Raw genomic sequence first — 115,343 nt, 5'->3', positions numbered from 1 at the left:
CCCTGCTTTTTTAACAACTATTTCAGAAGCATGACGCGGCTTACAATCCCGTTAAACCACTAAAAAACTATTTAACTTCTTCTTTTCCGTGGTCCTTATATTTTTTAAAAAGATAATAAACGGCAAACGCGGCAACGATTAAAACAAGGACGACAGCCCAAACTATGTATACAGGATTCTCGTTTATCTCTTTTGGAAGCAAACGATTTGCAAGCGGCCCGACCGCCAAGAAAATTGGGATGACAATGGATATCCATGATTTGCTATAGAGGGCCGAAGCTACAAAGATTAGGATACAGATAGCCACAATCACGTTATTCTGCAGAGTGCTGGCCACAAAAACAGGCTTTTCTGTCTGTTCCCTTAGCCACAATAACAGGACTACTCCTAAACCAGTCACTAGTAAACTGGTAAAAAAGGAAATAACGTAACCCCATTTTGAACGGTAAAACTTAGGAATCCATTTAACAAGCAGGATTCCATATGCCAGTATCCCCATTACCCCGCCGGCCACGGCAACCCACAAGACGGCAGCGGACAGGGCAAAATTCCCTTCAATCGCCGGACCAAGGCTAAAATATGCTGCCAACAAGAGAATCACCATCGGGATGATGGCAATCGTCTGCCGAAAATCGGTTGGCATTGAATCCCCTATACTCCTCATGTAATCTTTTGGGCTCATTCCAATAATATGGCTGATATCCTTCCCCGCGGCCTCTGCCTCCAGTAAATGATCCTCCAGCTCTTCCGTTATCTCATTAATTTCTTGGTCATTTTTTCCCCTTGACATCAAATACAGGCGCAGCTCGATTAAAAATTGTTCGGACTGTTTCGAAAGCATTATCCCTCATTCTCCCCCTTATTTAACACATTATGAACAGATGCACTTAATTGCGCCCAACGCTGAATGAATTCGTCCAGCTCCTGCTTCCCTTTTTCAGTCAATGAGTAGTATTTACGCTTTGGCCCTGCTGTCGATTTTCGCAATGTGGTGGTGACAAGTTTTTCTCTTTGCATTCTAAGCAGCAAAGGATAAATTGTCCCCTCACTGAAAGAGTGAAATCCGTATGACTCCAACTTGGCCGCCAGTTCATATCCATATATTTCCCCTTCATTGATGATAGCTAACAGGCAGCCGTCCAGTATTCCCTTTAACATTTGTGTCGTATCGGCCATGAAAGTAGTACTCCTTTCAATACCTTGCATTACAAGTTATATTCATCTTACTCCATACTACCTTGCATTGCAAGATAGTGTTATGAATAATTTCAGGAAAAAAAGCTCCTTCCCATAGCCCACAGGAAATATTTGCTATACAATTTAGATAAACACGATTTTTTAGAGTGGTGATTTCACTTGTTTAAACTTTTACTGATTGAAGACGACGCAACCTTGTTCCATGAAATAAAGGAACGGTTAATGAGCTGGTCCTATGATATGTATGGCATCACTGATTTTAGCCAAGTGATGCAAGAATTTTCCCAGGTGAAACCTGATCTGGTCATTATTGATATCCAGCTCCCCAAATTCGACGGATTCCATTGGTGCCGGATGATACGATCCCATTCCAACGTGCCGATTCTTTTTTTATCATCACGTGACCATCCATCGGACATGGTGATGTCTATGCAGCTTGGAGCGGATGATTTTGTCCAAAAACCGTTCCATTTTGATGTCCTGATTGCAAAAATCCAAGCAATCCTTCGCCGCGTCTATCATTACAGCACCGAGCAAATCGAGCTGAAGACCTGGAACGGGGCCACGGTGGATTATCAAAAAAACACCGTAACCAATGAGTCCGGCATGATTGAACTAACGAAAAACGAAATATTTATTTTACGCCAGCTGATCGAGCAAAAGAATAAAATTGTCACCAGAGAATCCTTAATCAAAAGTTTGTGGGATGACGAGCGGTTTGTCAGCGACAATACATTGACTGTCAATGTCAACCGGCTCCGGAAAAGGCTCGATGAAATAGGTCTAGGACACTTGATTGAGACCAAAGTGGGACAAGGGTATATGGCCGTCGAAGAGGTTCCATTACCATGATGAAAGACTACTTGATGGAACGGCGCAGCTGGATTCTATTGATTGTCTGCCTGGAATTCCTGATTGTCCTGATTGCCTTTTTGGATGCCGCCATACCGGTTTTGCCGATTCTCTATATTGTGTTTTTATCGGCGATTATCTTCACGATTTTTTTCATGGTCCGTTATCAAAAAGAAACTAGATACTACAAAAGCTTGAAAGATTGGGAAAAAGACCTGGATATGACGAATCTTGCTCATGCTGAATCGCCGTTTGAAAAAATAATTGAAGACACCCTCATGACCCAAACCGGTAATCTAAAACAGGAAGCAGCGGATCATTTTACCTCTTTAGAACAGGAAAAGGACGAGCTCTTGTCCTGGATTCATGAAGTGAAAACACCATTGACCGCCATGAATTTAATCATCGACCGCTTGAATGATGAACAGGCAAAAGCCGGCTTGCGCTATGAATGGCTGAGGATTCATCTTCTATTGGACCAGCAGCTCCATCAAAAACGCATTCCTTTTATGGAAAATGACTTATATATTGAAAAAGCGCCGCTACAGCCGATTATTTTTCAGGAAATCAAAACTCTGCAATCCTGGTGCATGCAAAAAGGAATCGGGTTTGAGGTGGAACTGTCCGAAACGGAAGTACTCACAGATGCCAAATGGCTGGGATTTATTATCAGGCAGCTGTTAACGAATGCGGTAAAGTATAGCGAGGAATCGGATATCATCATAAAAAGCTATGTGAAAGACGAGCATACTTGCCTAGACGTGACAGATTGCGGACGAGGCATCGATGCAAAAGACCTGCCCCGAATCTTTGAAAAAGGCTTTACTTCCACAACCAAGCACTATGACAACATTGCAACCGGAATGGGGTTATACCTGGTGCAAAAAGCGGCCAACCCGTTGCTGATACGGATTGGGGTGTCGTCACAACGGGGGCAGGGAACGACGTTTACGTTAACCTTTCCCAAAAGGAATGAGTTTGTCCAACTAACAGGCGTGTGACAAAAATGTCACATGCTTTCTTATTTTGTTCGCTCAATCGAAGGAAGTTCCTATGATGACTTTTTATAATAAAGCTATCGAATAAAGGAGTGTTTGATCACATGCAAATTTTAGAAGCCACTAACATTCATAAAAGCTATGGGAACAAATTCAACAAGCAGGAAGTTTTAAAGGCATTAAACCTATCGATTGAACAAGGGGAATTTGTCAGTATCATGGGGCCATCTGGTTCAGGGAAAACCACGCTGTTAAATGTCCTTTCCTCGATTGACCAAGTGAGCAGCGGGTCAATCAAAATTGAAGGAAGGGAAATTACCCGGATGAAGGAAAAGCAACTGGCCGAGTTCCGCAAGCATCATTTGGGGTTTATTTTTCAAGAATATAACTTGCTCGACACGTTGACGGTGAAAGAGAATATCCTCCTTCCCTTATCCATCACGAAGGTATCGAAGCAAGAAGCGGACCAAACGTTTCTTGCAGTCGCGGCGGAACTGGGAATTACAGAGCTTGCCGGCAAATACCCGAATGAAATATCCGGCGGACAAAAACAGCGGACATCAGCGGCACGGGCGTTTATCCATCAGCCTGGCATTATTTTTGCCGATGAGCCGACAGGGGCACTCGACTCCAAATCCGCATCCGATTTATTAAACAAGCTAAGTCAACTAAATCAAAAACGGAATAGCACCATTGTCATGGTCACCCATGACCCGACAGCAGCCAGCTACAGCAGCAGGGTGATTTTTATCAAGGACGGGCAAATGTACACGCAGTTGAATAAGGGCGAACAATCACGCCAGGAATTTTTTAAAGACATCATGAAAACGCAAGCTGTCTTGGGCGGGGTACAAAATGAGCATTAATCAGCTAATTTTCCGCAATTTAAAAAAGAATGTAAAAAACTATTATCTCTATGTGTTTGCGTTGATCTTTAGTGTGGCTCTTTACTTTGCCTTTGTGACGTTGCAGTACGACCCATCCACAGAAGAAGCGAGAGCAACGATCAAAGGCGCCGCTTCACTACGGGCAGCCACGATCCTGCTTGTTGCGATTGTTTCCATCTTTTTGCTTTATGCCAATAACCTCTTTATCAAGCGGCGCAGCAAGGAAATTGGACTGTTTCAATTGATTGGCATGACCAAGGGGCGGATTTTCCGTATCTTAAGTGCGGAAAACTTTATGATTTACTTTAGTGCATTACTAATTGGGATCTTTCTTGGATTTTCTATTTCCAGATTTATCATGATGATTTTGTTCAAAGTTACGAAAATTGACGCCATCGCCACACTGCATTTTTCATCCCAGGCACTGGTGCAGACGCTGATTGTGTTTGGGGCCATCTACCTTCTCATCATGCTGGTGAATTTTACTTTTATCAAAAAGCAAACGATCCTAGGTTTATTCAGGGTCCTTTCTTCCACAGAAGCAACCGTAAAAAAGCTGTCTGTCTGGGAAGTTGTAATGGGGGTAGCTGGCATCCTGTTGATTGGGTTTGGTTACTATTTTTCCTCCAAGCTATTTGGCGGCGATTTTGTGACGATGAACGAACTGTTTCTCGCCATGGTTTCCATTTTAGGTTCGACAATTATTGGCACCTATCTTTTCTATAAGGGGTCCGTCAGCTTTGTCCTCCATCTGATTCGCAAAAGGAAAGACGGGTATTTAACCATTAATGAGGTGCTTTCCTTAACATCGATTATGTTTCGGATGAAGTCCAATGCCCTGCTGTTGACCATTATCACAACGGTATCCGCTTTGGCCATTGGTTTATTGTCATTGAGCTACATTTCCTATTACTCTGCCGAAAAAACAGCGGCAACCTATGTGGCGGCCGATTTTGCTTTTGTGAAACCGGATGAAGCGGAAAGATTCACAAAAGCTTTGGATGACAACCATTTCAACTATAGTGAAAAAAGGATTGATGTCATTCAAGTGAAGGCCAATCTAAAAAACATCATGGACTCAAACATAGATGGGCTGAATACTAACCCAAAAAGCATGCAAATTCCTGTTATCAGTGACAAATATATTAAAAAGTGGGATGTTGCCCCTAACGAAACCATTTTTACAGGGTATAATGATTTGCTGCAGAAATTCATGCCACTTAAGGATTCTGGCAAGATTGAATTAAAAGGAAAAACAAATGCCATTCCACTAACATTTTGGGGGTTAAAGAAGGAGTATTATATTTCATGGTATTTCACCGCTGGCGGCATCCCGGTTGCCATCGTCGATGAAACCGTGTTTAATGGTTTAAAAAATGATTTGGATCCTTCGCTTCAAAGAGAATCCTCATTATTTATCGGTATCCATTTAAAGGATGAGCAGAATCTAGAAAAGGCCAATCAATTATTTAAAGAAATGAATTTTGGCAAAGACGAGGCCAGTGACTCCCGGCTTGAAATCAGCAATGAGCAAGAAAACACTATGGGATTAATCATGTTTATTGTCGGGTTTTTAGGACTAACCTTTTTAATCACCTCAGGCTGTATTCTTTACTTCAAGCAAATGGGTGAAAGCGAGGAGGAAAGACCAAGTTACACGATTTTACGGAAGCTTGGGTTTACACAGGCTGATTTGGTAAGAGGCATACGGGGGAAGCAGCTATTTAGTTTTGGGATTCCTTTGGTCATCGGTTTGTCCCATAGTTATTTTGCCGTCCAATCCGGTTGGTTCTTGTTCGGTGCAGAGCTCTGGACGCCGATGCTGATGGTCATGGTAATTTATGTTGCCTTGTACTCCATATTCGGCATTCTCTCGGTTCAATATTATAAAAAAGTCATCAAAGAAGCTCTTTAATGAAAGAGTAAAGGAGACTAATTATCGGCAAACCTCCGTAATTAGTCTCCTTTTTTTTATTAGCTAACCTCTATCAGCCGGCTTCTTGATTGCTCTTTAATTGTGCGTACACTTTTAGATACTCGGATGCCTCTTTGGCCATTCCTTTATGTTGATACATTTTACTGATTTTTTGCACTGGGCACGGGTTCTGCGGGTCTAGCTCCATCTCCCAAAAGTAGCATTCGATGGCCTTGTCAAATTGCTTGTAATCAGCGTAATAGTTCCCAAGCTCCATCATTCTGTCTGGATCTTCCGCCAATTCCTGCATGACTTTTATGTTTTTGATGACTTTGGTATCAGGAAATGAGTTTTCGATGGCTGCCAGCTTTTCACAAACGGAATCCAAATCATTCTGTTCCAGCAAGATGACAGCGAGCTGGTGGACCTTTTGTTCAACCTGCTGAAATTGCTCGTTTTGTGGGAGACGGTTTATTAGTCTGATAAAATCGTCAAAATGCTCGATGACAAAATTCGGTTCAGCTTTTTCCCAAATCGTCTGGAGGATAATGTTGTAGGTATCAGGCAATTCGTCAATACATTGGAATAAATACAAAGCTGCAGTTTCATAGCTGCCCTTTCGAATCATGTTTTCTATGATGACTTTTGAATCGTTCAGCACCCGAAATGGATTGATAGTTGCCAGGGCCAAGATGAGCAGCCATTCTTCTTTTGCTATAAACTTCAAAGCCATTTCGGTGTACTTTTCTATTGTGGCGGCATCAGGGAATTGTTCTGCCTTTTCCAGCCACAGCAATAGGGCCGTCAGACTATCATCATTGGCTAATAAATCGGATAACATTGTCCAGTTGTTTGGCAGGGATCGATTTTTAAAACAGTCAACTTCAGCATAGAGAGGATCCTTAATAAGGATATTCGGCGAATTGGAGGTTTCATAAAATTCGTGGTAAGGGAGAAATTCACGGGAATTCATAGGATGTTTCAGCAAATTTAATTCAGGGGCAAATGTATTTAGGAGCTGTAAAATTTGAAACGACTTAAAAAATTGGCCGCTTCTTCTGTAGTGTTTAAAAATTTTGTCCATAAAGGCAGACAACTGATCCTTTTCAAAAAACGCATCAAGAGTTACGGCTATATACGCGGATTCTTGTAAAGAAAAATGAACAGCGAGTTGGGATAACAATTTATTTTTATTAGGTATGGTTACAGATGACTGAGGAAGGGTTGTTTTTATGAGTGGATGGGGTGAGACAATGACGATGCCTTCTTGAAAAGCCTTGCTGATAAAGGAGTTGGCTGGAATTTGTTCCAATATACCGCCGTAAACGAAGTGGTCCTTATAAAAAATGAGATAATGGCATTCATCTTCTCTTGTTTGAACCTCCACCACCTTGCTTCTTGCGTATACAGCAGAACGGGTGACATAGCCCTTAACTAGTTTCTTTTTATCTTTGATGGTTAGTTCTGTTGGTTGTTTTAAATTTTGTTCCATGGTTATTGGCCCCTTTCAAATGGAGGATATCCTTTGTGGCTTAATTTTATTATACCATGCTTTAAACCACATCGACAAAGCGAGGCGAAATCGGGCGATAAATAAACCCGACCCTATCGCCAGCTAGATTAATCAACAAGGATTCGATCTCCTCGCGTGTTCGGCTTTGATATGACCAAGAATTCAGCATCCTCATTACTGTCATTAAACATCTGATGCGGGACAAGCGGCGGTACTTCGATTCCTTCATGTTCCGATAAGCTGTATCGCTCACCATCCACTTCCAATGTCGGGTTTCCGGATAGTACAAAGAAAAATTGCTGGGAATGTTGGTGATAATGCCGTACTTCCGAAGTGCCACCAGGCATCCGTTCGTGGATGATGCTTAAAACTTTCTTGTCTACCAATCTCCAGCCGTCACAGCTGCCTCCCCAGAGGTAATGCTCCACTGTCTTTTTGCTTACCTTCACTAGATAATCTTCCTTTCTCAGTTGCCCTTCATCCCCAATTTTGGGAGTATTCTTTATAAATACGACTCTTAAGGCTGTATTCCTCTTAGGTAATTGGCCTTCCGGAAATGAAATCTTTATAGAACAAAGTGTATAACGCTTTATATTCTCATTTATCGTAATTTTTCTGTTGTATATGCGAATTCAATTTTACTCATCTTATCGAAAATCAAATCACTACTATGAAGGTCCTTCGCTTTTTTCCATGAACTTCTAATAACAAATCATAGTTTTTGCAACAGTATTAGCTAACTTTTAGTCATTATTATTTATTAGTAATTTATACTAATTTATAATTATTATAAAAAAGTATTGATTTTCGAGTGATAAGTGTTATCATTTACTTAAATAATTTTTCAATGAGGTGATTTCATTCATGAGTAATTCTAAGAATCTAACAACCAGCTGGGGTGCACCTGTTGGTGATAATCAAAAATCAATGACGGCCGGACATCGCGGCCCGACCTTAATACAAGACGTCCATTTGCTTGAAAAATTGGCGCACTTCAACCGTGAGCGTGTTCCGGAACGGGTCGTCCATGCGAAAGGTGCCGGGGCCCATGGCTATTTTGAAGTGACCAATGATATGTCCAACTATACTAAAGCGAAGGTTTTCAACGGCGTTGGCAAACGGACACCGATGTTTATCCGTTTCTCCACCGTTGCTGGTGAACTGGGTTCAGCTGATACAGTGCGGGACCCGCGCGGTTTTGCGGTGAAGTTTTATACAGAAGAAGGAAACTATGATTTGGTCGGAAACAACACGCCGATTTTCTTCATTCGTGACGCGATTAAATTCCCTGATTTTATCCATACGCAAAAAAGAGACCCACGAACACATTTGAAAAATCCAACGGCAGTTTGGGACTTCTGGTCTTTGTCACCGGAATCCTTGCACCAAGTTACCTATCTGATGGGTGACCGCGGCATTCCGGCGACCCTGCGCCACATGAACGGCTATGGAAGCCACACCTTCAAGTGGGTCAACGCGGAAGGCGAAGCCGTATGGGTAAAATATCACTTTATTTCCGAACAAGGCGTGAAAAACATGACGGCGGCTGTGGCAGACAAACTTGCCGGTGAAAACCCGGATTATCATACGGAAGACTTGTTTAATGCTATCGAAAAAGTGGATTTCCCTGCATGGAAGCTGTATGTGCAAATGATGCCGTTAGAAGATGCTGACTCCTATCGTTTCGACCCATTCGATGTGACGAAGGTATGGTCCCATAAAGACTATCCGCTGATGGAAGTCGGCCGCATGGTGTTGGACCGCAATCCAGTAAACTATTTTGCCGAAGTCGAACAAGCTACCTTCTCTCCCGGCAATTTTGTGCCTGGCATTGAGGCTTCACCGGATAAAATGCTTCAAGGGCGTCTATTTGCTTATGCAGATGCCCACCGCTACCGTGTCGGGGTCAATCATAATCAGCTGCCCATTAACCGTCCAAGAGCAGAAGTCCATAACTATCAGCGTGACGGCCAAATGCGCTTTGGCGGCAACGGCGGCGGCTCGGTTTATTATGAACCTAACAGCTTTGGCGGCCCTAAAGAAGCGGCTGAACACAAGCAGACTGCTTTTGCAGTGACCGGTCAAGCAGCGAGTGCCGCCTACGATTCTGACGACCACTACACTCAAACCGGCGATCTGTACCGCTTAATGTCTGAGGAGGAGCGGACCCGACTTGTGGAAACAATTGTTGCGGCCATGAAACCTGTTACCAAAGATGAAATCAAACTTCGGCAAATCGAGCATTTCTACAAAGCCGATCCTGAATACGGCACTCGTGTGGCGGAGGGCCTTGGGTTAGCTGTTCCACAGGAAGTGTAAGATAACGAGCTTCATATATTAGAATTCCGATTTCCTATTATTCTATCTTTAATATGGAAGAGGGATGGCTCAAAATATTTAGAATTGAGTCATCCTTCTCCACTCTCTCCAAAGTGAGGAGATGTTACCTTTGAGTCAAGTATCAGAACTAATCCCTTTTTTAAAAAGGAAGGGGCTGCGGATTACCCCGCAAAGAATGCAAATTTTACAAAACATCCTGGATGCGGGCCACCCTACCGTTGAAGAACTATCTATGAAGATGCCTCACGTAAGCATAGCGACCCTTTATAATAACGTGAAGCTGTTTGTAAAACTGGGTATTTTAAATGATCTTCCGTACGGAAATGGCCTGAGCCGATATGAATTCCATAAGTCCAATCACTACCACGTCATTTGCCAATCTTGCGGTGACATTGTCGACTTTGCCTACCCTGCCCTAAAGGAAGTAGAACAAATTGCCGCAAACCTGACAAAATATCAAATCCATCACCACAAAATGGAAATATACGGCATATGCAAAACATGTCAAAAAGACCCCTAAAATGAACACCCCTTTAGAAACCAACTAAACAAAAAGGAGCCCTGAACATGCAAACCAACAAAAAAATCTGCCCAACATGCGGCACCCAAATCAAAATCCTCAAACACAGCACCAAATGCCAATGCTCAAACAAACTCACAACCATCAAATCCATCATCTAAGAGGACAAAAGACGTGGCCTCTCCCCCATTACAGTAACGCTTTAACCTAGTGGGGGCCTGTCCCCCACTCCATTAACGTATTACCACGGTGGGGGACAGGCCCCCGCTCCATTAACGTATTACCACGGTGGGGGACAGGCCCCCGCTCCATTAACGCTTTACCACAGTGGGGACAGGCCCTAAAGTATCCCTTTTTGAAACCTTATTCTGGTTTGTGCGTATATAAGGTACAGGCGTGTTGGGTTAAAAATTTTTATGGACGGGGAGATTACTTTGGGATACAGCATTTTGCAAGTTGGTGTGTATATTGTTGAAGGTTATTATTGGTTGATCCTTGTATCAATTTTGGGTTCTTGGTTTCCTTCGTTTCAGTCGACGAAGGTTGGTATTTGGATTTCCAAACTGGTGGAACCGTACTTAGGTATTTTCAGGAGGTTTATTCCCCCGTTTGGTGCAATTGATTTTTCTCCGATCATTGCCCTTTTTGTCTACCGTTTTTTAAGCAGATTTGCCTTAGAGGGTCTCCGCCAGTCGGTCAATTTTCTAGGTGTATAAAAATATCATTCCTTTCGACAAATTGAAAAGAGCCACTTGGCTCTTTTTTTATTGTAACGAAGCTTTTACACTGTACATAGAAAGGAAAAAGTTAGCAAAAAATAACCAGAGAAGTTTTCCTCTTCTTTGGCATAGTATTTTAAGGCCATCAATAAAGAGGGTTTAAAGGGAGAAAAAGAATGTCAGGTTACCAAGAGATTTTTATGCGGACGATCACCGCTTTTGTATTGTTATGGGGTTTTTTCCATATCCTCGGGAAACAAACACTTGCCCATAAATCCTACCACTTGTTCATCGCTTCCATTACAATGGGGACGATTGCCGGAAATCTTGCCTTCAATACCCGAATCAAATTTTCATACTTCATTCTTTCATTTGTCATAATGGGGTTGATTATCTACCTTTTGAATCTGATGGCGATAAAAAACCACCGGCTCAGAAAATGGATTACCGGAAAACCTGTGGTTCTGATTGAAAAAGGAAAAATTTTGGAGCATTCGATGCGCAAAATAGGCTACACTTTAGAGGAACTGCAGCAGGCGTTGCGGGGCAAAGATATTTTTTACATAGACGAAGTGGAGTTAGCCATCTTAGAAACAAATGAAACGTTATCCGTATTAAAAAAAACTGAGCATCAAGGGATCACTAAGAAGGATTTGGCATTGAAAGCCAGTCACCCCGAACAAACAAGGTATCCCGTGGAATTAATTCTTGATGGAGAAATCCAAATGGACAACTTATCAGAATATGATGTTAACGAACAGTGGCTTAAGTCTGAACTGCAAAAACGGAACCTCCAAGTTTCAGAGGTTTCTTATGCTGTAGTGGGATCAAAAGGCAACTTATATATTGATTTATACCAGGATCAAGTAAGGGATAATAGCAGCCGTAAATTGTAAGGGCTGCTTTTCCTCATCTAGGGGACCTCTCATCAAATTAGCTATGCGCCTTCACAGTAAAACTGATTCTTTCCCCCATTTAAAAGCATTTCACTAGACATTTTCATTAATGGACATGAACAATAAAAACAGGAAGACCTATCAAAACCTAGCATAAATTGACAGGAACGATATCCAGTTTGCTTTTAATATGGAATTAAGGAGGCAGCGATATGGGATGGGTGGAATCATTACAGAGGGCAATTGATTACATGGAAGAACATTTAATGGAACTTTTATTAATAAAAAATATTGCGAAGCAGGCCAATGTCTCGGAATTTCACTTTCAGCGCATGTTTTCAATTTTAACCGATATCTCCGTAGGTGAATATATCCGGCGCAGGCGCCTAACGCTTGCTGCCCAGGAATTATTGGACACAAACAGAAAAGTCATCGATGTCGCTCTGAAGTATGGCTATGAAACTCCGGAAGCTTTTACAAAAGCATTCCGCCGGCAGCATGGCATTGCGCCAAGTCAGGCAAAAAGTTTTGGCGGCATGCTCAAATCATATAATCGCCTGGTCATTCAGGTGAGTCTGAAAGGAGCAGAACCAATGAATTACAAAGTGATGGAAAGAGACAGTTTTCAAGTGGTCGGGATCAAAAGGGAGTTATCCTTGGTCAATGGAGAGAACCAGAGAGAGATTCCGAAAATGTGGGAGGAAGTTCATCAAGATGGGACCAACGATTTATTGTTCGGCCTGAACAAAGGGGAAATCAAAGGAGCCCTTGGTGTATGCGTTGATAGACGACATGAACAGGCAGATTTAATGGACTATTGGATTGCAACCGAATATGAAGGGGAGGTTCCTGCAGGTTTATTAATGCTTGAAATACCTGCAGCCAAATGGGGAGTTTTTGAGGTTCACGGAGCCATGCCGGATGCCATGCAAAAAGCGTGGAAACAAATTTTCACAGAATGGTTCCCTTCCAATCAATATGAACAGGAGGAAGGACCTGAATTAGAGGTATATCCTGCAGGAGATCCGTGGAAACCTGATTATTATTCAGAAATTTGGATTGCATTAAAGCAAAAGTAAAGGCTCCCACTATTTTAATTTATTCGCAGGCAAAGCTTGGGGCTAACCCCAAGCTTTGCCTGCGAATGGGTTCAGTCGGAAACTATGAAGAGCAGCCGCTGCCGCAGCTGGAGCAACTCGAACCGCTTGAACAGCTTGAACCGCCGGAATCACCGCCGCCATGATGACCGCCGCTGTCCCAGCCTCCTGAATCCCCTGAATTTGAATCATGCTTTTCTGAGGAGGCATATCCACAAAAGACGGTGGTCGTGCACCCACTTGTATATTTAATTGTATCAGCAAAGGCATAGGCTTTCGCATGGGCCCAATAATCATCAAAATAATAATAAGAATAAAAGATCATCGCCAGCGACAAGGAGGACATTTCACCAAAATGGCGCGGCCTGGTAAAGCTGCCTTTTTGGTCCAACTGATACATTTTTTCCGCCTCGCCCAATTGGTATTTCATTTGGAACAGTAAATATTCAATTAGTGCCTTGTTTTGTGCATCGTTATTAAAATACTTATCTATTAGGTAGTCTTCGTTCCCATTTCTAAACTCGTTTAGCAACTGTACATCTACGGGGTTTTTGAAAAAACTCCCCCATGACTTCCATGTAAAATTAGTAATCTGAAACAGCTGGGAAAACACCCAGTCAAAAAATGCCCGTTCTTGGGGCTCCGGTTTGGGGTTCGTATTAGGATTATGGTGCATCATTTCCCCTAAAAATCTCTCCGAAAACGTTTGGTAATTCTTTGTAAACAGAAGCATGCTATGCCAAATTTCATCTACTTCATCACTAAACATAGGAGCTTTCTTTAACAGATGAGCCAACAAGAAATAGCGCTTTAACTCAAACAGCCGCCATTCGAACTCATCTTCACTCAATTTAGGATTTTCCTTAAGAAACCTCTGTTTAACTTGCTGCATGTATTCCTCATCCAGTGCATCGTTTAACTTATCAAGCAAAGGCTGCACTGGAACACCCTCAAGTACGCCGAGCCTTTCCGGAATATTCTCCTTTGATAATTGAGGCCGTTTTTTCTTCGCCTTTGAATTAATTCCCACAACAATCCCTGCAACCACAATAACACCCACAATAATTCCAGCAGTCATGAAATCCCCCTCCCCGGTTATCGAATCTTTTGAAAGTTTATACTCTTATTAATATGATAAGCTACTTAAACCATATAGCAAATAACTATACAAAAACTTAACATTCAACGGGGGCCTGTCCCCCGCTCCATCGCCGCTTTAACGCACTAGCAGGGTGGGGGACAGGCCCCCACCCTGCTAAAGCGGTGAAATGTTGACGGCGCAGACTTTGAATTCGGGCATTTTGGAGTGCGGGTCCAAGGCGGGATTGGTGACTCGGTTGATGCTTTGGAGGTCGCTCCAGTGGAAGGAGGTGAACAGGGTGTCTTCCCGGATGGAAGTGGTGATGGATGCCCTCATGACTGCACTGCCTCTTTTGGAACGGATTTTTACCAGGGCCCCATCTTCCAGTTGATATGTTTGAGCCGTATTTGGGTGAACCACAAGTACCGGCTCTGAATACAGCCCGTTTAGTTTGGGGCTTTTCCTGGTCTGCACACCGGATAAATAATGATGCATGATGCGCCCCGTCGTTAAGTACAATGGAAACTCATGACTGACCGGCTCCCTCGGCTCCTGCCTTGCCACAGCAGAAATGACGGCTTTTCCATCTTCATGGGCAAATGTCCTTTCAAATAAACGCCCCGTCCCAGGATGGCCTGGTTCAGGACAGGGCCATAGCACGCCTTGCTCCTCCTGCAGCCTTTGATAGGTAATCCCATAGTAATCGGCCATACCGCCTTTGCTTGCTGCCCTTAGTTCCTCAAAGATTTCCTCCGCACTGGAAAAAGGAAAGTATTCTCCTTTACCTAGCGCCCCCGCCAGGTCACAAAGGATTTCCCAGTCATGCTTGGTTTCTCCGGGTTTCCGGCGGTTTCCCTCCCGAAGCACCACCCGGCCCTCCAGATTGGTTAACGTACCGGTATCTTCTAAATAAGACGTCGTCGGTAAAATCACATCAGCCAGCCGGGCCGTTTCAGAAACATACATGTCCGCCACCACTAAAAAGTCCAATTCCTTTAGTGCCTTTTCTACAAAAATAGCATTTGGATTGGAGACAACGGGATTGGAGCCCATAATAAACAAACCCTTAATCTCCTCGGCAGCTATTTTTTCCATCATTTCATATGCCGACACGCCTTTTTCCGGCAATTCTATGTCATCGATTCCCCAAATGCCGGCAATGTGCTGCCGGTGCTCAGGATTACTCAGCGACCGATAACCCGGAAGCTGGTCGGCCTTCTGTCCATGCTCTCTTCCTCCCTGGCCGTTCGCCTGCCCGGTAATTGCCCCATAGCCGCAGCCCGGCCTTCCGATTTTCCCCGTCACTAATGCCAGATTAATAAAATTCTTGACGGTTTCCACTCCACTGGCATGCTGCTCCACCCCTCTTGCCGTGAAGACAATACCCGTTTCCGCCTTGCCAAAACGCTCCGCGGCTAATTGAATGATGGCAGCAGGGACATCGGTCAGCTCCGAGATCTCCTGCAAATCAATAGATTGTAAATACGCTTGAAGTTCAGTAAAGCCTTTTGTCCGCTCCTTAATAAAGGAGTGGTCGACATATTCTTGTTCCACTATCTCTTTTAGTAATCCAGTAACTAAATTCGCATCCATTCCAGGCTTGATCTTAATATGCAAGTCTGCCAGTTTTGTCGTTGGCGTCTCTCTCGGGTCAATGACAATAATATAACTCCCCCGCTTTTTCGCTTTTAAAAAGTATGGCATCAAAACAGGCTGGCACTCCGCGATGTTGGTTCCCGCCAAAATAATGCACTCTGCGTTTGGGATATCGGAAAGCGTGCAGGTTAATCCCCGGTCCATCCCAAACGCCTGATTGGCTGCCGTTGCAGCTGACGACATGCAAAACCTGCCGTTATAATCGATATATTTGGTCTTTAGGGCCACTCTAGCAAATTTTCCTAGCAGGTAGGCTTCCTCATTTGTCAATGAACCCCCACCATACACCCCCAATACGTCATTGCCATACTCCGCTTGGAGCTTGGTAAACTTTTCTTTCATATAATCGAGGGCCAGACCCCAAGATACGCGGTGAAACTCTCCATCTATTTTTATTAAAGGAAATAAAACCCGCTGCCCATTGACGACATGCTCATGAGCATTAACCCCCTTGATGCACAGACGGCCTTCGGAGGCAGGATCCTCTTTATTAGGTTTCACCTTAAACACCCGCCTGCTTACGATCCTTTCCTCCATTACCTGCATCGTGCATTGAACGCTGCAGTAAGGGCATCTGGCATCATAAATCTCCTCTTTATTCAATTCTTTATATTTGGTCTGAAAGTTGGACAGAAAGTCTTTCATGCCTGATCGAGTCCTCCTGCTGCTGGTTTTACCATCATCTTCTTATCTAATCCCCTTTGCTGCGAAACCGCATCTTGAACTTCATCCGTTTCTTCCGGTTTCGGTTCCTTGAGGAAAAACGCCGCTGCACAACAGAGGAAGGCGGTGATTCCGATTACTTTAAAGAAAACGGAAGAACTGACAAAACCGAGAACCGTTAAAAAGGCCACACCGCCAATATTTCCATAAGCGCCGACCATGCCGCTTACCTGCCCCGTGATTCGCTTTTTTATCAGCGGAACGATGGAAAAAACAGCCCCCGCGCCTGCTTGAACAAAAAAAGAACAGAGCATCGTCAGGGCAATTGCAGCGGGTAATGACCAGCCTGATGTGATAAACGACATTCCGATGTAGGATAAGCTTAAACCCAATAGCATGGTCAGCAATGTTTTTTTCCTGCCAAACCGGTCCCCCATCCAGCCCCCTAACGGCCTCGCTGCCAAATTCGTGAAAGCGAAGCTTGCCGCAATCACGCCTGCCTTGGCTACTGTTAAATCAAAGGTTTCCTCAAAAAACATTGGCAGCATCGAAACAACGGCCAGTTCTGAACCAAATGTTATCAGGTAAGCCAAATCCAGAATCGCCACCTGCCGGAATGAAAACTTCTCTTCTTCAGGGATGTCCTTCTCAAAAACATCTGTGTTATCCGACCAGATTTTCGCAAGATTCCACAAGTATAAAACCGCAAGAACCCCATAAACCAGTGCCGCAATTTTGAAAGAAATAATCGAGGATGTTTCCAGTTTCCACGTAAGAACTCCCAATATGCCGTATATCGGAAAGGTCATTATCATCAATCCGAATAAATCCTGCTGGGAAGTAACCTCCATCGCTCCCATTCGTTTAGCACGTTTGTAAGACTTTCCTTTTGGCGCATCTTGGACGGAGAAATAGTACACAATTCCATAAACAAAAGAAATCACCCCAGTCAGGCAGATGGCATATCGCCACCCGTTCTCCCCGCCAATCCAAAGCGCAATAAGGGGAAGCGAAAAGGCAGCAGCTGCCGATCCAAAGTTCCCCCAGCCGCCGTAAATGCCCTCGGCCAGTCCAATTTGCTTTTGGGGAAACCATTCAGATACCATGCGAATCCCAATCACAAATCCAGCCCCAATTATCCCCAAAAAGATCCTAGAAATAAATAACTGCCAAAAGCTAGTTCCAAAAGCAAAAAAGAAACAAGGAATGCTCATGACGATTAATAAGGCCGAATAGGTCTTTCTCGGCCCGAACCGGTCAACCAACAGACCGATCACAATACGGGCCGGAATGGTTAACGCCACGTTAAAGCTCATGAGTATCCCGACTTCCGTCTTGGTTAAATGGAGTTTTTCCATGATGGTTGTCGTAAACGGAGCCATATTAAACCACACCACAAAAGAGAGAAAGAAAGCAAATGTGGTTAACAGCAAAATTCTTTTATTCCCTTGATAAGGATTATTTCCTTCCATGGTTCCACCTCCAAATAAAAACAGGAACAACCGTTAAGCTGCGTTGTTCCTTTGAATTTTTTTCTGTGTATTTGCTAGCCAGCTCTTAAAAAAATGTTTCTCATAGAATAATGATGACTTCCCCATCTTCAATGACCGCCTCATAAGTTTTCACACAGCCGACATCCGGTGCTTGAACCTTTCCATCGGTTACATTTATTTTCCAATCATGCATGGGACAGAAGACATGGTCTCCGCTGACCATACCTTCCGCTAACACACCGCCTTTATGCGGACAGCGGTTTTCAATTGCCCGGATCTCTCCGGATGCCAGGCGGAAAAGGGCAATTTCCAGCGGTCCAATCTTAACGGTTTTGCCTATTTCTTTCGGAATTTCATTGACTTCTCCCACTTTAATACGGTAACGGATCGCTTCCACCACCTAATCCCCCCTTATTTCATATCCACAGGCACTTTTACCGTTTCATAAAGCTCCTTGCGAATATCGCTGCTGTTGATCGCCTCCTGCCATGGATCTTTCAACACTGTCAGTGCTTCGTCCATACGTCGATTCAACACATCCCTGGTTTCTTTGTCCTCTAATACGGATTTGATATGGTCCAATCCCATTCTTTCTACCCATTTGGAAGTCCGCTCTAAATAGTTTGCCGTCTCCCGGTAATATTGAATGTACGCACCCGTCATTTCCATGACCTCATCTTGGGTTTTCACCTTACAGAGAAGGTCTGCCGCTCTTAAATGGGTTCCGCCGTTTCCGCCGACGTAGAGTTCCCATGCCCCATCAACACCGACCACCCCAAGGTCTTTTATGCCGGATTCGGCACAGTTTCTCGGACAAGCTGACACGGCCATTTTCACCTTATGCGGGGTACTTAAGCGCTCAAATTTCTTTTCCATCATAATGCCCATCCCGATAGAATCTTGGGTTCCAAATCGGCAGAAACTTTCGCCCACGCAGGTTTTTACCGTGCGAAGCGATTTTCCGTAGGCATATCCGGACGGCATGTCAAGGTCGGCCCACATTTTCGGCAGATCCTCTTTCTTCACGCCCAATAGGTCAATCCGCTGCCCGCCGGTCAGTTTAATTAACGGGACAGCATACTTCTCTGCCACATCGGCAATTTTTCTCAATTCTTCTGCATTCGTTACACCGCCGTACATTCTAGGGACAACCGAATAGGTACCATCCTTCTGAATGTTGGCATGCATCCTTTCGTTTACAAACCGGGATTCTCGTTCATCGTGATACTTTACCGGATCGAGCATGCCTAAATAATAGTTGAGCGCCGGCCTGCATTTGGAACAGCCATCTTCCGTCTTCCAGCCAAGAACATTCATGACTTCTCTTGTGTGGCTGAGCCCCTTTTCACGGATGGCCTCGACCACTTCATCTCTTGTTAAGGTGGTACAGACGCAAATCGGTTCCTTTTGATCGGCTATGTTGAACTTATCCCCTAAGGTGTATTCGAGCAAATCGGTTACAAGCGGTTTGCATCCGCCGCAGGATCGGCAGGCATTTGTGCACCCTTTCACTTGTTCAACACTGGTCAGCCCCTGTGTTTGAATGGAACTGACGATTGTGCCTTTGGTAACGCCATTACAGCCACAGATGATTTCCTCATCCGGCAAGGAAGCAACGAAACTGGTCCCCGTTTGTTCACTCTGATCGCTCTCGGTGTACTCAAAAATATCTGCGCCTTTTTTTATGAGCCGGAGCAGCCGGTTGCCTTCACTGGTGTCTCCAAACAACACGGCCCCGATGATTTTCCCATCCCGAATCAGGATTTTTTTATACATCCCCCGGTAATCGTCAAACACTTTCATCGTTTTGATTTGCTCATTCTCAAAGATTTCGCCGGCAGAAAAAACATCCACTCCCGACACCTTTAATTGCGTAGAAACGGTAGAGCCTAAATAAGCCTTCGTCTCTTGGCCGCAAATGGCTTTCGCCAAGACTTTGCCCTGTTCATACAGAGGGGCAACTAAACCATAAACGGTCCCTCGATGCTCGGCGCATTCGCCTACTGCATAGACATTGGCCATTTCGGTTTCCATAAAATCATTGACCAGAATGCCGCGATTGACGGGAATTCCGCTGTCTTTTGCCAATTGGACATTCGGCCTGATGCCAACAGCCATGACAACCAAATCGGCCGGCACGACTTCTCCATCACTGAAGAGCAGCCCTTCGACTTTGCCATCACCGATAATTTCCTTTGTTTGTTTTTCAAGGTAAAAATTCATTCCCTGCAGTTCCAGTTCCTTTTGCAATAACTGTCCGGCTGTTTGATCCAGCTGTCTTTCCATCAAATAATTAGAGAGGTGAACCACACTGACTTCCATTCCCAGGTTCAGCAGTCCCCTGGCGGCTTCGAGTCCTAACAAACCTCCACCGATGACAGCGGCCTTTTTATAGGATTTTGCATAATCAATCATTTTTTCACAGTCTTTGATATCACGGAAAGCTGTAACCCCTGGCTTCTCAGCACCTGGGATTGGCAGCATAAACGGCAGGGAACCTGTAGCCAGGATTAATTTGTCATAATCCACCTGACGTCCTTTGTCTGTTAACACCATTTGTCCTTTAGGGTCGATTCGGACAACAGTCTCTCCAGGATATAAAAGAATATGATTCTCCTCATACCAGTTCCAGTCATTAATGGTGATATCCTTTATGGTTGTATCTCCTTGGAGAACCTTTGATAATTGAATCCGATTATAGTTGGGATAGGGCTCGCTCCCGAAAATGGTGATTTCATATTGAGCTGGTTCCAGCTTGATGATTTCTTCAATACAGCGGACGCCTGCCATACCATTACCTACTAACACTAGCTTCTGCTTTGTCACATCTTCCCCTCCATCTATCTGTCATGTCGTGTCAATATAGATAACATAATAATCGGATTACTCTGACTGTTCAATCAACCTGTTATATAATCTAACATCGTTTTTCATACTACAAACTTTTATCCTATCACATAGGAAAAAAGAATGAGATAAGTCTGTTATACTATTTGACAATAATTTTAAGAACGGAATGGCCGTCGATGAACTTGTAGAGTTGATAAGGTGAACGACATCATGTATCGTAAAAACATCATCATGAAAAGAGGGATTGTTTTGAATATATTGTGGGATTTTGATGGAACGCTGTTTGACACCTACCCGGCTCTTGTCAGGGGATTTATCGAATTAAGCGGCAAGGAACTGGACGCTGCGGAAGTGCTAGGGTGGTTAAAAAAAGACTCCAAAACAGCATTTAAACACTATGGAATTAATGAAAGACATCGAGGAAAATATCAAGAGTTGTATAATCATTACTCAAGGCTGACCAGCAAGCCATTCGATCACCTCGAGGAAGCTTTATCCTTGGCGGAACATAATGTGATTGTGACCCACCGCGACAAAGAATCAACACTCTACCTCCTGGACAAATATGATTTGGCCAAATACTTTACAGAAATAGTATCCGTGGAAGAACAAGGCTTCACCAGAAAGCCCCACACCTCCGCCTATGAACATGTTCTAAAAACATACCGCATCGACCTAGTCGTAGGCGACCGTGACCTCGACCTCATACCGGCCAGAAAACTAAACATCCAAACAGTCGCCTTCCAAAACCCAAACATCGAAGCCGACAATCACATCAACAGCTATACAGAATTTAAACAAGCGGTATTAAATGGGGACAGGCCCCCGGCACTTTAACGCATTACCATGGCGGGGGCCTGTCCCCCGCCACGTTAATGCGGTGCTCCGGTGGGGGCCTGTCCCCATGCTTTTCGTTGTCTTACGGAGTAATGTCTCATCGATTTGGGAATTCCTTTTAGTTCTAGCTGCTGGTTGTAGACCAGATGTCTGATCCGGTATTCCAGGTAGGAGTCGCTTACGGGTTCTTGCATTTGGCCAAGTGTTGCCCCTACCACTCTTGCGGTCAATATAAAGTCGTTTTGTTGTTGCAAATTCTTAATCGTGTCGAGAATGAGTGAATCATAATAATCTTCGGAGACGCTGATAATCCTGTTGTCTTTCCATATCCTTAAAACTTGTTTTCCTTCCGCTAACTCCCGCCATTCTTCTTGATATTGGCGCTTTTCCTCATCCGATAAAGGTTTGCCCTTTGCCGTTTCAAAGATTTGTTTTAATTTATCCGGATGGATCTCACTGGTATGTGTAATATGGTGATATTCGTCCTGCACGTCGATCATTTCGTGATAGCAATCCGTTGAATTGATTAAATAGAGTTCATTCGCCTTCCCGCCCAGCAAGGTTAGAATGTACCGGATTCCGGTTTGCTCTTTGGCATTATTGGCCGTCCATAGATAAATCGGCACTTGTTCCGGAATATCTTCGATTTCTAAAAGTGTATTAATAAATTTCGTTTCCTGCTCATAATCATCCATCTCGGTATTAATATTCTCACCCATCCACTGGAATCGGAAATCCTGACCGATTTTTTCATGAAGCCTCCAAAGCGGGCCAATCTCAAAGAAATCCGGGAACCCAATGACTGTCTTCGGCCGCTCGAGCCCAAACCTTAACGAACCGGCTGCCGATTCCGAAATTGTAATATGTACTGGCTCGTAATCGTCAGGCTTGCGGTGTTTTTGGATTTGCTTATTGATGTTCTCGAGCATAAAAATATGATCATCTAGTTTTATAGCATAACCTCTCCCCACAAGCGGCTGGTAGTCTTCATGATGAAACCCATCAAACTCACCTGGACCATCGATTTCATAGGTTTGCCACTCTCCTGTATGATGAAGATCATCCAGAGTTAAATATTGACCGGTTTCAATTTTATAGACAAAGACCACATTAGGTTCGATGAAAAAATAAATATAGGGATAATTTGCTTTTGTTCTCATTTTTTCTTGGCTCCTTCATCTAAGTTAAAAACAATTTCCTGCCCTGTCGGTTTAGCCTTGAATGGATCCTTATACTCTTTAAAAGTAAATATTAATCCTGAAACATCCTCCGGTATCCCTGGCGAGACAATAAAGTTCCTGCTGTATTGTCCGGTCGTCCCACGTCCGGTATCCATCCAGCATTCGTACCCTTCTCCCATATCCAGTTCGAGAAAGGTATGGTCCTTGTGCCGCATATGCCGCAAATCCTGCTCCTCCTCCGTTTCATGCCAATCGCAATTCAATTGGACAACACTGGCATTGTCAAACTGGCGGATAAACGAGAGTGTATACAACCGGTCATTTTTTTCAACAGCCTTTAGGATGGGAACCTGTTTGATAAAGTTCCTCGGCTCAACCCGAGGTTTAAATTGCTCTTCATCTCTCAACAATCCAAATAACGAGTTTAACAAATCCTCATACAAATCATATTTTACAGCCCATTCCGACATAGAATCAGCCGGCGGGAACCCCGGGTTGTGGTCCGGCATGTCCCCGCGCTTTTTCAACAACGCACAGATTTGTTCATCAATAGGAAGCAGCCGAACATCATAAAAGTCTGTGGGACGCTCAAACGGCAAACGTTTCATTTCCTTTCCTCCTCAAACTGTTCATTACTTCTAGACTACCAAATATTGGTGCATATATAAATAAGCTCTGTTCCAATCGATAATTAAGATCAACATAGAAAACGACCCTAATAGAGTCGTTAACTTTCTTTCATTTATGCCTCTCCTATTCCCATTCCTAATAACAAAAAGAAGAATAAAACTAAAGTGGCACCATTTAAAATTACGCTAATAATAATATTTGACCATTTTTTCGATAAAATGGCGAAAACGATTCCTGCTATTGCTAGGATACTGAACACTAATAGGAAAATACCTGGATACTTATTGTTTTCATTAACAAAAAAAGATAATGCTATGCAGATACCAACCATTAATAAAGAAAGCCGGCCATACTTATTCATTTAGTCCCTCCATCTCTATATTTTATAAATGGATTATATCTCAATTTTGAAATATATGGTAAATAAGTTTATTGTTTCAAACGCATCAAAATTTGTGAAAACGACCTTAAAAATGGTTCAAACAGCTCCAATCTGGTAAAATCATGAAAAACCATACGGAGGAGAAACCATGATTACATTTCCTTATTTAAAAAAAGGAGCAACAATCGGAATAACAGCACCTTCTTCCGGTGTGCCGCCTGAGCTGCACCCTTTAGTAAAACTTGCTTGCCAACGAATGGAGCAAGAAGGTTACCAAACAATGTGCGGCGGGACAGTGTGGACGCAGGCTAAGGCGAAGTCGGCTCCAGCCAAAAAACGGGCGGCCGAATTCAATGAAATGATGAGCAACGATACAGTGGACATCCTGATTCCTCCATGGGGTGGAGAACTATTAGTGGAAATTCTTGAACAGGTCGACTTTGAAAATATGAAAAATAAATGGGTATTAGGATACTCAGACATAAGCGGATTGCTGCTGGCCATCACGTTAAAAACCGGTAGGGCCACAGCTCATGGCACAAATTTAGTAGACTTGCGTGGAGATTATTCGGATGAAACGACGAAGATGTGGCAGAACGTTTTATCTACGAAACCAGGGGAATCCGTCGTTCAACATTCCTCTGCCTTGTATCAAAAGGAATGGAACCATGACTCGCCTTCCCCGTGTGTTTTTCACTTGACGGAAAGGACAGTGTGGAAATCCATACCGAGTGCCAAAATAGAGATAGAAGGCCGGCTTCTTGGCGGGTGCATCGACATTATCAGACATCTGATTGGAACCCCCTTCGGCGATGTTCAGGGCTTCAGGGAAAAATATCTCTCCGGGGAACCAGTTATTTGGTATCTAGAAAACTGCGAACTGAATACAGCTGATTTGCGCCGGTCTTTGGTCCAAATGAAGCTGGCGGGATGGTTTGACGGCTGCTCCGGTCTGATGTTCGGCCGCAGTCCAGCCAATAAACCCATAGATAACTACACTGCGGAGGATGTCTATCAAGAACTGGCTGTCGAGCTGGACATCCCGGTTATTTATGATATCGACTGCGGACATGTGCCGCCACAGATGACATTGATCAATGGCGCTTTTGCAAAAGTTGCAGTTGCCGACGGCGAGGGCACCGTCACCCAATATTTCCGGCCGTAGTTTAATTAGACAAGGAAGTGTAAGCATGACTGAACCATGGTCACCGGAGCACGCTGTTACGATTAACAGGGCCACAAGCATAATTCAAAAACAGTTTCCACAGCTGCAGCCTGTCCGTGTAACGAATTTAGGGGAGGGCTTTGATAATTCCGTTTTTCGTGTGAATAACCAATATGTTTTCCGGTTTCCGCGGAGAGAAATTGCCGCAAACCTAATGAGAACCGAATGCCGGATACTCCCCTCCATCGCGCCGAAAATGCCCATTCCAATTCCCAACCCGCTATTTTTAGGAATGGCAGAAGGGGATTATCCTTGGCCATTTGCCGGATATGCATTGTTAAGGGGAAAAACTCCGACCGCGTTGACGGAGGAACAGCGAATCCAATCGGCAAAACCCTTAGCCCTTTTTTTAAAAAAACTGCACGGTTTTCCACTAAAGAAGGCAGAGGAACTGCAAATTCCCTATGATCAGCTAGGCCGGATGGATGTGGTAAAAAGAAAACCCATACTGGAGGCCAATTTGGAAAAAGCCACACGATTATTGGATTCTGACCTAGTGGATAAACTCCAGCAATTTTTTTCAACCATAAACGCCCCCTTTGGAGATAAGGCTCTAACATTGGTCCACGGTGATTTGCACTTTAAAAATCTGCTTGTGGATGACAATGGGCAGCTTTCAGCTGTTATCGATTGGGGCGACACACATATCGGCCACCCCGCCGTCGATTTATCAATTGTTTACGGCTTTTTACCAGCCTCAGGCAGAAACGAGTTTTTCCATTGGTACGGGGAAATAAAGCCGGAATGGAAAACAACCGCGAAGTTTAAAGCTATGTATACACTCATCATGCTTTTATTGTATGCAGACGATCAGGAGGACCGGGAGTTAGTGAACGAATGTGGTGCTACATTACATTTAGCATTAGATTAATTCGGTAACGTTCGCCAGTTTATTTTTTTCAAAAAACAAGAAGGACAGCACCCTGAGTTCAAGGTCTGTCCTTCTTGTGTTTAGGTTAGATCATTAAAATCTCCCGGATATCCTCCTCGGTAAGCACCGCCATGGCTTTCTCGTCGGAATCAAGAACCTCCTGGACAAGATGGCGCTTTTTTTCCTGCAGTTCATTCATCTTCTCTTCAATCGTCCCGCGAGCCACGAGCTTAATCACCTGAACAGTATTCTTTTGGCCCATCCGATGCGCACGGTCTGCCGCTTGCTCCTCGACAGCCGGGTTCCACCACGTGTCATACAAAATAACCGTATCGGCCCCCATCAAATTCAAGCCGGTCCCGCCTGCCTTTAAAGAAATCAAAAACAAATCCCGTTCCCCACGGTTAAACCGCTCACAAATTTGCACCCGTTCTTCCGCAGGGGTTTGCCCGTCGAGATAAAAGAACGGCTGCCCCTTCATGGTCAATTCGCGGCCAATAATCTCCAGCATTTTAGTAAACTGCGAAAAAATCAGCACCCTTCTTCCGGTTTGCCGAGATTCCTCTAAAATCCGCATCAGCTGTTCAAATTTGGCGGAACTGCCTGAATAGCCATCGACAAACAATCCAGGGTGACAGCAAATTTGCCGCAGGCGTGTCAAACCGGCCAAAATTCTAATCCGGTTTTTCCGAATCGTGTCTTTATCCAAATGCTTCAACGTGTCGTGCCGCAGCTTCGAGAGGTAGGCGGCATACAGTTTCTTTTGGTCATCGAACAGTTCCACTGATTCCAGTGACTCCCTTTTTTCGGGAAGCTCGGAAAGAACGTCCTCCTTCATCCTGCGTAACAAAAACGGCCTGATTCTTCGGGCAATCTTTTCCCTTGTCAGTTGGCTAAAATCCTTTAATCCGAGGAAAAGCTCAGGAAAGACCACATGAAAAATCGACCATAGCTCTTCTAATGAATTCTCAACCGGCGTTCCGGTCAAGGCAAACCGGTACCGTGACGGCAGCCTTTTTACAGCCCGCGCTGTCTGGGTCAAAGGATTTTTAAAAGCTTGAGCTTCGTCAAAAAACACAGTATGGAAATATTGCTTCTCCAGCCAAGGGATTTCCCGCCGCACTAGTGGATAGGAGATGATCATCACATCGGGCTTCTGTCTTTCATTTAAAAGCTTCGTCCGCTCCGCTTTAGTTCCGTCGATGACAACCGCGTGCAAACCGGGAGCAAACTTTTTCAATTCGCTGAGCCAATTATAGGTCACGGATGACGGGCAAACGACGAGGACCGGCTGCTTTTGTTCACGGATTTCCGGCAGCACTGACACAATAAAGCTTATGCTTTGAATCGTTTTCCCAAGTCCCATGTCATCCGCCAGAATGCCGCCGAAGCCATATAACGCCAGTGTTTTCATCCATTTAAACCCGACCTTTTGATAGTCCTTCAAAATCGGATCCAAGCTTTCAGGGACTTCAAATTTTAACCGGCTGGGATGATGCAGATCATCGAGTAACGAGCGGAACGATTTCTCCAGGTTAAAGGCATCACTCACCTCAACCGTGTCGAGAAGCTGTAAACACTTTTCGAGCGGCAAATCCAGCCCATTGGCCAAATCTTGATTTTGAGCGAGCGGCGACTGGAGGAACCGTTGAATTTCCTCGAACTCCCTCGTTTGCAACGAAAGCAGTGACCCGTTTGGCAGCCGGTAATATTTCCGCCTTTCCTCCAAAGCCTGCAGGACCTCACGAATCTCTCCATCGGAAATCCCATTCATTTCAAACTTGAATTCAAGCCAATTGGTCCGCTCCTTTTTGACCTTTACCCGAACATGAGGAATCATGCTTTTGTGGACAATTCGATTTCTTACGCCCGTTGTGGCATAGATTTGCACGAACTTTTGGAGTTTGGGAACGACATGGACCAAAAACTCATACTCGAGCTCCTCATTATGCAAAAAATAACCGCCGTCCGTCTTGGCAAAAGAGCTGTCATCCATTATTTTTAAAATTCGATTTTCCTTTTCCACATCACGAATCAACAGGCTGCCTGTAGGCAATTCCCTGTTTTCCAATGGATTGATGATCCAATTTTCATAATGAAATTCGAGTCCGGCCAGAAGCAGGTTATTCACACGGTCCAGATAGAGCTTCGCCTTCAAGGGAGTACTCATCCATTTTTTAGCCACAGCTTGGGATACAGTAACCTGTCCCAGTCTTTTCAACCCTTGGGCTGTTTTTTCAAGGAAAAGTGGCACTTGTTCTATGGGAATGGGAATTGAATTGGTTCCTGAGGCTTCAAGCATTCGCTTCATGTCCAAAAGACGTTGAAGGTCCTGACTTTCGAGCTCCTTTATTTTTCCATCATATAAAACAGACTGATAGGAATCGAGGACCATCAGTTGGTCAAGGCCACTTACCTTCAGCTGATATCCCTCGTGCTCAGTTATGGAAAAATTAAATTGTAATTGCAGCGTGCCGGTTATCATTCGAAGGCCTTTATAAGATTGGCCGTTGGATTCTACCGTCACATCAGGTGCATCAAGCAAAACCGGTAAAAGGCGTGCCCATGATGATGGCGGGATGAGAATCAAATCGGCTCCCCTATTGGGTGCATGGGTTCCATATACTTGTTCGTCACGGATGACTTGGTTGAGCTCTTGAAGAACCGCATCCGCTTCTCTCTCAAAACAAAAATGCTCAGCGTCAAATAGCAACGAGTCAGATATGGCGTAAGCTTGACCCTTTAAAGCGTGGCTAATAAAACTCCGGAGATCATTGACCTGATCCGGACCTATCGACATTCCGACCCCAACCAAATACTGGCCTTTACCTGTCTCGACTGGTTTACAGATAAAGGCGGCATCAAGCACGGTACGTTGTTCGAAGTGACGAAGATGGCCGGTCGGCCGAATGGACGATGGAGTAAAAAGACTGAGAAAACCTTCCGTTAGTTCTCCGGCGACAAGCGCAGGCGCTGTTTTTTGCCGCTGATGTTCGTGAATGGCGATTAAAACAGCAGCAACGTGCTGACACTCCTTGTCAAAGGAGGCTAATTTAGGGCAGGTGCATTCCGATTGGATGTTTCCGCTGGTATCCGTTTGAATCTTGACATGAAACTTTTCTTCTCCCGTTACCGTTGCCAGGCAACGATCCGGAAAATATTGTTGAAAAGTAACTTTTTGGTTCCGGTAAAAATACTCCCCTCGTTTGAAGGAGATACCGCCGCACATTTCTTTGATGATTTTTTGATTTACGTGAAAGTTCATGACGACTTACTCCTCCCAGTGGGGTTATTTGTACATTTTGGTATCCGAACAGTTAATAAACTACATTTTAACACATAAAAGCATAAGCCTAGGTTAAAATAACACAAAAATGGAGATGTCTCTACACGGTAAAGGAAGGATGTTAATGCAAGAAAGAAACGATTCCAATCGTTTAACCTCGCCTGAAATTTCCAATATCTGGACCCATTACGCCCGCGAAACTTTATCGGTATGTGTGACAAAATATATGTTAAAAATCGTAAAAGATAAAGAGATATCTAATCTGCTGCAAACCGCTCTGGATTTATCCAATCAACATATCCGTACGCTTATAGATTTGTTTACCAAAGAAAATTTTCCGGTTCCGAAGGGATTCTCAGATCAAGATGCTAATTATGATGCACCCCCACTGTTTTCTGACCTTTTTTGCTTGTATTACCTACATACGATGACTCAACACGGATCGCAGTCCTATAGCCTTGCATTTAGCGTGTCGATTCGCAAAGATATCAGGGATTTTTATTATCAATGCAATTTGGACACGATGAACCTTTATAATAAGTCCCTTGATTTGCTGATAGCAAAAAATTGGTTCGTTAAACCTCCACTATATGCGCTTCCCAACCATGTTCAGTATGTGAAGAGTCTGAGTTATATGACAGATGTATTCGGGGAACGCCGCTCGATGAATACCATGGAATCAGGGAATATTTTCTTTAATCTGCAAAAAAGCCGGTTATCCAAGGCTTTAATTATTGCATTTAGACAGGTTTGTAAAGATCATGCTGTCAATAAATTTTTGGACAAGTGCATACAACTAAAAAACAAACATATTGGCGTTTTCTCCAATTTGTTATTAAAGGAAAATTTTCATACGGCACCAACGTTGGACACAGAAATCACGACATCCACAGTGTCCCCTTTTTCCAATCGGCTGATGGCGTTCCATGCCGGTTTCTTACTTTCAGCTGCCATTAGCTATTACGGTGCTGCCAGCACAGCAAGCGCGAGAGTCGACATCACCACCAATTGTGAAAAAGCGATTATGGAAGACTTTCTTGTATTCGGATCCTTCTCTAAACTAGTGATAAAAAAAGGCTGGTTAGAAGAACCCCCCTTTGCCGATGACCGATTGGTGATAATATAAGGTCAATGTTTTACGAACAGACATCCCCACTTCAAGGGAAATATAATCTCCCAGATGAGTGCAAAAGCAGCCGGATGGCTGCTTTTCATTGTTTTTCATATATTCCGTATTTGATGAGTTCAAAGAGTTGGTCGACCTGATCCAAAGCCTTGTTTTCCCAGTCGGGAGAATCGATATCCACCATGTATTGCTTTTTAAATCCCTCAAAAACCCATGAAATAAATTGAAATGCTTGATGGACACTGATTCCATGCCTCAAGTCATCGACAGGAAGCTTGCTGATCAGCTCTTTGACAATCGCTTCGCTGTATTGATGTGAAAGCTGCAGGACCTTTTGATAAACTGGATGTTCGTGCTGATTGGAAACATGTTGGAACGTCTTGAAAAACAGGGGTTCCTCCTTAAAAAACTCCATTTCCCTTAACGTGGACCAACGTAAAATCTCAAAAAAATCACTTGGCAGGGACCGGTTATAACGATTCATCCAGTAAAGCTTTTTCTCCATTTTTTGCTGCATGAGATATATAAATAGCTGCTCCTTGGTCGAAAAATACTTGAATAACACACCTTTTGAAATATGTGCATTCTCGACAATACGGTTTGTAGATGCAAGGTCAAACCCATATTCGGCAAATTCAGCAAGGGCAGCCTGTATAATCATTTCCTGCTTTTCTGCAGGCTGCTTTGAAAATAATTCCATCCCTTTACTTGTATTCATAACGAACGCCCGCTAATTCAGGAAGCTCAATCCCCCTTATGAAGTTATAGGCAACTTGATTAAATGGGTCCTTTCTCATGATGGTAACAGGATCAAATCCTTGATGAAAGCCTGCCATGACAGCATGCTGAATCTCGTTAAAAATGGTTCTTGCCCCTTTTTCTTCATCAATCCCATATGATTTCCGGTCACCGTATGCTATTAGTGTTGGAACGGAAATCGTTTTTAAATATGTTTTTATGTTAGGAAACCGCATCGTTTTAAGGGCAATAAATGAATCCTTTGTAAATTTTATCGACTTGGCCATCATTTGACGGGTATATACCTGATCCTCTGCATTCCCTTTATATAAACTATAGGTTGCTTTATTGATGAAGCTGACGGGCAGTACTTTTGCCAGCAGCACCGTAAGCCCCGTGACCCACTTGCTGTACTGGTCCGGAAACTCACACCAGGCATCAGCCAGAATGAGACTATTCACATATTCCGGATGGGTGTAAGCAAAAATCTGAGCAATAACCCCTCCCATAGATACTCCAATTACATGAGCTTTTTTTACACCCAAATGTTCTAATAATTCCGGGAGGTCTGCCGCCATCGCTTCAAGCGTGAACTTGTTCTCGGGAAATGCCGTCGTGGATTCCCCATGTCCCCGCATATCCGGCAAAATAAGCTGATAGTGTTTTGAAAAGAAGTCCAATTGGGGCTCCCACATTTTCCAAGTGCCGCCCATCCCATGTAACAATAAGATGGGGTCGCCATTACCAATTACCTCATAATGAATATTTCCACCATGAACATTAACAACCGCCATTGCTTTTCAACCTCCCCGCTTTCATGACCACATGGTCACAACACGATTATAGAAATTTTTTCCATACCAGTCAATCATAATTACAAATAAACTTCATGCACCGCTTTAACGTGGCGGGGGCCTGTCCCCCATCACGTTAAAGCTTTAATGCAGCGGGGGACAGGCCCCCACCGCATTACCGTATTAGCGCAGAGGTTTGTCCAAAATTAATTTGTTTCTAACATTTAGTTAATAGTTTATTAATATTCTGGGTTTATAGTGATGTTAGTGGGGATAGCGTGTGTGGCTATCATGGTATTGGGCGAAGGTGGAGCCGGTACTTTATGTTTTGGAGGTTTTCTTAGTTAGGAAATTTTAGGCTAGGAGGGAATGCTTGGGAAGCGTTTTGGTGTAAGCGCTTCATTACACGGTTGAGGACAATTATAGGAAGCATTCCTTCGTAGCGCCCAATTATGACAACGAAAAAAAGTATCATTCGCTCAGGTAAAGACGAATGATACTTTTTCATTTTAAGAATATTGGATTGAATTTTTGAGGTTAGATAAATCTAAATCCTTGTATCCACAAATCCGCAAAACGCATCCACCGGACTGACCCCTTTAAACTCAGAGCGTCCCATTAATTTTTCCACGAGCACCTCAAGTGTCTGCTTCCTGCTGTCGTACGCATTAATGTATGTCTTGACTTGCGGCACATCGGCCAAATGGTATGGATATTGAACAGAAATGAAAATAGTTGGCACCTCATGGATATAGAATGGAATATCCGGTGTCCCTTTACTTGCCGGCCATACGATTCTTTGCACGGTTCCCGGGTTCACATTCGCCATATTGATGATGAGATCATAATGGTCGGTCAGTTCAGTGATTGGCCGTTTCTGTGCATAGACATTAGCAATCGCTGCCCCTCTTTCTTCTTCCGGAAGCTTCATGATTCTCTCTTCTGTGGATTCCCAAACTGTTACTTCAAATCCTTGGGCCTCTAACAATTCTTTCATCATATCGACAGCTTTGTCCTTGCTTCCAATCAAGGCGCCAAACCCGCCCTGCACGCCTTTTACATCCACCAATAATACGCGTTTGTATTTTTCCGGAGTGACCGGCCAGATATCTTGTTTGTCTTTTACTAAAGTAATGGCTTTATCCGCCACTTCCTTAAACAATGCTTTATTTTCCGGAAGGCCGATTTTTGCCAACGCTTCTTCTTTTGGCTGCAAAATCTCTGTACTTGCTATTTTATGGAGGCCGAGCATCGCCTTCAAGCCCAATATCCGCTCTAATGCTTCTTGCAGGCGGTCTTCCGTAATGATTCCTTCTTTATAGCCGTTCATCATGTACCCGAAGTCTTCATCCGGGTCATTCAAGAATAAGAACAAATCACAGCCGGCAGCGATAGCTGTTGGAAGCAGTTGGCTTCGCTTCATGGCGCCAGTCAGACCAAGCATATGGCTCGCATCTGTAACAACGACACCATTAAAGCCTAGCTTCCCGCGTAAAAGATTAGTTGTAATTTCTTTAGAAAGTGTTGCTGGCAATAATTCTTCATCTTTCACATTAGGGTTAAAGAACCGCTGATAGGCAGGCATATGAATATGGCCGGCCATAATTGAAGGAAGCCCAGCATCAATTAATCCTTGATAAACCTTGCCATACGTCTTGTCCCACTCTCCGGTTGACAAGCTGTTAACGCTGAAGGATAAATGCTGATCCCGCTCATCCACGCCATCACCAGGCCAGTGTTTGGCGGCAGGAGCAATCCCGCTTTCCCGAATTCCCTTCATGTAAGCCAGACTCAATTCCAGCACTTTATCCGGATCAGAGCCAAAGGAACGGCTGGAGATGATGGGGTTGCGCCAATTATAATTAATATCCACGATGGGGGCAAAGCTCCAGTTACAGCCGATGGCCGACGCTTCTACACCTGATACGCGGCCCATTTCGTAAGCGTAGTTCACTTCGTTGGCTGCTCCGATTTTCACTTCCACCCCTACTTCTGTTCCATCCGTACAGGCCCCGTTCCCGCCTGCCTCTGTATTGGCGGCAATCAGCAATGGAATCTTGCTGTTTTCTTGAAGAATTCTATTTTGCTCATATACTTCTTCTGCTTTGCCGGGGTTATAACGGACGCCAGCGATATGATAATCATTTAGCACACTTTTGAGATATTCTTCGGTCCGGCTCGAACCCATATTAATAAACAATTGGCCAATCTTTTCTTCAATAGACATAGAATCAATGGTTTCTTTTACCCATTTGATATCGGAATCAGATAGATAGTACGGTTTTGCTTTCAAATCAACCTTTACCATGTTGTACTCTCCTTTTTCGTTGCAAGTTTGAATTCTTTAAAAAACTTGGTAGGTAAGACACTCATTCAATATTGCTTCTTGTATACTAGTATACTATTATTTTTAAAAAAATCCAGCCTTTCCGAAACCGTTAACATAAAATTCATAGAATAATACGCGCCAAAAATTTTCTAAATCCTCTTAAAATTAAGTTGAGAATTTATCTTTTTTGTGATTGGATTAAAAACTAGGAGGGATACAACATGAAGGGGAAAATGAGGCTCGTCGTAACCATGCTCATTTTTGGGAGCATCGGGCTATTTGTCAAAAACATTGATTTATCGTCAAGCGAAATTGCGTTTCTAAGAGGGGTAATCGGCAGTTTGTTCCTGCTTTTAGCCAGTTTCTTGGTCAAGCACAAACCATCCATAAAGGCATTAAAACAAAACGCCATCCTGCTTTTGGTATCGGGTGCTGCCATCGGACTAAACTGGATTTTCCTATTTGAATCTTATCGGTACACAACCATTTCCAATGCGACCATCAGCTATTATTTTGCGCCGGTGTTCGTCATGATTCTGGCCCCGTGGGTCCTTAAGGAAAAACTGACGGGAGGCAAAATCGTCTGCATCATCCTGGCCATGGCGGGTTTATTTTTAATTGTGAACCCTGGTTCAGGCAGTGCAGATGGCTCGCAAAATCATATGCTGGGCATTTTCTACGGCCTATTGGCAGCAGCCTTATATGCCAGTGTCATCTTGATGAATAAATTTATCAAAAATTTATCCGGTTTTGAAATCACGCTTGTCCAATTGATGGCTGCAGCACTAGTTCTACTTCCTTATATCGGTTGGAAGGGGCAGCTGAACTTTGCCGGGTTAAACTCGAAATCCATTCTATTTATCTTGATATTAGGGATCATTCACACGGGGTTAGCGTACTTTTTATACTTTACCTCCATCCAGAAATTAAAAGGGCAGACCATCGCGGTCCTCAGCTACATCGACCCGATCTCAGCCGTCATCTTCGCCGCCATTTTTCTAAACGAAAGCATGACCTGGATGCAAATGATCGGCGGAATCCTGATACTAGGTTCCACCTTCGCCAGCGAAAAACTAGAAACGAAAATCGAAAAAAACCAGCAAACCACCACCACATAAACATTTCACCGCTTTAACGCAGTGGGGGCCTGTCCCCCACTGCGTTAAAGCGACAGCTTCTCGCCACTGTTCAATTAACTGAGGCTAGAAATTTGGAGGTTATGTCGTCGAGTCCGATTCCGGTTGCTTGCCGAAGACTTTCTTCAAAGTTGCCGGTCTGATTGGTGGATTGGATGATTTTCTTGATTATGCCCTCTCCGAACGTATCAATAAGATATTTGATAGCAAAATAGCTCTGCTCATATACGTTTGTGTTCTCTTATTTCCTTGCTTCTTGCCATTGTGTTTTGTCTGCCAGTTGCCCAAAAGGTATGATCCTAAATTCGGAGTATTCTACCATAGTCTGGTCATTCCCGACATATTCTGATATTCCTTCATTAAACCAGGTTGGATAAGCTGAGATCCCCGCTTTCGATTTTTCCGCCATTCGTTGAAAGATATAGTGAGTGTATTCGTGCAGGATAGATTTTTGAAAGAAATACAATTGGGTTTCATTCTTTTCTAAGATGGATTCCTTGTTACTGTAACTGATGGCCATTAACTTATCAAAATCAGAATAAAATCCGGATATATTTTCAAAGTCCGCGAATTCACTCATCTCGTCCCCGTTCTCAAACACGATAAAATCCACATGTTTTTCTTTAACAGCTCCAAAAAGTTCTTTGTTTATGGCTTTCGCCCAATCAATTGTTTCTTTTGTTATAGGCAGGAGCTCCGAAAAATCATCATGGTAGTAAATAGAGATTGCTCCATAATCCATCCTTTGCCTATCCGCTTTTCGTTTGTTTTCCCATTCACTCTCAAAATTCAGCGATAAAACACTTTTAATAGATTGAAAATAGGAAATCCGTTCATGCGTCCGTTTTTCCAACTCATTATGGATAAATATACTGGCCCCAATGGCAAGTAATAGAATAATGGCTAATGCCACGAGAGTAATAGCCATCAGTCTCTTCAACAACTTCTTCATTTCCCCGCCTTCCTCAATTTTCTTATAGTTTGCCGATTCTTTTTACCAGTTTATCTCAGAATTGTTAGTTGTTCAAAGTTTTGTCAAAACATTTCGAACAAAATTTGAACTTCTCACTATTGCCATGTTTTTTACCGTCAAATTTTATATATTAATGGTGTAAAGAAAAAACAAAAGAATTTAAGGGGTGGAAAAACATTATGTTTAACAAATTTTTAAGAGAAAACAAATACGCTGCTATCATTCTTACGGTTTTACGTTTATATCTTGGCTACTCTTGGTTTACTGCAGGACTTGGGAAATTAACTGGAGGGGGCTTTGATGCTTCCGGATTCTTAAAAGGCGCAATTGCCAACCCGGTTAAAGGTCCTGATGGCGCAGTAGTTTTTGGCTGGTACGTTGAATTCTTAAAAGGGATCGCACTTCCAAACGTCCATGTATTCAACTTTATCGTTCCTTGGGGTGAAACATTGATTGGTTTAGGATTACTGCTAGGCTGCCTCACAACAGCTGCCATGTTCTTCGGATTGTTCATGAACTTCATGTTCTTCTTGGCAGGAACCGTATCTCATAACCCTAGAGACATTTTCTTAGGCTTCATCATCTTAACCGCAGGCTACAACGCCGGCAGAATTGGATTAGACCGCTGGGTCGTACCATTCATCAGAAAGTTCACCAACAAAAATGCCACAGCTGAAAAAAACAAGTCCGCGGCCTAGCAAAGCAAAAGACGATTCAGGTACACTGAATCGTCTTTTTTTCTTTCCATAGGCCCTCTTTCCACTTATGGAAAATCAAAACAAAGCCTTTTCTCCTCATATCTGATATAATGGGTATGTTTTTTTCACAACAGGAGGAACTCCTATGGACCAATTATTGCAATTAAACACCATCTTTATCAGTATTGTAATAGAAGCGATCCCGTTTATTATTATCGGGTCTTTCGTCTCAGCGTTGATTGAAGTATTTGTCTCTGAAAATATGATTGTACGCATCATGCCAAAAAATAGAATTCTATCCGTCATTACCGCTAGTTTGGTAGGGGCATTATTTCCAGGATGTGAATGTGGAATCATTCCCATCACAAAAAGATTAGTAGAAAAAGGCGTTAGCCTCCCGGCAGCCATTTCGTTTATGCTCACAGGACCGATCATCAACCCAATCGTTCTATTTTCGACCTACATTGCATTCGGAAACAGCTGGACCATGGTCTGGTACCGTTCTGGGTTTGCCATCGCGGTTTCGATTTTAGTGGGGATTGTCCTTTCATTCGTGATCAAGGAAAACCAATTGAAAGTCAACCATGACGAACACGTTCACGTTCATGACCATTCCCATCAAAATACGAAGCAAAAATTGTGGAGTGTCATTACCCATACGATTGATGAGTTTTTCAACGTAGGGAAGTTTTTGGTGATGGGTTCTATAATCGCATCAGCCATGCAGACCTATATTCCAACCGCAACACTTGCCACGCTTGGCCATAGCAAAGTGGCCGCTGTCCTCGTCATGATGGCGCTGGCGTTCATTTTATCGATTTGTTCTGAAGCGGATGCCTTCGTGGCTTCATCGTTCAGAAATACATTTTCACAAAGCTCAATTGTCACATTTTTGGTGTTCGGCGCCATGGTGGATATTAAAAATTTACTCATGATGTTTGGAACATTTAAACCGAAATTCGTCATCCTCCTCGTTTCGTTAATTTCAGGATTCGTATTTATCGGCTCACTTTTACTGTAAAGGAGGGAATCAAATGTTCCGTGTTGTTGTTCTATTAGCTTTCACCTATTTGTTTTTTTATTTGCACCTGTCCGGAAATATTTCGAAATACATCAACATGAAATATTCCTTTCTGTCCTACAGCATGATTTACGCCTTATTCTTTCTCACAATCGTCGAAGGAATCAGGTGGTATATGTCTGATAAAAAAAAGGGCAAAGAATCGGACTGTCATGAATGCCATCACGACCACCCTAACCATGACCATCATCATGAACATGAATCAAAAAAACCTTCTTTAGGTAAAAGGATGAAAAGGATGGTTTCCTATACTATGGTGATTATTCCCGCCCTTACAGGTGTCCTTTTGCCAGTTGCTACCCTTGACTCCCAATTAGTTAATGCCAAAGGATTTAGTTTTCCAACGTTGGAGGACGGGGCAGACAAATACGGGATGCACCAAATTTTAAATCCTGATATGAGTCAATTCCTGGGCAAAGATGGATTTCTGGAGCTGGTCAGCAAGGAATTCAAATCCTATAAAGGCCAGGACAACATTACCTTAACGGATGAAGACTACCTAAAAGGGTTAGAGGTCATCTACAACTACTCCGGAGAATTTGCCGGAAAGACACTCACGATGAAGGGTTTTTCTTATAACGGACCAGGACTCAACAGCAACCAAATTTTCCTATTCCGGTTTGGAATCATTCACTGTATCGCCGATTCTGGCGTGTTCGGCATGCTTATCCAGTTTCCGGAGGATGTCCACATCCCGAATGACCAGTGGTATCAGGTGACAGGAACAGTGGACACGATGTATTACCAGCCGTTTAAAATGAAAATTCCCGTATTAAAAGTAACCGATTATAAAACCATCGCGCAGCCTAAAGATGCTTATGTTTACCGAAACAGCTTTTAATTCAGTTGGCCAAACCCAAAAAAACCTTCCACTACAACTATGGTGGAAGGTTTTTTGGTTTATCGATTCTTCTTCTTGTACTTTATCCTGACAATGGCAATAATGAAGTAAGAAATAACATACAAAAGGCAGGGATAATAGTGAAATATGTTCAGTTAAAACATGATTTGATTCCCCCTATTGCGCTTGGAACCTGGTCATGGGGAACGGGCACGAATGGCGGCGATAAAGTTTTCGGGAACACTTTGTCAGAGGAAGATTTGAAACCAGTTTATGAGGCGGCAATGGCAGCTGGGCTGAATTTATGGGATACAGCGGCCGTTTATGGTATGGGGGCATCAGAAACCATCTTGGGTCAATTCATCCAAGAGGATCATCGCAGCGTGTTGATATCCACCAAATTTACCCCGCGTGATGAACAGCCGGATAATGCGGTCGAGGAAATGCTGAACCAAAGCTTTAACCGGCTTGGAATCGATCATGCGGATATCTATTGGATCCACAATCCGAGAGATGTGGAAAAATGGACTTCGAAATTGATTCCCCTGATGAAAAGCGGCAAGGTAATGCATGCTGGTGTATCCAATCATAATCTGCAGGAAATCAAGTTGGCTGCCTCCATTCTCGAAAAAGAAGGTTTGGAGCTCTCTGCCGTGCAAAACCATTACAGCCTGCTTTATCGTTCATCAGAAGAAGCTGGCATTATTGATTATTGCCGTGAGCAGCAAATCGTTTTCTTTTCCTACATGGTATTGGAACAAGGAGCTTTAACAGGTGCATATAGTTCCAAAAATCCGTTTAAGTCTGGAACAAGGCGCGGCGATACCTTCACCGCTGAAGTTCTCTCCAAGCTGGACCGATTAATTGATGTCATGAATGAAATTGGCCATAAGCATGGAGCCGACCCCGCTGCTGTCGCTATTGCCTGGTCGATGGCCAAAGGGACAGTTCCGATTATTGGTGTCACTAAGCCCAAACATATTGAGGGGGCCATAACTGCCTCCAATGTGGCATTAACAGAAGCTGAAATCAAAGAGTTGGAAACGGCAGCCAAGGCAACGGGCGTTGAAATCAGAGGCGGCTGGGAAAAGAGTATGGTTTAATATAGCTGAAGCAGCAGGACATGTTCCACATCAGTGGAAACATGTCCTCTTTTTTTGGGCACTTTTCAGATATTGGAATTTATTGTTCATTAAAATCGCTAGTTTTTTATATTAGTATAGTTTTATAAGGACCGGCAAGAAGCCTGTTCAACAAAACACCGTTTGTCGTAATGTAAACGTTTCTAGCCTATTTATCGGAGGGAGTCTTGCATGCTTAAAAAAGTCACCATCACTTGGTTTTCATTTACCTTAATTCTATGCTTAAATCTTCCACTTTCCCTGCTGGAGCTGGAAGAAGCAGAAGCCTCCTCTTACAATGAATTGGCAGAACGCCCCTTTATGGGCTGGAGCAGCTGGAGTTCTATCCGGAGGCACCCTACAGAGCAAAAAATCAAAACCGCTGCTGACATTATCGCTGCAAAGTTCAAGTCTCACGGCTATCAATACGTGAACCTGGACGATTATTATATGTTGGATTGGACCACAACCGTTGATCTCTATGGCCGATGGGCAGTGGATTCGAAAAAATTCCCGAACGGCATGAAAGCAGTTGGTGATTATATCCACAGCAAGGGTTTAAAATTTGGCCTGTATGTCACCCTGGGTATCCCCAAAGGCGCGGTCAAACAAAACACGCCGATTGAAGGAACACCCTACCATGCTAAAGATATCGTCGACCTGAGCAAAGGGCAGAAAGTAAATTTTAATTTTCAAAATATGTATTCAATCGATTATTCAAAACCCGGAGCGCAGGAGTACATCGATTCCTGGGCTAACCTGTTCGCCTCCTATGGGGTAGATTATTTAAAAATAGACGGTGTCCGCAACCAAGATATGGCGGATGTCGAGGCTTGGGCCAAAGCCCTGAAAAAAACAGGGAGACCGATTCATGTCGAGTTATCCAATAATCTGGACATCAAACACACAGCCGTATGGCAGGAATTATCAAATGGCTGGCGAACCGACCACGATGTCGAAAGCTACGGAAAACCGACCCTGACCGATTGGGAACATGTTTTGAGAAGATTTTCCGATGCCGCCCAATGGCAGCCATATGCCGGACCGGGTGGCTGGAATGACTTTGACTCCCTCAATGTGGCGAATGGAAGCAAAGACGGCCTGACAAAGGAAGAAAAACGTTCCTATGTCTCACTATGGGCCATTGCCGCTTCGCAGTTTGTTATTGGAAACGACCTGACCAAACTGGACGACTACGGTATCAGCCTGCTGACAAATGACGAAATACTGGCTGCAAACCAAAGCGGCGTGGCTGGGAAACGTTTATACAGCAAGTCTGGCATCCAGGTATTTTACCAGTCACTGCCGGATGGTTCCTACAATATCGGCCTCTTTAATGTTGATACCGATAAAAGAAAGGCAAGCGTTACCTGGTCAGATTTTGGGATTCAAGGTTCTGTCGCTGTTCGGGACATGTGGAATCACTCAGATTTAGGAACCATGGATTCAGGTTTTTCCGCCAATCTTCCTGCACATGGATCCCGGATGATCCATGTGGTTCCGGCTTCTTCGCTTACGGTTTCCCCAAAAAGCGGGGCATCCGAAGTCGCCCCTTCCCATGTCAAGCTCCGTTGGGAAACGCAAACCGGTACGGACGGTTACCATGTATTAGTAGCTGAAGATCCCTATTTTAAAAAAATCATCATGAACGAAACGGTTATTACTGAGACATCCGATGTGAAGGATCTTAAGCCCGATTCCGATTACTATTGGAAGGTTTCTGCCATTGCCGGCAAAACGGAATCCTCCATTGGAAGCTATTCTTTTTCTACAAAAATGACTAGCACGCCAGCCAAACCTGACTGGATGATGGCAGACAGGAAGAACAAAGAAGATGTTGAACTCACCTGGAATCCTTCCCTCGGAGGGGTTTCGTATACCGTCTATCGCAAAAAAATAAATCTATTCGGATTAAGCAGCGAGTCCCAACCCATAGCCACCCATCTCACCGAACCACATTTCACGGATGGCGCGGCAGTTCAAGAAAACGGCAGCCGCTACGTATACACAGTAGCCGCCACCAACGCCAATGGGGAAAGCGCAAAATCTTCTGAAGCGAATATTGACAGGCCATCATCTGTCCAAAACTTGCTTCCTTATCTGATTTTAATCATTCTTTCTAGCTTTGGTATAATCTATATTCTTAACAGACGGAGAAATAATTCATTGCCAGCTTGATTCACTTGGCGTCACAGCGTTCAGAGCATTGTGACGCCGTTTTTTTATACGAGAATTTTGCCCCCTATCCCCTGTCGTTCAAAAGTTCGCCATAACATTTCGAACAAACTTTGAACTTATCACTATTGCCATGTTTTTTACCGTGTAAATTTTATATATTAATGGTGTAAAGAAAAACAAAAGAAATTAAGGGGTGCAAAACTTATGTTTAACAAATTTTTAAGAGAAAACAAATACGCTGCTATCATTCTTACGGTTTTACGTTTATATCTTGGCTATTCTTGGTTCACTGGTGGAATTGGTAAATTAACAGGAGGATTTGATGCTTCCGGCTTCCTGAAAGGTGCCATCGCTAATCCGGTTAAAGGTCCAGATGGCGCAGTAGTTTTTGGCTGGTACGTTGAATTCCTAAAAGGAATCGCACTGCCAAATGTCCATGTGTTTAACTTTATCGTTCCTTGGGGCGAAACATTGATCGGTTTAGGATTGATTCTAGGCTGCTTAACAACAGCTGCCATGTTCTTCGGATTGTTCATGAACTTCATGTTCTTCTTGGCAGGTACCGTATCTCACAACCCTAGAGACATCTTCTTAGGCTTCATCATCTTAACAGCAGGTTATAATGCCGGCAGAATCGGTTTGGACCGCTGGGTAGTTCCATTCATTAGAAAATTCGCAGGCAAAAATGCCAGTGTTGAAAAATCAAAAGCTACGGCTTAACCATAGCATGTCAAAAGACGATTCGGGTACCCGAATCGTCTTTTTTTGTCATCACTATTCTCACTAAATCCTAATCTGAATATCCTGCTTCCTACATTTATGAGGATAATCCTGGCACCTTAGGCAAAAATAAACGAAAACATTCTAAATGGTGCTATATATGGCTAATCTTTTCAAACCCAAAAAACGAAAACTTACAATCAAACCGATATCAGAGCTAAAAAAAGGCCACCAAACAACTAAACCAGAAAAAAGTGAGCAATCTGAAGACTGGGAAAAAGAACTTTCCCAATCAAATGATTACAAAAAAACCTTCTATATCAATCAAAAGTCAGGCAAAAAGTTTCACTTTACCTTTTTGTCTACACTTGTTGAAGAAAAAGTGCTGGATAATAATGCACTTCCTCCTCTGCTGGAGGGAGAATTTTATCAGATAGCTGATGTGAAAAAACTCCTTCCGGTGGCGGATGTCGAGATATCCCGCAAGATAGAGGATATACCCCAAAAACTGCTTGATGGATATGTGATGCTCACAATGGAAGGCGACACAAGTGAGTTCGCCTTCATCTCCTCACAAAAACAGGTAGTCCGATCGGTTACAGCACCAGAAATTGAATTTAGCGTCGTCGGTCCAAAAGAAGCGTTTGTCGAAGCGATTGGGCAAAACATCAATCTAATTCGAAAACGACTACCTGTCAAGGAACTGATTTCTGAAGAATTCACGGTCGGAAAGTTATCAAAAACAAAGGTAGCCGTCCTATATATCGATGGGATTACAAACCAGGAAATGATCAATACGGTCAAGCAGCGGATTACCGATATTGAAAAAGATGAAATAGCGGACAGTTCATATTTTACTCAAATGATTTCAGATAATGGGAATTCCCCTTTTCCACAACTGCTCGATACAGAAAGGCCGGACCGTGTGTCTTCCAGCCTTGCTGAAGGGAAAGTGGTGATCTTAGTGGATGGCTCGCCCCATGCACTAATCGGTCCCACCTCTTTGACAGAGTTCTTCAATTCATTTGAGGATTATTTTCTTAACTGGATTCTCGCAACTTTTATCCGATTGATCCGGTTATTTTCCGTTACTTTTTCCATTATGGTTACACCGCTATATGTTGCGGTGGTCACGTATCACTATGAAATGATCCCAAAAGACTTGCTGATCACCTTGGTTACCTCGAGGCGTGTCGTTCCCTTCCCGCCAATACTTGAAGTGTTATTTTTGGAAGTCACGATTGAACTTTTACGGGAAGCAGGCGCAAGACTACCTACCAAGGTCGGCCAGACAATCGGTATCGTGGGCGGTATTGTGCTGGGGACAGCTTCGGTTGAGGCGGGGCTGACAAGTAATGTTCTGTTAATCTTGATTGCTCTTTCTGCCCTTGCCTCCTTTACCACACCTGTCTATCAAATGAGCAATACCATCCGGATTTTGAGATTTCCCATTCTCATCATGGCCGAAGTCTGGGGATTGCTAGGAATAACGATTGCGTTTTGTTTTTTACTGACCCATCTGCTGCGGCTTACTTCATTGGGACTTCCGTTTATGGAGCCGATTTTTCCGCTTAGGTTGAAAGACTTTAAAGATGCCCTATTCCGGCTTCCATTAAAAAGTCAAGCATCCAGGCCGCAGTTTCTGAGGACCCATGATTCCAGCCGGTTTAGCAAGGAGAAGGCACAAAAAAAGAAGGATATTGATGAATAGACGGAAGGAAGAGAAGGTATGATGCAGGGTTCCGTTCAGGAAAGATTTCAAATATCATCATTTTTGGCCACATATGTGATTGTTTCCATGCAAATCGGAATAGGTGTCCTCGGTTTTCAACGGATCATCGCCAAAGATGCAGGAGCCGATGCCTGGATTTCTGTTCTCGGTGCTGGCTTGACCATTCACCTGATTGTATGGATGATGTATAAAATTTGTGAGATGGTCGATGGAGATGTCATGGTTGCCAATGTTTATATGTTTGGAAAAATCATCGGCAACACCATCAATACCTTTTTTATCTTCTATTACATGACCACCTGTGTCGGGATACTCGGCGGCCTGATTGAAATTATCCGAACATGGATGTTTCAAGATTTACACCCGTTTTGGTTTGCAATCGTCTATTTGATATTAGGGATCTACATTGTCTATGGGGGTTTTCGGACTGTAGCAGGAATCTCATTTTTGGGACTGGTTATCCCCTCTTATTTACTGTTCTCCTTTGGTTTCGCCCTTAGGTATGGGGATTTTACTAACTTGAATCCCATTTTAGACCATTCATTCATCAATATGATAAAAAGCGGATACCATATGGCACTAAGCTTTCTCGGGTTTGAGGTTATCCTATTTTTTTATCCATATATTAAAAAACCGGAGCAATCCAAAAGGTCGGTTCATATCGGGATTTTGGCGACCACTATCATTTATGCGGGATTAGCTGTCGTTAGCTTTGCCTATTTTCCACCGGGACTGCTGGAAAAATCCATTTGGGCCACATTGGAAATGTGGAAAATTGTCAGGGTTCCCATTCTGGAGAGGTTCGAGTATCTGGGAATTGCCAACTGGGCTCTAATCATTCTCCCCAATATCGCCATCTCGCTTTGGGCTGCCAGCCGGATTTTCAAACGGGTCTATCATGTGAGTCAAAGGAAATCGGTCCTTTTTATTGCTTTGGCCTGTTTAATCATCGTAGTTCCGATTTCAACGCGTGAAAGGCTGGAAATAGTATTAGACTATACGGCGACCATAGGTTTTATGATAGCTTATGGTTACACACCCATTTTGTTTTTGTTACTTCTTATTAAAAAGAAGGTGACATCAAAGTGAAGAAAATCTTCTTCTTCCCCACTTTGCTCTTATCCATTTCCTTACTGAATGGATGCGTGGAAAAAAAAGTCATTGATGATGTGAATATTGCCACAGGGATTGGCATTGATAAAAGCGGAAATCAATTCCTAGGTAGTATCATGATTCCCGTGTTTAAACCCGACAAGTCCTTTGGTAATTTTACCTTTTCCGCCAAAGGGGAGGTCATTAGAGATTTAGTATCTGAAATGCAGAAAAAAGCGTCACAGCCAATTGTCAGCGGCAGCCTCGATATTGCCCTATTTGGCGAGAAAGTGGCACGAGAGGGAATCATCCAAACACTCGATGTCTTCCTTCGCGATCCCAGCGTTGGCGCCAGGGTCTATTTGGCCGTTGTGGATGGGAAAGCTATCAATATTTTTGAAGGGACATACGGGGACCGGGGGAACGCCCAATATCTTAGCCAGTTAATGGAACATAATATGATGAGACAAAACTTGCCGATCACGAATCTTCACCGTTTTTTGGCCGCGTTTTACTCAGAAGGGCAGGACCCCTATTTGCCAGTGCTTAAGAAAAACCAGCGTAATCTGGTCAGCATATCAGGTTTAGCCCTCTTCAAGGACGACAAAGTGGCAGCTATTCTTCCAGAAAATAAAATGTATTATTTTAAGCTGCTTGTCGATAGAAAAACGTTGGGTTCCGTTATGGTAAAAGAGGTTCATGGAGAATCGACTATTAGAACACTCAATTCCAAGAGAAAAATCCGGCTGGCAAAAAGAAATCCATATGAATTTACCATTAAGATTAAAATAAAGGGAATCTTGACTGAACATCAAGAAAGGATCCTTGGGAAAGGCGAAACCACGAAAATTGAAAAGCAGCTAGAGAAACAAGTGGCGGAAGAGTGTTTAAAAATGATTCAAACATTTCAAATGAAAAACATTGACCCAGTCGGTTTTGGTCACATTGCTAAAACCAAGACCAGAAATTTTGACTTTAAAAAATGGAATGACGACTATAAAAATGCCCAATTTAAAGTAAGCGCTGATGTAGAATTAGTGGGGCACGGAGTGGTCGAGTAACGAATCGATATGGAATAATGAGCCCCCAACATACCATATTAGATAATAAAGAGGTGAATTCAGTGGGATTTTTCAATCGAAATGAAACCAAGACCAAAGCAAAAAGTAAATGCCCCGTATGCCGCGGCAAAGGGTATCACTCTTTTGCCGGGAGTGATTTTTTCAATGCAGAGCATGAGCTTTGTTCCAGCTGCAATAATAACAGTGATAACAGCAGTTTATTTACAAAGTGGAAATGAACGGGCAATTATTTTTAAATCATTATGAAAGAAACCGCTGAATTTCATTCAGCGGTTTTCTTTCTGACTGCAATATCGACGAATTCTTTATATTGCCCAATCTCCATTGCGGAAAATTGGCACAACGGTGCCGTCTTGTTTAATGCCGTCAATATTCATTTGGGCAGAACCAATCATGAAGTCCACGTGGACGGTTGAAGTGTTCATGCCATTCTTTAATAGTTCTTCTTCGCTCATTTTAGTACCGCCCTGGATGGTGGTTGGGTATGCGGCTCCAATCGCTAGGTGGTTGGACGCATTCTCATCAAACAGGGTATTTAAGAAGATGACGCCAGATTGAGAAATTGGTGATGGATCCGGAACCAAGGCCACTTCCCCTAAGCCAGTGCCGCCTTCGTTGTCAAAAACAAGCTTCTTGATGGTTTCGTCCCCTTTTTCAGCGGAGATGTCAACGATTTTACCGTCCTTAAAGTGTACCTCAATTCCCTCGATTAACGTGCCAGCATAGCTGAGCGGTTTGGTGCTTCGAACGACACCATCCATGCGGTGAGTATCAGGAGCTGTATAGACTTCCTCTGTCGGCATGTTGGCAATGAATTCGTCCCCTTTTGGACTTTTGCTCTCGGCACTTAACCAAATGTGATTTTTAGGCAGGCCCAACGTTAAATCGGTGCCAGGTGCGGTGTAGTGCAGGGCATTAAATTGAATTTCATTTAATTTGGCCGCTTTCTCGTTTAACGTTGCTTTATGCTCATCCCATGCAGCAACCGGGTCCTCTTCATAAACGCGGCATGTTTTAAAAATTTGGTCCCAAAGCGCATCGACTTGTTCTTCCGTAGTGGCCAAATCCGGAAACACTTTGGCTGCCCATCCGGCGCCGGCCGCAGCCGCGACAGTCCATTTCAAGTCATCATTTTGAGTGGCCACACGCTGGGCTTTGAATGCTTTTCCAGCCACATTTTGATAAGCGGCAATTTTGGCAGGTTCCACTTCATTCAAAAGGCCCGGGTCACTCGATAGTATCGATAAACGGCTTACGCGGTGATTCAATACATGGTCTTCTGATTCCTGAATTTCGTAGTCAGGAATGTCAGTCAGTACCTCTACAGGCTGGTGTATGTAATGGAGCTTGGTGATATCGTCATCCGACCATTTCACAATGACCTTTTCAGCCCCTAATGCATAGGCTTCTTTCGTAACCAAGCGGGCAAGCGGAGCCTGATCAACTGTAATAGTCATTTTTACCCAATCACCCGGTTGAACATTAATCCCTTTAGCCACTAACAACCTGGCATACTTCTGCAAATTCTCATTAAAATTAGGCAGCACCATAAATTACCTCCAATATTAGATTACAACCTCTATACTAGCACAGTTAAACAAAAATTTCCGCATAGGGCAAAAGGGGCCTGTCCCCCGGCCTATTAACACATTGACGCACCGGGGGACAGGCCCCCAACCCACTAACGCATTAACGCACTGGGGGACAGGCCCCCAACCCACTAACGCATTAACGCATCGGGGGACAGGCCCCATCTCGCCCCTACTGGCCTTGTTCAAGAGTTTGCCATAAGATTTCGAACAAAGTTTGAACTTATCACTATTGCCATGTTTTTTATAGTTAAATCTTATATATTAATAGTGTAAAGAGAAAACAAAAGAAATTAAGGGGTGCAAAACTTATGTTTAACAAATTTTTAAGAGAAAACAAATACGCTGCTATCATTCTTACGGTTTTACGTTTATATCTTGGTTATTCTTGGTTCACTGGTGGTATTGGTAAATTAACAGGCGGATTTGATGCTTCTGGCTTCTTGAAAGGTGCCATCGCCAATCCTGTGAAGGGTCCTGATGGCGCAGTAGTTTTTGGCTGGTACGTTGACTTCTTGAAAGGAATCGCACTGCCAAACGTCCACGTGTTTAACTTTATCGTTCCTTGGGGCGAAACATTGATCGGTTTAGGATTGATTCTAGGCTGCTTAACAACAGCTGCCATGTTCTTCGGCTTATTCATGAACTTCATGTTCTTCTTGGCAGGTACCGTATCTCACAACCCTAGAGACATCTTCTTAGGCTTCATCATCTTAACAGCAGGCTACAATGCCGGCAGAATCGGTTTAGACCGCTGGGTCGTTCCATTCATCAGAAAGTTCACTACTAAGAATGCAGGTGCTGAAAAACCGAAAGTAACAGCTTAAGCGTACACAGAAAGACGATTCGGTCACACGAATCGTCTTTCTTTTTTCTTAGATTGAATTCATACGCCTAACTCTCCGACAATGACCTAATCTTCCTGAGGGACGGAAACCAATACATCCATAGCCCTGCGATGATAATGGTACCGATGCCGCCAATGAAGGCAGCTCCCACAGGCCCGATAAACCCGGCCAGCGTGCCGGATTCAAACTCCCCCAACTGGTTGGAGGTTCCGATAAACAACGAGTTCACCGCGTTCACACGTCCCCTCATCTCATCGGGTGTTTGCAGCTGCACCAAGGATGACCGGATAACAACGCTAATCACATCGGATCCCCCGATGAGGAACAAGGCGACCATCGAGACAACGAGATTAGTGGAAATCGCAAACAGCATCGTCGCCAAGCCAAAGACGGCAAGAGCACCGAACAACTTAAGGCCCACCGCCTTTTGAAGCGGAAAATAAGCCAGAAAAATCGAGACAATCAGCGCCCCTACGGCTGGTGCTGTCCGCATCAATCCCAAGCCCCAAGGACCGACATGTAAAATGTCTTGGGCAAAAATCGGCAATAGCGCGGTCGCCCCACCCAGCAATACAGCAAATAAATCAAGCGAAATCGTACCTAAAATAATCGGATGTTTATAAACAAATTCCAATCCCATAAGCATGGACCGTACCGTAATCGGTTCTGCTTTACGGAAAGGCGGCTGCTCTATTTTTATTAAAAATGTCAGTATTGTAGCAGCCAACAAGGCGGCAGTCGCGGTACTGTATACAAAGTTGGGCCCCAAGGAAAACAGGACGCCGCCAAGCGTCGGACCCAAAATTTGTGCGGTTTGTCCCGCCATCGTAGTCAATGAGATTGCCTGCGCCAAAATTGACTTTGACACCAGCTGCGGCAAAAGAGCCGAGGATGTCGGGCCCTCAAACGCCCGGCAGGCGCCGATAATCGCGGCCGCAAGCAAGATTTTCTCACGGTCAAGCCAGCCCGCCATATTTCCGTATAACAAAAGGGCTGCCACGATGCCTTCCACAAGCAAGCACAAATACACAATTCTCCGGCGGTCGAACCGGTCGGCCGCCTGACCGACAACCAAGGTCAGCATCACCATGGGGATAAACTGGGCAAGCCCTACTAATCCAAGACTAAATGCATCGTGAGTTAAATCGTACATTTGCCAGCCAATGGCCACAGACAACATTTGAAAAGAGGTTGAAGACAATATCCGTCCAGTCCAGTAATTGGCAAAAGACGGCTTCTTAAGAAGGGAATTTCCTGTTTGAACCAAGATGTAACACACGTCCTTTAATAAAAATAAGTAGAAGTTGCAACGCTGCTGTCCCCCGTATTTACGTGACCTGCCTCATTTTATTAAAAATCCTTCAGTCCTGTAAAACCAACCTGCCACCAAACCCTTCCACACGATTTCTCCCCTTGGACTTGGATTGATAAAGTGCACGGTCTGCCATTTCTATTAACTCCCCCGTCTCGTCCATGTTTTGAACCTCGCCTGTTGCGAAGCCAATACTCACAGTAACCCGATTGGCGAAAGGGGAATATTCGTGGGGAATTTCCATTTCAAAAATGGTGCTTCTTATCTTTTCAGCAAGTCGATCGATGTCTTCACTCGCCATGTCAAATACAGCGATAACAAATTCTTCTCCTCCATAGCGGGCCGTCATACTGCCTGACGCCTTCATGCAGACTTGAATGGCTTGTGCCACCCTTTCGATGCTTTTATCTCCTTCAAGATGTCCATAGTTATCGTTGAACAATTTAAAGGCATCGATATCAAGCATGAGGATGGAGAGTTTTCGCTTGGTCTGGCTTAGGGTCAACGTTTCTTGGATATATTGCTGGAAGCCTCTCCTGTTGGGAATCTTAGTCAACTCATCCAAAACAGCCATTTGCTTTAACTGCTCATTGGCGACAGCCAGTTCCCAATTCATTTTTTCAATTTCCTGATTTTTTGCAGCAAGATTCTGATTGGTTTCTGTCAAAAGCAATTTATTAAAAAAATTCGTTGCATTACTAATATACAACATCCTCGAAGCCAACCAACAGAAAAATAAAAAGACAGAAAGATTAATATAATGCCCCATCAAGATGGCATTCGATTCCTGGAAAAAAGGCAAGCCCATAAGCAAGAGCAAAATAGATGGTAAGTATACTGTGAGAATGGTCCGGTTCGAGGCATGAAAAAGAACGGAAACGCACATAAAATTCACAGCAAAAGCCATCACATGCCCATAACTCTTTTGATCAGCCAAAGTCACCGCCGCACCCCATACCAAAAAGAAACTGACAAAACTCAATACCCCAAAATGAAACCTCCTGTATTGACGTTCCGAAGAGGAGTCCCCTTTTTCAAACCTGCGGATATAATGGAGCATAAGAGCACTCATCACCAACAAAACGCAATATAAAACCAGGTAGATATTCAAAACCCATCTTCCTTGGTTAGCCAATACATTCATGAGGATTAGAATCATTTCAAATAAAATAACGATACCAGCAAAAAGCTTGCATCGCTTCAAGTTCTCTGTAAATAAATGTTTTTCCAGAAGAAGTTGCTTATCGCGGGAAACTTTTGGGATCGCAAATGGAAATTTTATCTTCATTTCTTAATGCCTCGTTTTCCTCTTCCAAATCTAACTTTGTGCAAAAAAAGACCTGATCGCCTCGTTTACCTTTTCGTCCTGTTCAATTGTCAATCCATGACCAGCGTTTGGAATTAACTGAGTGGTAACGGTCGGCATTAGCTGATTGGCCCTTTCAAGCATCTTAACAGGATTATAAATGACTTCATATTCCCCTACAAGCAACAAAGTGTCCATCGTCAGATTTTGCAGCTCCTCGTTGGTAAAAACGGTCGGGGTAACCCGTTGGCAAGGGACACAATTCATTCCGGAAACAATAAATTGACGGAAAATCTTTTCGCATTTTTCATCCGGCTGAAAGCCTGGACTGACAAACCATTCGATTTCTTTCTGGATCCGTGATTCTGAAGGAAATAGGATGGCAGGAAATACTTTGAAAAAGAACTTGGGGGTAACCTTGGTAATTCCCGATGCCGGAGCGAACAAAACCAGCTTTTTTACCTTTTCCGGAACATGAATCGCATAATTCATGGACAGCCACCCGCCCATGGAGTGTCCGGCAAAAACGGCGGAAGAAATCTTTAGGCCCGCCATGACATCATTCAGCCAATCAACAGGGTCTTGACGCGTTTTCATGATGGATTTTACTTTCCCCTTTCCTACGTCACCAATGGTATCCAGTGCATACACCCGAAACCGGCTGGCAAGGAACTCCATATTGGGGTACCACATCGTCGCACTGAACGTCATTCCATGGATGAGAATCAGGGGTTCAGCATCTTTCGGTCCGGCGGCCACGACGTGCGTCTCGCCAAAACAGGTGGGGACCATCAACTCTTCGTAAGGCACCGGCCATAACTCCAACGCTTCATCATAGGCTTGTACAAAAGATTCCTGATTGCCGTTTTTTCTAAAAATCGTCAACTGATCAGACATAAAGCACCGCCCTGGTTAGGATATAAATAGAAAACATTTCCATATCACTATTATACCATAGGCCAAAAGGAGCAGTGCTTTAGTTTAATAGATTAACCCTATTTTAATGATGAAAATAATCATAAGCATTCTTCGCTAACAATAAAAAGGTGACGAAGATAAACAATGCACGGACATAGCCACTTCCGCGCTTAATGGCAAATCGGGAGCCGCAAACCGCGCCGGCCAATTGCGCAATTCCCATGGGAATTCCATACGCATAATTAACCTGTCCCAAAATCATGAACATCACCAAGGCGGCAATATTACTGCCAAAGTTTAAAAACTTCGCATTTCCGGCCGCTTTAAGAAAATCAAACCCAACCATTAAAAAGGCAAAGATTAAAAAGGAACCAGTTCCGGGGCCGATAAATCCATCATAAAAACCAATGGCAAAGATTAATATGACAAAAATGATATAGCGGCGGACCGATAATTCTTTTCGGGTTGATGTGGTGCCCAAATCTTTCTTGAAAATCGTGTAAAGGGCAACGGCCGCCAGCATGACCAGCATGAGCGGTTTCAGAAGTTCCGGGTTCATCAAATGGACGACCCATGCCCCAATCATCGACCCAATAAAGGTAAGCGGGAATAACTTATAAACCGACTTTATATCCAACTTGCCGGACCGGTAAAACATAATCGTACTTGTTAAGGAGCCGACAGTCCCTGCCAGTTTATTGGTCGCCACCGCGGCTGCCGGGGGCAGGCCGGTAAACAACAATGCCGGCAGCGCAATCAGTCCGCCGCCTCCCACGACAGAATCAATAAATGCTGCCAAGAAACCAAAAACAAGCAAAATCAATAATAACGATGGATCCAAATCCATAAACATCCTATCAGCCTTCCTATATCCCAGTAAATTTCAAAATGTATACAGTATTCAGTTTATCACTTTTCTCCGGCATCGGAAAATGGAAATGGAGCCAGACCCATTAGCGTATCCCCCACAGAAACACAAAAGGCGATTCGATTTCCGAATCGCCTATATATTTATGAAGATTTAGATGGTCAAGGAAAACATGATGCCCAAATATAAGACTGCAATAAAACAAATCCCAAACAACACGCTTATGATTGGCCTTATTTTTTTAAAACTAACAAAAATCATCATCAGAAAAACAATGGCGATCGCAATCAACAAGCCGGATTGAAACGAAGGAGCAAAATGAATTCCCACAGTGGAACCAATATTTTCTCCCAGCAGCCACTGGACCCATTCCGATGCGCCCTCAAAATTCACGGTAAATTCCACATCGTGCGGCGGGGATAAGGTCCCTAATGCTCCTGTAAAATAAAAAACAAGCAATAAGATAATGCTTTCCCCTCTAATCCATGGTCTCGGGTTAAACTCCGGCCGGTCTAATGATTTTCTCGTTAAGATGCCATTCATAAAAGCAAACAGAAGCACCGGAATGATGCTGAGGTGTTTTAGCAGCAGCATTTGTCCATAAGGGAGGACCCAGGCTTTCGCATAATCCTTTGGTTCAACAACAAATAACATGAGGTTGATTCCGGTTAGGATAATCAGTACGACAAATAAAAAAGCGGTCGGTGTAAACCATCTTAAAAACCTAGGCCAGTTCGACAAATCCTTTGAAAACCAAGCCACATGAATCAGGATGCCAACCCACAATGTCACGAATAAAAAATGGGAACTGTGAAACAAAAATCCTGACCAAAAGGATATGGAGGCAGCATGACTGGCATAACCGACTCCTAAATCCATCAACAAAACCAGCACGGCTTGAATGTATTTAGGTGCGTTTAACACAATGGCCAGCCACAAGAACACAGCCATAAACGCAATAAAAATCCATGCCTTCCCGACTTCAAAATTTAAGATAACCGATTGGATGGCTGACGCCATACCTACTACATGAATAAAATAACTGATCGTTGGAACGATGGGCACAAACGTGAAAATAATAATTCCCAGTGTGGAAAGCAATAAAACGGGTTTGGCAATTTCGATCTTGGGCTTCCTCGTTTCAGGTACAAATTGCAAGGCAACATGGCCTGCAAGAATCGAAAACAGCAGGTAATTCGCCAACTCCGCGATTGGGATAATATAGTTCATCTCTTAACGCTTCCTTTTAAACAACAAGAATAAACCGATTAACACAATTACCACAATCACAATAGTAATAATAGGTTGCGAATTGGCTGCGGATCCCTTCGCCTCGGCATTCGTTTGCCCCTTGTCAGCATTGCCTTTACTCTTTTCTGTTTTTTCAGGTTCTTGCTTTTGAGAGTCTGTTGGTGGTGCCGTTTGTGTATTTTGCTCAGGCACTGCTTCCTTTTGTACGGTAAATGGGATTTCACCGGTTACCGGATGTCCGTCTTCCCCGGCAATTTTCCAGGTGATGACATAGGCCCCATTTTCAAGCGAAGCAGAAAGAGTCGCAGTCAATTGTTTATCTTTGGGCATCACACTATCCAAAGGAATCTGCTGCCCATCCTTTGATAACGTCATCGTACTTAGCGATTCAATTTCCCCTTCAAAGGTAAGATTGATTTCCTTTAAATCCTCGGTTACTACTTGTCCCGAAGCAGGATTAGAAGAGATTAGTTCGGTATGCGCACTAACAACTGCCGGAATGAACAGCAGCATACATACAAATAAGATAAGAAATTTCCTCATGATTTGTCCCTCTCTAGTGATAATGGAGTATTAACCAAATTATACATTATCAATTGGTAGAACTGAAATGCAAAGCCTTTTTCCTAATGTTACAGATTGTCCGAACGGGAAAGCCCATGCAGGGCGCAGCCCGTCTTTAGACATGGGATGAAAGTGAGGTCAAATACGGAGTACCACTGGTAAACCAAAGGTTTGTGGTACTTCAAGTATTTGAAAATCTTATTATTTTGTTGTGCTTGAATTTAGCAGTTTGTGGGAGAAATTGATATAATTTAGGTATGAACGAATACAGACGAACAAAAACTACTGTTTCATTAATAAACTATCATTTTGTGTTCTGCCCTCGGTACAGAAGGAAAATTTTTTTTGACTCAAGGGTGGAACAACGCTTTAAAGAATTGGTACATGACATATGCGAGTCATTAAACGTTGAAGTGATTGCTTTAGAATGTGACAAAGACCATACGCACATGTTCCTAAATGCTTTGCCAACATTCAGCCCTGCAGACATAATGGCCAAAATAAAAGGAGTGACATCTAAAAAGTTAAGAGAGGAATTCCCACACCTCCGACACTTGCAGAGTCTGTGGACACGTTCCTATTTTGTGTCTACTGCAGGGAATGTTTCGAGTGAAACCATTAAACGGTACGTAGAGAACCAGAAAAAACATGACTAGAAAGGAGCTGTAACCTATGGCAAGAAAGAGTACACCTACTTATACAATCGAATTTCCCCTAAGCATACCTGTTTGGCAACAACACCGCCTGGAAAAGAAATGGAAGATTGCTAGAATGGTCTACAATACTTGTCTAGGTGAAGCTCTAAAACGACACAAAGCCGTAAAAGCAGATGTAACCTATCGCACATTGCTTAAGGAACCCAAGTCGAAAGAACGTGATAAGAGCCTCGCAGATATACGGTTAGCGTACGGCTTTTATGAATATGGATTGCATCATTTTGTGAAGTCTACCCAACAGAAATTTAAAGAAAATATCGGAAGCTTTGAAGCGCAAAAACTGGCCACAAGAGCGTTCCAAACAGTAGGGAAACTACATTTTGGAAAAGCCAAGAGAGTTCATTTCAAATCAATGGATGATAACATTTCTGTTGAAAACAAATCCAATACAACGGGCTTGAGGTATGCAGATGGTCATATTCTCTGGGGTGATAAACCGACAAAGAAACATCCTAACCCCCAAAATTGGTTATGTATCCCGGTTGTACCGAAATCCAAAGATGAATACGCCCATCTGGCTTTAATGGATAAGACAAAGTATGTGAGAATCTTAAAACGACAAGTGCGTCGAAAGATTCGCTACTTCGTCCAACTCATTCAAGAAGGGTATCCTCCAATAAAACGTAACCGCAAGATTGCAGATGATGAAAACAGACGCGTAGGGATTGACATTGGTCCATCAACCATTGCACTATGTAGTAATCATGTGGTAGAGCTTCGTGAACTTGCACCCGAGTGTAAGGTAGATGGAGCCAAACTGCGACGGATTCAACGGACAATGGACAGGTCAAAACGAGCTGCCAATCCGAAACATTCCAATGAAGATGGGACAGTTAAGAAAGGTAAATTAAAGTGGAACTACTCCAGAAGCTACGAGAAAATGCGCCGGGAACGAAAAGAACTATACAGAAAAATGGGCGGTCCGACGGAAAATGTCACACGAAAAGTTGGCGAACGATATTCTAGCACTCGGTTCTGATATCCGAGTGGAAACCATGAGGTTTCAATCGTTGCAAAAGCGGGCGAAGAAAACTACCCGTAATAAAAGAAATGGCAAAGTGAATCGGAAGAAACGGTTTGGTCAATCGATTGCTAATCATGCACCCGCTATGCTTCTATCAATCATTGAGCGCAAACTTGGTTATCAAGGGCGTACAATCAAGAAAATAGATACCTATGCTTTAAAGGCCAGTCAATTTGACCATTTATCGGGGGAATATAAGAAAAAGTCACTCTCGGAACGATGGAATGACCTTGGGAATTTCCGTATACAACGTGATTTATATAGTGCCTTCTTAATCTGCAACACCCAAGAAAATCTTCAGTCCGTAGACATAGATTTATGCAACTCACAATGGGATTGCTTTGTTAACTATCATCATCAAGAGATTGAACGATTAAAAAAATCAACTAGTAAACTATTGCGTTGGTTTGTCGCATAATAATAAACCTGATTGGTCGTGACAGCGCCCAAAAGAAGCGGAACGGCAAGCATACAAGGGGTATAGCGCCTGCTTGGAGAAGTGCCTTGCGAAATGCAATACGTCCGTTAATGTTCTAGGAGAACGTATACCAGTGCTTCGGTAAAAACACTTTCCGTGAGGAAAGATAAGGGTATCGTTGAGAAGTATACCAGGCAGAGCTTGCCTTTATACCCTTGAACCCCATTGCTTTAGCGGTGGGAGTTGTCAGATTCGCAAAATGCGAAACTATTAGCCTATGTTTTTCGTCATAGATGGTAAGAATTTTTGTCATAAAGGATTTGAAAAATATGAAAAGAAAAAAGATAAGGAGATCCGTTAAGACGTTTTCCATTCTATTGATTACATTCGTGATTTTAATATTCATCATACATTGGAAGGATCAAGAACCCCTTCAGGAAACTAAGGCAAAGGAGCCCGCTGCTATGCCGACTGGGCTTAATCCGATTGTGAAAGAACGAAGCGAGCAGTTAATTCAGCAAGCGGCGCAAAAAGGGATTGTAGTGGTGATAACGGATGGATTTCGAAGTGCGGAAGATCAGGACAAGCTGTATGCACAAGGCCGAACGACAGATGGAAATATTGTCACCCATGCCAAAGGCGGCGAATCCTATCATAATTACGGGCTTGCTATTGACTTTGCACTAGAGACCCCTTCCGGAGAAATTGTCTGGGATATGGATTATGATAGAAATCAAAATTCCAAGTCTGATTGGACAGAGGTTGTTCAGATGGCAAAAAAGTTGGGATTTGATTGGGGCGGCGACTGGGCAAAATTTAAGGACTATCCCCATCTAGAAATGAATTTTGGTCTAACGATTGCGGATTTGCAAAACGGCGAAAGACCGTCTTCTTCTATCGTAACGGCGGATACGGATTAATACAGTTCTTATCGCAAAAAATCAGCATATAAATTCGCAATACAAATCACACACAAAAAGACTTGGGGACAATCCAAGTCTTCTTCCTTTTATATTTCCTTTTTATAGTAGTAAATGTTGATAGGACAAGTTTTAACCTCTCACATCAGGAGAAATTAAACTGTAAGAATACGAATCATAAAAGATATTATTAACACAGGTCCAATGGCGTAAAATACCCTCTTTTTTGAAATTATATTTTTCCAATAACTTGCACGATGGAATGTTCTCCAAGAACACATATGCCGACACTCTTTCTAAATTCCATTTTTTATATATTTCTTCCAGAAAAAGATCCAGCATTTCAGAGGCTAAACCTTTTCTTTGGTGTTCAGGTGCTACCATATAGTCGATTTCTGCCCGCTGATTTCTTGAATCGTATCTTTTCAAAGTGACGATCCCAACGAAATCCGCTGTATCTTTTATGTAAGCAGCGTATCTTACTCCTGTTCCTTCTTCTTTCATCTGAATATTTTGTTTTACAACTTCCGTTACTTCCTGTTTGTTTTTTGCTGGCATTCTTCCAAAGTATTTCATTACTTCTTGGTCAGAATATAATCTAAATAAACCGTCAAAGTCTTTTTCTGAAATAGTTTTTAATAGGATACGGTTGCTTGATAATAATGACATTATTTCCCTCCAACTTTAACTAAAACTTATTTTTCATATTTTATCACATATTCTCTTTATCAGAATTTTTATACACACTATAAACAGTGCCGGGTTTTTAGCACACAGTAACCCAGACTTTTATCGTGAACTACTCCTTCATTTCAATGAAGTGCTTCTCACTTCATTGATCTGGCCTATGCCACACTCTCCACAAGCATGATTTTCAGCCGTTAAAAAAACTTGTTTATAGGTTGTTCCTACTCTTACAGGAATCATTTTACGTGATAGCTTCTCTATCACACCCTTCTAGGATTTCTGTTGTTAAAGAACGTTCGTTCCCTAGCAATTTTATATACTTCTTTCTATATCTTTACAAATGATAAATCAAGAGGGCAGACTTTTTTCACATCATCATAATGGAGAGATATAGTCCGCTTTTCCTATAAATATTTAAATTTTCTTAACATTAATTGAACACTCTATTAACAATCGAATTTTATGCTTAAGGAGGTGTTAAATCCAACAAAATTTTTAGGGGGAAGTACATAATGAAAAAAAGTAAATTCATGGTCCCACTTTTAAGTGCAGCCATTCTGTTTCCATCTGCTGCAAATGTTTATGCTGATCCATACAAACCTGTTTCTGTTAAATCAGTCGAATTTGTCGGCATGAATGCTCCTGATACGGATGTGGAACGTTCATCGATGTATAGTGAGGCAGCAGCCATTGTGACACTAAACGATGGAACGAAGAAAACCGTACCGTTGCAATATCATGATTTAGCCCAGCCAGGAAACGTGATTAACGGGAAAGTGGTCGGTGCCGCTTATGATGTCAATGGCAACATCATAAAGGACAAAAACGGAAATCCCATCGTGTCGACAGCACCTGATGCCAACACGCTTCTTAGCGTAAATGGAAAAAGCGGTAAACTATTCTTAGTTAACCATTTTGAAAGCATGCCAAGCAATGAAATCGGCAATATGCCAAAAGCATTATACTTAAATACAGTGGAACAGGATAAGAAAACCGGTGAACTAAAAATCACGGACATCAATCCGATTGATTTTTCAGCAGATGGCGGCATTTGGACCCCATGTGCAGCCGTCTTATCGCCTTGGAATACCCATTTAGGCAGTGAAGAATATGAGCCAGATGCCCGTGCCCATGAAGCAAGCCCTGAGACTTCCTCTGTTACCCAATTTGCCCGTAATTATTATCAAGATGCTGAGGCTGTTGGAAACCCCTACCTTTATGGTCATACAACCGAAGTGAAGGTTCAGCCAAATGGTGAAGCATCAGCTGTGAAGCACTACAGCATGGGACGATTATCCTTTGAAAATGTAACAGTGGCACCTGATAACCGGACAGTCTATTTTGGCGATGACGGCAGCTATACCACGTCCTTCCTGTATGTTGCGGATCAGGCAAAAGATTTATCAGCCGGTACGTTATATGCAGCAAAATGGAAACAAACAAGTGACCAAAACGGCGGTTCGGCCAATATCGAATGGATTAAATTGGGACATGCTACAGATGAAGAAGTAAAAGAAATGGCTCAAAATTTATCATTCAGCGATATGTTCGAAACAACATCGGATGCAGCATATGCACAAGCCAATGGGTTTACACAAATTAAAACCAATTCCAATGGCGGCAAAACAACCGAATGGCTGAAAGTGAAACCAGGTATGGAAAAAGCGGCTGCGTTCTTGGAATCCCGCCGTTACGGAGCTATTCTAGGAGCAACGGCTGAATTCAATAAGATGGAAACTCTCACATTCAATAAAGCAGATAACAAAATCTATATGGCCATGTCATATATTGAAAAGGGCATGACCAAAAATACAACGGATCCGGCAGATGATATCCAATTACCGAAACTGAGCGCTGGTGCCGTGTTTGAAATGAGTCTGGCAAAGGGGCAAAAAGATCGAGACGGACAAACAATCGGCAGTGATTATGTGGTCACCAAGATGTCCGCTTTGGTAACAGGTGAAGACCTGGCTGCAGTAGATGCAGAAGGAAACAAAGCCAACCTTGAAAAAATCGCGAACCCTGACAATCTCGCTTTTTCTGAAAAATATAGGACGTTATTCATCGCTGAAGACAGTGACATGCATACGAATAACTATGGCTGGGCCTATAATGTCGAGACCAAGAAACTTTCCCGTATTATTTCTGCACCGGATGGCGGAGAAGTGACTGGAATTCAAGCCGTCGATGAAATCAATGGCCATTCCTACTTAATGGTCGGTTCACAAAACCCTGGGAACATTGGTTATATTGACTTAACTTCACTTGGTACAAACAAATAAGTTTCAACGCTTGACCGCTGGGCCTCCCGGCGGTTTTTTTACATAAGATTGGCTTCTCCACTGAAAATTTTTTATACACGAGGCTCCATTAAACTGGGCTGTTGATTTCCGCTCCAGTCGCTCTCAGAAACCCGCTGTCGTGCCGTGGGGCCTCCTCGGGGCTGGGAGCCTGCTGCGGGGACTCTCCAGCCCCCGCACTCCCATATCGTTTAACAGAGCCATACACTAATGAAAAAAGCCCCTAATATCATGCTCTCTGCACAAGATTAGGGGTTTTGAGTGTGATTATTTTTTGCTGCACTTACTTTTAAAAAATCCTAGTACATTATTTTGTTTGGTTTCCTTCTGCATCACGTTCCACTTTCATTTTTGTCACAGGAAGATAACCTTGTTCGTTCAGTAGATTGTTTTGAATCTCATCGGACATCATATAGTCCAGGAATGCTTCTGTCAACTCATCCGGCTCACCTTTTGTATAAGAGTGCTGATAAGCCCAAACAGGAAACTTGCCGGATTGTACATTTTCAGCCGTTGGTTTCACACCATCAATGGATAAACCAGTTACCGTATCATCTGTTAAGTAAGAGAATGCAAGGTAGCCAATTGCGCCATCTGTTTCACTAATAATCTTTTTCACTGTATTAGAAGAATCTTCCGTAATTCCTTCTGCCGGTGTGGCACCATCAAGAGCAAATTTATTGAATACAGCACGAGTACCAGAAGAGTCAGGACGGTTTACAAGAACGATTTTCTGGTCTGGTCCGCCAAGCTCTTTCCAATTCGTAATTTTACCAGTAAATACTTTGATTAAGTCTTCCTTTGTTATATCGTCAATTTTTACCTTTGGGTTAACTGCGGCGGTCATGCCAACTACCGCCACTTTATGGTCAACAAGTTCGTCAGCTGGAATACCTTCTTTTTCCTCAGCGAAGACGTCTGAGTTACCGATTTGAACGGAACCTTCCGCAACTTGCGATAATCCTGTGCCAGATCCACCAGCATTCACTTGAACATCCACATTCGGATTTTCAGCCATGAATTCTTCTGCAGCAGCTGCCACTAATGGCTGCATAGCTGATGAACCAGAAATGAGTAAAGATCCAGAGAGATCTTTTGTTTCTTCTGTTTTAGCCTCTGCCGCTTTCGTGTTTCCTTCTGACTTTTCTGTCGAAGTTCCCCCTCCACAAGCTGCCGTAAAAACCGTCAACGCAGCAAAAATGGACAGAAGGCCTAATTTTTTAACTTGGTTCATTCTGTGATTTCCTCCCCAAATGGTCGATTATTTGTTATCACCTACACATATAAAAATAGGACAAAAGTATTAACCTGGTTTTAATTCCATGTAAAGGTTATGTAAAATGTTCCAAAAACAAAATATAGAGGTCCTAATTTGCATGATTTATGCGATAGCCCAACAAATAAAAAAACCGCCCACTAAAATCATCTTAGTGGGCGGTTTTCTATCAACCTATATTATTTAGTTCGTTTCAACTGCACTCATGATTTTGATTGTACGGTTTTGCTGTCCTTTTTTAAGGCTCAGCATGACCACAAAGGATAAGCAGTATAGAACAGATAAGTAAATCATCGCCGTGGTCATGTTATAATGCTGCAGGATATATCCCACGAGGATTGGCGATAAACCGCCTAGTGCTCTTCCAAAATTAAAGATGGTGTTCGTAGCGGTACTTCTAATTTGAACCGGATAAAAACTGCTGATCAGTGCGCCATAGCCCGCAAACATTCCGTTTGAAAAGAAACCGACAACCGCACCGCCAATTAAAACTCCGGCACTTCCTGTTGCATAAGAGTACAGGAAGACGGCACATGCAGAGGCTAACAGGAAAATTCCATAGGCACGCTTAGCTCCAAGCTTGTCCATAAATTGCCCAAAGGTTAACATCCCAATCATCATCCCAACAGCTGTACTAATCGTCCAAATTGCTGAACTGGAGACCGATAATCCCTGTGATTGCTGCAGCATGGATGGCAGCCAAATCATTAACCCGTTGTACCCCGCAATCTGAACAGTGGCCATGATGGCCAGTCCCACTGTGGTCATGGCTGTTCGCGGCGAGTCAAACAACTGGGCTAGCTTCATTTTGTCTTTTTTGCTACCATCTTGTTTATTCTTTTCCAACTTTACCCATTCAGGAGATTCTTTTAGGTTCTTACGTACAATGAAAGCGAAAATCACGGGAACGATTCCTACAAAGAACAAAGCTCTCCAACCAAATGCCGGCAAAATCACCGCACTTAAAAGCGCTGCTATAATGACACCATATTGTGCACCTACGCTAACATATGATGATGCTCTTCCTTGTTTATCCTTTGGCCAAGCCTCGGCAACTAAAGTCATGCCAATTCCATACTCTCCACCAGCTCCAAGTCCGGCAATAAATCGAAACACATATACTTGTTCGATATTGTTGGCTAATCCTGTTAGGGCAGTTCCCGCCGCAAACAACAGTACAGTATAGGTAAAGACCCGTACCCGTCCAAACTTATCGGCCAAGATACCAAATAAGATGCCCCCAGCTAACATACCAAGATTAGTGATTGAAGAAATAAGACCGCCTGTCGCCAAATTAATATGAAACTCGGAAATAATCATCGACATAGCAAAAGAAATAAACATGATGTCCATTCCTTCTAATGTTAAACCCGCTACTGATGCTACAACTGTTTTTTTACGATAATCCATTTGTTCCATCCTCCAATATTTTTTGCCTTAATGTTTTCGAGGAATGGAAAAAATTCTTCCATTCTCTTTTCAAGCCTCACTGGACTTGATTTAAAAGAGGCACAAGTAAGTTTTATAACAAAAATAAAAGCCCTTTTGTCACAGAGAGTGCAAAAGGGCTTGGATATACTAAATAAACTAGTTATATACAATTAGCGCCTTTTCGGCCTCTCTGGACCGTTTTAAAGGTAGTATTTTGTCTTTATTATTCTAGCATAATAGAAATGAAACTTTCAATCTTTTTTTGCAACTCAGAATCATTCTTTCTGCCACCAAGGAGCAGACCCCCCTATGTCCTAGATAGCACTTAAGGTTCGCTGCAAGAATTCTCTTGTCCGTTCTTCTTTTGGCTGGTTAAAGATTTGATCCGGGGTGCCTTCTTCGGCAATAACGCCTTTGTCCATGAAGACGACGCGGTCAGATACTTCCTTTGCAAAGCCCATCTCGTGGGTGACGACGAGCATTGTCAGACCGGATTCCGCCAGTTCCTTCATGACTTTCAGGACCTCCCCGACCATCTCTGGGTCAAGGGCTGAAGTCGGCTCGTCAAACAGCAGCACATCCGGTTCCATTGCTAAGGCCCTGGCAATCGCTACCCGCTGTTTTTGGCCGCCGGATAATTGTTTTGGCTTGGCGTTGATATATTTGTCCATACCGACCACTTTCAAGTATTTCATCGCGACCTTTTCGGCCTCTTCCTTGGACCGCTTTAACACTTTGACTTGTCCAACCACACAATTATTCAAGACATTATGGTTATTAAACAGGTTAAACTGCTGGAACACCATACCGAGTTTGGTCCGGTATGCGGTGACATCATGTTTTTTATCCAAAATGTTTTCATTATGATAAATGATTTGTCCACCCGTCGGTTTTTCCAGCAAATTGATGCAGCGAAGAAGCGTCGATTTACCCGAACCGGAAGAACCGATGATACACACCACTTCGCCTTTTTTTACGGAAAAATCAATGTCTCTTAACACTTCATGTGCACCAAATGACTTACTTAAATGTTGAATATCAATGACTGTATCCATGTCGTTTTCCTCCTTTTCTATCGATTTTTTTCCTTCCTAACTGGTGTTTCGACCTGCATCTGGTTACCCATCATGATCATGTCGTAATTATCCGGTCCATCCAGTTTTCGCTCCACATAACGAAGAATTCTCGTAACCGTAAACGTCATGATTAAATATAGAATACTTGCCACAAAGAAGGATTCAAAATAGCGGAAGTTATTTCCCGCAATCGATTTGGTTTGGAAAAATAACTCAGAAACTGAAATCACGTTCAATACGGATGTGTCTTTGATATTGATGACAAACTCATTCCCGGTTGCCGGCAGAATATTCCGGATGGCCTGGGGCAGTACCACATTCATCATCGTTTGAAAGTGATTCATCCCAATTGCATGCGCGGCTTCAAACTGGCCTTTGTCGATGGAAAGAATCCCGCCCCGGACAATCTCGGACATATAGGCACCCGTATTAATGGATACGATGAAAATCGCCGCTGCGATCCGGTCCATGTCAAAGCCAAAGGCAAGGGCGGAACCGTAATAAATGACCATGGCCTGTACAATCATCGGAGTGCCGCGGAAAAACTCTATATAAATCGATAAAATTGCATTAACCACTTTTAACAGGCCTTTTTTTGCTCCTGCTTCCGGCACCGGTATGGTACGGATGACCCCTATCAACATTCCAATAATCGAGCCGATGAGCGTTCCGATTAACGAGATGAGCAGCGTCAGTCCAGCGCCGCGAAGAAACATCGGCCAGTTTTCCCGTATGATGGTCATTAACCAATCTAACGTCATAAGTTCTCCTCCTAATTTGCTGTTTTTCATATTTAGATAGTGTTTATTTTGATTCTATTGGGTCAGGGCGTGTTCATTAAGGATATTGTGTTCGTTCCTTATTGGCTCCCTTGCTCAATCCAGTCCAGTCAGTTCGGTAGGTAATAAGCTTGATTGCCTACCCTACGGACCAAAATTCTCTTCATTCAGTCGTTAATAAGCCCGCTTACCTACCCAACTGACCGAAATTTCCTTTGTTCGGTCGGCAATAAACTTTGATTATCGCCCCTTCCTTAGTTGACCTAACTCAGTTCGGTAGTCAATCCTGGGGTCAATGAGAGCCTCATTTTCCTCCACCACACATAATAAAAACCGACTGCATTCGATGCAGCCGGTCTAACACAGCTTGTTATTTTGCTGCAGGCTGATTTTTAATGGCTTCATCCATGATGCTGGTGCGGTCGTCCTCGGATATGCCAGAAAGGATTTCGTTGATTTGCTTTGTGTACTCACTGCCTTTTTGAACCCCAACCGCGATGGCCGTATCATCATCGGAAGTCTTAAAGCCTTCTTTGAACTCGACCATGGCAAAGTGGTCATTAGCATTGGAAGCACTGACCGCTTCCGGACGCTCTGAAACGTAACCATCAATCACACCTGACTCCAGAGCCACCCTCATCGCAGGGAAGTTGTCCATTGCCGGCTGCTTGCTGACCCCTTTAATTTGATCGATAACGGAATAGTGGAAGGTATTTAATTGTGCTGTGATTTTTGCACCTTTAAAATCTTGGATGGCAGTGGCATTTTCGTATTCTCCGCCCTTTTTAACCACCATAACTAAATTGGATTTATAATAATTGTCAGAGAAATCAATGGTCTTTTTCCGTTCGGCAGTCGGGGACATACCAGCGATAATCGCGTCAATTTTTCCTGAAGTTAACGCAGGTACAAGGCCGTCCCACTCTGTTTTCACAATCACTAATTTCTTGCCTAATCCATCAGCAATTTTCTTGGCAATTTCCACGTCATAACCGCCCGCATATTCGGAAGTGCCCTCGATTTTGACACCGCCGTTGGAATTATCTTTTTGCGTCCAATTGAATGGCGCATAACCTGCTTCCATACCTACTTTAAACGTGTTATCATCTTTTGCTGAGGCCGTTTTGGATTCAGAAGAATCACTGGATCCGCAAGCCGCTAACATGACGATGGATACAAGCATAACAATAAAAATGGATAAAGTTTTTTTCATTTTTTTCCTCTCCCCCAATGTTTTTTTTGCTATCTATTTAGGATTCAGATGGTAATCTAGACTTTTGACAAAATAAAAACGACCTGAGATGAACTCAGGTCGCCATAAATAATCATAAGCCGTCCTTAATTCCCCTCTTTTTCTCAATCGAGATAGCACTCCTCAATAAACCGGGAAGTTTATCGAGACAGTCCTGCAGTTATTTACTGCAGACCCAGCAAGTAATAGTTGAGTCTATTACAAGCTTCGGCGGCATTTCCTTCTCCTTAGCCTCATTGCTTCTCAGGCTCCACTAAGGACTGTTAAATACCGCGCCTCTACCCCGCTGTAAAAAGCGAGGCCTTATTAAATTATAGTATATTTATATAATAATAATTTAAGAATGTCAACCTAAACTATTTCGTTATTCTGACAATATTATGTCTGATAAAACCTCTGTCTATTAGACATCCTTTCGTATTCTTGGGTTTTTCAGCTTATCCTAAAATGGCCCGTGAAAATAAAAACCAAATTTTACTAAGAAAGTTTACTTATCTTTATTCACTCGATTTTTCACTTCTTCCATCTTCTCATAAAAGCTTTGTTCCAAATCAATCTCAAAAAAATTGGCAATCTTACAGATATAAGCCAAACAGTCCGCAAATTCCTTGCCTATGTCCTGTTTCACAGCCTGTTTCGCCCATTCAAACGCAGTGTCTTCATCTGCGCCCTTTTCCATATGTTCAATGGTCAGATTAAAAGCCCGGCGCAGCTCTTCGGCCACCTCGGCCACCTCAGTCGTCAGCAGCATGTAATTCGTCAGAAGAGAGGTTTTGCTGTCCTTATAGCTTTCCTTACTTATTTCCCAGTTCATATCTTTGTGGTATTGTACCGTGAACTTTTGTAAATCTCGCATTTTGTACACCTCGGGGTTCGTTTCTTGTCATGATATCCTGTCCATTATATTCCTTAATTAAAATGAATTCATGTTCATTGGGAGCTTCGATACAAAAAAAGATGCTCCAAATTATGTTGGAACACCTCGTAACATATATCAATATTTATAGCCCATTTTTGGGTTTGGCCCATATTTATTATCATTCGGGTAGCTATCCTGACACATGAAGACTAATAGAACAATTCCTCCCACAAGTGGAATCAAGCTGATTAACAGCCACCAGCCGCTTTTCCCCGTATCGTGCAATCTACGGATTCCTACAGCCAAGGAAGGCAAAAGTACCGCCAATGTGTAGAGCGCTGAAAGAAATTGCGGAAGGTCAAACAAACCTTCAACGAACCCAATCGCAGCCGCAAAAATGAAATTAAAAAGAGTAAACATCCAATACTCTTGCCGGCTGGCTCGTCCCGAAAAGCCCGTGTAGTTTTTTATTACCTTGAGATACCAATCCACCTTAATTCCCCCAATAAATCATTCTTTTTATACTCAATTCCCATACATGTTTCCATTTGTTTATCTTGTACAGGATTCCTGCGGAAATTGATACTTTCTGAATTCTACATATTTTGATTAATTCCTGCAAAATTCTTCAATTATACTAAGATTACTTTATCATGTGACAAAATGTGGGACAATGATTTCTTTTAAAAAAAGGTGTTCCAGCCGCTGCCGGAACACCTTTATCATTCTACGAACTAATTATGGATTTTTGGGGTTAGGCCCATATTGGTTATCGTTCGGGCTGCTGTCTAGGAAGAAAAACACCACTAAAATGATTGCGCCAATGAAAGGAATTAAACTGATCAATAACCACCAGCCGCTTTTGCCTGTATCATGCAGCCTGCGAACTCCCACGGCCAAAGAAGGCAAAAGAATCGCCAATGTATACAGCGTTGAAATAACTTGCGGAATTCCAATAATCATTTCCAGCAATCCAATAACCAATGCAATAATGAAATTAATCAGGGCAAACATCCAATATTCCATGCGGCGGGCTCTTCCTTGAAATCCTGTATAATTCTTAAGCACCTTCAAATACCAATCCAACCTTCATTCCCCCTCTCTAAAAACTGTCTTTCTTTAAAATTAGATGCTTTAACTCCGTTACACATTCCATCTTTTTTTCGATTCCCATTCTTAGTTCCTGTCCATAATCATGATTTAATGTTTGAGGCTTGGTTATCCTGCTTAAAATCTTCTTGGCGGCGGGCAGGTAAAAGCTGTTTTCAGTTTCATGAACTGGTACATGGTGCGGGCATCCCGCCCCTTTTGAGTGGAAGGGTTGATTTTTGATTTAAGGCAGTGCAAAAATTCCCGGTCACAATCACATGCTGGCCTCCCTCTGCCAATACAGTGATCATGATGATAACAGCAGGTATCCACATCATTGACTGGCTTTCCCGGCCCGCTGCAGCCTGGTCCGCACCAGTTATATCCCGGAAAACAAAACGCCAGCGGGTTCTTTTTTCTACGGGTCATTGTCTTCACCTCCTAGTACTGTCCCCCATATATAAATATGGAAAAGCTCCTTACTCTGTATGGTTAAAGACAACAATAAATGAGATTGGGACAACTATTAGAACTATGTATGATTGAATTAAAACTTAATACTAAGATATAGGGGGCCGTTTTGAAGTACAAAACACTGAATTAGTACGTTTTTGAACGTAAATTAGCAATAAAAAAAGCAGTTGATTTCGCATATCAACTGCTCTTGTTTTATAAAAATCATTTAGGCTTTGGATGCTTGTATGTCTAGGGAAATTTGTACTTGGTCTGCCACTAACACGCCGCCAGTTTCTAAAGCAGCATTCCAAGTTAATCCATATTCACTTCTACTAATGGAACCATGTGCTTCAAATCCTGCTTTTTCATTTCCCCAAGGGTCTTTACCGCTTCCTTCGAAACTAACCATAAACGTTTCGGGTTTAGTAGTTCCACGAATTGTTAGGTCCCCTGTAATTTCATACTCACCTGGGCTTTTCTTTACAATCTGCGTAGATTTAAATGTCATTTTAGGAAAATGTTCAACATCAAAGAAATCTGCTGAGCGTAAATGATTGTCACGGTCTTCGTTACGTGTATCTACACTATTCACGTCCACTGAAAATTCAATGGATGCCGTTGTTAAGTCCTCAACGTCTGCATCTATTGATGCTTCAAAAGTTTGAAATGTCCCTTTAACCTTGGACACCATCATATGTCTAATAGCAAAATCGATACTGCTATGTGCTGGGTCTACGCTCCATTTAGTCTTGGTCACAAAAATTCCTCCTAAAATATTAGTTATCATCCAATATACAGATTTGAATAAGCGTCTAATCTGTGCTATTCAGTTGTTTTTATAACGGATTATCGTAAAGTTTTTAGAGCTCCGCTCCAAGCAACCACTTCATCAAGCATCGTATTTACGTTATTGAGATGTAATTCTTGCGGCTTAAACTCAGCCCCGTTAACAAAATCAGTAAATAAACTCAAAGTAGGATGTGTGCGTACATCTGCCACCTTTTGTTCGGCAAGAATCCCTCTTAAATGTTCAGCAGCACGAGCCCCGCCAGTTGAGCCATAACTTACGATACCAGCTGCTTTGTTATACCAAGCTTCACGAGCAAAATCGATGGCGTTTTTTAACGCACCCGTAATGCTGTGATTATATTCTTGGACAATAAATATAAATCCATCAAGGTTGGCCAGTTTCTCGTTCCAAGCGGCAATTCCTGGTTCTGTTCCATCAGTTGTTCCTAAAAATGGAAGATTATATTCAGCAATATCGACAATTTCATAATCGGCATCTCCACGTTGATCAGCAATTCCTTTTACCCATTCCCCGACTTGTGGGCTTACACGTCCTTGACGAGTGCTCCCTAAGATAATTCCAATGTTTAATTTTTCAGTTGCCATTTTTTCTTCCTCCTTCATTTGTTTTCCAAATAATTTTTCTAAAAAACTCATTTTCCGCACCACCTGTAAAAGTTTATTTACTGTTTAAAATAACTGCCACCAACAACAAAACCTTCAGCTAAGCTGCAATTAAACACGCAAGATGATCCGATTACCTGAAGGATCTGAAGTAACGAAGGAACCATTTTCTTCAAAAATAGATGCCCCAATATTTTTTAGCTGTTCAATAATTTTCTGTCTCTTTTCCTCATTAGGAAGCATCAATGTAAATGATTCAAGTCCTGCACTATTAGGAGAAGGTGTAGGTGCTCCTACGCCATTCCAGGTATTTAATCCAATATGGTGATGGTATTTGCCATCTGAAATGAAAAGTGCCTGCGTGCCATAGCGGTTAACCACTTCAAATCCTAGTCCCTTGATATAAAACTCTTCCGTCTTTTTTAATTCTGATACATGTAAATGGATATGACCCATTACGGTGCCAGCAGGGAGACCTTTCCAAGACTGTTGTTTTCCAATAGTGAGGAGGTCGGTAAAGTTCAATGGATCCACTGCCATTTCCACCTCACCATTATGCCAATTCCATTCTGAAGGATTTCGGTCCGTATAAATCTCAATCCCATTTCCATCTGGGTCGGATAAATAAAGAGCTTCGCTCACAAGATGGTCTGATGAACCCAATCTCAACCCGATTTCAGAAAAATGCATCACAATGTTAGCCAAATCAGATCGTTTAGGCAGCAAAAGTGCGAAGTGGTACAACCCCGTTGTTTTTCCTTGTTTAGGGACAACGTTAACTGGCTGTTCGATATTGAGTAAAACCGATTTTCCATCCGCAGTAAGGTTTGCGGACCTTTCAGATTGTTCCAATACCTTAAATCCAATTATTTCTTTATAAAAAGCTAACGATCGTTCTAAATTCTGTACCTTTACGTTCACTTGCCCTACAAATGTAATAGGTTCATGATGAAAATTCATTTTAATGACCCCCTTTTTTCTTAATTTGTTTCTTACAAAACAATCAGTTATCTAATGCATCATTCTGTACCGTTCTAACAAATCGGATATAAGATGAAAATTTATTAGTTAGTTACTTTATGTAAGTTAGTATATAATTATAAATTAATAAAATCAAGTAAGTATTTTATAAAATGTAATTTAATTATTTGTAAATAGGTTTATAATAGGATGTAAGGAGTTGATTTAATTGGATAAGTCGATTTGTCCTAGATTTGAAAAAGCAATGGGGTTTTTGAGCCAAAGGTGGACAGGATTAATACTTTTTCAGCTTTTAACTGGTCCACAGCGGTTTTGTACTATTGAGTCTTCAGTGGGTGTAAGTGGCAGAGTGCTTTCCGAACGCTTAAAGGATTTGGAAAACGAAGGACTTGTAAAACGGGAAGTATATCCAGAAACTCCTGTTCGAATTGAGTATTCACTAACTGAAAAAGGGTTAGCGTTGGAGCCGCTTATGAGAGAAATAGAAAAATGGTCACAAAACTGGCTGGAAGCATAAAACCAACCCAGGTTGTGATTTATATTGATAAATGGAGAGGGTATAAAAGATTGTATGAATCTTTTATACCCTCTCTTTAACATTTTGGGGTTATCTTACTTGATTAAAAGTGGTAATGGTTTTTTGAGGATATGGGAAAATAACTGAAGAAAAACTCTTCAGTTATTGTAGATAAATTATATATCTAATTTACGGGTACCAATCCATTTCACCATTTCAGGATCTCTATGGGAAAAGAACAAGCTCTCCTTCGTATCTAATACAGTGATTTGGTCCATGTCCTCTTGATTTAACTCAAAATCAAAGATATCGAAGTTTTCGATGATTCTTTCTTTATGAACCGATTTTGGAATCACAACCACTTCTCTTTGAGTCAGCCAGCGTAAAACGACCTGGGCAACGGACTTATTGTACTTCTCAGCGATGGAAACTAAAACTTCATTCCCGAACAGGTTATTTCTTCCTTCAGCAAAAGGCCCCCAGGACTCGATTTGAACATGGTTCTCTTTCATGAACTTGGCATTTTCGATTTGCTGGCAGAAAGGATGTGTTTCTACTTGGTTGACAGCAGGAACTACTTCATTATGAAGAATTAAATCTATCAGACGGTCTGGATGGAAATTGCTGACGCCAATCGCCCTGATTTTCCCCTCACGATACAATTCCTCCATCGCCCGCCACGAACCATGGACATCCCCGAAAGGCTGATGGATTAAATACAAATCCAAATATTCCAGTTGTAGTCTTTCCAGTGATCTTTCAAAAGCTTTCTTTGTCTTTTCATATCCGGTATCTTGGACCCATAGTTTAGTGGTAATAAACAATTCCTCTCTTGGCACACCGCTGCGCTTGATGGCTCTGCCGACTGCTTCTTCGTTTAGGTAAGAAGCAGCTGTGTCAATCAAACGATAGCCAGCCATGATTGCGTTATACACACTTTCTTCACATTCATTTGCATCTTGAATTTGATAAACTCCAAAACCTAGTATGGGCATCTCCACACCATTGTTTAAAATGACTTTTTGCATAAAAATATCCTCCTAATTACGATTATTTTATTAGAAATGTGTTTCATCAATATCAATGTTTGATAAAGCCTGATTTAGGCTAGCCAATTCTTCTCTTGTTAATTCTATTGTGGCCCCGCCTAGGTTCTCTTCTAATCTGTGCAATTTTGTTGTGCCTGGTATGGGTATAATAAATGGCTTTTGAGCTAATTCCCAAGCCAAGACAACTTGTGCCGATGTTGCATTTTTCCTTTCAGCCACTTCAGCAATTAAGTCTAGTAACACTTGGTTATGGTCAATCACTTCTGGTTTGAATCTTCCCATGAAACTTCTAAAGTCATCGGCTTCATATTTTGTATCCTTTGTATATTTGCCGCTCAAAAACCCATTTCCTAATGGGCTGTAAGCCACAAAAGCAATCCCTAGCTCTTCACAAATATCAAATAATTCTTTTTCCGGCTCCCGCCACATCATGGAGTATTGGTTTTCGATGGCCGCAATCGGACAAACCGCATGTGCCCGCCGTATATACTCAATCGGTGCATTGGATAAGCCCCATGCTTTCATTTTTCCTTCGGCCATTAATGCTTTCATCGTTTCGGCGACTGCTTCTGGTTCTACATGCGGATCGATACGGTGTTGATGATATAAATCAATATAATCCGTTTTTAATCTTTTTAATGATCCTTCTATTTGTTCTCTAATTGATTCGGGGTTACTATTTAAAATATTTTGCGGCCGGTCATCTACAATTTCCTGTCCGGTAATTCCAAATTTCGTCGCAATCACCACTTGATCTCTTACTGGTGCCAGTGCTTCGCCTAACAATTCTTCATTGGCTTCTCCATAGACAACAGCCGTATCAAAGAAATTGCAGCCAAGTTCAACAGCTTGGCGAATTAATTGAATCATTTCATCACGATCTGCTGGCTTTCCATAGGCATGATCCATTCCCATGCAACCGAGCCCAATCGCCGAAACCTCCTGACCGCTGTTTCCTAATTTACGCTTTTGCATGATTAATCACCCTCCCATTTTGTTACCCATTTGATGATGCTCTTATTATGTACCAAATGAAAGTACGACAGGTAACACAATCGTACCAAATGATTGCCTAATCCTCTCACAGCCATTTCTTAAAAAGAAAATTAGCATTATAATGGGAGCATCACGAGGATAGCACAAGGAGGAACTTATGTTTGAACAATTATATAGGCAAAGAGTTGAGCTCGCTAAGTTCATAGAGGGTCACACTGGGATGGATGGCACTCAAATGACGGCGATTCCTTCTTTATTTTTCTCTCGTTTTTCTGATGCAGCTGGGCCATTTTACGGTATTCATAAGCCTTCACTATGCATTGTCGTTCAAGGGATGAAGGAAGTATGGCTTTCACAAGAGCCTTATCGATACGGACCTGCCGATTACCTTGTTGCCTCCGTCAACTTGCCCATTACCGGACTAGTCACGGAAGCCTCTTCCGACATTCCCTATCTGGCTCTCAAACTGGAATTTACACCGAGTGAAATATTGGAGGTATTACGTGAATTCCAAATGGGGGCGGATAGGAAGGAAAATGCGAAACGAGGAATGTATGTCAGTAAATTGGAGCCAACCTTGCTGGACGCGGTAACAAGATTAGTTCGTTTGCTCGATAGTCCGAATGACATCAAGGTACTTTCCCCTCTCATTGTGAAGGAAATCATTTATCGGGTCTTGCAAGGTGACCATGGGGGAATGCTGAAGCAAATAGCCATTGCTGGGAGTTCGACCCATCAGGTCAGTGACGTGATTCAACATATCATGAAAAACTATGAGAAGTCTTTTAAAATTGAGGAACTCGCGGAGATCGCCAATATGAGTGTTTCTTCCCTTCATCGGCACTTTAAAGAGGTAACCGCCATGAGCCCGATTCAATTCCAAAAACAACTGAGGCTTCAAGAAGCCCGAAGCCTGTTATTATCCGAATCAGCGGATGCAGCGGATGTTGCCTTCCGGGTGGGCTATGAAAGCCCATCGCAATTCAGCCGTGAATACTCCCGCATGTTTGGGCTGCCGCCTAAAGAAGATGTGAAGCGGTTGAGAGATCATACGGACCAAACGATAAACCTTTGCCCCCCCTTCCTTGTGGCGGGGGTCCTTTTGTGTCTTAAAAAGTCAATTTCCCGCCGTGATAGCAATAATAATGTTCTGCTTTCAAATCTTTAATCTTTTCCAATGACCGTTCGGCTCCCTCAACATCTAAACAAAAGTGTGGATTAGCGATCACTAATTCTCGACTCTCGTTGACGGCCGCATCACCTGTGATTACACTTTCTAAACTTGGAAAGTATAATGAAATATGTCCGGAAGTATGTCCTGGTGTGGCTACTACCCTGCATTTATTTTCTAAAATCCAATCTCCATCCTTTACCTTTTGATTAATGGAAACATGCTTCAATTCCTTTAATTGTTGAATAAACCTGTATTTGGCAAGTAAAAAATGCATTAAACGGCAATTAAAAATGTATCCACTTTGCCAACATTCATTTTAAGCTTTTAGTAAAGATTCTTTATAGCGATGACTATCACCATTGAACACTACTAGGTGAGAATGATGAATCAGTCGGTCGATGACTGCCTCCGTCAAAATGGGATCACCAAAGACGTGATTCCATTGACCAAACTGAAGATTAGTCGTGATAATAATGCTCTTTGCTTCGTAACACATCGAAATAACCTGGAACAGTAATTCTCCACCTTGTTTATGCAGCGGTATGTAGCCCAGCTCATCAAGGATCAGGCAGTCCAGCTTCTCGATTTGCTTAAACAATTTAATAAGTGTTCCTTTTTCATTTGCTTCAAGAAGCCGATTTACCAGCCCTGCAACGGTATAGAACTTTACTGACTTGCCAAACCTTTGTATGGCATTTAAGCCAATCAATGTTGCCAAGTAAGTTTTGCCGGCACCCACTCCGCCGTAAAAAATGGCATTCTCCTGTCGTTCAATAAATTCCCCGTTTAATAGACTGTCCTTAGTCATTCCTGCCGGAATTTGTACCTCATTCCAGTCAAAAGGCTTGCCCTGTACTTTTGGAAGTGTAGCCTGGGTTAATAGTAGATTGGTCCTGCGTTCTTCACGTTGCTGGAGTTCCGCTTCAAAAATCTTTAATAAATACTCCTCATGGGTCGCAGCTTTTACTTCATGGAAATGCTCTTTAATCCAGCTAAGCTTTAACCTCTTTGCGTAGGTCTGAATTTCCCCGTTCATTATGCATCGCCCCCTTTATGAAGCTGATCATAACGATTGAGCCCTCGCGTTGCTTCAGGCAGGGAAGGAAGCGTCATTTTCGGTTTTATTTCTTTCCGGATTCCACGGCCATTGATAAGCTGATAGAATACTTGTTTTATGGCATCCACGGAGGGATGCCCGTGTTCAGATGCGGTGACAAGCGCTTTTGTTATAAGACTGAAATCATGCTCTTTCAAAATTAGCGATAATAGTTTCAATGCTTCTGACTTTTCTGCCACAGTACAGGATTGAAAATAGTTTTTCCATTCTTCCGGCAGCTGATCAAAGAAACTGGTGTATTTAAGTGCCGTAGGGCGTTTGGCCATTAAGTTCAAATAAGGCTGCCACTTCATTGATTTTCGATATTGACCATAAAGCCTTGAATGCTTAACTACTAGAAGATTCTCCTCATTCAGAATCTCCACCGAGTTGTATGAAATCTTTACGAGAACCTCTTTTAGCGCGTATCTCGGCGAAGTCGAATATAGATTGAGGTCCACCTTCACATAACCGTATTTATCAGCTTTTAGGGTCTCATATCTTACACATTCGTATTCCTTTGCCGGTAATAGTAAGAAGGCGGCCTTATCCTCCTCAAACAATTCAGAAATTACTCGATCCTTCTGATAATGCTTCCTTTGACGATCTTTCTCGGCCTTTCCCCATAATTCCTTATTTAACTCATCTAATTCAATCACATGGAGCCCTGGTAGAAGAAAGTTATTCCTAACATACTTGACCATTGCCTCCACATGTCCTTTTTCATTTCCGCTGGCGGGGTTACAGAATTCACATTCAAAGCCGTAATGTAAAACGAAGTTTTGGAATTCCTCTGTTAATTGCCGTTCCCCATTTGGCAATATTTTTTTAACGGCAGGTGTGAGATTATCAAAGCGAATCGCTTTTGGCACTCCTCCCATATAATGAAATACTCTCTTTAAACCTTCTAGGAAACACTCTTTATTCTGTGAAGGAAAGACTTGAAAATAAAAGCCATTGCTATTTGGAAATGACATCACAAGAAACGGAAGAACAATTTCATCCCCTCCATAAATAAATGGGGCCTCACCAAAATCCACCTGTGCTGTTCCAGGAATGGACTCAAGTGGTAGTGCTGCTTGATCCGCCTCGTTTACTAATTCTTCTTTTCTCCTAGAAACATAATCACGAACAGTTCTATCAGAACCCTTAAAATCATACTGATCTTTTAACAAATCCCATATTCTCTTAGCTGTTCTACGAAACTTCTTTTTCTTCTTTAAATCCTCCTTAAGCCAATCGTCAATTATTGGCTTCACTGGCCCTAAAACCTTTGATACTCTTGTTTGTTTCTCCTTCGGCTGTTCGTTAAAGTCTTCCTTATCCGCATACTTCTTAACTGTTCTGGGATCTAATCCCATTCTTTTAGCTACATTTGAATACCCGCAGCCTTTATTATTAACCTGTTGTCTGATATACTTGATTTCGGCCACTGCCAACATCTCCTTAATACCTCCTGCACGACTTTGTCCCAACAGGAAGTGTATGTGTATTTTGGAATGTTGACAAGTGGTTTTTTTAATTTATGCAGGCCCCCGGGGGCCTGCATAAATTAAGTGCCATACCCTACATATTTAGAATGCCATAAACAAATAAACCATTTGCCAAACTCCTTTTCTTCATTCGGCAAACTTTCTAGCATTTCTTCGGCTTGAGCCAATCTCTCCGATTTCATTTCTCCACTAATATATTGGGATTCCTTTTCACTAGCAATCACATTAATCCAAGGATACTTCTCTTTGAAATCATATAGTGAACCGATATGGTCATCATCATAGTGAGTGATGATGATATTCTTTAATCCTTTCATTTCATATCCATTTTTTAAAATTTCCTTCTCAATCAACGGCAAAAATCCTCTATAGCCTGTATCAACCAAGGTTAGTTCGTTATCCATTACAATTAAGCTAGGATAAAGGGTATTTTTTTGCCCATTAAATTCAAATTCAATCGGAAGTTCGACTATCTTCATTTTTCTCCTCCCAGCACCCTAGAAATGCTCTAAATCCTTTTGCGATATTAATTCCATTACAAAAAGTTAATTCCTCCTTTTATGTCAATTGATTTCGGCACTTAACCGAACCACTCATGTTTATTTTGTGATTATCACGGGGAACTGAATTAGTGGAACAGCTGTCAGAAGAGCTTAGAGTATCATTAAATCAGCAAAAAATAAGGAATCCCTTCTCGATGGAGAGGGATTCCTTATTTTCAAATGATATGTTCTCTATTGCGTCTATTATCCTAGATACTCCAAAGTTCTTGGATCCGTACGGCCAAATGTCAAATACCATGGCTGTCCTAACGGTCCACCCTCAAGACCAGGACGGACAAACACCGTATACTTCTTGGTCGTCACATCGTAGCGCCGTACTGAGCCTGCATCTGGACCTGCAGGACCACCTTCTTCATCAGACGGACCAGTAATAGGGACAAACAGTTTTCCATGCGGTCCGAACAGAAGTGCTTGTGCAAAGGCGCGCGGCTCTCCTGGTTCGTAGAGGTCCATGGTTCTCTGCGCAAGAAATTTCCCCGTCCCCCCTTTGAAAACAAGAATTTTGTCGGTATCATTTGGATCTATGGTATTATCTTCTAAAACTCTTACGAAACTAGTAATATATAAATTTCCATCAGGGCCAAAGACTAAACCTTCCGGACGCCGGAGGTTATTCATGTCATTGCCTGTAACGAACACGTCGAGGAATCCACCTGTCGCCGGGTCTGGGTTAAAGCGGAGCACCCAGCCCAAATTGGGATCTTCAAAGTTGAACACTGAGACATAGAGCAAGCCGTCGGGGCCAAAAACAAGACCACGAGGACGGAACGGGAACTCGCTGCTAAACCCAGAATGGTCGAGTGTACCAATGAACTCTCCGGTGTAGCCTTTATACATTCGAATGTCTCCGGATTCTTCCGTGCCAATGTCCGCCACATAAAGGATATTGTGGCGAGATAAGACCATACCGCGAGGCGCGAACGGCGCGTTCTCTCCGTCCGATCTGACGAACTGTCTCCTATACCGGCCATTCTCCCCCATGTATTCCAAGACGTTGCCGTTTATAGGCAGACCGACGTTTTGATTAGCCACAAGAAGATTTCCAATATGGTTGAAAATCATTCCTCTAGGACCGTGTAAGCCGCCACTTTGTGCTGGAACAAAATTCCCGTGAAACTTCCCTGTACCTGCATCAAACCTTGCCACTGTGTCTTCAAAACCGTCACCAATGTAGAGAGAGTCTCTACGTAAGCCCATTAAACATCATCCTTTCAGCTATAAAATTTTAGTAAGATATAGTTAGTTGCTTTAACTATTTTTTGTGAACGTTGATTAAACATTAAGTAAGGTGAGCCGTATTAAAGTAAATAGGTACCAATAGAGGTTTTCCTAAATAAATGTTAGCGATATTCTTGTTCAGACCAGCAACATATTTAAGGAACTTGGACTTCCTACCATTAAAATATGAAGCAGTTTATTCATTGACTATATGCCTGTCCATACAATAAAAATATTTTCAACTTTAGGCAAGTCATTTCCTGAAAAACACATTTAGATTCAATACGGTGAAGCAGCTTCATTGAAAAGGATTAGTATTTAGGAAAATTGGCTCCCATTGCTGCTAACGCGACGGTTCCTGTTCCATACCGAAACAAATAGGCATTTCCCAAATATATCGGGAAATGCCTATTTGTTTATGGTGAGAGAATTTCCCTCCTTATGAAAGTTTTTATGCATTTTTTCATAAAGACAAAAAATAATAGAATGTATTCAATCGTTTTTCTTCAGAAGAGTAGTTTCCTACGCCCCAAGTTGCCTGATACCAAGTTAGTTGGATGAGAATGCGGACATTAGTCAGATTTGGATAACATCTTTATGAAGTATTTTGGGGATTCCTTAAACCCCTGCCGAATATAAAACCTATGGGCATCTTCTCTTCTAGAATGGCAATGAACCTCCATTCTATCGCAATTTCTTTTAATGGCTAATTCCGTACAATATTCTTCAATCCTACGTCCAATCCCCATACTTCTAATGCTTGTATCAACTGCAAAATAACTGATTCTTGCGAAATCTCCTTTTACGGCTAATTGGGGGATAAAATGAATGGAAATAACAGCAACTACCCTACTATCTTCTTCAAAGACTAATAATTCCTCATTCGGTTCCATAAGAAGTGTTTCAACTTTTTCCTTTAAAAAAGGTTCCGTATCTGGATAGCCCAATTGGTTTAACAACAAGGAAATTTGCTTCCAATCATCCACTCTCGCTTTTCTGATTCCCACCATATCACTCCCTAATTTTATTAACATATTTGAACCTATAGACATGAACATTTCTGGTTTGATTTTACTGGCCAGTGACGTCGGAAGTTTTACACGCAAAAGGCGAGATTCATAATAGAATAGAAAAAAGCTTCCAATTATAATAATGATTAGGATGTACGTTATTCTGCAAGGGAAAAGGACTATTATATGCTATTTTATGTCATTGCCATCCTCGTTATTATGATGGATCAGCTTTCTAAATATCTAATTCGCGCCTACATTGACATCAATGAAACATTTACATGGTGGGGAATACAACTCACACATATTGAAAATAGCGGGATGGCAGGAGGGTTATTTCAAGGCAATGCACGGCTCTTCGGAGTTGTGGCCGTGTTGTTCGTGATAGGTGTTTTATATTTTCGCAGAACCGGAGAAATGAAGGGTGCTCTCATCGAATGTAGTTTGGGATTCCTAGTCGGAGGAGCAATTGGGAATGGGATCGATAGGCTTTTGTTTGGGCAGGTGACAGACTTTATCATTCGCTCTGGTGGAATTCTTAACTTTGCTGACCATGCTATTGAGATAGGGGTGTTCCTGCTTATTATTTATGGGGTCGTTAGATGGTTGAAAAATAAGCATTAGATCTGTTCGGTAGACACTGAGCTCTATTGAATAGACTCCATATTCTCTTCTCTAAACAGTTCTTGTTCCTTTGCCAAGGCTTCTCTCATATTCTCTCCACACCTCTGGCTGCGCAACGGGAAAATAGCATTTATTCATTGGTTTAGCGGTTATTGGATTTTGTCACATATCTTTTATTTAAATATGAAATAGTGCCGGCATAAATAGGCGGCACTTTCAAGATTAACCAATTACATGTTCAAAATTTACTTATTTTCATTACCTGAGGTCTACTAGGTTCAACTCAAACTCCAGCTCCATGAGATTGTCTGACCAGGTATGGTTTTCTTTTTCTGCCACAATGACAAAACCTGCTCTGGTGTACATGCCAATGGCTTGGTCCAAATCGTCCGTTGTATCGAGATACACGGTCTTGAATCCCTTCTGTCTGCAGTAGGCTATGGCCTCATTCAACAGATGTTTTCCAAGCCCGATTCCGCGATAGTCGGGATGCAGCAGAAACCATCTCAGCTGCGCCCTTTCACCATGTCCCAAGATGGCAATGGAACCCACAATCTCATCATTGTGCTCCGCAACCCATAGTCGGTCCTTGTTAGGATCGTAGTTCATCAGAAAGTCATAAAAAGATTGTGCAACGTATCCCTCAAAAACAGTCGTATAATTGTATTCCTTGTTATAGATCCATCCATGCATGTAGGTAATGTAACCGGCATCACCCGGCCTTACTTGGTTTCGGATGCTAATATCTTCGAGCTTTAAATCTTTGCTGCCTGTTTTATGCATGTTCCCGCCTCCTTGATAAAACGAGAATACCAAAAAGTTTTTGACTTTAACAACTATAATGTTAACTTTAAAAGTATTCGTTTGTGGTCGGGGAATCCCACCTCTAATCCCCTTCGAATTTCCATTCCAGGTGTTACAACCAACTTAACTACCAAGCCTGCAACACTCTTATGAGATACATCATGCCATGCTATTTAAATGGTTCACCTTTTTTGAGTTAACTCAAAGTCAATTTTATCCTCATAGGTGAACCACCCTGGCAAAAAATGATATTATAGGACTAGAAACAATATAGGAGGATAACTCTTGAAAAAACTTGTAAAAGTAGTAGCTGCTATTATCGAGAATGAGCAACAGGAAATCCTTTGTGCTCTTAGGTCACCAGAAATGTCCATACCCAATCGATGGGAGTTTCCAGGCGGGAAAGTTGAAGCCGGCGAAGATATTTTTTCCGCACTCGAAAGGGAAATTTCTGAAGAGTTGAATTGTAATGTCAAGACTTTTAAAGAAGTATTTAATGATAATACTCATGAGTATGAAACCTTCACCATAAACCTAATTTCGATTAAATGTAGAGTTGTCAAAGGAACTCCTACGAAAAGTGAACATTCCAAGTTAATTTGGCTAAAAAGGGAAAATCTAGATTCACTTAACTGGGCTCCTGCGGACATCCCAGCGGTTGAACAATTAATTCAAGAAAAATAGTCTTCTCAAAATGAGAAGACTATACCTTTTTGGTAAACTCAGTATATAAACTTGCCGGGACTTCATTTTCCAATTTCATCCTAACTGTAATTGGTTTATTCCCTTCAAAATAAATCGAGTTTCCTTTTCCAATATAAATGTATGGCTCCGTTTTTCCATCAATTTCTTTATATTTCCGAATAAACAAGTGAAGATTTATTCCCCGTTGCTTATTAAAAATAATATTCTTCCCTCTTTCGGATTCCTGTGAAGTATTGTTTACGGATTGCCATTGAAACTCACGTGGATTAATAAATTTATCTTTGTAATTAATACTATCCTTTATGTCCTCCTCTTTATGAAGATCTATGAAGAGAAAATATTCATTACCATTTGCTAGTAGTCCTGAACCCCTAAAGGAGCTATGGATTTTCCTATAATTTGATAGCAAAGCAGCATCAATCATTTGATATTGCTCATAAAGTTTAAAGTGAGGGACTCCGTAGTATTCCCCATTGAATTCCTTAACGTACCTGAAGATCCCATAAGTAATGACGTCTTCTATATATTTACGATATTCCTCGTTTTCTAATAGTCCTTTGAAAAGAGAGGTCCTACTCAAATTCCCATTGCTATAATTAACTAATTTAGGCTTGCTCTTAATCTGGCCACTATCATAGTAGTTTTGATTTAAGCACTCAAATGCATGAAGTATGCTATCATCGTCCACATTATTAATCATTTTTAAGATTTGATATTTTGCAGTTTCTAAGTCGATTTCCTCGTGGTCTAGGAGATACTGAAGAATGACAAATTCGTAAATTCTCTTGATTGGCAGCTTACTTGACAATTCTTTTACCGTATCTTCGAAAGCCTCGTTTAGCAAAAGTTCCTTTAAATAGTCATCCTTCTCCACTTTAGCTACAAAGGAAATATAGGTTTTTTCCTTATCAATAAATTTTACCGGATCTGGTGCTCCGTCATATTTCACATAATCTAACATCAAATTAGGAATCCGCCCTTGGTTGAGATTTTTAAATTCAAAGTACTCTTCCTTCAAATACTTCATTGAATTAAAGTTCTCTTTATCGATTTGAGCCAATATCCTTTCCTCAGAAATCTTGTCCATTTGGATATGAGTGCATCCAGGGATACTAGCAAAACCAGTTGCAACAGCCACTTTTAAACTTTCTTTATCATAATAACGGCTACCATTTAACGCAAGAGCAATTAAAAAGGCCTTTTGATGATTTCCAATAAAATCAAGAACCGTTAAGAACTCCTTGTTAGCATGCTTTCGAAGCCCGCGTCCCAACTGTTGAATAAATACAATTGGAGAGTTAGTGGGTCTTAACATTAATACTGTATTAATAGAAGGAATATCGACCCCTTCATTAAAAATATCTACAGTAAAAATAAATTCTAGTTCATCCTGGTCATCTTCTAATCGATTAATGTATCTTTCTCGTATTTCAGAAGAATCATTTCCAGTTAAACAAACACTTTTGTAACCCTTTTTATTGAATTCACTAGCCATATACTGAGCATGTTCAATACTGACGCAGAATCCAAGGACCTTTCTTTTTTCACCATCATGTCCGTAGAATTCCATTTTTTCAATAACAAAATCAACCCGTTCATTGACCTTTAATCGTTTTGTGATTTCCGCAATATCGTCAATATCCACATCACTTAAATCAATGCCTTCAATATCAGTAATACCGAAGTAATGAAAAGGAATAACTAACTCATCCTCAAGCGCCTCATGCAATCGAACTTCTAGTGCCACATTATTATCAAAAAGGTCAAAAACATTGTAACCGTCACTTCGTTCAGGTGTGGCTGTCATTCCTAGGGCAAAATTGGGCTCGAAATAGTTTAAAACAGTTTGATATGTAGGACTAGTCGCATGATGGGCTTCATCAATAATTAAATATTCAAACTCATCTTTATCAAATTCATGAAAGCATCTCGATATAGTTTGGATCGTAGCAAACACATAATCAACATTTTTTTGTTTATGATTCCCAGTTAACAAACCAAAAGTTAGGCCATCATTTGGCAAGAGCAGTTCAAAGGTTTCTTTTGCTTTTTTTAAAATCTCTTCTCTATGCACTATAAAAAGAAGCTTCTTTGGTTTATAGCTCTTTACATCAAACGCCGACATGTACGTTTTACCCGTTCCAGTCGCTGCAATAACCAGGGCCTTTGTCTCACCAAAGTTACGGAGACGCTCGAGATTTTCGGTAGCTCGTTTTTGCATTCTATTAGGCACGATATATTGTTTTCTTTCATAGATCATTTGGTTGTTGATTTGAGATTCCCTAATGCTCTTAAGGAAATCTTCATATCTTCTAATAAAATCCTCGTCCGCTTCGTCACTCATATTCCAAAGGTATTCGTATTCCTTTAAGACGTCTTGGATAAACTGTCCATTTTCTTTAGTAACAATCTCAACATTCCACTCAATATTGCTCTTTAGAGCACTTTGGGTAATATTAGATGAACCAATAATGACCTTGAAACTATCTCGATACTCGAATATGTATGCTTTGGTATGGAATCCAATTTCTTTGTCGGTAACAAAAACTTTTAAATCAACGTTTGTAAACTCTTTTATTTTTTCGAGAGCCTTTGCATCGGTAAAATTGAGGTATGTGGAAGTAATGATTTTCCCCTTGGTTCCTCGCTCCTCTGCCTCTTTTAGAGGATCAAGCAAAAGTTGCAGTCCACTAAAATTGATAAAAGCAACACTAAAATAAAAACGTTGACACTCTCTCATCGACTTTACTAATTCTCTTAATAAGTTTCCTTTATCCGAGTTTACAATTAGTTTTTTTTCTACTGCTTCCATGGTTTACTCCTGACTCTGTATTTACCAAGTTCATTTTTTCTATATATTGGAATAAGGAAATTGTACTATATCTTGTAATAAATAAAAAGATCTCTGGATTCTATTGTGATATATTTCTACAGTTACTTAAGCGTGGAAAAATTAATCATCATATTAAGATACATTTTTTTTGCTTATCCATACACAAACATGACAGAAGAATCAAGAAGTCTGTTAAAGTAACTTTTTCCTTTTAAAGTTTCTATAAAGTGTTTAAACTAATAAGTAAAGAATCATGAAGAAGGAGGTTTTGCAATGCCTGTTGTCTTAAAGAGGTTTGAAGAAACTGAAAAGGATTTTATACTTAGATTAAGAAACGACCAAACAACAATAATGTTCGATCCTCATTATTTACACGAGCACTTATTGGAATTCGGAACGATGCCCGATATCAATGAATGGAGATACCCATTAATTTATTCTTCTTTTATACATGTTATGGAGTTAGGCTTAGGGGACGATACCTTAATACCCATGAAGAAAAATCCTCGTGAACAGAATATAAAATCTACACCATCTAGGCGAATTGCTAGAAGCCTAAAAAACACAGACATTGCCGAAGATGGGAGACCTCATAACCAATCTTTTTACCTATTAAACCGGGGGATTGTGCTTGTTGCTCATAAGATAAAATTTTTAGAAAATGTTATCTTTAATGGGGAAGATGAGATAATTCCTAATGTTATTGAAATTACAATGGATAAAGAAAACGAAGGTAATATTGACGGGGGACATACATATAAAATAATAAAAGATACTGTAATGAACTATAAAAAGAATGAAGAATTTCTTGATGCATATGTTCGTTTTGAAATTACAGTTAATTTCCACGGGGTTTCCCGGCTTGCGGAAGCTCGGAATACATCCGCCCAAGTTCTTTCAAGGTCCATAGTTAACTTACAAGGTGGATTTGATATCTTAAAAGAACTACTATCAGAATTATCTTTTCACAATAGAGTTGCATATAGACAATTTGAAAAGCACGAGGAAGGCCTAAAAATGATCCCCGTTGAAAACATTATTCGATTGTTAGATTTATTTAATTTAGAAAAGACTCCAAAGTATTCAACCCAATCTAAATTTAGCAGGCGACCTTCTATACCCCAAATGAAGTGGGCCTCTGGTGCAGAACAAATTATTAAATCCTATGTTACAGAGATTGAAACTGCAGCAGAAGAAGAACGGGACTCCGAATACGTTAACATGGAAGCAATAATTCCTGACATTTTTAACATGTATAATTATTTGGAAAAGAATATTCCTGATATTTACAATAAAGTGGGTTCAAACAATTCTGCTGGTGGCGGGAATTATGCCCTGATTAGTTTTTCAAAATCTGAAAAAAAAGTACTATTTAACTCTTACCGTAATATCACCACGTTTTCAAATGGAGAACTTATTGATGAAAACGGTATGAAATATGAAGTGCCTGGAGGCTTAATTCAGCCAATTATCGGATCACTACGAATGTTAGTTACAAAAAGTGAAGACGGGAAATATAAATGGATTAATGGTTTTGATCCCAACAATTATAATGAATTAGAAGAGATTGTCCAGCCTTTGGTTAGTTATGTAGTTACAAAAGCCCGAGAAGAGACTCCTGATAAACTCGCTAAGAGTAATGAGCATTGGAATTACTGTTTAATGACTATGGATCAAGCAAAAGGTATAATAGAGGGTAATAATAGAGATGACCAATAGTTTTTTTAGTGAAATTTTATTATCAACACTAAATATGGTTAATAACGGGAGTTTCACTAGAGATTTACTTTTGGAAAAACTTAAAGAAGCTTATGAATATGAAATTGAAGATTATGATATATACCCTATACTGGAGAAGTGTATTGAGAAAGATGCAATACAAATACTTGAAAATAATATATATGCACTGACTGATATTGGGCTATTTCTTTTGAATAGCCCACCAGATTCTGCTTATCAAAGTCTTTGGAGTATTTCTAATAAAGAAAATCTTGATGACAAGGCTTTTCCTAATGAAAATCCATTTGAAAAAAAACATATTGAATCTTTAAATCGTCTTAATGAAGCCTACAGTACCTACCTATCCAATTTAAAAAAGTATATTAAGTATCTTTTGATAAATATGAATGTGTACAAATTTGAAGAATTAGTCATTAATATACTTATAGCTTCTGGTGAAGCCCCATTTGGGGAAGTAACAAAAAAAAGTGGTGATGGTGGAATAGATGGGTATCTTTATAAGACTCGATTAAAGCAAGGGGCTATGCCTGTTCAAGCAAAATGCTATGACGAAAACAATCTTATATCCGTAAATGATCTTAGAGATTTTATTGGTTCTATGCACCAAAGTCATAATAACGGTTCTTATTTTGTAACTACATCAACCTTTACAAATAAAGCAATTGAAAAAGCTAATGAACACGGAATAATTTTACTAAATGGAAATCAACTTGTTGATTTAATGATTGAATACCAAGTAGGGGTAGAAACAAAACATAATTTAGATTTTCTAATAACACCTATCTCATCAGTATTTGATTAGGACGAAAAAGCCTGCCAAATATAATATTGGCGGGCTTTTATTTTAAGGTTCTATTGCAATCCTATTTGATGTTACTATTTCAATAACCCTCAATAAAAGAATGGGGAAAGTCAACCACGAAAACGTTGATCAAGCCCTGAACAATGCAATAAACCTCCTCACGGATAGCATTATTACATATCAAGAACTTGTACAAGAAAAAAAACTCTATGGTAATCTATTTTTACATTTAAAAATGAGTGCATAGTCACTCTCCGATTTTGTCAAATACTATTTCAATCTTCGGGTAGAGACTGGCACTTTTTTTGGTCCGGTTTAGGGAAATTTAAATAAACTGCCTCTATATATGATAAGTTCACCGCTACCTATGTGGAAGTTTTTATTACAGGGGAATCGTATTAGTTTCTTTTTCTGAAAAAAATATTCATTTACTAGTATAAACTATTTTTACAAAGTTCACTTCAAGCCCTTTCAACTGGAACTGAATTCAGGATAGATTTCCCCTTCGGATCCCCTACTATCCCCTCCTCAATACCGAAAACCAGTTCACCTCGTAAAAAGGTTTTTGTTACCCGTGCGCCGACTTCCATACCAATATATGGGCTATGGGGATTTTTATAGTAAAGACTTTCGGCATTAACGGTATAAGACAGACTTGGGTCAATCAGTATCAAATCAGCGTCACAGCCGACCGTAATTTCTCCTTTGTCCAATAAAGAAAAGCGACTAGCAGGCTGGGTTGCAATTAGATTGGCAAAATTAACAACACTCATTCCACGTCTATTTACTGCTAAATCAAACATGACATCAACACTGTTCTGAGCACCGGAAATCCCCCCATGGGCTTCAAAGATACTCCCTTGCTTCAAATCACTGGTACACGGTGAATGATCAGAACTGATCCAGTCAATTTTCCCTTCGAGCAAACATTCCCAAAGTGCTTCCTGCTCCTTTGGATAACGCAGCGGCGGCTGACATTTAGCAACTGTGCCAATACGTGCCAAATCATCTGCATTAAGAGCAAAGTAGTGCGGGCACGACTCCAGTGTAATATTCACACCTTCAAGCTTCGCTTTCTCAATTATATGAACCGCTTCTGCCGAACTAACATGAACAATATGGACAGGGCAGCCCGTTGCTTTGGCGAACAAAATCACACGTGATACAGCTTCCACTTCGGCAAGGATGGGACGAGAATCAACAAAATCATAAGTACTCGTTTTCCCCTCTCTCACTTTTTGTCTTTCCAGACCGTCCGTAACCTGGTCATTTTCACAATGAATCAGCAGGATTTTCCCCAATGCAGCAATTCGCTTCATCCCTTCCAGAAGCGTATAATCATCGATGCTTTTGAAATCTCCCGGTATATCTGTCTGATAGGTGGAAAGAAAACACTTATATGCGATTGCACCTCCATCGGCAAGTTCTTCTAAATTATCAAGATTATCCGGTGTAAGCCCTCCATAAAAGGCGTAATTAATATAATTTTTTCCAGAGGCCAAGGTTATTTTTTTCTCAAGAGCCTCCTTGGTCGTGGTAGCAGGCAAAGCATTAAGGGGCATGTCAATATAAGTGGTCACACCACCTGCTGCCAGCGCTTTCGAACCGGATTCAAATCCCTCCCAGTCCGTTCTTCCAGGCTCATTAATATGTACATGAGTATCAATCATTCCTGGAAGGATATACTGCCCTTTTGCATCAATGACCTCCAGATGATCTTTTCTCGGTATAGTGGCTGCAATAGTTGAGATTTTGCCTGCGGTAATTTCGATTTCTCCTTCAACTACCCCTATTGGAGTGACAATTTTTCCATTGGTGATGATGGTTGTTGCCGTCATTTTGAAAATCCCCCTTTCAAAAATCAATTTGTAACTTATCATAGCAGAAGTTTACTAGTTTTAAAGTTATGTGTAAGACAATCTAACAAAGAACTTGCAACACCACTTTTTAAGTTGGATGATAAAAACTAAATTTTGTAAAAAAAGAGCCACATTACCGAAAGGATGATTTTATGGAGAATCAAGTGCTTGAGAAATTAAAATGGCTGGCTGAGTATGGGAAGGACAACCAAAACGGAATCACGAGACTCGTCTACTCTGACCCATGGTTGCAAGCGCAGCATGGGCTCAAAAACTGGCTTTTACAAGAAGGATTTTCTGTCGACATCGATGCAGTAGGGAATCTGCTAGCCAGCATAAAGGGAGCAAGCCAGCCGGATGAAGTGGTTTTGACAGGCTCCCATTTGGACAGCGTCGTCAATGGCGGGATTTATGACGGTCAATATGGAATCATCGGCGGCGCACTGGCCATCATCGATCTTCTTAAAAAGTACGGTCCGCCAAAGAAAACGCTGCAGCTTGCTGCATTTGCAGAAGAAGAGGGAAGCCGATTTCCCTATGCGATGTGGGGAAGCAGAAGCATGTTTGGACTGGCTAAACCCGAAGATATCGAAGGGATTGTTGATGCTGACGGGATCAGCATGATGGATGCCATGCGAGAATTAGGATACTCAGCCGAGCTCTCACCAAAACAAAATGTAACGGCCTTTATTGAGCTGCATATCGAGCAAGGAAGTGTTCTTGAAAAAGAAAATAAAGACATTGGAGTGGTTTCCAGCATTGTCGGGCAGCAAAGATTCCTAGTAACGGTCCTGGGCGAACCCAATCATGCAGGCACTACCCCAATGGGCTACCGCCGTGACGCCATGAAAGCTGCCAGCTTCATGATCAGCCGAATCTTGACATTGGCCGATGAAGCGGGCGATCCGCTTGTTGCCACTGTGGGAAATTTTCAGCTGGAGCCCAATATTTCAAATGTGGTCCCTGGAAAAGCCATCTTTACACTAGATGTTCGCCACACCAACGAATCCGATTTGGAAAACATAACGCATTTGATAAAAGCAGAAATAGGTGCGATTGCGAAAAAACAAAACGTCGATGTAAAAATCGAGGCCTGGTTTACCTCAAAGCCTGTGCCAATGAGTGAAAAAATCATTACGCTCTTACAAGAAAGCTGCGAACGCAAAAAAATCCCTTTTAAGCCCATGCATAGTGGGGCGGCTCATGATTCCCAGGTAATTGCATCAATTATTCCAACCGCGATGATATTTGTACCAAGTCAGTCAGGGATCAGTCATTCTCCCCTCGAATATACGGATGAGCAGGCGTTGGAAAAAGGAATTGAAGTGCTGGCAGAAGCGTTGCACCAGCTGGCTTATTGACTGAATTTTTATAAAAGACAAAAAATACACCGTCACATAATCTTACAAGCTCCTTGTCATCGACCTCTCCAAGTAGGATGATGGTATCAAAATTCAGGAAAAGCAAAACATACTTGTTTTCCGAAAGGGTGGTTTTATGAAAAAGATAAAATGGTCGTTGTTGATTTTAAGCAGTGTCTTTCTTTTAATCCTGAGTGCTTGCGGCACATTACAAGAAAGCTCCGCTTCCGATTCTTCCAAAGTGTCGACAGAAGACAATGGACAGAAGACAGCCGAAATCAAACTTGGATATGCAACCTGTGCTCATTGCTTAGCTATGTCACTAGTACCTGACTATGTGAAAGATGTTAAAATCGATGCAAAAAACTTCCCATCAGGGAACGACGTCCTGACTGCACTGGTCTCTGGCAGTTTAGACGTGGCACAAGTGACGTATCTTCACTACATAACAGCGCTTGATAAGGGATTAGACTTAGTGGCCATTTCCGGTCAGATTAATGGCGGTTCTGAAATCCTGGTCGGAAATGACATCTCTCTTAAAGCAGATGACTGGGATGGATTTAAGAAGCTTGTTGCCGAGCGTAAAAAATCGGGAAATAAATTAAAAGTGGCCGCATCCCGAGGAAATGCTCAGGATATCCACATGCGTGGAGAGTTCAAGAAACATGGCATTGATCCGGTTAATGACATTGAATTTGTCAATATCGCCAATCCTGCTGACCATGCCAGCGCATTAGAAAACGGCCAAGTAGATGTGATTTCAACGGTTGAACCATTTGCCTCCCAAATCCGCTTGAATAAGTCTGGTAAACATTTTGCCTATCCATATGACCAAGCTGCAGGCAATTTAACGAACTTAATTGTAACTCGTTCTGATGTCCTCAAAGAGCATAAGGCAGAACTGCAAGAAGTGGTAACAGGCGTGGTGAATTTAGTGGATGATTTAAAACAAGATAACACCAAGTGGTTGGATGTCATCAGTAAAAATACCTCCTTATCAGATGATATTGCAACGGAGGCTCTGAAAAATTCCTATCCCGATTACAATATGCATGAAAAAGAAACCCTTGCTATTGCAAAAATGATGAAAGACTTGAACTATATTCAAAATGATGTGGCTGATAAAGCGAAAAAAAATATGGACTATGAGTTCCTTGAAAAGGCCACCGGCAAGACAGCAGAAGAACTAGGCAAAGAATAATGGAACCTATTGGCTTATAGCATTCTACTAAAACAGCTTCTTTCAATCGTGAGTGCGGTATCCCCCGCCCTCACGATCTGAATACACAAATTCGCAGTTCTGAAACTTCACAAAAGATAGGAGGAACATATATGAAATTGAAACAGACCATCGCATCATTTTCTACTAAACTTGTTGTCCCTCTCAGTATCATTGTCATTTGGGAATTATTTTCGAGATTAGGCTTTGTATCCAGTGCCCTGCTGCCTGCCCCAACGAAAATACTTGTATCATTGGGTGATTGGATTACTGGCTCGACTGGAGCAGCTGAAGTCCATAGCGGCCAATGGCTGAACGATGCAGCCAGCAGTGCATGGCGTGTCATAGCAGGCTATAGTTTAGCCGTTGTTACTGCGGTCACCATTGGGATTATCATTGGCTGGTCAAAATTTGCCGAAAAGTTATTGGAACCGACTATCCAAATCCTGCGTCCCATCCCTCCTGTTGCGTGGATCCCTCTCGCCATCATTTGGTTTGGAATTGCAAATCGTCCAGCTATCTTTCTTGTATTTTTAGCCTCGTTCTTTCCCATTTTGGTTAATACCATTCATGGCGTCCGAACCATTGACAAGAACTTAGTGCGGGCCGGCGGGATGATGGGAGCCAATCAGTGGCATCTATTACGATATGTGATCCTTCCTGCCGCCCTTCCAAGTATCTTTTCCGGAATGAGAATTGGGGTAGGTTCAGCCTGGATGCTAACAGTAACAGCAGAAATGATCGCGGTGAAAAGTGGACTTGGGTATGTTCTCTGGGATGCCTATTATTTTCTCCGCTATGACCTTGTCATTGCCAGTATGGTCAGTATCGGGTTGCTTGGATTTTCTACTGATTTTATCTTAAAGAAAATTATCGCGGCCGTGCTTCCTTGGCAGCGGGGCGTATCCATTGAAAGCACACAATCTTAAGGGGGGATGGGTAAATGGAATTCTTAGAAGTAAAAAATGTGGAGAAGGTATTTAAAGATGAAAAACGCGGCACTTCCGTAAAGGCCTTAGAAAATATAAATTTTTCAATTAAAGAGAATGAGTTTGTCTGCCTCCTTGGGGGCAGCGGCTGCGGCAAATCCACCTTGCTCAATATGATTGCTGGATTTGAAAAGCCAACGGCTGGAGAAATTTTGGTAAACGGCAAGAAAATTGAAGGAATGGGCGCTGATCGCGGAATGGTCTTTCAAGCACCTACCTTAATGCCATGGTTAACCGTTTCAAAGAATATCTCCTTTTATTTAAAACTTCAAGGAATGAGCAGGAAAAAGCAAAAGGAAGAAGCCCAAAAATATATTGACATGGTAGGACTGACAGGATTTGAAAATCACTATCCCCATGAATTGTCGGGCGGGATGAACCAACGTGTTGGAATTGCGAGAGCATTGCTTCAGAATCCTTCCCTAATCTTAATGGATGAACCATTTGCAGCCCTTGATCCATTTACGAAAACAGACATGCAGGAGGAGTTGGCCCGCATCTGGCAGGAGCATAAACGGACGATCATCTTTGTTACCCATTCTGTTGAAGAGGCCCTAATCCTTGGAACAAAAATTATTGTTCTTAGCAATCGCCCTGGCAGAGTAAACAAAATCATTGATCTGGATATGAGCCGTCCGCGGGACACAACTTCCCCAATCTTTAACCAATACAAGCGGGAAATTCTCGATTTAATTGTAAAAAACAAAAATACCAGTGAACGCAAAACACCCATCCACCAAGTGATATAGGGGGCAAATGTAGTGTGCACGATGATGATGAAACGGGATTTACTTGTAGCAGCAAAGACGGTCGATACACCCAAAACACTCCTTACTTTTGCTTATAAGCCAACAGGTGTAAACCGCTATGGCTTTCTATATTTCAAAATGGGCTGGCAAAAAGGTGTCAATTCCGGCATCAACGAGAGTGGGCTAGCTGTGCTTTCCTCCTATGCCGGAACGAAACTGCCAAAGTCTGAGAACCAGGATACACGCGGATTGGCGAATGAATTGACCTTATCCCGGTGTCGTACGGTTCAGGAAGGCTTGCACACATTAGAGACATTTTTTACAGAACAGCCCAGCGGAGTCGGAGGAACTCATTTCCTTATGGATGCAGAGGGTGGAATGGCCGTATTCGAACACGAGCCGCATCTTAGCACAAAAGGGCAGCTAATCCAGTCAGACTATATGATACGCGCAAATGATCCCCTTCTTTTACAGGATGAGGAAATGAGGTTAATAGAATGGGAGGATCGTAGACTGCGATATGCTCAAGCTGAAATGGGGATAAAGGAAATGAGCGGAGCCACATGGCTAGAAGAGATGAAAAAGCTTCTAAGCACCCATCTCCCGAACGATCAGCAACAAATCGGGTCCCTATGCATTCATGATTTTGAAAACAAAGGTTCGAGAAGTAAGGATTTATCCGTTCACTCGACAGAGACAGCATTGATTATTGATATAAAAAATAGAAGGCTGATTTATTCTGATGGCCCCCCCTGCCACAATCAGTGGGCAGCTCTTACTTTCAACCATTGAGGTGTTAACATGTTGTTTTTAATAAAAGGAGATCTCCTTACACTAAATAAGAATGCTGACATTCTTTATCAATCGGCTGTTGTCGTCAACAATAACCTCATCCAGGATATCGGAGACTATTCGGCCATGATCGAGCAATATCCAATGGCACAAATCATTGACTGTTCTTCGATGATGGTTATGCCCGGATTTGTAAATCCTCACTATCATGGGGCACTTGTCTCCACCAGAGGTGTTGGAGCAGACACAGGGGTTCCGCCCCTATACTCCCGCAATATCCCTCAAGGGGTTCTCTTAACGGAAGAAGAGTGCGATATGTTTAACATCCTTGGCTATGTTGAGGCACTGAGAGCCGGTAATACCTGTATTGGCTCCAATTACATTCAATCCAAAAAAAGTATTCAGGCGCTTGCCGATTTTGGTCTGCGCGGAGTCATAAGCGAACGGATCCATAACGTCGATTTTTTCCGTATCCCTGAACATCTCTATCTTCTAGATGAAGAAGCACAATACAAGACACTGTCAAAGAACGTGGAACTAATCGAGAACTGGCATGGCAAAGCGAATGGCAGAATAACCTGCCATTTCGGTCCTCATGCACCAGACACGTGCACCACCCCTTTTTTAGAAGAAATCATTTTACTTGCAAAGAAGTATGATGTCGGGATTACTACCCACCTCGCTCAAAGCAAGATGGAAGTGGAAGAAATTCAGCTTAGAGATGGAATGACACCGGTCCAATTGTATAATGAGCTTGGCATTCTTGGACCGAAGACCGTTGCGGCACACTGTATCCACTTAACGGAAGCAGACCAAGAACTCCTGGCGAACACCAATACAAGTGTTGCCCATGTGCCGGAGGGTAATTTGAAAAAAGGCGATGTCGCCCCCATTTCCTCCCTTGAGGAAAAAGGAGTAAACGTTGCAATCTGTACCGACTCCATGTCTGCTAGCATGTTTGAATCAATGCGGTTTGGGATGGCTGTTCATCGGCTGTCGAGCGGCAGGCGGACAGAACCTGCGCCCCGCCATTTAGTTGAAATGGCGACAATAAATGGAGCCAAAGCACTTGGAATGGCTGACGAAATCGGCTCTATCGAAATCGGAAAGAAGGCCGACCTTATTGCGGTAAAGAAGGAAAAGTACCATCTAACACCGATTATTTCTCCTTATGGAACACTTGTCCATTCTGCACAGGCAACGGACGTTGAGCATGTTTGGATTGACGGCGAATGGCGGGTGAAAAACGGGAAGGTTCTTGGAATTGATGAAGCGGAACTTTGCACCCATATACAAAAGCTCGCCAATCAATGCTGGGGCCGTTATCGCTAAAAACATACGTGAAATGGAGGGAGAAAATGGATCCATATGCAATTGAAAAATCGATGCCCTATTACGATCAAATTTATTATAAGCTTCGGGAAATGATTCTTTATATGAAAATTAAACCCGGAGAACGGGTTTATGAATCGAGGCTGGCAAGTCTGTTTAATACAAGCCGCAGCCCTGTCCGCGAGGCAGTCAAAGCCCTCATTAAAGAAGGTTTGCTCGTATCAGATGAAAAATCCCGCATCTTTGTGTTTGAACCTACCCTAGATGATATCGTCCAAATTTACCAATGCCGGATGGCTTTAGAGTCCTTAGCCGCCAAGCTGACCACCGAAACAGCAACAAACGCTCAGCTAGAAGAGATTGGAGAAATCATCGGAAAAACGGAACGATTTCTCGTTGATGAAGAACACAATCGCGAGAAACTGATTGAACTGAACACTGAATTTCATGAAAGCATCATCCTATATAACAATAACCAGCTATTGAAAAAGCAATTAAGAGATATTAATTCATTAAGCTATTATTTCCGTGTTCTTAACTTTACAGGGAAGAACCGCGGAAAAGAGCTCTACGAGGAACATATACACATCTATCAATATATGAAGAATCGTGAAGGTAAAAGAGCTGCGGCCGCGATGATGCTGCATATCGAAAACGATATAACCCACTTTCTTGAAAGTAACACTACTTTGTAACGCTTAGGAGGAACCTAGAATGAGACCTGAACCAAAGAAAATTGGAATGCTGACCCCTTCATCTAATACAGTACTTGAACCAATCTGCTCAGCCATGACGGCGAATTTAAAGAATATTACCTGTCATTATGGGCGTTTTGAAGTAACAAAAATCTCATTGGAACAAGATGCCCTTAGTCAGTTTGACTTTGAGCCGATGCTGAAAGCAGCCGAATTGCTGGCTCATGCTGAAGTGGATGTCATTGCTTGGAATGGAACATCTGGCGGATGGCTCGGATTCGAAGTGGACCAAGAGCTTTGTCGGAAAATTACGGAACGTACCGGCATCCCGGCGACCACATCGATGCTTGCCCAAATGGAGGCCTTTCAAGCCAATGACGTCAAAACCCTTCATCTCGTTACACCGTATATCTCCCCCATCAATGAGTTGATTGCTGAACAATATTTGAAACATGGCGGCATCCGAACGATTCAGCAAAAGGGGCTGGGGCAGACGGTGAATCGTTCCTTCAGCCAAGTAACAGATGAAAGAATTGAAGAAATGATAAAAGATGTTGCCGTTGATCAGGCCGACGGTATCAGCATTGTTTGTACCAACTTTCCAGCCGTCACTAAAGCAGATTATTATGAAGAAAAATACGGGTTCATCCTTTACGATACCATCACCGTTTTATTGTGGCAATGCATGCGGATGATGGGTGAAGATCCTTCTTCCATAAAAGGCTGGGGAAAAATTTTTGATGTCAAGCAAACAGTACTCAACGATTAAAAGAAAGGAGCCAGCATGAATGGCCAAAATATTCATTTCCGGTGAAATTCCGGACATCGGTTACGAACTACTCTCAGAGCACAAATTGACAGTGTACACAGGAAAAAAACTTATTACAGAAGATGAATTAATCGAGGGAGTCAAGGATGCCGACGCCCTCCTTTGCCCCCTCTCCACTAAGGTAACAAAAAGTGTCATGGAGGCTGCTCCTCATTTACAAATCATTGCTAACTTCGGGGCAGGCTTTGATAACATTCATATTGAAGCAGCCAAGGAAAAAGGGATTTTGGTAACGAATACACCAGGTGTTTCTACAGAAGCCACGGCAGAACTGGCTCTTGGTTTAATGCTCGCCCTTCTCAGACGGATTCCTGAGGGAGACACACTCTGCCGCACAACCGGGTTTGATGGCTGGGCACCGCTTTTCTTTTTAGGACGAGAGTTGGCTAATAAAAAGCTTGGCATTGTAGGTTTCGGAAAAATCGGGCAGGCAGTAGCCAAACGTGCGAAAGCTTTCGGAATGGATATTTATTATACCGGGCGTGCGAAGAAACCAGTTGAACTGGAAGATCAGTTTGATGCAACCTATTTGGAACTCGATGAACTTCTGCAGACGTGTGATATTGTAACGGTACATACTGTATATAATGAAGAAACACATCACCTTTTTACAAAAGAGGCATTTGCACGAATGAAGAAAAGTGCTTTTTTCCTTAATTTATCAAGGGGACCTGTCGTCAAGGAGATGGACCTTGTTCAAGCGCTTCTATCAGAGGAAATTGCTGGGGCAGCACTTGATGTATTTGAATTCGAACCTCACATTACCAAAGAATTAAAACAGTTAAAAAACCTGGTCCTTACACCTCATATAGGCAACGCAACAGTAGAAGCAAGAGAAGAGATGGCCAAACTTTCAGCCAAAAATGTGTTAAAAGTATTGGAGAATCATACACCTTTAACTCCGGTTTTTTAAGAAGACTTAGTGAAGCAAGGTCCCACCCTTGCTTCACTTTTATTTTCAATAGGGTTTCCTTTTGATCTATCCAAAAATCTCATTTACTGATGGTAGGTTTCACAGAAAACTAATTAAATAAGGATGATTATTGAGATTTTGATTGTTCTAATGTTCCTTTATATTGCCTAGCATATCAGATATCTTCCCTTTACCAATCAATATCTTCCGGATACTCCACAAGTGAATTTATTTCAGTCAACGAGCAATTGTATTTCCTCGCAGCCTCCATCACTGCAGCTTTAACCTTTTGATCCTCAATCCCCTGCTCCGCTAGACGCTTAGCCATAATGGACCTAGATTGATTGTGCACTGATCAAAGATTCTGTTTGGCTAATGAAATTGTTCTCAGCTAAAATCCCTTAGCGGCTTTGATATTATACAAAATTTACCATTAGTATGGTATCATATATCTAAAAGATACATATCATTTAGATAGGGGGGATAATTTTTGAAGAAATACAATCACACCACATACGCGATACTTGGAATTCTAACGACTGACTGCAAATCCGGTTATTCCATTAAGCAGCAAATCGACCAAAGTCTCAATCATTTCTGGAAAATTAGTTATGGCCAGATCTACCCAACGTTAAAATTCATTGTTGAGGAAGGATTAGCCGAAGTCCAAACCTCTTCCAATATAGGAAAGCCGGACCGTCATGAGTACTTCCTCACACCCAAAGGAATCGAGACGTTAAAGGCCTGGCTGGAGCAGCCAATCGAGCAAATCCCCACGGAACGAAATGAAATTTTGCTCAAACTGTTTTTTGGACGCTATCAATCCAAGGAAAGCAAGGTGCTCCTTCTGGAGGATTACAAACGAAAATTGCAGGATCGCTTCCAAACCTATCTTAGTATTGAACAGGTCATTACCCATTACCAACAAAACCACGAGGATGCCCGCTATTGGCTGTTCACATTGGATTATGGAAAGCGGGTAACAGTGGCTGCCATCGACTGGTGCACCTTTACGCTTGAACAACTCTTAAATGGGGAGGAATAATCATGTCCAAACAAATCTTTACGGGGCGTTACACCACCGAGAATGATGAGAATGTTGTCGTTTTTATTATTGGAATGAGAATCAATAGATTCCTGGCCCCGCATAAATGGCTTCCCGTTGCTACTGCCATGCCTGGCATGATTCAAGAGCTTTATCAAAACCAAGAGGAACTGGGCTTTTTGTCCATGGAAAGCTTTTTCGGTCTTAGGACGACTATTATGATTCAATATTGGCGGTCCATCGATGACCTGCTTTCCTATGCGAGGAATGAGAAACACCTGACGGCATGGAAGAACTTCAATACCAAAGTCGGCAACAATGATGCTGTGGGCATTTACCACGAAACTTATCAAGTGAAAAGTGGTGAATATGAGACGATTTATGGGAATATGCAGCTTTATGGCCTAGGAAAAGCTTTGAAGCATATCCCGATTACGGAAAAAAGAGATTCCGCTCATAAACGGCTAAAACGTCCCCAAGGAGAATCGGCGAAATAAAAACTAAAGACCACTTAACTGTGGTCTTTCCGATTCTATAAAAATACTCACTACTTGGAGTATAATGAAACACGATTTTCCTAGTATCCACGACAGAAAACTTTGGAGAACTCCCTCAAATTTAATCTCTTTATAGAAATAATATCAAAAATGCCCATTTGTAATCTTCCCTCTTATAAAGGACATTAACATCCTCATCTTCTATGTAATAAATATCATGGTGTAAAATGTATAAACAATAAAACATGAGTATCCCGTCAGTATTTCTGTTCCAAAAATTTAAGAAACAGGCACCCTTTCATTTGCAAATTTATAGATAGAATCAAGATCCTCTGCATTTTTACATCTACCTACCAGCAACAGTTTTCAACATTGAATCAACACATATATAGTGTATATATAAAAATTCAAAATTTTGTAACAAGAATTATCTTCATCTTGTATTAACATAAAATTATAGACTTATATACACTAAACACTATTGTCGGCCAAATAAGGGTACTAACTATATTCTATAACACAGTAATGGAATAGTTATTTTCTATTGTTAAAGAACCCATATATAAATGCATACACCTTAAAATAAGGAAAGGTGAAGAGAAATGCAATATTTCTGGCGGGTGAGTTTATCAGCAATTATCTTTTTCTTCAATTTATTTTTTAGCTTTCTTCCCACAGGAGATTTTTCATTCGAACCGATTCTTTCTCTTTTTATTAACGGAGGGATCGGCTGGCTTATTGGGGCACAGATTGATAAATATCGAATGTCCAAAAAAGAACTGGGGTCAACCAAAACGGTACTAAAAGATTATTCCTTTGCTATGGATACGATTGGAGATGCAATCGGAATTATTAATGAAACAGGTCAATTTGTATTTGCTAATGAGGCAATGGCCAAATTGTATGGCTATCCTAAAGAGGAGTTCTTCACTTTAAAATTGCGGGATTGTTATGTAAATAAATCCATTCATGACTTTGACGGCAATTCCATACCTGAATCATGGCAAGGCTATTGGAAAGGTGAGGCGGTCGGCATTAAAAAAGATGGCACCACATTTCCTCAGGAACTTTCTCTATCTACGATAAAAGAATCACAAAATACCATCTGCATTTTTAGAGATATTACCGAGCAAAAAAATTATGAAGAGTTCATGAAATATGCCGCCGAACATAATGACCTGACCAATTTGCCTAACCGAAGGAAATTGATTCATGATCTTACCAATATCAAGCAAGATGAAAAGCAAACCTCTCTCTTATTTCTTGATTTAGACCGTTTTAAATTGATAAATGATAATTATGGCCATGATGTTGGTGATGAATTATTGAAGAATGTTGCCAAAAGGCTGCTCTCCTTTGAGGATAAAATGATTAACGTTTACCATCACGGAGGCGATGAATTTATTATCATTATTCAATGCACGAATATTACCTATATAAAAGAACTGGCTGCAGCCATTATCAAAAAGATCCAAGAACCTTATTCTATTAATGGGATTGAGGTTTGGATTACGACCAGTATCGGTATCAGCTTTTACCCCTATCACACGCATGATATAACCGACTTAATAAAGTTTGCAGACACAGCCATGTATTACGCAAAATTAGATGGGAAAAACACCTTTAAATTTTTTAATGAAGAACTGGAATGGCGGCTTGAAAGGAAATCGAAACTGGAGTCTGAATTAAGAAAAGCATTAATAAATAATGAACTTCACATGTTCTATCAGCCAAAATTCCAGCTGGATAGTTTTGAAATTGTCGGCATGGAAGCCCTTATTCGCTGGGAACATCCTGAATTAGGCCTGATTTCACCAATGGAATTTATTCCTATAGCAGAGGAAACGGGTTTAATACTTACCATCGGGAAATGGGTGATACATGAGGTATTACAGCAAATGCGGATTTGGCAAGATCAAGGTTATCCTTGTATGAAAGTTTCCGTTAATGTTTCATCCAGGCAATTTCGTGATAAGGATTTAGTCCAAACTATTCGTTCTGGTCTGCATATCTTTCATATTGACCCGAATCTCTTTGAAATTGAAATTACGGAGAGTGAAATCGCGGATACTGAGTTAAGTATTCCCATCCTTAAGTCGTTAAAAGAAATTGGTGTCAGTATTTCCATTGATGATTTTGGAACCGGCTATTCATCTCTTAATGTTTTAAAAGACTTGCCAATTGACACCATTAAAATTGACCAGTCATTCGTTCGTGATCTGTTAGAGCATCCTAAAGAAAATCTATTAGTCATGGCCATTCTTCAAATTGGAAATATTTTAGGGTTAAAAGTTGTGGCAGAAGGGATTGAGACTGAGAAACAACTTCAACATCTTTTAATGTTAAATTGCCGCATCGGCCAAGGCTATTATTTTAGTAAACCGATTAAAGTGACTGAATTTGAAAACAGATTTTTGAAAGGTGCCCCTTCAGAACTAAGCCTAATAAGAGCGTAGGCAGATTGGATAAAAGATTGTGTTGTTCTCTACATCCTGTGCTATTACCGACACTGATTTGTATCAAAGGCAAAAAGGTCTGCTCTTCGACCTTTTTGCCTTAGTTTATTTGACTCCAACCGCTTATGCCATAAGAAATTATTTAAGGGTGATTAATTTGGGGGTAACTCTCTTTTATTTTTTGTGAGCTCTTATGGTCTGTCTTTTTAGAGAAAAAAAATGAAGCTAAACTGTGCTCCACTTTAAAGTCTATTTCCTATAGCTTATGCTTGGGAGGTTAGAGGGTGTTTTAAATGCAACGGGAAATGATCGTCTCCACCGGTTCTTACGAATAACACTTCATCCCCATTATAAAGATCCCTTTTTGTCTTTATCCCTTTATAATCTGGCGTATAATGAAAAACGACTTTCTTGGTATCCACGTCAGAAATCTTTGTAAGAACTTCCTCAATAGGAATCTCTTTTTTAGAAATCATATCAAAAATGTCGATTTGTCCTTCTTCCTTCTTATAAATGACCATAACCTCCTCTTCTTCTAAATAATAAATATCATGGTGAAAAACATATAAACAATAAAACATGAGAATGCCTTGTGCATTTTCTGTCCCAAAAGTTTTGGAAACAGGCACTCTTTCTTTTGCAAATTGATAGATAAAATCAAGATCCTCTGTCCTTTTGCCATTGAGCTTGTGAATCCCTGCCCTGTCCGAATGACCGGGTAGATAGTCCATTGTATATTGGTATTCATCCACCCGTTCAAACCCAAACTTAGGATAAAAATTTAAAACGGATGGATTGGCCATTAAGTACATAAAATCGTAGTTGTTCTGGTATTCCTCTAACACTTTGTTCATTAAACCAGCGGAAAGTCCTCTATTTCGGTAATCCGGATGTGTCATCACGGTTCCAATCTGCAATGCACTTTTTTTCTTACCATCCATAACCAAATCAAGGACATTGACGGAAACATTTGCTACGACTTTGTCTTCATCAATATAAGAAAAAGGAATATACCGGTTACCCCAAAATCCTTTTTGATACCATTCCTCAAAATTGATGCCAAAAACCATCGCAGCTAACTCATTGAAGCTTTTTCTAAGATTCTCATCATTCTTGTAATCTTTCCTATAAGTTAATCCGTTCATTAGTTTTCCCCTCCCCCAATCAACATTATTGTTTTTCTATTTGCAAAAATAAATCCTTAGCTAAAAGTGTCCGTCACTGTTAGATTGAGTTTCCCCCTAACTTTGTGGTTTGTCTATATAAGATTAGAAAACATCATATATATTTTGAATTTTTTGCTATTGGTCCAGTTAAATATAGGCTATTATATTAACGTAAGATACATACTATTTCCGTTAGGAGGAATGCATGGTGAAAATGGAGCATGTGGGAATTATGGTCAAGGATATGGACGAGTCTTTAACGTTCTATCAAAACATCCTCGGTTTAGAATTAAGAAATAGAGCGTGGTTAAATGACAAAGTGGAACTTGCGTTTTTATTTTTCCCCGAGCAGCCGAGTGTAGAGCTTGAATTGGTCTTTGGCGGCCCGGTTGAAAACGAAGGAATCGTAAACCACTTGGCCTTTACTGTTGAAAACATAGAAGCTGAACTCGCACGCCTTAAAGAAGCTGGGGTCAAATTAGTAGATGAAGCACCTCGAAGCATTTTAAATGACACCGTTAAAATCGCCTTTTTCCAAGGTCCTAATGGCGAGAAGCTAGAATTGGTTGAAAGATAAGGGAACATAGCTATAAGTGAGCGAAAAAGAAATCTATAGCCAATGTGATGAAGTGAGTGGTCCGCCGCTCTCTTTTTTATTGAAAAGAACAGTATAAATGTTCAAAAACTCCCTTCTACTTCTTAGCTCCATTTTGTTATAAAAAATCCCCCTAAGTGGCCCCATTGTTGTTCCTACGCTACATGCTGATAAAAGTAATCCATATGCAAAATTATGTGCTTCTCGGGCTGAATGACTAATCCAATTCCTTTGTTGTTTCATATTGTAGAGGAGATTGAACAAACTATTAACAATTATTATGGCTATACGGGTGTGAAAAAGGAGGTAAATTCGATAAAAAGGGTTAAGAGAACGGTTATGATTATTCTCATTTTTTATTTACTGTATGTTACTATATTCGGCATTGTTATTTTTAAAGACAACCATCCGCAGGTTAGCAGCACCTATAAAGAACAGCATAAAGTGGAAAGATTCTATGGAAATGAGGCATCCCAGGATCGCGTGATTCTACTTGAAGAAAAAGAGTTTTCTTGGCTTGCCCGTGTTAACTTAATTGAAAATGCACAGGAGTCTGTGGATGTCGCCTATTATGCGATTCATCAAGGATATATAACCGATTTACTACTAGGAATGATTTTGGATGTGGCCGACCGTGGAGTAAAGGTAAGGATCCTTTTGGATGGAATATCCCATGGTCTTCGTTTTAGTCTAAAAGATGATCGTTATGCCTTAATCCATCATCCCAATATCGAATTGAAATTTTATGAACCATTTAATCCCATCCTTCCTTGGACATGGAATAATCGACTCCATGATAAATTACTTATTATCGATCAAAAGTATGCAGTGATCGGCGGGCGAAATATCGGGAATCGCTATTTTATTGAAGAAGGAGAAAAACGCCCAACGAATGATCGAGATGTTCTAATCATTAACACGGAGCCCCAGACAAAAGAAGGCAGTGTTTTGAATCAAATGGAAGGCTACTTTAATGAAGTCTGGAACCATCCCATTACAAAGGCCGCTTCAGAAAAGCTATCCTCACGACAGCAAACGAAAGCAAAAGAAGCCCATCAACAATTAAAACAAAAACTAGAGAATTTTAGAAATACGGATAAAAAACTATTTCATCATTATTATGATTGGGTGAAAATGTCCCTTCCAACCAAAAAAATCACTTTTATTCATAATCCTATACAAAGATTTAATAAGGAACCTTGGGCTTGGTATGATTTAACGAATCTCATGAAGAATTCCAAAAAGTCTTTAGTCATTCAAAGCCCATATGTGATTCCAACGAAACCGATGCTCCCTTATATTACTGGGTTACGGGTACCTACGGAAAAGACAACGATTTTAACGAACTCGTTAGCATCAACAGCCAATGTTATGGCCTACTCAGGACATATTAAACATATTAACGAGATGGTCAAAAAGGGTGTGAATGTATGGGAATATCAAGGTCCTGACTCCATACATGCCAAAACATTTATCTTTGATGACCGATTAAGTGCCATTGGAGCCTTTAATATGGATTCCAGGTCGGCCTTTTTAAATACTGAATCCATGGTCGTCATTGATAGCGTGGCGTTCACTGAAAATCTCGAAAAGGAAATGAACCAATATGTAAAAAAGAGCTTAAAGGTAGCGAAGGATCAATCGTATATAGAAGACCCCAACTTAAAACCAGGTAAAGTAAGCTGGATTAAATCATTCAGTATAAAAGGATTATCCTATATAACGGGTTTATTCCAGCATTTATTATAAGCAAACAAGACTAAGGAGCAGCGTTTCATAAAAGTGGGCAGATTGAAGATGAGGTGGAACTTTTCTATAACAATGCCCCAGTTTCAAACATAAAAGTTGACTTTCTAATTTAGAATGTCAGCTTTTTTATTGGTGTATTTGAATTTATGTTATAGCGAACAGTCAGAGTATTGTTATGCTTATTTATTCTACAAAACCAAGCGGGAATCCTACAAATTTAAGTGTCATTCTACAAACTTTATAGTTATTCTACAAAAATTGGGATAAGTCACCATTTCCCTTGGTGTAAGTTGGTGTCACTGTCACCAGAATAAGCTCTACATCCCTCCAAGTACCTCTTGGTCACCCCAATACATCGCACTCTTCCACCATTCCCTTTTTTAGAAAAATACTTTTCAAATATATACAAAGATTTAAGCGGAAAACAGTTAGGCTATTCTTCGTAAAAATGTGACAGTTTTATAAAAAATAAGACACGCTGCGGAAGCCTTTATTAAAGGAAATTTCTAGAAAATATATTTAGGTGAGAGGTACAATAGGCTTAGATGGATGGGTTCCCTCAGTCATCATCTTTTTGGCTGATAAAAAAATGGTGGATAAATTTCCAATTTTTGAAACCTACTCAGGTCATTTTTCGTCTAATTTTGTGTCTATCCTCCTATTTTTTATCGAATTAATACAAAGTTAAGTTTTGCCCGATAAAATTTAGTAGAATAGTAGTGTTAACTTTAATAAAAAGGTAAAATGTTAGTTAGTTCTATTCAAAGCAAAACGAAGAATGTCGAAAGACGCATTAAGCTGGTAATCCAGATAATCGGGGGTAGGGTAACAAGATGGAAACAGTAGCAAATCATTCAATGGAGGAATTAAGTAGGCAACAGGCACATTCAACCAAGCGTCCAGTCAAATGGGTGCCTATTACCACCATTTTCATTGTTCTTATTGCACTTATTATCGGGGGATTCAGCTATTATCAGGCAACACACTTTAATTCCAAAATCACGATAAACGGTACAAACGTCGGCGGGATGACGGCAGATGAGGCATTGAAAACGTTAAAATCAACGGTGCTAAAAAACGTGGTCTATGTCGGCGGCCAACAAATTATCGATGGCCAAGATATGAAAATGACCATCACGGAGAAAGACCTGCCAAACGTTAAGAAATTATTAAAAAGCCAATGGACATTCTTCCCTTCTTCAAAAGAAAAAAATTATTCCATCATGCCAAGCAATCTGGATGAGTATCGCAGTCAAACCTTGAAGAAAGAAGTCGAAGAAAAGCTGACTGCCATGAACCAGAGTTTGACAGCGCCCCAAGATGCAATGGCCTATTTGGACCAAGGAAAAATTGTCGTCTCTCCTAGCGTGAAAGGCGAACAGTACGATGTCAACAGTCTGCTAAAAGACTATGAAAAGCAGGAATACACCAGTGAAATCCATTTAAAGCCTGTATACATAGAACCCCTCAAAGAAGACAGTGAAATCGTCAAAAACGAACAGAAAAAGCTGCAGGATCTCCTCGGGCTAACAGTGGAATATAAGGTACAAGATAAAGCCTATTCGTTAAAAGCCAGTGACTTAATTAAAAGTGCCACTGTCTCAAAAGACTTAAAATTAACGGTCGATCCGGCTGACATAAAGAAAAAAATAGATGAAATCAATGGCACCCAATCCACGTTAAATAAAAATTTAAGCTTTAAAACCCATACCGGTTCTGTGATTTCCGTCAAAGCACAAGGCTATGGCTGGGCATTGGATGCTAAAAAAGAAACAGCGCTACTTCAACAAGCGTTCGAAAACGGGGAAAAATCACTTACGGCTGCGAATATTACCGGACACGGCTGGAAAGGTGAAGGCTACGGATACGATACGACCACAAATGGCGGCATCGGCGATACCTATGCGGAAGTCTCCCTCTCCGAACAGAAAATTTGGATATACAAGAATGGACAATTAGTCGTCACCTCCAGTGTCGTGACCGGCAAACACAGCACCGGTAATGATACATCACCAGGAGTTTGGTATATCCTCTATAAAAAAACACCAGCGACACTGACGGGTCGAGAACTCGGAGGAAAACCGAGTTATAAAGTAGATGTGAATTATTGGGCTCCGTTCACGAATGATGGGCAAGGGTTCCATGATGCCAGCTGGAGATCTAACTGGTCAAGCACCGCCTATCTCAATGACGGATCGCATGGCTGCGTCAACACACCGCCAAGCGTGATGAAAACCGTGTACGAAAATATCAGCACCTATGAGCCGGTTGTCATCTATTAATACTCATAAAAAAACAGGAAATTGTTTGTGATTTCCTGTTTTTTTATGTTTTAAATTATTGTTCAAAAGACAGTGCGGAAAAAGCTGTGTAAATAAGTTTGTTATCAATCCTCCTTGGCAAGAATTAGGATAAATAATACTTGCTAAGGAGGATTTTTCGACATGAAAATTCCAAAGGAATTGATCAAAGAAATCATAAAGGAACAGAAGTTCACAAGCACCAATCAAATCATGGATACCATTAAAGAAATGTTTGCAGATATCCTAGAGGAAGTGCTCCAATGTGAAATTGAAGAGCAGCTAGGATACGAAAAACACCAACGTCGTGGTAATGAACCTAACAATTACAGAAACGGATCAACCAAAAGGAAATTAAAAACACAATTTGGCGAAGTGGAAGTAAATGTTCCTCGGGACAGAAAGGGCTCGTACGAGCCACAAATCTTGGACAAATATCAAAGGAATACCGACGGAATGGAAGATAAAATACTGTCACTATACGCTCATGGCATGTCCACAAGAGATATCCAGGAACAGGTCAAAGATCTCTATAATATTGAGATTTCCTCCGAGTTAGTTAGTAAAATCAGTGAGAAAATTATGCCACAAGTGAACGAGTGGCAAAATCGAGCACTTGAAGCCTATTATCCTTTTATTTTCATGGATGCCATTCATTATAAAATTCGAGATAATCATCAAATTGTTTCGAAAGCAGCATATGTTGTTCTAGGAATCAATAATGAAGGGTATAAAGAAATTCTTGGCATCTGGGTTGGGGCAAACGAGAGTAGTAAGTTTTGGTTAGGCGTGTTGAATGATTTGAAAACCAGAGGAGTCAAAACGGTCAATCTTTTCTGTGTGGATGGGCTTTCAGGGCTTAAAGAGGCCATCCAAGCTGTGTATCCTTTTGCCGGTATTCAGCGTTGTATCATTCATCAAATCCGTTCAAGTACCAAATATGTTTCTTATAAACATTTAAAAGAGTTTGTCGCTGACCTTAAAAAAATATATTCTTCAATTAACGAAGAGTCTGCTTTAGAAAGACTCATTGAATTTAAGGATAAATGGGGCAAAGAATATCCTTCTGCGGTTAGGTCATGGGAGGAAAATTGGGATATTTTAGCTACCTTTTTCGCATATCCGCAGGAAATTAGGAAAATAATATATACTACGAATATTATTGAAGGACTTCACCGTCAATTTAGAAAAGTAACAAAAACCAAGTCTATTTTTCCAACTGATGATAGCTTAAGAAAAATGCTTTACTTGGCATCTCAAAACATTTCGAAAAAATGGACCATGCGTTATCGAAACTGGGATATGATTTTAAATCAGCTTGAGATTCTGAACCAAACATCATAATTGGGGACTCTGTCCCCAAACCCCTGAAGTTTATCGCTTTTGTTTTCCCTAAAACGGACAAAAAAACGGACCGCACTAAGTCCGTCCGTTTTAGGGTAAAATCCATAAAACCGCTCAGGTTGCACTTCTGCATTGCCCTATCCTGTTTTATGGTAAAAGCCAATATAATTTTTGACAAACGATGTTTTTTTATACCTATTTATTCTTGCCTTGCGAAGATTGTCAAATAATACTTACACAAGATTTTCCGCAGACCCGTTCAAACGAAAGGCCGGAAAAGGTATGGCGTTCTATGCCCTTTCTTTTTCGGCCAGGATGCTTTTGCTCACTTATACCAATTCAAATGGTTGCATGGTTTGCTTTAGGACTGTCACGGAATGATTGAATTGTTCTCTTTCTTTTTCATTGAGCCCGATTTCCACTACTTCACGAATGCCACTACGGTTAATAACAGCCGGAACACCGATAAAGACATCTTTTTGGCCATATTGTCCATCAAGATAAGCGGATACGGTCAAAATGCAGTTTTCATTATTTAGAATGGCTTTGGTAATCCGGACCAGTGACATACCAATTCCATAAAAAGTTGCACCTTTTCTTTCAATGATCTGATAGGCCGCATCACGAACATTCACAAAAATTTTGTCTAAGCATTCTTTTTTCAGATCGTTTTTCTTAGCCAGTACTGCCTCAAGCTTTTCGACTCCAATGGAGGTACTGCTCCAAACCGGAAGCTCTGTATCACCGTGTTCCCCAATAATATAGGCATGGACATTTCTTGTATCAACGTCGAAATACTGGCCAAGGTTGAAACGAAGGCGGGCAGAATCCAATACAGTTCCGGACCCGATGACACGTTCTTTTGGAAGGCCTGATTCCTTCCAAGTCACATATGTTAAAATATCGACCGGGTTTGTTGCTACAAGGAATATCCCATCAAAGCCGCTTTCCATAATGTTATGGACGATATCTTTAAATATCCTCGTGTTCTTCTCCACTAGCTGCAAACGAGTTTCACCTGGCTTTTGTGCCAAGCCTGCTGTAATGACAATGAGGTCAGCTTCTGCACAATCTTGATATGTTCCATTCCACACTTTTATAGGTGAAGGAGAGAATGGCATACCATGATTAAGGTCCATTACTTCGCCTTCTGCTTTTGCTTCGTTCAAATCAATAAGAACTAATTCCTCTGCAACTCCTTGATTGATCATGGAATAAGCATAGCTGCAGCCTACCGCTCCCGTACCGATTAACACAACGCGATTTACTTTTCCAATATTCATGATGATTTTCTCCCTTCGATTATGCGCCTGTTTATTTGAATTAAGATGATTACTAACGAGTTTGTTTTTCACTATTATCATGTTGACAACATTAGTTTAGCACTGATTATGTGAATGTTTTCACATATTTTGTGAAGAAATGGTGAACTTTTTATTTTTACTCCCGAAATACGGCTCCGCCATTCCATCTTCGAGATAAATAAAAACCTCGGATTTCTCCGAGGTTTAGAAAAGTGTCATAGAATGAAAATGCTGCGGGCTTAAAACTCTTTGCCATTTGAGGCAATCACGTCTTTGTACCAGTAGAAGCTTTTTTTCCTTATGCGTTCGTTGGTACCTTCCCCTTGACTGTTGAGGTCGACGTAGATATAGCCATAGCGTTTTTTGAGTTCCGCGGTTGAGGCGCTGACCAAATCGATGGGCCCCCATGAGGTATAACCCATGATTTCCACGCCGTCACCGATGGCATTTTTCATTTCTCTGATATGCTCACGCAGGTAGTCAATCCGATATTCGTCATGGATGGACCCATCTTCCTCCACCTGATCCACCGCGCCAAGACCGTTTTCCACAATAAACAATGGCTTTTGGTAGCGGTCATACAGGGTATTGCATACGATTCGCAGGCCGACTGGGTCAATCTGCCAGCCCCAATCTGAAGCCTGTAAATAAGGGTTTTTTACCCCTTCGAACAGATTGCCGGACGTTCTTTGCGCCTCATGCTCCGGTGCTGTGCTGGCCACAAACGACATATAATAACTGAATCCGATATAATCGACTGTGTATTCCTGCAACAGCTCCAAATCCCCAGGAGCCATTTCAATTTTGATATTATTTTCGGCAAAATAATTCATCATATAGGTCGGATAGTAGCCGCGTGACTGGACATCGGAGAAAAACAAGGTTTTGCGGTCGAGCGTCAATGCCTCGTACATATCCTCCGGCCTAGAACTGTATGGATAAGTGACCGAGGCGGCAATCATACAGCCAACCTGCGATGCTGGAATGATCTCATGTGCCGCTTTGACTGCCAGGGCACTTGCCACAAATTGATGATGTGCCGCTTGAAAGACGTCTTGTTCATTTTTCTGGCCGTTTTCAAACAGCAGCCCGCCCCCGGTAAACGGGGCGTGAAGAAGCACATTGATTTCATTGAAGGTCATCCAGTAGTTCACTTTATCCCGATACCTCGTAAAAATTGTACGGGCGAACCGCTCATAAAAATCGACGACCTGGCGATTTTTCCAGCCGCCATAATTTTTCACAAGCCCAAGCGGCATTTCGTAGTGGGAAATCGTCACTACTGGCTCAATATGATGTTTGCGCAGCTCGTCAATCATATCATCATAAAATTGCAGTCCCTTTTCATTGGGCTCTTGGTCATCCCCATTGGGAAAAATGCGCGACCAGGCAATCGAAAACCGGAATGCTTTGAAGCCCATTTCCGCAAACAACGCAATATCTTCCTTATATTTATGGTAAAAATTAATTCCTTGCTGATACAGGTTAAATTGGGACATTGAAAAATCAGGCGGGCTCATAATCCCATTTGGAGAAACGTCTGCAGTCGAAAGTCCTTTTCCATCTTCTTGATAGGCTCCCTCCAACTGGTTGGCCGCTACTGCTCCGCCCCATAAAAATCCGTCGGGAAATTTTCTTGTTTGTGTATCCATTTTTCCACCTCAATTCTTTGTCGTGAAAAGCCAGACAGCCGTATAAACAGCGGCCCTTATCTAACCAAATTAATCCATTTGCCTTATAGCCTGTCACTATTTAGTAGCCGTTAACTCCAATAAACGGTCACCATGGCGAACACTATTGGCCTCGGTTGGGTCGATATTGGCATATTGTTCATAATTGGTCACCACCACCGGGGTCGTGACCACATATCCTGCTCCCTTTATTCCGTTGATGTCAAATTCAATCAGCAGCTGCCCTTTCTCAACCCGATCGTCTTGGGAGATGTGCGAGGTGAAAAACTTTCCGTCCAGCTGCACGGTATCCATACCGATATGAATTAGGATTTCCGACCCATCGTCGGACTTGATTCCAATCGCATGGCCCGTTGGGAACATTACCCTTACGAGTCCGGACACCGGGGAATACAGTTTTCCTTCTGTTGGTTCAATCGCCACACCCCTGCCTAAAGCACCGGATGAGAACGCCTCGTCACTGATTTCCGATAATGGTTTGACTTCTCCAGTAATCGGGCTTGGAATCACTTCGTTTCCGTCTGTTTGCTTCTGTTGTTGCGGCTGGGCAGCAGTCTTTGCCACCTCCGAACCTGTCTCATTGGCAGCCTGCTGTTTTTTTACTCCGCCAAACAAGTACGTAAGTACGAACCCAACAATAAAGGCTACGATGACGCCGATTATCGCTCCCCAGAAACCAAAGGTAATGCCTGCCTTTGGATCGATAAAGCTTGGGAATCCGAAAATCCCCATCCCGCCAATCATATAATATTTGCTATTAGCAAAACCGAGAATAGCACCGCCCACGGCTGCACCAATACAGCTTATAATGAACGGCCGTTTTAGCGGCAATGTAACACCGTAAATGGCCGGTTCCGTCACTCCAAAGATTCCGGAAATAAAAGCTGGGATACTTAGCGATTTTAATTTCTGCTGCTTGGTCGTTAACCAAACTCCCAGGACGGCACCAATTTGAGCAAAGGAAGCTGCATGCGTTGTCGCAAGGATAGGGTCTGCTCCTTGAACCGTAATATTATTGATGGCAATTGGAACGAGTCCCCAATGAAGACCGAAAATAACGAATACCTGCCAGAATCCTCCGACGAATAAACCGGCAATGATCGGGCTTAAATTATAGAGCCAAAGCGTGACTTGTCCCAGCAAGACCCCTGCCCATGTGGCAATCGGCCCGATAATCAAAAACGTGATGGGTATTGTCACCAACAAGGTAAAGAAGGGAACTAAGAATGCCTTAACGACATCTGGGATGACTTTTCTAAAAAACTTTTCAACTTTGGATCCGAAATATGCAGCCAAGATAACCGGAATAACGGAGGAAGCATAACTCATTAAAATAACCGGTATCCCGAGAAATTCAATATAAACGGGTGATTGAAAAACCGTTCCCGAAAATAAGGTGGTAATGGGTTTGCCCTGCATAATGGCGGGCAGTGTCGGGTAAACCAATGCGGCTCCTATCGTCATTCCAATAAACGTGGAACCGCCAAACTTCTTAATCGCTGTGTACCCTAAAAAGATGGGGAAAAAGTAAAATAAGGAGTCCCCAATGGCATTTAATATTTGATAAGTGCCCGATGTATTCGTCAGCCAGCCTAACGATATAAAGAGGGCATTTAATCCCTTGATCATCCCCGTTGCGGCTAGGACCCCAAGTATTGGAGTGAAAATGGACGAAATAATATCGATAAAACTAGACTTTCCTTTTTCCCCATCATCCGCATCAACTTGATTTTGGGATTGGAACCCCCCCACTTGTACGACTGCCTGATAG

102 protein-coding genes, 2 pseudogenes and 1 riboswitch (1 of these 105 only partly in view) are annotated in these 115,343 nt (G+C 41.8%); of the genes and pseudogenes, 51 read left to right on the top strand and 53 right to left on the bottom strand.

Translation table 11 applies throughout. From position 1 onward, the window contains the following. Positions 1 to 67 precede the first annotated feature (67 nt). Both ACY8D0_RS00765 and ACY8D0_RS00760 read right to left on the bottom strand, forming a co-directional pair. Positions 68 to 841 carry a hypothetical protein gene (locus tag ACY8D0_RS00765; protein ID WP_462408613.1) on the bottom strand — a complete coding sequence of 258 codons (774 nt, stop codon included), beginning with the start codon at positions 839 to 841 and terminating at the stop codon, positions 68 to 70. Further along, positions 841 to 1,176: a PadR family transcriptional regulator gene (locus tag ACY8D0_RS00760; RefSeq protein ID WP_462408612.1), complete on the bottom strand. Its 336-nt coding sequence runs from the start codon at positions 1,174 to 1,176 to the stop codon at positions 841 to 843. The genes ACY8D0_RS00765 and ACY8D0_RS00760 overlap by 1 nt, the downstream gene beginning before the upstream one ends. Positions 1,177 to 1,356: 180 nt before the next feature. Between ACY8D0_RS00760 and ACY8D0_RS00755 the strand changes: the two genes are divergently transcribed. The 4 genes from ACY8D0_RS00755 (at position 1,357) to ACY8D0_RS00740 (ending at position 5,849) form a co-directional block, all read left to right on the top strand. Continuing rightward, positions 1,357 to 2,049, top strand: coding sequence for a response regulator transcription factor (locus tag ACY8D0_RS00755; protein WP_462408611.1), 693 nt, complete (start codon positions 1,357 to 1,359; stop codon positions 2,047 to 2,049). Beyond that, positions 2,046 to 3,050: a sensor histidine kinase gene (locus ACY8D0_RS00750; protein WP_462408610.1), complete on the top strand. Its 1,005-nt coding sequence runs from the start codon at positions 2,046 to 2,048 to the stop codon at positions 3,048 to 3,050. Before ACY8D0_RS00755 ends, ACY8D0_RS00750 begins: the two co-directional genes overlap by 4 nt. A gap of 101 nt (positions 3,051 to 3,151) precedes the next feature. Next, positions 3,152 to 3,913 carry an ABC transporter ATP-binding protein gene (locus ACY8D0_RS00745; protein ID WP_462408609.1) on the top strand — a complete coding sequence of 254 codons (762 nt, stop codon included), beginning with the start codon at positions 3,152 to 3,154 and terminating at the stop codon, positions 3,911 to 3,913. Beyond that, positions 3,903 to 5,849 (top strand): FtsX-like permease family protein, encoded by a 1,947-nt coding sequence (locus ACY8D0_RS00740; RefSeq protein WP_462408608.1) that lies wholly within the window; start codon positions 3,903 to 3,905, stop codon positions 5,847 to 5,849. Before ACY8D0_RS00745 ends, ACY8D0_RS00740 begins: the two co-directional genes overlap by 11 nt. A gap of 73 nt (positions 5,850 to 5,922) precedes the next feature. On the opposite strand, the gene ACY8D0_RS00735 is transcribed toward ACY8D0_RS00740, so the two are convergent. Together ACY8D0_RS00735 and ACY8D0_RS00730 are read right to left on the bottom strand one after the other, a co-directional pair. Then, positions 5,923 to 7,341, bottom strand: coding sequence for a tetratricopeptide repeat protein (locus ACY8D0_RS00735; protein WP_462408607.1), 1,419 nt, complete (start codon positions 7,339 to 7,341; stop codon positions 5,923 to 5,925). Positions 7,342 to 7,469: 128 nt separating this feature from the next. After that, entirely contained in the window at positions 7,470 to 7,811 is a 342-nt protein-coding gene (locus ACY8D0_RS00730) for a cupin domain-containing protein (RefSeq protein WP_462408606.1), read from the bottom strand. 415 nt (positions 7,812 to 8,226) lie between these two features. Here ACY8D0_RS00730 and katA point away from each other — a divergent pair, with 415 nt between their 5' ends. From katA to ACY8D0_RS00705, 5 genes are all read left to right on the top strand, one after another. Then, entirely contained in the window at positions 8,227 to 9,681 is a 1,455-nt protein-coding gene (gene katA / locus ACY8D0_RS00725; protein WP_462408605.1) for a catalase KatA, read from the top strand. Between the two features lie 130 nt (positions 9,682 to 9,811). After that, entirely contained in the window at positions 9,812 to 10,222 is a 411-nt protein-coding gene (locus tag ACY8D0_RS00720) for a Fur family transcriptional regulator (RefSeq protein WP_462408604.1), read from the top strand. 434 nt (positions 10,223 to 10,656) lie between these two features. After that, positions 10,657 to 10,938: a YggT family protein gene (locus ACY8D0_RS00715; RefSeq protein WP_462408603.1), complete on the top strand. Its 282-nt coding sequence runs from the start codon at positions 10,657 to 10,659 to the stop codon at positions 10,936 to 10,938. Positions 10,939 to 11,117: 179 nt separating this feature from the next. Then, positions 11,118 to 11,837 (top strand): DUF421 domain-containing protein, encoded by a 720-nt coding sequence (locus tag ACY8D0_RS00710; RefSeq protein ID WP_462408602.1) that lies wholly within the window; start codon positions 11,118 to 11,120, stop codon positions 11,835 to 11,837. 212 nt (positions 11,838 to 12,049) lie between these two features. Beyond that, entirely contained in the window at positions 12,050 to 12,916 is an 867-nt protein-coding gene (locus ACY8D0_RS00705) for an AraC family transcriptional regulator (RefSeq protein WP_462408601.1), read from the top strand. 82 nt (positions 12,917 to 12,998) lie between these two features. Here the strand turns inward: ACY8D0_RS00705 and ACY8D0_RS00700 are convergent, their stop codons facing one another. The 5 genes from ACY8D0_RS00700 to nirB form a co-directional block, all read right to left on the bottom strand. Next, entirely contained in the window at positions 12,999 to 14,012 is a 1,014-nt protein-coding gene (locus ACY8D0_RS00700) for a glycine-rich domain-containing protein (RefSeq protein WP_462408600.1), read from the bottom strand. Between the two features lie 177 nt (positions 14,013 to 14,189). Next, entirely contained in the window at positions 14,190 to 16,316 is a 2,127-nt protein-coding gene (gene nasC, locus ACY8D0_RS00695; RefSeq protein WP_462408599.1) for an assimilatory nitrate reductase catalytic subunit NasC, read from the bottom strand. Then, a complete protein-coding gene (locus ACY8D0_RS00690) occupies positions 16,313 to 17,806 on the bottom strand; it encodes a NarK family nitrate/nitrite MFS transporter (protein WP_462408598.1) in 1,494 nt (497 codons plus the stop codon). Before ACY8D0_RS00690 ends, nasC begins: the two co-directional genes overlap by 4 nt. 100 nt (positions 17,807 to 17,906) lie before the next feature. Beyond that, the gene (nirD, locus tag ACY8D0_RS00685; protein WP_154663505.1) at positions 17,907 to 18,227 is read right to left on the bottom strand and encodes a nitrite reductase small subunit NirD; all 321 of its coding nucleotides are present in this window, start codon (positions 18,225 to 18,227) and stop codon (positions 17,907 to 17,909) included. 11 nt (positions 18,228 to 18,238) lie between these two features. Continuing rightward, positions 18,239 to 20,653, bottom strand: coding sequence for a nitrite reductase large subunit NirB (gene nirB, locus ACY8D0_RS00680; protein ID WP_462408597.1), 2,415 nt, complete (start codon positions 20,651 to 20,653; stop codon positions 18,239 to 18,241). 234 nt (positions 20,654 to 20,887) lie between these two features. Here nirB and ACY8D0_RS00675 point away from each other — a divergent pair, with 234 nt between their 5' ends. Further along, positions 20,888 to 21,514: an HAD hydrolase-like protein gene (locus ACY8D0_RS00675; protein ID WP_462408596.1), complete on the top strand. Its 627-nt coding sequence runs from the start codon at positions 20,888 to 20,890 to the stop codon at positions 21,512 to 21,514. 35 nt (positions 21,515 to 21,549) lie between these two features. Here the strand turns inward: ACY8D0_RS00675 and ACY8D0_RS00670 are convergent, their stop codons facing one another. From ACY8D0_RS00670 to ACY8D0_RS00660, 3 genes are all read right to left on the bottom strand, one after another. Beyond that, positions 21,550 to 22,674 (bottom strand): DUF1835 domain-containing protein, encoded by a 1,125-nt coding sequence (locus ACY8D0_RS00670; protein WP_462408595.1) that lies wholly within the window; start codon positions 22,672 to 22,674, stop codon positions 21,550 to 21,552. Further along, positions 22,671 to 23,303, bottom strand: coding sequence for a hypothetical protein (locus ACY8D0_RS00665; protein ID WP_462408594.1), 633 nt, complete (start codon positions 23,301 to 23,303; stop codon positions 22,671 to 22,673). Before ACY8D0_RS00665 ends, ACY8D0_RS00670 begins: the two co-directional genes overlap by 4 nt. Positions 23,304 to 23,437: 134 nt before the next feature. Further along, complete coding sequence (locus ACY8D0_RS00660) at positions 23,438 to 23,686, bottom strand: hypothetical protein (RefSeq protein WP_462408593.1); 249 nt, start codon at positions 23,684 to 23,686, stop codon at positions 23,438 to 23,440. 169 nt (positions 23,687 to 23,855) lie between these two features. Between ACY8D0_RS00660 and ACY8D0_RS00655 the strand changes: the two genes are divergently transcribed. After that, on the top strand, positions 23,856 to 24,872 hold the full coding sequence (locus tag ACY8D0_RS00655; RefSeq protein WP_462408592.1) for a S66 family peptidase: 1,017 nt from the start codon (positions 23,856 to 23,858) through the stop codon (positions 24,870 to 24,872). Between the two features lie 25 nt (positions 24,873 to 24,897). Further along, positions 24,898 to 25,803 (top strand): phosphotransferase, encoded by a 906-nt coding sequence (locus tag ACY8D0_RS00650; protein ID WP_462408591.1) that lies wholly within the window; start codon positions 24,898 to 24,900, stop codon positions 25,801 to 25,803. Positions 25,804 to 25,888: 85 nt separating this feature from the next. On the opposite strand, the gene ACY8D0_RS00645 is transcribed toward ACY8D0_RS00650, so the two are convergent. Continuing rightward, positions 25,889 to 29,068 (bottom strand): DEAD/DEAH box helicase, encoded by a 3,180-nt coding sequence (locus tag ACY8D0_RS00645; RefSeq protein WP_462408590.1) that lies wholly within the window; start codon positions 29,066 to 29,068, stop codon positions 25,889 to 25,891. Between the two features lie 145 nt (positions 29,069 to 29,213). Here ACY8D0_RS00645 and ACY8D0_RS00640 point away from each other — a divergent pair, with 145 nt between their 5' ends. Further along, a complete protein-coding gene (locus ACY8D0_RS00640; RefSeq protein WP_462408589.1) occupies positions 29,214 to 30,215 on the top strand; it encodes a DUF3231 family protein in 1,002 nt (333 codons plus the stop codon). Positions 30,216 to 30,300: 85 nt separating this feature from the next. Here the strand turns inward: ACY8D0_RS00640 and ACY8D0_RS00635 are convergent, their stop codons facing one another. The 3 genes from ACY8D0_RS00635 to ACY8D0_RS00625 form a co-directional block, all read right to left on the bottom strand. Next, positions 30,301 to 30,933 (bottom strand): TetR/AcrR family transcriptional regulator, encoded by a 633-nt coding sequence (locus ACY8D0_RS00635; RefSeq protein ID WP_462408588.1) that lies wholly within the window; start codon positions 30,931 to 30,933, stop codon positions 30,301 to 30,303. Then, complete coding sequence (locus ACY8D0_RS00630) at positions 30,920 to 31,747, bottom strand: alpha/beta fold hydrolase (RefSeq protein WP_462408587.1); 828 nt, start codon at positions 31,745 to 31,747, stop codon at positions 30,920 to 30,922. The genes ACY8D0_RS00635 and ACY8D0_RS00630 overlap by 14 nt, the downstream gene beginning before the upstream one ends. A 547-nt stretch (positions 31,748 to 32,294) precedes the next feature. Then, complete coding sequence (locus ACY8D0_RS00625; protein ID WP_462408586.1) at positions 32,295 to 34,055, bottom strand: glycoside hydrolase family 3 protein; 1,761 nt, start codon at positions 34,053 to 34,055, stop codon at positions 32,295 to 32,297. Positions 34,056 to 34,297: 242 nt separating this feature from the next. On the opposite strand from ACY8D0_RS00625, the gene ACY8D0_RS00620 reads away from it, so the two are divergent. Beyond that, the gene (locus ACY8D0_RS00620; RefSeq protein ID WP_462408585.1) at positions 34,298 to 35,194 is read left to right on the top strand and encodes a DMT family transporter; all 897 of its coding nucleotides are present in this window, start codon (positions 34,298 to 34,300) and stop codon (positions 35,192 to 35,194) included. A gap of 259 nt (positions 35,195 to 35,453) precedes the next feature. Here the strand turns inward: ACY8D0_RS00620 and ACY8D0_RS00615 are convergent, their stop codons facing one another. Beyond that, the gene (locus ACY8D0_RS00615; protein ID WP_462408584.1) at positions 35,454 to 36,164 is read right to left on the bottom strand and encodes a hypothetical protein; all 711 of its coding nucleotides are present in this window, start codon (positions 36,162 to 36,164) and stop codon (positions 35,454 to 35,456) included. Between the two features lie 200 nt (positions 36,165 to 36,364). Here ACY8D0_RS00615 and ACY8D0_RS00610 point away from each other — a divergent pair, with 200 nt between their 5' ends. The 9 genes from ACY8D0_RS00610 (at position 36,365) to ACY8D0_RS00570 (ending at position 46,709) form a co-directional block, all read left to right on the top strand. Next, the gene (locus ACY8D0_RS00610; protein WP_462408583.1) at positions 36,365 to 36,883 is read left to right on the top strand and encodes a DoxX family membrane protein; all 519 of its coding nucleotides are present in this window, start codon (positions 36,365 to 36,367) and stop codon (positions 36,881 to 36,883) included. Between the two features lie 145 nt (positions 36,884 to 37,028). Then, a complete protein-coding gene (locus tag ACY8D0_RS00605; RefSeq protein WP_462408582.1) occupies positions 37,029 to 37,904 on the top strand; it encodes a permease in 876 nt (291 codons plus the stop codon). A 13-nt stretch (positions 37,905 to 37,917) separates the two neighbouring features. Next, complete coding sequence (locus ACY8D0_RS00600) at positions 37,918 to 38,805, top strand: TIGR03943 family putative permease subunit (RefSeq protein ID WP_462408581.1); 888 nt, start codon at positions 37,918 to 37,920, stop codon at positions 38,803 to 38,805. A 140-nt stretch (positions 38,806 to 38,945) separates the two neighbouring features. After that, a complete protein-coding gene (locus ACY8D0_RS00595) occupies positions 38,946 to 39,908 on the top strand; it encodes an aldo/keto reductase (protein ID WP_462408580.1) in 963 nt (320 codons plus the stop codon). A 210-nt stretch (positions 39,909 to 40,118) separates the two neighbouring features. Further along, positions 40,119 to 42,104 carry a glycoside hydrolase family 27 protein gene (locus ACY8D0_RS00590; RefSeq protein WP_462408579.1) on the top strand — a complete coding sequence of 662 codons (1,986 nt, stop codon included), beginning with the start codon at positions 40,119 to 40,121 and terminating at the stop codon, positions 42,102 to 42,104. 204 nt (positions 42,105 to 42,308) lie between these two features. Then, on the top strand, positions 42,309 to 42,824 hold the full coding sequence (locus ACY8D0_RS00585) for a DoxX family membrane protein (RefSeq protein WP_462408578.1): 516 nt from the start codon (positions 42,309 to 42,311) through the stop codon (positions 42,822 to 42,824). 160 nt (positions 42,825 to 42,984) lie between these two features. Beyond that, a complete protein-coding gene (locus tag ACY8D0_RS00580; RefSeq protein ID WP_462408577.1) occupies positions 42,985 to 44,535 on the top strand; it encodes a spore germination protein in 1,551 nt (516 codons plus the stop codon). A gap of 18 nt (positions 44,536 to 44,553) precedes the next feature. Continuing rightward, positions 44,554 to 45,645: a GerAB/ArcD/ProY family transporter gene (locus ACY8D0_RS00575; protein ID WP_462408576.1), complete on the top strand. Its 1,092-nt coding sequence runs from the start codon at positions 44,554 to 44,556 to the stop codon at positions 45,643 to 45,645. Next, positions 45,642 to 46,709 (top strand): Ger(x)C family spore germination protein, encoded by a 1,068-nt coding sequence (locus ACY8D0_RS00570; protein WP_462408575.1) that lies wholly within the window; start codon positions 45,642 to 45,644, stop codon positions 46,707 to 46,709. The genes ACY8D0_RS00575 and ACY8D0_RS00570 overlap by 4 nt, the downstream gene beginning before the upstream one ends. Before the next feature lie 326 nt (positions 46,710 to 47,035). Here the strand turns inward: ACY8D0_RS00570 and ACY8D0_RS00565 are convergent, their stop codons facing one another. Further along, entirely contained in the window at positions 47,036 to 48,280 is a 1,245-nt protein-coding gene (locus ACY8D0_RS00565; RefSeq protein WP_462408574.1) for an aminopeptidase, read from the bottom strand. 350 nt (positions 48,281 to 48,630) lie between these two features. Here ACY8D0_RS00565 and ACY8D0_RS00560 point away from each other — a divergent pair, with 350 nt between their 5' ends. Then, a complete protein-coding gene (locus tag ACY8D0_RS00560; protein ID WP_462408573.1) occupies positions 48,631 to 49,146 on the top strand; it encodes a DoxX family membrane protein in 516 nt (171 codons plus the stop codon). Between the two features lie 67 nt (positions 49,147 to 49,213). Here the strand turns inward: ACY8D0_RS00560 and ACY8D0_RS00555 are convergent, their stop codons facing one another. The 6 genes from ACY8D0_RS00555 to ACY8D0_RS00530 form a co-directional block, all read right to left on the bottom strand. Next, positions 49,214 to 50,434: an MFS transporter gene (locus tag ACY8D0_RS00555; RefSeq protein WP_462408572.1), complete on the bottom strand. Its 1,221-nt coding sequence runs from the start codon at positions 50,432 to 50,434 to the stop codon at positions 49,214 to 49,216. A gap of 94 nt (positions 50,435 to 50,528) precedes the next feature. Continuing rightward, positions 50,529 to 51,767 (bottom strand): GGDEF domain-containing protein, encoded by a 1,239-nt coding sequence (locus ACY8D0_RS00550; RefSeq protein ID WP_462408571.1) that lies wholly within the window; start codon positions 51,765 to 51,767, stop codon positions 50,529 to 50,531. A gap of 30 nt (positions 51,768 to 51,797) precedes the next feature. After that, positions 51,798 to 52,682, bottom strand: coding sequence for an alpha/beta fold hydrolase (locus ACY8D0_RS00545; RefSeq protein ID WP_462408570.1), 885 nt, complete (start codon positions 52,680 to 52,682; stop codon positions 51,798 to 51,800). A 103-nt stretch (positions 52,683 to 52,785) separates the two neighbouring features. After that, complete coding sequence (locus ACY8D0_RS00540; RefSeq protein ID WP_462408569.1) at positions 52,786 to 53,556, bottom strand: TSUP family transporter; 771 nt, start codon at positions 53,554 to 53,556, stop codon at positions 52,786 to 52,788. A 168-nt stretch (positions 53,557 to 53,724) separates the two neighbouring features. Further along, positions 53,725 to 54,801: a copper resistance D family protein gene (locus tag ACY8D0_RS00535; RefSeq protein ID WP_462408568.1), complete on the bottom strand. Its 1,077-nt coding sequence runs from the start codon at positions 54,799 to 54,801 to the stop codon at positions 53,725 to 53,727. Between the two features lie 3 nt (positions 54,802 to 54,804). Further along, positions 54,805 to 55,365 (bottom strand): copper resistance CopC family protein, encoded by a 561-nt coding sequence (locus ACY8D0_RS00530; RefSeq protein ID WP_462408567.1) that lies wholly within the window; start codon positions 55,363 to 55,365, stop codon positions 54,805 to 54,807. 278 nt (positions 55,366 to 55,643) lie between these two features. Between ACY8D0_RS00530 and tnpA the strand changes: the two genes are divergently transcribed. The 4 genes from tnpA (at position 55,644) to ACY8D0_RS00510 (ending at position 58,464) form a co-directional block, all read left to right on the top strand. Next, a complete protein-coding gene (tnpA, locus tag ACY8D0_RS00525; RefSeq protein WP_462408566.1) occupies positions 55,644 to 56,042 on the top strand; it encodes an IS200/IS605 family transposase in 399 nt (132 codons plus the stop codon). 16 nt (positions 56,043 to 56,058) lie between these two features. After that, positions 56,059 to 57,081, top strand: coding sequence for a nuclease/transposase family protein (locus ACY8D0_RS00520; protein WP_462408565.1), 1,023 nt, complete (start codon positions 56,059 to 56,061; stop codon positions 57,079 to 57,081). Next, entirely contained in the window at positions 57,035 to 57,544 is a 510-nt protein-coding gene (locus ACY8D0_RS00515; RefSeq protein WP_462408564.1) for a hypothetical protein, read from the top strand. Before ACY8D0_RS00520 ends, ACY8D0_RS00515 begins: the two co-directional genes overlap by 47 nt. 329 nt (positions 57,545 to 57,873) lie before the next feature. Continuing rightward, a complete protein-coding gene (locus ACY8D0_RS00510) occupies positions 57,874 to 58,464 on the top strand; it encodes a M15 family metallopeptidase (RefSeq protein ID WP_462408563.1) in 591 nt (196 codons plus the stop codon). 132 nt (positions 58,465 to 58,596) lie between these two features. Here the strand turns inward: ACY8D0_RS00510 and ACY8D0_RS00505 are convergent, their stop codons facing one another. After that, positions 58,597 to 59,133 carry a GNAT family N-acetyltransferase gene (locus tag ACY8D0_RS00505; protein WP_462408562.1) on the bottom strand — a complete coding sequence of 179 codons (537 nt, stop codon included), beginning with the start codon at positions 59,131 to 59,133 and terminating at the stop codon, positions 58,597 to 58,599. A gap of 530 nt (positions 59,134 to 59,663) precedes the next feature. Here ACY8D0_RS00505 and ACY8D0_RS00500 point away from each other — a divergent pair. Further along, the gene (locus tag ACY8D0_RS00500; RefSeq protein ID WP_462408561.1) at positions 59,664 to 61,433 is read left to right on the top strand and encodes a PhoX family protein; all 1,770 of its coding nucleotides are present in this window, start codon (positions 59,664 to 59,666) and stop codon (positions 61,431 to 61,433) included. Positions 61,434 to 61,758: 325 nt separating this feature from the next. Here ACY8D0_RS00500 and ACY8D0_RS00495 read toward each other — a convergent pair whose 3' ends face one another. The 12 genes from ACY8D0_RS00495 to ACY8D0_RS00440 all read right to left on the bottom strand — a co-directional run bounded on the left by ACY8D0_RS00495 (position 61,759) and on the right by ACY8D0_RS00440 (position 72,042). Continuing rightward, complete coding sequence (locus ACY8D0_RS00495; RefSeq protein ID WP_462408560.1) at positions 61,759 to 62,685, bottom strand: phosphate ABC transporter substrate-binding protein; 927 nt, start codon at positions 62,683 to 62,685, stop codon at positions 61,759 to 61,761. A gap of 225 nt (positions 62,686 to 62,910) precedes the next feature. Continuing rightward, positions 62,911 to 64,137, bottom strand: coding sequence for an MFS transporter (locus ACY8D0_RS00490; RefSeq protein ID WP_462408559.1), 1,227 nt, complete (start codon positions 64,135 to 64,137; stop codon positions 62,911 to 62,913). 335 nt (positions 64,138 to 64,472) lie between these two features. Continuing rightward, positions 64,473 to 65,213, bottom strand: a complete 741-nt coding sequence (locus ACY8D0_RS00485; RefSeq protein WP_462408558.1) for an amino acid ABC transporter ATP-binding protein — start codon at positions 65,211 to 65,213, stop codon at positions 64,473 to 64,475. A 17-nt stretch (positions 65,214 to 65,230) separates the two neighbouring features. Further along, on the bottom strand, positions 65,231 to 65,995 hold the full coding sequence (locus ACY8D0_RS00480) for an amino acid ABC transporter permease (protein WP_462408557.1): 765 nt from the start codon (positions 65,993 to 65,995) through the stop codon (positions 65,231 to 65,233). 388 nt (positions 65,996 to 66,383) lie between these two features. Then, positions 66,384 to 67,226 carry a transporter substrate-binding domain-containing protein gene (locus tag ACY8D0_RS00475; RefSeq protein ID WP_462408556.1) on the bottom strand — a complete coding sequence of 281 codons (843 nt, stop codon included), beginning with the start codon at positions 67,224 to 67,226 and terminating at the stop codon, positions 66,384 to 66,386. 145 nt (positions 67,227 to 67,371) lie between these two features. Further along, positions 67,372 to 67,554: riboswitch (Lysine riboswitch) on the bottom strand. Between the two features lie 198 nt (positions 67,555 to 67,752). Further along, a complete protein-coding gene (locus ACY8D0_RS00470) occupies positions 67,753 to 68,121 on the bottom strand; it encodes a MazG nucleotide pyrophosphohydrolase domain-containing protein (RefSeq protein ID WP_462408555.1) in 369 nt (122 codons plus the stop codon). 138 nt (positions 68,122 to 68,259) lie between these two features. Further along, positions 68,260 to 68,616 (bottom strand): DUF805 domain-containing protein, encoded by a 357-nt coding sequence (locus tag ACY8D0_RS00465; protein ID WP_462408554.1) that lies wholly within the window; start codon positions 68,614 to 68,616, stop codon positions 68,260 to 68,262. Positions 68,617 to 68,862: 246 nt separating this feature from the next. After that, positions 68,863 to 69,210 carry a DUF805 domain-containing protein gene (locus ACY8D0_RS00460; RefSeq protein WP_462408553.1) on the bottom strand — a complete coding sequence of 116 codons (348 nt, stop codon included), beginning with the start codon at positions 69,208 to 69,210 and terminating at the stop codon, positions 68,863 to 68,865. A 141-nt stretch (positions 69,211 to 69,351) separates the two neighbouring features. Further along, positions 69,352 to 69,642: a phospholipase gene (locus ACY8D0_RS00455; protein WP_462408552.1), complete on the bottom strand. Its 291-nt coding sequence runs from the start codon at positions 69,640 to 69,642 to the stop codon at positions 69,352 to 69,354. 253 nt (positions 69,643 to 69,895) lie between these two features. Further along, complete coding sequence (locus ACY8D0_RS00450; RefSeq protein WP_462408551.1) at positions 69,896 to 70,426, bottom strand: YceI family protein; 531 nt, start codon at positions 70,424 to 70,426, stop codon at positions 69,896 to 69,898. An 89-nt stretch (positions 70,427 to 70,515) separates the two neighbouring features. After that, positions 70,516 to 71,115, bottom strand: coding sequence for an NADPH-dependent FMN reductase (locus ACY8D0_RS00445; RefSeq protein ID WP_462408550.1), 600 nt, complete (start codon positions 71,113 to 71,115; stop codon positions 70,516 to 70,518). A 78-nt stretch (positions 71,116 to 71,193) separates the two neighbouring features. Then, positions 71,194 to 72,042 (bottom strand): VOC family protein, encoded by an 849-nt coding sequence (locus ACY8D0_RS00440; protein ID WP_462408549.1) that lies wholly within the window; start codon positions 72,040 to 72,042, stop codon positions 71,194 to 71,196. Between the two features lie 229 nt (positions 72,043 to 72,271). On the opposite strand from ACY8D0_RS00440, the gene ACY8D0_RS00435 reads away from it, so the two are divergent. Further along, positions 72,272 to 72,580: a winged helix-turn-helix transcriptional regulator gene (locus tag ACY8D0_RS00435; protein ID WP_462408548.1), complete on the top strand. Its 309-nt coding sequence runs from the start codon at positions 72,272 to 72,274 to the stop codon at positions 72,578 to 72,580. 176 nt (positions 72,581 to 72,756) lie between these two features. On the opposite strand, the gene ACY8D0_RS00430 is transcribed toward ACY8D0_RS00435, so the two are convergent. Both ACY8D0_RS00430 and ACY8D0_RS00425 read right to left on the bottom strand, forming a co-directional pair. After that, positions 72,757 to 73,608, bottom strand: coding sequence for an aldo/keto reductase (locus ACY8D0_RS00430; protein WP_462408547.1), 852 nt, complete (start codon positions 73,606 to 73,608; stop codon positions 72,757 to 72,759). 30 nt (positions 73,609 to 73,638) lie between these two features. Next, a complete protein-coding gene (locus ACY8D0_RS00425) occupies positions 73,639 to 74,604 on the bottom strand; it encodes an aldo/keto reductase (protein WP_462408546.1) in 966 nt (321 codons plus the stop codon). Between the two features lie 178 nt (positions 74,605 to 74,782). Between ACY8D0_RS00425 and ACY8D0_RS00420 the strand changes: the two genes are divergently transcribed. Next, positions 74,783 to 75,793, top strand: a complete 1,011-nt coding sequence (locus ACY8D0_RS00420; protein ID WP_462408545.1) for an AraC family transcriptional regulator — start codon at positions 74,783 to 74,785, stop codon at positions 75,791 to 75,793. On the opposite strand, the pseudogene ACY8D0_RS00415 reads toward ACY8D0_RS00420, so the two are convergent. The 6 genes and pseudogenes from ACY8D0_RS00415 to ACY8D0_RS00390 all read right to left on the bottom strand — a co-directional run. After that, positions 75,735 to 76,046 (bottom strand): annotated as a pseudogene (locus ACY8D0_RS00415) (MBL fold metallo-hydrolase); the annotation flags it as partial. The gene ACY8D0_RS00420 and the pseudogene ACY8D0_RS00415 overlap by 59 nt on opposite strands. A gap of 69 nt (positions 76,047 to 76,115) precedes the next feature. After that, a complete protein-coding gene (istB, locus tag ACY8D0_RS00410; RefSeq protein ID WP_462408544.1) occupies positions 76,116 to 76,835 on the bottom strand; it encodes an IS21-like element helper ATPase IstB in 720 nt (239 codons plus the stop codon). After that, complete coding sequence (istA, locus tag ACY8D0_RS00405) at positions 76,835 to 78,337, bottom strand: IS21 family transposase (protein WP_462408543.1); 1,503 nt, start codon at positions 78,335 to 78,337, stop codon at positions 76,835 to 76,837. The genes istB and istA overlap by 1 nt, the downstream gene beginning before the upstream one ends. Before the next feature lie 149 nt (positions 78,338 to 78,486). Then, a pseudogene (locus ACY8D0_RS00400) lies at positions 78,487 to 78,867 on the bottom strand (MBL fold metallo-hydrolase); the annotation flags it as partial. 267 nt (positions 78,868 to 79,134) lie between these two features. Next, the gene (locus ACY8D0_RS00395; protein ID WP_462408542.1) at positions 79,135 to 80,148 is read right to left on the bottom strand and encodes a hypothetical protein; all 1,014 of its coding nucleotides are present in this window, start codon (positions 80,146 to 80,148) and stop codon (positions 79,135 to 79,137) included. A gap of 593 nt (positions 80,149 to 80,741) precedes the next feature. Then, positions 80,742 to 81,179, bottom strand: a complete 438-nt coding sequence (locus ACY8D0_RS00390; protein WP_462408541.1) for a GNAT family N-acetyltransferase — start codon at positions 81,177 to 81,179, stop codon at positions 80,742 to 80,744. Positions 81,180 to 81,365: 186 nt separating this feature from the next. Here ACY8D0_RS00390 and lspA point away from each other — a divergent pair, with 186 nt between their 5' ends. Then, positions 81,366 to 81,803 (top strand): signal peptidase II, encoded by a 438-nt coding sequence (lspA, locus tag ACY8D0_RS00385; protein ID WP_462408540.1) that lies wholly within the window; start codon positions 81,366 to 81,368, stop codon positions 81,801 to 81,803. Positions 81,804 to 82,061: 258 nt separating this feature from the next. On the opposite strand, the gene ACY8D0_RS00380 is transcribed toward lspA, so the two are convergent. Then, positions 82,062 to 82,586, bottom strand: a complete 525-nt coding sequence (locus tag ACY8D0_RS00380; RefSeq protein WP_462408539.1) for a GNAT family N-acetyltransferase — start codon at positions 82,584 to 82,586, stop codon at positions 82,062 to 82,064. 306 nt (positions 82,587 to 82,892) lie between these two features. Here ACY8D0_RS00380 and ACY8D0_RS00375 point away from each other — a divergent pair, with 306 nt between their 5' ends. Next, positions 82,893 to 83,291 carry a (deoxy)nucleoside triphosphate pyrophosphohydrolase gene (locus ACY8D0_RS00375; protein ID WP_462408538.1) on the top strand — a complete coding sequence of 133 codons (399 nt, stop codon included), beginning with the start codon at positions 82,893 to 82,895 and terminating at the stop codon, positions 83,289 to 83,291. A gap of 19 nt (positions 83,292 to 83,310) precedes the next feature. Here ACY8D0_RS00375 and ACY8D0_RS00370 read toward each other — a convergent pair whose 3' ends face one another. Beyond that, positions 83,311 to 86,124: a DEAD/DEAH box helicase gene (locus tag ACY8D0_RS00370; protein ID WP_462408537.1), complete on the bottom strand. Its 2,814-nt coding sequence runs from the start codon at positions 86,122 to 86,124 to the stop codon at positions 83,311 to 83,313. A 294-nt stretch (positions 86,125 to 86,418) separates the two neighbouring features. On the opposite strand from ACY8D0_RS00370, the gene ACY8D0_RS00365 reads away from it, so the two are divergent. Further along, positions 86,419 to 87,864: an AIPR family protein gene (locus tag ACY8D0_RS00365; RefSeq protein ID WP_462408536.1), complete on the top strand. Its 1,446-nt coding sequence runs from the start codon at positions 86,419 to 86,421 to the stop codon at positions 87,862 to 87,864. Further along, positions 87,854 to 88,687, top strand: coding sequence for a restriction endonuclease (locus tag ACY8D0_RS00360; protein WP_462408535.1), 834 nt, complete (start codon positions 87,854 to 87,856; stop codon positions 88,685 to 88,687). The genes ACY8D0_RS00365 and ACY8D0_RS00360 overlap by 11 nt, the downstream gene beginning before the upstream one ends. 461 nt (positions 88,688 to 89,148) lie before the next feature. On the opposite strand, the gene allB is transcribed toward ACY8D0_RS00360, so the two are convergent. Then, complete coding sequence (gene allB, locus ACY8D0_RS00355; RefSeq protein ID WP_462408534.1) at positions 89,149 to 90,525, bottom strand: allantoinase AllB; 1,377 nt, start codon at positions 90,523 to 90,525, stop codon at positions 89,149 to 89,151. 173 nt (positions 90,526 to 90,698) lie between these two features. Between allB and ACY8D0_RS00350 the strand changes: the two genes are divergently transcribed. The 9 genes from ACY8D0_RS00350 to ACY8D0_RS00310 all read left to right on the top strand — a co-directional run bounded on the left by ACY8D0_RS00350 (position 90,699) and on the right by ACY8D0_RS00310 (position 99,425). Beyond that, positions 90,699 to 91,907 carry a Zn-dependent hydrolase gene (locus tag ACY8D0_RS00350; RefSeq protein ID WP_462408533.1) on the top strand — a complete coding sequence of 403 codons (1,209 nt, stop codon included), beginning with the start codon at positions 90,699 to 90,701 and terminating at the stop codon, positions 91,905 to 91,907. Positions 91,908 to 92,043: 136 nt separating this feature from the next. Further along, the gene (locus ACY8D0_RS00345) at positions 92,044 to 93,108 is read left to right on the top strand and encodes an ABC transporter substrate-binding protein (protein WP_462408532.1); all 1,065 of its coding nucleotides are present in this window, start codon (positions 92,044 to 92,046) and stop codon (positions 93,106 to 93,108) included. A gap of 131 nt (positions 93,109 to 93,239) precedes the next feature. Next, positions 93,240 to 94,055, top strand: a complete 816-nt coding sequence (locus ACY8D0_RS00340) for an ABC transporter permease (RefSeq protein ID WP_042460050.1) — start codon at positions 93,240 to 93,242, stop codon at positions 94,053 to 94,055. A 14-nt stretch (positions 94,056 to 94,069) separates the two neighbouring features. Continuing rightward, a complete protein-coding gene (locus tag ACY8D0_RS00335) occupies positions 94,070 to 94,864 on the top strand; it encodes an ABC transporter ATP-binding protein (RefSeq protein WP_462408531.1) in 795 nt (264 codons plus the stop codon). A 21-nt stretch (positions 94,865 to 94,885) separates the two neighbouring features. Next, positions 94,886 to 95,656 carry a carcinine hydrolase/isopenicillin-N N-acyltransferase family protein gene (locus ACY8D0_RS00330; protein ID WP_462409907.1) on the top strand — a complete coding sequence of 257 codons (771 nt, stop codon included), beginning with the start codon at positions 94,886 to 94,888 and terminating at the stop codon, positions 95,654 to 95,656. A gap of 9 nt (positions 95,657 to 95,665) precedes the next feature. Beyond that, positions 95,666 to 96,988: an amidohydrolase family protein gene (locus ACY8D0_RS00325; RefSeq protein WP_462408530.1), complete on the top strand. Its 1,323-nt coding sequence runs from the start codon at positions 95,666 to 95,668 to the stop codon at positions 96,986 to 96,988. A gap of 26 nt (positions 96,989 to 97,014) precedes the next feature. Beyond that, the gene (locus tag ACY8D0_RS00320; RefSeq protein ID WP_462408529.1) at positions 97,015 to 97,683 is read left to right on the top strand and encodes a GntR family transcriptional regulator; all 669 of its coding nucleotides are present in this window, start codon (positions 97,015 to 97,017) and stop codon (positions 97,681 to 97,683) included. A 19-nt stretch (positions 97,684 to 97,702) separates the two neighbouring features. Further along, positions 97,703 to 98,452, top strand: coding sequence for a maleate cis-trans isomerase family protein (locus ACY8D0_RS00315; protein WP_462408528.1), 750 nt, complete (start codon positions 97,703 to 97,705; stop codon positions 98,450 to 98,452). Between the two features lie 19 nt (positions 98,453 to 98,471). Continuing rightward, positions 98,472 to 99,425 carry an NAD(P)-dependent oxidoreductase gene (locus ACY8D0_RS00310; RefSeq protein ID WP_462408527.1) on the top strand — a complete coding sequence of 318 codons (954 nt, stop codon included), beginning with the start codon at positions 98,472 to 98,474 and terminating at the stop codon, positions 99,423 to 99,425. A gap of 190 nt (positions 99,426 to 99,615) precedes the next feature. On the opposite strand, the gene ACY8D0_RS00305 is transcribed toward ACY8D0_RS00310, so the two are convergent. Beyond that, a complete protein-coding gene (locus tag ACY8D0_RS00305; protein ID WP_462408526.1) occupies positions 99,616 to 99,753 on the bottom strand; it encodes a DUF6904 family protein in 138 nt (45 codons plus the stop codon). Between the two features lie 162 nt (positions 99,754 to 99,915). On the opposite strand from ACY8D0_RS00305, the gene ACY8D0_RS00300 reads away from it, so the two are divergent. From ACY8D0_RS00300 to ACY8D0_RS00290, 3 genes are all read left to right on the top strand, one after another. Further along, the gene (locus tag ACY8D0_RS00300; RefSeq protein ID WP_042460033.1) at positions 99,916 to 100,470 is read left to right on the top strand and encodes a PadR family transcriptional regulator; all 555 of its coding nucleotides are present in this window, start codon (positions 99,916 to 99,918) and stop codon (positions 100,468 to 100,470) included. Positions 100,471 to 100,472: 2 nt separating this feature from the next. Next, positions 100,473 to 100,967 (top strand): DUF4188 domain-containing protein, encoded by a 495-nt coding sequence (locus ACY8D0_RS00295; RefSeq protein ID WP_462408525.1) that lies wholly within the window; start codon positions 100,473 to 100,475, stop codon positions 100,965 to 100,967. Positions 100,968 to 101,569: 602 nt separating this feature from the next. Continuing rightward, positions 101,570 to 103,423 carry a sensor domain-containing protein gene (locus tag ACY8D0_RS00290; RefSeq protein ID WP_462408524.1) on the top strand — a complete coding sequence of 618 codons (1,854 nt, stop codon included), beginning with the start codon at positions 101,570 to 101,572 and terminating at the stop codon, positions 103,421 to 103,423. Positions 103,424 to 103,686: 263 nt separating this feature from the next. Here ACY8D0_RS00290 and ACY8D0_RS00285 read toward each other — a convergent pair whose 3' ends face one another. Next, positions 103,687 to 104,568: a GNAT family N-acetyltransferase gene (locus ACY8D0_RS00285; protein ID WP_462408523.1), complete on the bottom strand. Its 882-nt coding sequence runs from the start codon at positions 104,566 to 104,568 to the stop codon at positions 103,687 to 103,689. 226 nt (positions 104,569 to 104,794) lie between these two features. Between ACY8D0_RS00285 and ACY8D0_RS00280 the strand changes: the two genes are divergently transcribed. From ACY8D0_RS00280 to ACY8D0_RS00265, 4 genes are all read left to right on the top strand, one after another. Next, on the top strand, positions 104,795 to 105,166 hold the full coding sequence (locus tag ACY8D0_RS00280) for a VOC family protein (protein ID WP_462408522.1): 372 nt from the start codon (positions 104,795 to 104,797) through the stop codon (positions 105,164 to 105,166). A gap of 357 nt (positions 105,167 to 105,523) precedes the next feature. After that, a complete protein-coding gene (locus tag ACY8D0_RS00275) occupies positions 105,524 to 106,933 on the top strand; it encodes a phospholipase D-like domain-containing protein (protein ID WP_462408521.1) in 1,410 nt (469 codons plus the stop codon). A gap of 833 nt (positions 106,934 to 107,766) precedes the next feature. Further along, a complete protein-coding gene (locus ACY8D0_RS00270) occupies positions 107,767 to 109,215 on the top strand; it encodes a L,D-transpeptidase family protein (RefSeq protein ID WP_462408520.1) in 1,449 nt (482 codons plus the stop codon). Between the two features lie 162 nt (positions 109,216 to 109,377). Next, a complete protein-coding gene (locus ACY8D0_RS00265) occupies positions 109,378 to 110,577 on the top strand; it encodes an IS256 family transposase (RefSeq protein ID WP_462408519.1) in 1,200 nt (399 codons plus the stop codon). A gap of 329 nt (positions 110,578 to 110,906) precedes the next feature. Here the strand turns inward: ACY8D0_RS00265 and ACY8D0_RS00260 are convergent, their stop codons facing one another. From ACY8D0_RS00260 to ACY8D0_RS00250, 3 genes are all read right to left on the bottom strand, one after another. Further along, positions 110,907 to 111,860 (bottom strand): L-lactate dehydrogenase, encoded by a 954-nt coding sequence (locus tag ACY8D0_RS00260; RefSeq protein ID WP_462408518.1) that lies wholly within the window; start codon positions 111,858 to 111,860, stop codon positions 110,907 to 110,909. A 260-nt stretch (positions 111,861 to 112,120) separates the two neighbouring features. Further along, on the bottom strand, positions 112,121 to 113,533 hold the full coding sequence (locus ACY8D0_RS00255) for an aryl-phospho-beta-d-glucosidase (protein WP_462408517.1): 1,413 nt from the start codon (positions 113,531 to 113,533) through the stop codon (positions 112,121 to 112,123). 96 nt (positions 113,534 to 113,629) lie between these two features. Next, positions 113,630 to 115,343: the 3' portion of a beta-glucoside-specific PTS transporter subunit IIABC gene (locus ACY8D0_RS00250; RefSeq protein WP_462408516.1), read on the bottom strand. Its footprint extends 215 nt past the window's final position; only the last 1,714 of its 1,929 coding nucleotides appear in the window; its start codon lies beyond the right edge, outside the window; it ends in the stop codon at positions 113,630 to 113,632.

The organism is Neobacillus camarae (genome assembly GCF_054950115.1).
The sequence above is the reverse complement of the archived record's forward strand: the minus strand, read 5'-3'. Positions and strand labels throughout refer to the sequence as shown.

Excerpts from the sequence above, each read along its gene's own strand:
- ACY8D0_RS00275 (WP_462408521.1), top strand. The coding sequence starts at position 105,524 with ATGATTATTCTCATTTTTTATTTACTGTATGTTACTATATTCGGCATT.
- ACY8D0_RS00650 (WP_462408591.1), top strand. The coding sequence starts at position 24,898 with ATGACTGAACCATGGTCACCGGAGCACGCTGTTACGATTAACAGGGCC.
- ACY8D0_RS00620 (WP_462408585.1), top strand. The coding sequence starts at position 34,298 with ATGAAGGGGAAAATGAGGCTCGTCGTAACCATGCTCATTTTTGGGAGC.
- nasC (WP_462408599.1), bottom strand. The coding sequence starts at position 16,316 with ATGAAAGACTTTCTGTCCAACTTTCAGACCAAATATAAAGAATTGAAT.
- ACY8D0_RS00380 (WP_462408539.1), bottom strand. The coding sequence starts at position 82,586 with ATGCATAAAACAGGCAGCAAAGATTTAAAGCTCGAAGATATTAGCATC.
- ACY8D0_RS00765 (WP_462408613.1), bottom strand. The coding sequence starts at position 841 with ATGCTTTCGAAACAGTCCGAACAATTTTTAATCGAGCTGCGCCTGTAT.
- ACY8D0_RS00490 (WP_462408559.1), bottom strand. The coding sequence starts at position 64,137 with ATGGATTATCGTAAAAAAACAGTTGTAGCATCAGTAGCGGGTTTAACA.
- ACY8D0_RS00445 (WP_462408550.1), bottom strand. The coding sequence starts at position 71,115 with ATGAGTTTTTTAGAAAAATTATTTGGAAAACAAATGAAGGAGGAAGAA.
- ACY8D0_RS00750 (WP_462408610.1), top strand. The coding sequence starts at position 2,046 with ATGATGAAAGACTACTTGATGGAACGGCGCAGCTGGATTCTATTGATT.
- ACY8D0_RS00335 (WP_462408531.1), top strand. The coding sequence starts at position 94,070 with ATGGAATTCTTAGAAGTAAAAAATGTGGAGAAGGTATTTAAAGATGAA.
- ACY8D0_RS00575 (WP_462408576.1), top strand. The coding sequence starts at position 44,554 with ATGATGCAGGGTTCCGTTCAGGAAAGATTTCAAATATCATCATTTTTG.
- ACY8D0_RS00285 (WP_462408523.1), bottom strand. The coding sequence starts at position 104,568 with ATGAACGGATTAACTTATAGGAAAGATTACAAGAATGATGAGAATCTT.
- ACY8D0_RS00485 (WP_462408558.1), bottom strand. The coding sequence starts at position 65,213 with ATGGATACAGTCATTGATATTCAACATTTAAGTAAGTCATTTGGTGCA.
- ACY8D0_RS00290 (WP_462408524.1), top strand. The coding sequence starts at position 101,570 with ATGCAATATTTCTGGCGGGTGAGTTTATCAGCAATTATCTTTTTCTTC.
- ACY8D0_RS00585 (WP_462408578.1), top strand. The coding sequence starts at position 42,309 with ATGTTTAACAAATTTTTAAGAGAAAACAAATACGCTGCTATCATTCTT.
- ACY8D0_RS00540 (WP_462408569.1), bottom strand. The coding sequence starts at position 53,556 with ATGTTTATGGATTTGGATCCATCGTTATTATTGATTTTGCTTGTTTTT.
- ACY8D0_RS00320 (WP_462408529.1), top strand. The coding sequence starts at position 97,015 with ATGGATCCATATGCAATTGAAAAATCGATGCCCTATTACGATCAAATT.
- lspA (WP_462408540.1), top strand. The coding sequence starts at position 81,366 with ATGCTATTTTATGTCATTGCCATCCTCGTTATTATGATGGATCAGCTT.
- ACY8D0_RS00360 (WP_462408535.1), top strand. The coding sequence starts at position 87,854 with ATGACCAATAGTTTTTTTAGTGAAATTTTATTATCAACACTAAATATG.
- ACY8D0_RS00600 (WP_462408581.1), top strand. The coding sequence starts at position 37,918 with ATGTTCCGTGTTGTTGTTCTATTAGCTTTCACCTATTTGTTTTTTTAT.
- ACY8D0_RS00700 (WP_462408600.1), bottom strand. The coding sequence starts at position 14,012 with ATGACTGCTGGAATTATTGTGGGTGTTATTGTGGTTGCAGGGATTGTT.
- ACY8D0_RS00675 (WP_462408596.1), top strand. The coding sequence starts at position 20,888 with ATGTATCGTAAAAACATCATCATGAAAAGAGGGATTGTTTTGAATATA.
- katA (WP_462408605.1), top strand. The coding sequence starts at position 8,227 with ATGAGTAATTCTAAGAATCTAACAACCAGCTGGGGTGCACCTGTTGGT.
- ACY8D0_RS00475 (WP_462408556.1), bottom strand. The coding sequence starts at position 67,226 with ATGAAAAAAACTTTATCCATTTTTATTGTTATGCTTGTATCCATCGTC.
- ACY8D0_RS00625 (WP_462408586.1), bottom strand. The coding sequence starts at position 34,055 with ATGGTAAAGGTTGATTTGAAAGCAAAACCGTACTATCTATCTGATTCC.
- allB (WP_462408534.1), bottom strand. The coding sequence starts at position 90,525 with ATGACGGCAACAACCATCATCACCAATGGAAAAATTGTCACTCCAATA.
- ACY8D0_RS00345 (WP_462408532.1), top strand. The coding sequence starts at position 92,044 with ATGAAAAAGATAAAATGGTCGTTGTTGATTTTAAGCAGTGTCTTTCTT.
- ACY8D0_RS00660 (WP_462408593.1), bottom strand. The coding sequence starts at position 23,686 with ATGAATAAGTATGGCCGGCTTTCTTTATTAATGGTTGGTATCTGCATA.
- ACY8D0_RS00455 (WP_462408552.1), bottom strand. The coding sequence starts at position 69,642 with ATGACCCGTAGAAAAAAGAACCCGCTGGCGTTTTGTTTTCCGGGATAT.
- ACY8D0_RS00505 (WP_462408562.1), bottom strand. The coding sequence starts at position 59,133 with ATGTCATTATTATCAAGCAACCGTATCCTATTAAAAACTATTTCAGAA.
- ACY8D0_RS00515 (WP_462408564.1), top strand. The coding sequence starts at position 57,035 with ATGTCACACGAAAAGTTGGCGAACGATATTCTAGCACTCGGTTCTGAT.
- ACY8D0_RS00395 (WP_462408542.1), bottom strand. The coding sequence starts at position 80,148 with ATGGGCTTACGTAGAGACTCTCTCTACATTGGTGACGGTTTTGAAGAC.
- istA (WP_462408543.1), bottom strand. The coding sequence starts at position 78,337 with ATGTTGGCAGTGGCCGAAATCAAGTATATCAGACAACAGGTTAATAAT.
- ACY8D0_RS00480 (WP_462408557.1), bottom strand. The coding sequence starts at position 65,995 with ATGACGTTAGATTGGTTAATGACCATCATACGGGAAAACTGGCCGATG.
- ACY8D0_RS00545 (WP_462408570.1), bottom strand. The coding sequence starts at position 52,682 with ATGTCTGATCAGTTGACGATTTTTAGAAAAAACGGCAATCAGGAATCT.
- ACY8D0_RS00520 (WP_462408565.1), top strand. The coding sequence starts at position 56,059 with ATGGCAAGAAAGAGTACACCTACTTATACAATCGAATTTCCCCTAAGC.
- ACY8D0_RS00510 (WP_462408563.1), top strand. The coding sequence starts at position 57,874 with ATGAAAAGAAAAAAGATAAGGAGATCCGTTAAGACGTTTTCCATTCTA.
- ACY8D0_RS00550 (WP_462408571.1), bottom strand. The coding sequence starts at position 51,767 with ATGAAGATAAAATTTCCATTTGCGATCCCAAAAGTTTCCCGCGATAAG.
- ACY8D0_RS00470 (WP_462408555.1), bottom strand. The coding sequence starts at position 68,121 with ATGCGAGATTTACAAAAGTTCACGGTACAATACCACAAAGATATGAAC.
- ACY8D0_RS00350 (WP_462408533.1), top strand. The coding sequence starts at position 90,699 with ATGGAGAATCAAGTGCTTGAGAAATTAAAATGGCTGGCTGAGTATGGG.
- ACY8D0_RS00605 (WP_462408582.1), top strand. The coding sequence starts at position 37,029 with ATGGACCAATTATTGCAATTAAACACCATCTTTATCAGTATTGTAATA.
- ACY8D0_RS00530 (WP_462408567.1), bottom strand. The coding sequence starts at position 55,365 with ATGAGGAAATTTCTTATCTTATTTGTATGTATGCTGCTGTTCATTCCG.
- ACY8D0_RS00645 (WP_462408590.1), bottom strand. The coding sequence starts at position 29,068 with ATGAACTTTCACGTAAATCAAAAAATCATCAAAGAAATGTGCGGCGGT.
- ACY8D0_RS00365 (WP_462408536.1), top strand. The coding sequence starts at position 86,419 with ATGCCTGTTGTCTTAAAGAGGTTTGAAGAAACTGAAAAGGATTTTATA.
- ACY8D0_RS00635 (WP_462408588.1), bottom strand. The coding sequence starts at position 30,933 with ATGAATACAAGTAAAGGGATGGAATTATTTTCAAAGCAGCCTGCAGAA.
- ACY8D0_RS00270 (WP_462408520.1), top strand. The coding sequence starts at position 107,767 with ATGGAAACAGTAGCAAATCATTCAATGGAGGAATTAAGTAGGCAACAG.
- ACY8D0_RS00390 (WP_462408541.1), bottom strand. The coding sequence starts at position 81,179 with ATGGTGGGAATCAGAAAAGCGAGAGTGGATGATTGGAAGCAAATTTCC.
- ACY8D0_RS00710 (WP_462408602.1), top strand. The coding sequence starts at position 11,118 with ATGTCAGGTTACCAAGAGATTTTTATGCGGACGATCACCGCTTTTGTA.
- ACY8D0_RS00420 (WP_462408545.1), top strand. The coding sequence starts at position 74,783 with ATGTTTGAACAATTATATAGGCAAAGAGTTGAGCTCGCTAAGTTCATA.
- ACY8D0_RS00425 (WP_462408546.1), bottom strand. The coding sequence starts at position 74,604 with ATGCAAAAGCGTAAATTAGGAAACAGCGGTCAGGAGGTTTCGGCGATT.
- ACY8D0_RS00565 (WP_462408574.1), bottom strand. The coding sequence starts at position 48,280 with ATGGTGCTGCCTAATTTTAATGAGAATTTGCAGAAGTATGCCAGGTTG.
- ACY8D0_RS00265 (WP_462408519.1), top strand. The coding sequence starts at position 109,378 with ATGAAAATTCCAAAGGAATTGATCAAAGAAATCATAAAGGAACAGAAG.
- ACY8D0_RS00330 (WP_462409907.1), top strand. The coding sequence starts at position 94,886 with ATGATGATGAAACGGGATTTACTTGTAGCAGCAAAGACGGTCGATACA.
- ACY8D0_RS00665 (WP_462408594.1), bottom strand. The coding sequence starts at position 23,303 with ATGAAACGTTTGCCGTTTGAGCGTCCCACAGACTTTTATGATGTTCGG.
- tnpA (WP_462408566.1), top strand. The coding sequence starts at position 55,644 with ATGAACGAATACAGACGAACAAAAACTACTGTTTCATTAATAAACTAT.
- ACY8D0_RS00560 (WP_462408573.1), top strand. The coding sequence starts at position 48,631 with ATGTTTAACAAATTTTTAAGAGAAAACAAATACGCTGCTATCATTCTT.
- ACY8D0_RS00740 (WP_462408608.1), top strand. The coding sequence starts at position 3,903 with ATGAGCATTAATCAGCTAATTTTCCGCAATTTAAAAAAGAATGTAAAA.
- ACY8D0_RS00500 (WP_462408561.1), top strand. The coding sequence starts at position 59,664 with ATGAAAAAAAGTAAATTCATGGTCCCACTTTTAAGTGCAGCCATTCTG.
- istB (WP_462408544.1), bottom strand. The coding sequence starts at position 76,835 with ATGAACGGGGAAATTCAGACCTACGCAAAGAGGTTAAAGCTTAGCTGG.
- ACY8D0_RS00610 (WP_462408583.1), top strand. The coding sequence starts at position 36,365 with ATGTTTAACAAATTTTTAAGAGAAAACAAATACGCTGCTATCATTCTT.
- ACY8D0_RS00315 (WP_462408528.1), top strand. The coding sequence starts at position 97,703 with ATGAGACCTGAACCAAAGAAAATTGGAATGCTGACCCCTTCATCTAAT.
- ACY8D0_RS00340 (WP_042460050.1), top strand. The coding sequence starts at position 93,240 with ATGAAATTGAAACAGACCATCGCATCATTTTCTACTAAACTTGTTGTC.
- ACY8D0_RS00325 (WP_462408530.1), top strand. The coding sequence starts at position 95,666 with ATGTTGTTTTTAATAAAAGGAGATCTCCTTACACTAAATAAGAATGCT.
- ACY8D0_RS00630 (WP_462408587.1), bottom strand. The coding sequence starts at position 31,747 with ATGGCGGTTGTTAATGTTCATGGTGGAAATATTCATTATGAGGTAATT.
- ACY8D0_RS00705 (WP_462408601.1), top strand. The coding sequence starts at position 12,050 with ATGGGATGGGTGGAATCATTACAGAGGGCAATTGATTACATGGAAGAA.
- ACY8D0_RS00310 (WP_462408527.1), top strand. The coding sequence starts at position 98,472 with ATGGCCAAAATATTCATTTCCGGTGAAATTCCGGACATCGGTTACGAA.
- ACY8D0_RS00735 (WP_462408607.1), bottom strand. The coding sequence starts at position 7,341 with ATGGAACAAAATTTAAAACAACCAACAGAACTAACCATCAAAGATAAA.
- ACY8D0_RS00430 (WP_462408547.1), bottom strand. The coding sequence starts at position 73,608 with ATGCAAAAAGTCATTTTAAACAATGGTGTGGAGATGCCCATACTAGGT.
- ACY8D0_RS00305 (WP_462408526.1), bottom strand. The coding sequence starts at position 99,753 with ATGGCTAAGCGTCTAGCGGAGCAGGGGATTGAGGATCAAAAGGTTAAA.
- ACY8D0_RS00690 (WP_462408598.1), bottom strand. The coding sequence starts at position 17,806 with ATGGAAGGAAATAATCCTTATCAAGGGAATAAAAGAATTTTGCTGTTA.
- ACY8D0_RS00260 (WP_462408518.1), bottom strand. The coding sequence starts at position 111,860 with ATGAATATTGGAAAAGTAAATCGCGTTGTGTTAATCGGTACGGGAGCG.
- ACY8D0_RS00495 (WP_462408560.1), bottom strand. The coding sequence starts at position 62,685 with ATGAACCAAGTTAAAAAATTAGGCCTTCTGTCCATTTTTGCTGCGTTG.
- ACY8D0_RS00295 (WP_462408525.1), top strand. The coding sequence starts at position 100,473 with ATGTCCAAACAAATCTTTACGGGGCGTTACACCACCGAGAATGATGAG.
- ACY8D0_RS00580 (WP_462408577.1), top strand. The coding sequence starts at position 42,985 with ATGGCTAATCTTTTCAAACCCAAAAAACGAAAACTTACAATCAAACCG.
- ACY8D0_RS00370 (WP_462408537.1), bottom strand. The coding sequence starts at position 86,124 with ATGGAAGCAGTAGAAAAAAAACTAATTGTAAACTCGGATAAAGGAAAC.
- ACY8D0_RS00640 (WP_462408589.1), top strand. The coding sequence starts at position 29,214 with ATGCAAGAAAGAAACGATTCCAATCGTTTAACCTCGCCTGAAATTTCC.
- ACY8D0_RS00670 (WP_462408595.1), bottom strand. The coding sequence starts at position 22,674 with ATGAGAACAAAAGCAAATTATCCCTATATTTATTTTTTCATCGAACCT.
- ACY8D0_RS00615 (WP_462408584.1), bottom strand. The coding sequence starts at position 36,164 with ATGAAGAAGTTGTTGAAGAGACTGATGGCTATTACTCTCGTGGCATTA.
- ACY8D0_RS00590 (WP_462408579.1), top strand. The coding sequence starts at position 40,119 with ATGCTTAAAAAAGTCACCATCACTTGGTTTTCATTTACCTTAATTCTA.
- ACY8D0_RS00280 (WP_462408522.1), top strand. The coding sequence starts at position 104,795 with ATGGTGAAAATGGAGCATGTGGGAATTATGGTCAAGGATATGGACGAG.
- ACY8D0_RS00535 (WP_462408568.1), bottom strand. The coding sequence starts at position 54,801 with ATGAACTATATTATCCCAATCGCGGAGTTGGCGAATTACCTGCTGTTT.
- ACY8D0_RS00760 (WP_462408612.1), bottom strand. The coding sequence starts at position 1,176 with ATGGCCGATACGACACAAATGTTAAAGGGAATACTGGACGGCTGCCTG.
- ACY8D0_RS00655 (WP_462408592.1), top strand. The coding sequence starts at position 23,856 with ATGATTACATTTCCTTATTTAAAAAAAGGAGCAACAATCGGAATAACA.
- ACY8D0_RS00255 (WP_462408517.1), bottom strand. The coding sequence starts at position 113,533 with ATGGATACACAAACAAGAAAATTTCCCGACGGATTTTTATGGGGCGGA.
- ACY8D0_RS00440 (WP_462408549.1), bottom strand. The coding sequence starts at position 72,042 with ATGAATTTTCATCATGAACCTATTACATTTGTAGGGCAAGTGAACGTA.
- ACY8D0_RS00745 (WP_462408609.1), top strand. The coding sequence starts at position 3,152 with ATGCAAATTTTAGAAGCCACTAACATTCATAAAAGCTATGGGAACAAA.